Origin of the sequence: Haloterrigena gelatinilytica, from assembly GCF_013342145.1 — an archaeon.
Taxonomy (GTDB): domain Archaea; phylum Halobacteriota; class Halobacteria; order Halobacteriales; family Natrialbaceae; genus Haloterrigena; species Haloterrigena gelatinilytica.
In genome coordinates this window covers 445023-557742 of sequence record NZ_JABUQZ010000001.1, presented here as the reverse complement: position 1 = coordinate 557742, position 112720 = coordinate 445023, and the positions used below count along the sequence as shown (strand labels likewise).

General features: G+C 66.6%; 111 protein-coding genes and 1 tRNA gene (2 of these 112 only partly in view). 52 read left to right on the top strand and 60 right to left on the bottom strand.

Annotated elements, in window-relative coordinates; all coding sequences use genetic code 11:
- From HTZ84_RS02735 to HTZ84_RS02725, 4 genes are all read left to right on the top strand, one after another.
- On the top strand, nt 1-217 hold the final stretch of the coding sequence (locus HTZ84_RS02735) for an inorganic diphosphatase (RefSeq protein WP_008894506.1). Its footprint begins 314 nt before the window's first position; only the last 217 of its 531 coding nucleotides appear in the window; its start codon lies beyond the left edge, outside the window; its stop codon occupies nt 215-217.
- Nucleotides 218-373: 156 nt separating this feature from the next.
- Complete coding sequence (locus HTZ84_RS22995) at nt 374-505, top strand: hypothetical protein (RefSeq protein WP_256402102.1); 132 nt, start codon at nt 374-376, stop codon at nt 503-505.
- A 177-nt stretch (nt 506-682) separates the two neighbouring features.
- Entirely contained in the window at nt 683-2026 is a 1344-nt protein-coding gene (locus HTZ84_RS02730) for an alkaline phosphatase family protein (RefSeq protein WP_174679281.1), read from the top strand.
- Between the two features lie 81 nt (nt 2027-2107).
- Entirely contained in the window at nt 2108-2521 is a 414-nt protein-coding gene (locus tag HTZ84_RS02725; protein ID WP_174679280.1) for a DUF371 domain-containing protein, read from the top strand.
- A gap of 59 nt (nt 2522-2580) precedes the next feature.
- Here the strand turns inward: HTZ84_RS02725 and HTZ84_RS02720 are convergent, their stop codons facing one another.
- The gene (locus HTZ84_RS02720; protein ID WP_309138816.1) at nt 2581-3408 is read right to left on the bottom strand and encodes an endonuclease/exonuclease/phosphatase family protein; all 828 of its coding nucleotides are present in this window, start codon (nt 3406-3408) and stop codon (nt 2581-2583) included.
- Nucleotides 3409-3754: 346 nt separating this feature from the next.
- Here HTZ84_RS02720 and HTZ84_RS02715 point away from each other — a divergent pair, with 346 nt between their 5' ends.
- The 7 genes from HTZ84_RS02715 (at nt 3755) to HTZ84_RS02685 (ending at nt 10867) form a co-directional block, all read left to right on the top strand.
- Complete coding sequence (locus HTZ84_RS02715) at nt 3755-4576, top strand: endonuclease III domain-containing protein (protein WP_174679278.1); 822 nt, start codon at nt 3755-3757, stop codon at nt 4574-4576.
- Nucleotides 4577-4895: 319 nt separating this feature from the next.
- Nucleotides 4896-6401 (top strand): TrkH family potassium uptake protein, encoded by a 1506-nt coding sequence (locus HTZ84_RS02710; protein WP_174679277.1) that lies wholly within the window; start codon nt 4896-4898, stop codon nt 6399-6401.
- Nucleotides 6402-6704 (top strand): hypothetical protein, encoded by a 303-nt coding sequence (locus tag HTZ84_RS02705; RefSeq protein WP_174679276.1) that lies wholly within the window; start codon nt 6402-6404, stop codon nt 6702-6704.
- Nucleotides 6705-6861: 157 nt separating this feature from the next.
- Entirely contained in the window at nt 6862-8001 is a 1140-nt protein-coding gene (locus tag HTZ84_RS02700) for an ABC transporter substrate-binding protein (protein ID WP_174679275.1), read from the top strand.
- 10 nt (nt 8002-8011) lie between these two features.
- Nucleotides 8012-9151, top strand: coding sequence for an ABC transporter ATP-binding protein (locus HTZ84_RS02695; RefSeq protein ID WP_174679274.1), 1140 nt, complete (start codon nt 8012-8014; stop codon nt 9149-9151).
- A gap of 2 nt (nt 9152-9153) precedes the next feature.
- Nucleotides 9154-10071 carry an ABC transporter permease gene (locus tag HTZ84_RS02690; protein ID WP_174679273.1) on the top strand — a complete coding sequence of 306 codons (918 nt, stop codon included), beginning with the start codon at nt 9154-9156 and terminating at the stop codon, nt 10069-10071.
- Entirely contained in the window at nt 10064-10867 is an 804-nt protein-coding gene (locus HTZ84_RS02685; protein WP_174679272.1) for an ABC transporter permease, read from the top strand. The genes HTZ84_RS02690 and HTZ84_RS02685 overlap by 8 nt, the downstream gene beginning before the upstream one ends.
- A gap of 265 nt (nt 10868-11132) precedes the next feature.
- Here HTZ84_RS02685 and HTZ84_RS02680 read toward each other — a convergent pair whose 3' ends face one another.
- Entirely contained in the window at nt 11133-13067 is a 1935-nt protein-coding gene (locus HTZ84_RS02680; protein ID WP_174679271.1) for a beta-CASP ribonuclease aCPSF1, read from the bottom strand.
- Between the two features lie 330 nt (nt 13068-13397).
- Here HTZ84_RS02680 and HTZ84_RS02675 point away from each other — a divergent pair, with 330 nt between their 5' ends.
- The gene (locus HTZ84_RS02675) at nt 13398-13883 is read left to right on the top strand and encodes a hypothetical protein (protein WP_174679270.1); all 486 of its coding nucleotides are present in this window, start codon (nt 13398-13400) and stop codon (nt 13881-13883) included.
- Between the two features lie 27 nt (nt 13884-13910).
- On the opposite strand, the gene HTZ84_RS02670 is transcribed toward HTZ84_RS02675, so the two are convergent.
- Nucleotides 13911-14537 (bottom strand): hypothetical protein, encoded by a 627-nt coding sequence (locus tag HTZ84_RS02670; protein ID WP_174679269.1) that lies wholly within the window; start codon nt 14535-14537, stop codon nt 13911-13913.
- Between the two features lie 228 nt (nt 14538-14765).
- Here HTZ84_RS02670 and nucS point away from each other — a divergent pair, with 228 nt between their 5' ends.
- Nucleotides 14766-15554 carry an endonuclease NucS gene (gene nucS / locus HTZ84_RS02665; protein WP_174682519.1) on the top strand — a complete coding sequence of 263 codons (789 nt, stop codon included), beginning with the start codon at nt 14766-14768 and terminating at the stop codon, nt 15552-15554.
- A gap of 125 nt (nt 15555-15679) precedes the next feature.
- Nucleotides 15680-16174, top strand: coding sequence for a hypothetical protein (locus HTZ84_RS02660; protein ID WP_174679268.1), 495 nt, complete (start codon nt 15680-15682; stop codon nt 16172-16174).
- Nucleotides 16175-16270: 96 nt separating this feature from the next.
- On the opposite strand, the gene HTZ84_RS02655 is transcribed toward HTZ84_RS02660, so the two are convergent.
- The 3 genes from HTZ84_RS02655 to HTZ84_RS02645 form a co-directional block, all read right to left on the bottom strand.
- On the bottom strand, nt 16271-17587 hold the full coding sequence (locus HTZ84_RS02655; RefSeq protein ID WP_174679267.1) for an MFS transporter: 1317 nt from the start codon (nt 17585-17587) through the stop codon (nt 16271-16273).
- A 132-nt stretch (nt 17588-17719) separates the two neighbouring features.
- A complete protein-coding gene (locus HTZ84_RS02650) occupies nt 17720-17986 on the bottom strand; it encodes an elongation factor 1-beta (RefSeq protein ID WP_174679266.1) in 267 nt (88 codons plus the stop codon).
- Nucleotides 17987-17993: 7 nt separating this feature from the next.
- Nucleotides 17994-18173, bottom strand: coding sequence for an HVO_2753 family zinc finger protein (locus tag HTZ84_RS02645; RefSeq protein ID WP_174679265.1), 180 nt, complete (start codon nt 18171-18173; stop codon nt 17994-17996).
- 283 nt (nt 18174-18456) lie between these two features.
- Here HTZ84_RS02645 and nreA point away from each other — a divergent pair, with 283 nt between their 5' ends.
- The 3 genes from nreA (at nt 18457) to arcD (ending at nt 22128) form a co-directional block, all read left to right on the top strand.
- A complete protein-coding gene (nreA, locus tag HTZ84_RS02640; RefSeq protein WP_174679264.1) occupies nt 18457-19758 on the top strand; it encodes a DNA repair protein NreA in 1302 nt (433 codons plus the stop codon).
- 408 nt (nt 19759-20166) lie between these two features.
- Nucleotides 20167-20364, top strand: a complete 198-nt coding sequence (locus HTZ84_RS02635; RefSeq protein WP_174679263.1) for a hypothetical protein — start codon at nt 20167-20169, stop codon at nt 20362-20364.
- A 327-nt stretch (nt 20365-20691) separates the two neighbouring features.
- Entirely contained in the window at nt 20692-22128 is a 1437-nt protein-coding gene (gene arcD / locus HTZ84_RS02630) for an arginine/ornithine antiporter ArcD (protein WP_174679262.1), read from the top strand.
- Nucleotides 22129-22166: 38 nt separating this feature from the next.
- Here the strand turns inward: arcD and HTZ84_RS02625 are convergent, their stop codons facing one another.
- The 4 genes from HTZ84_RS02625 to HTZ84_RS02610 form a co-directional block, all read right to left on the bottom strand.
- Complete coding sequence (locus tag HTZ84_RS02625; RefSeq protein ID WP_174679261.1) at nt 22167-23279, bottom strand: AI-2E family transporter; 1113 nt, start codon at nt 23277-23279, stop codon at nt 22167-22169.
- A 162-nt stretch (nt 23280-23441) separates the two neighbouring features.
- On the bottom strand, nt 23442-23906 hold the full coding sequence (locus tag HTZ84_RS02620) for a DUF302 domain-containing protein (RefSeq protein ID WP_174679260.1): 465 nt from the start codon (nt 23904-23906) through the stop codon (nt 23442-23444).
- 67 nt (nt 23907-23973) lie between these two features.
- Nucleotides 23974-24672: a CPBP family glutamic-type intramembrane protease gene (locus HTZ84_RS02615; protein ID WP_174679259.1), complete on the bottom strand. Its 699-nt coding sequence runs from the start codon at nt 24670-24672 to the stop codon at nt 23974-23976.
- Nucleotides 24673-24678: 6 nt separating this feature from the next.
- Entirely contained in the window at nt 24679-24963 is a 285-nt protein-coding gene (locus HTZ84_RS02610) for a DUF5789 family protein (protein ID WP_174679258.1), read from the bottom strand.
- A 118-nt stretch (nt 24964-25081) separates the two neighbouring features.
- Between HTZ84_RS02610 and HTZ84_RS02605 the strand changes: the two genes are divergently transcribed.
- Complete coding sequence (locus tag HTZ84_RS02605) at nt 25082-26053, top strand: DUF7139 domain-containing protein (protein ID WP_174679257.1); 972 nt, start codon at nt 25082-25084, stop codon at nt 26051-26053.
- Between the two features lie 78 nt (nt 26054-26131).
- Nucleotides 26132-26980, top strand: coding sequence for a DUF7847 domain-containing protein (locus tag HTZ84_RS02600; protein ID WP_174679256.1), 849 nt, complete (start codon nt 26132-26134; stop codon nt 26978-26980).
- On the opposite strand, the gene HTZ84_RS02595 is transcribed toward HTZ84_RS02600, so the two are convergent.
- Together HTZ84_RS02595 and HTZ84_RS02590 are read right to left on the bottom strand one after the other, a co-directional pair.
- Entirely contained in the window at nt 26977-27462 is a 486-nt protein-coding gene (locus HTZ84_RS02595; protein ID WP_174679255.1) for a metal-dependent hydrolase, read from the bottom strand. The genes HTZ84_RS02600 and HTZ84_RS02595 overlap by 4 nt on opposite strands.
- Before the next feature lie 139 nt (nt 27463-27601).
- Nucleotides 27602-28120: a CinA family protein gene (locus HTZ84_RS02590; RefSeq protein ID WP_174679254.1), complete on the bottom strand. Its 519-nt coding sequence runs from the start codon at nt 28118-28120 to the stop codon at nt 27602-27604.
- 298 nt (nt 28121-28418) lie between these two features.
- Between HTZ84_RS02590 and HTZ84_RS02585 the strand changes: the two genes are divergently transcribed.
- From HTZ84_RS02585 to HTZ84_RS02565, 5 genes are all read left to right on the top strand, one after another.
- Nucleotides 28419-29666: a S8 family peptidase gene (locus tag HTZ84_RS02585; RefSeq protein ID WP_174679253.1), complete on the top strand. Its 1248-nt coding sequence runs from the start codon at nt 28419-28421 to the stop codon at nt 29664-29666.
- A gap of 112 nt (nt 29667-29778) precedes the next feature.
- The gene (locus tag HTZ84_RS02580; RefSeq protein ID WP_174679252.1) at nt 29779-30792 is read left to right on the top strand and encodes a pyridoxal phosphate-dependent aminotransferase; all 1014 of its coding nucleotides are present in this window, start codon (nt 29779-29781) and stop codon (nt 30790-30792) included.
- A gap of 97 nt (nt 30793-30889) precedes the next feature.
- A complete protein-coding gene (locus tag HTZ84_RS02575; protein WP_174679251.1) occupies nt 30890-32359 on the top strand; it encodes a glycosyltransferase family 2 protein in 1470 nt (489 codons plus the stop codon).
- A gap of 117 nt (nt 32360-32476) precedes the next feature.
- Nucleotides 32477-33727, top strand: a complete 1251-nt coding sequence (locus HTZ84_RS02570; RefSeq protein ID WP_174679250.1) for an ArsA family ATPase — start codon at nt 32477-32479, stop codon at nt 33725-33727.
- 161 nt (nt 33728-33888) lie between these two features.
- Nucleotides 33889-34131: a hypothetical protein gene (locus HTZ84_RS02565; protein WP_174679249.1), complete on the top strand. Its 243-nt coding sequence runs from the start codon at nt 33889-33891 to the stop codon at nt 34129-34131.
- A 107-nt stretch (nt 34132-34238) separates the two neighbouring features.
- Here HTZ84_RS02565 and HTZ84_RS02560 read toward each other — a convergent pair whose 3' ends face one another.
- The 3 genes from HTZ84_RS02560 to HTZ84_RS02550 form a co-directional block, all read right to left on the bottom strand.
- Nucleotides 34239-34721 carry a universal stress protein gene (locus HTZ84_RS02560; RefSeq protein ID WP_174679248.1) on the bottom strand — a complete coding sequence of 161 codons (483 nt, stop codon included), beginning with the start codon at nt 34719-34721 and terminating at the stop codon, nt 34239-34241.
- A 69-nt stretch (nt 34722-34790) separates the two neighbouring features.
- Nucleotides 34791-35987, bottom strand: a complete 1197-nt coding sequence (locus HTZ84_RS02555) for an MFS transporter (protein WP_174679247.1) — start codon at nt 35985-35987, stop codon at nt 34791-34793.
- 111 nt (nt 35988-36098) lie between these two features.
- Nucleotides 36099-36485 (bottom strand): tautomerase family protein, encoded by a 387-nt coding sequence (locus tag HTZ84_RS02550; RefSeq protein WP_174679246.1) that lies wholly within the window; start codon nt 36483-36485, stop codon nt 36099-36101.
- Nucleotides 36486-36782: 297 nt separating this feature from the next.
- On the opposite strand from HTZ84_RS02550, the gene HTZ84_RS02545 reads away from it, so the two are divergent.
- The 3 genes from HTZ84_RS02545 to HTZ84_RS02535 all read left to right on the top strand — a co-directional run bounded on the left by HTZ84_RS02545 (nt 36783) and on the right by HTZ84_RS02535 (nt 39464).
- On the top strand, nt 36783-38612 hold the full coding sequence (locus HTZ84_RS02545; protein WP_174679245.1) for an SLC13 family permease: 1830 nt from the start codon (nt 36783-36785) through the stop codon (nt 38610-38612).
- Nucleotides 38613-38709: 97 nt separating this feature from the next.
- Complete coding sequence (locus tag HTZ84_RS02540) at nt 38710-38985, top strand: helix-turn-helix domain-containing protein (protein WP_174679244.1); 276 nt, start codon at nt 38710-38712, stop codon at nt 38983-38985.
- Between the two features lie 338 nt (nt 38986-39323).
- Entirely contained in the window at nt 39324-39464 is a 141-nt protein-coding gene (locus tag HTZ84_RS02535; protein WP_174679243.1) for a hypothetical protein, read from the top strand.
- Between the two features lie 524 nt (nt 39465-39988).
- Here HTZ84_RS02535 and HTZ84_RS02530 read toward each other — a convergent pair.
- Nucleotides 39989-40942, bottom strand: coding sequence for an SDR family oxidoreductase (locus HTZ84_RS02530; RefSeq protein WP_174679242.1), 954 nt, complete (start codon nt 40940-40942; stop codon nt 39989-39991).
- Between the two features lie 155 nt (nt 40943-41097).
- On the opposite strand from HTZ84_RS02530, the gene HTZ84_RS02525 reads away from it, so the two are divergent.
- On the top strand, nt 41098-41994 hold the full coding sequence (locus tag HTZ84_RS02525) for a universal stress protein (protein ID WP_174679241.1): 897 nt from the start codon (nt 41098-41100) through the stop codon (nt 41992-41994).
- A gap of 37 nt (nt 41995-42031) precedes the next feature.
- On the opposite strand, the gene HTZ84_RS02520 is transcribed toward HTZ84_RS02525, so the two are convergent.
- A complete protein-coding gene (locus HTZ84_RS02520) occupies nt 42032-42829 on the bottom strand; it encodes an endonuclease V (protein WP_174679240.1) in 798 nt (265 codons plus the stop codon).
- Between the two features lie 76 nt (nt 42830-42905).
- The gene (locus HTZ84_RS02515) at nt 42906-43826 is read right to left on the bottom strand and encodes a rhomboid family intramembrane serine protease (protein WP_174679239.1); all 921 of its coding nucleotides are present in this window, start codon (nt 43824-43826) and stop codon (nt 42906-42908) included.
- Nucleotides 43827-44118: 292 nt separating this feature from the next.
- Here HTZ84_RS02515 and HTZ84_RS02510 point away from each other — a divergent pair, with 292 nt between their 5' ends.
- From HTZ84_RS02510 to HTZ84_RS02500, 3 genes are read left to right on the top strand one after another with little or no spacing between them, the layout of a single operon-like run.
- Nucleotides 44119-44559 (top strand): DUF5788 family protein, encoded by a 441-nt coding sequence (locus HTZ84_RS02510; protein ID WP_174679238.1) that lies wholly within the window; start codon nt 44119-44121, stop codon nt 44557-44559.
- Nucleotides 44560-46311 (top strand): DNA polymerase/3'-5' exonuclease PolX, encoded by a 1752-nt coding sequence (gene polX / locus HTZ84_RS02505; RefSeq protein WP_174679237.1) that lies wholly within the window; start codon nt 44560-44562, stop codon nt 46309-46311.
- 39 nt (nt 46312-46350) lie between these two features.
- Nucleotides 46351-46827 carry a Mut7-C RNAse domain-containing protein gene (locus HTZ84_RS02500; protein ID WP_174679236.1) on the top strand — a complete coding sequence of 159 codons (477 nt, stop codon included), beginning with the start codon at nt 46351-46353 and terminating at the stop codon, nt 46825-46827.
- Nucleotides 46828-46922: 95 nt separating this feature from the next.
- Here the strand turns inward: HTZ84_RS02500 and HTZ84_RS02495 are convergent, their stop codons facing one another.
- From HTZ84_RS02495 to HTZ84_RS02485, 3 genes are all read right to left on the bottom strand, one after another.
- Nucleotides 46923-47132 (bottom strand): dodecin family protein, encoded by a 210-nt coding sequence (locus HTZ84_RS02495; protein WP_174679235.1) that lies wholly within the window; start codon nt 47130-47132, stop codon nt 46923-46925.
- A 96-nt stretch (nt 47133-47228) separates the two neighbouring features.
- The gene (locus tag HTZ84_RS02490; RefSeq protein ID WP_174679234.1) at nt 47229-47999 is read right to left on the bottom strand and encodes a PHP domain-containing protein; all 771 of its coding nucleotides are present in this window, start codon (nt 47997-47999) and stop codon (nt 47229-47231) included.
- Between the two features lie 25 nt (nt 48000-48024).
- Nucleotides 48025-48453 (bottom strand): hypothetical protein, encoded by a 429-nt coding sequence (locus HTZ84_RS02485; protein WP_174679233.1) that lies wholly within the window; start codon nt 48451-48453, stop codon nt 48025-48027.
- 121 nt (nt 48454-48574) lie between these two features.
- Between HTZ84_RS02485 and HTZ84_RS02480 the strand changes: the two genes are divergently transcribed.
- Nucleotides 48575-48862 (top strand): DUF7565 family protein, encoded by a 288-nt coding sequence (locus HTZ84_RS02480; protein ID WP_174679232.1) that lies wholly within the window; start codon nt 48575-48577, stop codon nt 48860-48862.
- Between the two features lie 121 nt (nt 48863-48983).
- Here the strand turns inward: HTZ84_RS02480 and HTZ84_RS02475 are convergent, their stop codons facing one another.
- The 3 genes from HTZ84_RS02475 to HTZ84_RS02465 all read right to left on the bottom strand — a co-directional run bounded on the left by HTZ84_RS02475 (nt 48984) and on the right by HTZ84_RS02465 (nt 50774).
- Entirely contained in the window at nt 48984-49796 is an 813-nt protein-coding gene (locus HTZ84_RS02475; RefSeq protein ID WP_174679231.1) for a lipase family protein, read from the bottom strand.
- 364 nt (nt 49797-50160) lie between these two features.
- Complete coding sequence (locus tag HTZ84_RS02470) at nt 50161-50598, bottom strand: transcription elongation factor Spt5 (RefSeq protein ID WP_008894454.1); 438 nt, start codon at nt 50596-50598, stop codon at nt 50161-50163.
- Complete coding sequence (locus tag HTZ84_RS02465) at nt 50598-50774, bottom strand: protein translocase SEC61 complex subunit gamma (RefSeq protein ID WP_008894453.1); 177 nt, start codon at nt 50772-50774, stop codon at nt 50598-50600. Before HTZ84_RS02465 ends, HTZ84_RS02470 begins: the two co-directional genes overlap by 1 nt.
- 131 nt (nt 50775-50905) lie before the next feature.
- Between HTZ84_RS02465 and HTZ84_RS02460 the strand changes: the two genes are divergently transcribed.
- A complete protein-coding gene (locus HTZ84_RS02460) occupies nt 50906-51097 on the top strand; it encodes a hypothetical protein (RefSeq protein ID WP_174679230.1) in 192 nt (63 codons plus the stop codon).
- 231 nt (nt 51098-51328) lie between these two features.
- Here the strand turns inward: HTZ84_RS02460 and HTZ84_RS02455 are convergent, their stop codons facing one another.
- From HTZ84_RS02455 to HTZ84_RS02445, 3 genes are all read right to left on the bottom strand, one after another.
- Nucleotides 51329-52516, bottom strand: coding sequence for a S1C family serine protease (locus HTZ84_RS02455; protein WP_174679229.1), 1188 nt, complete (start codon nt 52514-52516; stop codon nt 51329-51331).
- A gap of 75 nt (nt 52517-52591) precedes the next feature.
- Nucleotides 52592-53245 (bottom strand): bifunctional 4-hydroxy-2-oxoglutarate aldolase/2-dehydro-3-deoxy-phosphogluconate aldolase, encoded by a 654-nt coding sequence (locus HTZ84_RS02450; protein ID WP_174679228.1) that lies wholly within the window; start codon nt 53243-53245, stop codon nt 52592-52594.
- 143 nt (nt 53246-53388) lie between these two features.
- Complete coding sequence (locus HTZ84_RS02445) at nt 53389-54447, bottom strand: TrmB family transcriptional regulator (protein WP_174679227.1); 1059 nt, start codon at nt 54445-54447, stop codon at nt 53389-53391.
- Nucleotides 54448-54641: 194 nt separating this feature from the next.
- Between HTZ84_RS02445 and HTZ84_RS02440 the strand changes: the two genes are divergently transcribed.
- Nucleotides 54642-56693 (top strand): glycoside hydrolase family 15 protein, encoded by a 2052-nt coding sequence (locus HTZ84_RS02440; protein WP_174679226.1) that lies wholly within the window; start codon nt 54642-54644, stop codon nt 56691-56693.
- A gap of 66 nt (nt 56694-56759) precedes the next feature.
- Here HTZ84_RS02440 and HTZ84_RS02435 read toward each other — a convergent pair whose 3' ends face one another.
- Nucleotides 56760-57893 (bottom strand): ABC transporter ATP-binding protein, encoded by a 1134-nt coding sequence (locus HTZ84_RS02435; protein WP_174679225.1) that lies wholly within the window; start codon nt 57891-57893, stop codon nt 56760-56762.
- Nucleotides 57894-58184: 291 nt separating this feature from the next.
- On the opposite strand from HTZ84_RS02435, the gene HTZ84_RS02430 reads away from it, so the two are divergent.
- Genes HTZ84_RS02430 through HTZ84_RS02420 form a run of 3 tightly spaced genes read left to right on the top strand, consistent with a single transcriptional unit; the run spans nt 58185 to nt 61323 of the window.
- Nucleotides 58185-59372: an extracellular solute-binding protein gene (locus tag HTZ84_RS02430; RefSeq protein WP_309138846.1), complete on the top strand. Its 1188-nt coding sequence runs from the start codon at nt 58185-58187 to the stop codon at nt 59370-59372.
- Between the two features lie 27 nt (nt 59373-59399).
- Complete coding sequence (locus tag HTZ84_RS02425; RefSeq protein WP_174679223.1) at nt 59400-60425, top strand: carbohydrate ABC transporter permease; 1026 nt, start codon at nt 59400-59402, stop codon at nt 60423-60425.
- 4 nt (nt 60426-60429) lie between these two features.
- Nucleotides 60430-61323 carry a sugar ABC transporter permease gene (locus HTZ84_RS02420; protein ID WP_174679222.1) on the top strand — a complete coding sequence of 298 codons (894 nt, stop codon included), beginning with the start codon at nt 60430-60432 and terminating at the stop codon, nt 61321-61323.
- A 65-nt stretch (nt 61324-61388) separates the two neighbouring features.
- On the opposite strand, the gene HTZ84_RS02415 is transcribed toward HTZ84_RS02420, so the two are convergent.
- The 4 genes from HTZ84_RS02415 to HTZ84_RS02400 form a co-directional block, all read right to left on the bottom strand.
- The gene (locus HTZ84_RS02415) at nt 61389-63479 is read right to left on the bottom strand and encodes an alpha-amylase family glycosyl hydrolase (protein WP_174679221.1); all 2091 of its coding nucleotides are present in this window, start codon (nt 63477-63479) and stop codon (nt 61389-61391) included.
- 259 nt (nt 63480-63738) lie between these two features.
- The gene (locus HTZ84_RS02410) at nt 63739-64977 is read right to left on the bottom strand and encodes a mandelate racemase/muconate lactonizing enzyme family protein (RefSeq protein ID WP_174679220.1); all 1239 of its coding nucleotides are present in this window, start codon (nt 64975-64977) and stop codon (nt 63739-63741) included.
- Nucleotides 64978-65126: 149 nt separating this feature from the next.
- A complete protein-coding gene (locus tag HTZ84_RS02405; protein WP_174679219.1) occupies nt 65127-65984 on the bottom strand; it encodes an alanyl-tRNA editing protein in 858 nt (285 codons plus the stop codon).
- 76 nt (nt 65985-66060) lie between these two features.
- Nucleotides 66061-66591 carry a helix-turn-helix domain-containing protein gene (locus HTZ84_RS02400; RefSeq protein ID WP_174679218.1) on the bottom strand — a complete coding sequence of 177 codons (531 nt, stop codon included), beginning with the start codon at nt 66589-66591 and terminating at the stop codon, nt 66061-66063.
- 146 nt (nt 66592-66737) lie between these two features.
- Between HTZ84_RS02400 and HTZ84_RS02395 the strand changes: the two genes are divergently transcribed.
- Both HTZ84_RS02395 and HTZ84_RS02390 read left to right on the top strand, forming a co-directional pair.
- Nucleotides 66738-66822 (top strand) — tRNA-Leu (locus tag HTZ84_RS02395).
- A 480-nt stretch (nt 66823-67302) separates the two neighbouring features.
- Nucleotides 67303-67866, top strand: a complete 564-nt coding sequence (locus tag HTZ84_RS02390; protein ID WP_174679217.1) for a DUF420 domain-containing protein — start codon at nt 67303-67305, stop codon at nt 67864-67866.
- 225 nt (nt 67867-68091) lie between these two features.
- Here HTZ84_RS02390 and purF read toward each other — a convergent pair whose 3' ends face one another.
- Nucleotides 68092-69564, bottom strand: a complete 1473-nt coding sequence (gene purF, locus HTZ84_RS02385; RefSeq protein ID WP_174682518.1) for an amidophosphoribosyltransferase — start codon at nt 69562-69564, stop codon at nt 68092-68094.
- 386 nt (nt 69565-69950) lie between these two features.
- Here purF and HTZ84_RS02380 point away from each other — a divergent pair, with 386 nt between their 5' ends.
- Nucleotides 69951-71342, top strand: a complete 1392-nt coding sequence (locus HTZ84_RS02380) for an SLC13 family permease (protein WP_174679216.1) — start codon at nt 69951-69953, stop codon at nt 71340-71342.
- Between the two features lie 108 nt (nt 71343-71450).
- A complete protein-coding gene (locus tag HTZ84_RS02375) occupies nt 71451-73238 on the top strand; it encodes a MutS-related protein (protein ID WP_174679215.1) in 1788 nt (595 codons plus the stop codon).
- Here HTZ84_RS02375 and HTZ84_RS02370 read toward each other — a convergent pair.
- On the bottom strand, nt 73235-73831 hold the full coding sequence (locus tag HTZ84_RS02370; protein ID WP_174679214.1) for a DUF6735 family protein: 597 nt from the start codon (nt 73829-73831) through the stop codon (nt 73235-73237). The genes HTZ84_RS02375 and HTZ84_RS02370 overlap by 4 nt on opposite strands.
- 485 nt (nt 73832-74316) lie before the next feature.
- Here HTZ84_RS02370 and HTZ84_RS02365 point away from each other — a divergent pair, with 485 nt between their 5' ends.
- Nucleotides 74317-74970 (top strand): HAD family hydrolase, encoded by a 654-nt coding sequence (locus HTZ84_RS02365; RefSeq protein ID WP_174679213.1) that lies wholly within the window; start codon nt 74317-74319, stop codon nt 74968-74970.
- Between the two features lie 56 nt (nt 74971-75026).
- On the opposite strand, the gene HTZ84_RS02360 is transcribed toward HTZ84_RS02365, so the two are convergent.
- From HTZ84_RS02360 to katG, 3 genes are all read right to left on the bottom strand, one after another.
- Nucleotides 75027-75206: a hypothetical protein gene (locus tag HTZ84_RS02360; RefSeq protein ID WP_174679212.1), complete on the bottom strand. Its 180-nt coding sequence runs from the start codon at nt 75204-75206 to the stop codon at nt 75027-75029.
- Nucleotides 75207-75322: 116 nt separating this feature from the next.
- Nucleotides 75323-75784, bottom strand: coding sequence for an SRPBCC domain-containing protein (locus tag HTZ84_RS02355; RefSeq protein ID WP_174679211.1), 462 nt, complete (start codon nt 75782-75784; stop codon nt 75323-75325).
- A gap of 196 nt (nt 75785-75980) precedes the next feature.
- A complete protein-coding gene (gene katG, locus HTZ84_RS02350) occupies nt 75981-78149 on the bottom strand; it encodes a catalase/peroxidase HPI (protein ID WP_174679210.1) in 2169 nt (722 codons plus the stop codon).
- Between the two features lie 238 nt (nt 78150-78387).
- On the opposite strand from katG, the gene HTZ84_RS02345 reads away from it, so the two are divergent.
- Both HTZ84_RS02345 and HTZ84_RS02340 read left to right on the top strand, forming a co-directional pair.
- Nucleotides 78388-79419 carry an amidohydrolase family protein gene (locus HTZ84_RS02345; protein WP_174679209.1) on the top strand — a complete coding sequence of 344 codons (1032 nt, stop codon included), beginning with the start codon at nt 78388-78390 and terminating at the stop codon, nt 79417-79419.
- A 117-nt stretch (nt 79420-79536) separates the two neighbouring features.
- Nucleotides 79537-80013, top strand: coding sequence for a universal stress protein (locus HTZ84_RS02340; RefSeq protein ID WP_174679208.1), 477 nt, complete (start codon nt 79537-79539; stop codon nt 80011-80013).
- 11 nt (nt 80014-80024) lie between these two features.
- On the opposite strand, the gene HTZ84_RS02335 is transcribed toward HTZ84_RS02340, so the two are convergent.
- Nucleotides 80025-80963, bottom strand: a complete 939-nt coding sequence (locus HTZ84_RS02335) for a biotin--[acetyl-CoA-carboxylase] ligase (protein WP_174679207.1) — start codon at nt 80961-80963, stop codon at nt 80025-80027.
- 592 nt (nt 80964-81555) lie between these two features.
- Between HTZ84_RS02335 and HTZ84_RS02330 the strand changes: the two genes are divergently transcribed.
- Nucleotides 81556-82263 carry a helix-turn-helix domain-containing protein gene (locus HTZ84_RS02330; RefSeq protein WP_174679206.1) on the top strand — a complete coding sequence of 236 codons (708 nt, stop codon included), beginning with the start codon at nt 81556-81558 and terminating at the stop codon, nt 82261-82263.
- Nucleotides 82264-82285: 22 nt separating this feature from the next.
- Here the strand turns inward: HTZ84_RS02330 and HTZ84_RS02325 are convergent, their stop codons facing one another.
- Entirely contained in the window at nt 82286-83281 is a 996-nt protein-coding gene (locus HTZ84_RS02325; RefSeq protein ID WP_174679205.1) for a tyrosine--tRNA ligase, read from the bottom strand.
- A gap of 190 nt (nt 83282-83471) precedes the next feature.
- Nucleotides 83472-83759, bottom strand: coding sequence for a HalOD1 output domain-containing protein (locus HTZ84_RS02320; RefSeq protein WP_174679204.1), 288 nt, complete (start codon nt 83757-83759; stop codon nt 83472-83474).
- 116 nt (nt 83760-83875) lie between these two features.
- Here HTZ84_RS02320 and HTZ84_RS02315 point away from each other — a divergent pair, with 116 nt between their 5' ends.
- Nucleotides 83876-84532, top strand: coding sequence for a hypothetical protein (locus HTZ84_RS02315; protein ID WP_174679203.1), 657 nt, complete (start codon nt 83876-83878; stop codon nt 84530-84532).
- Between the two features lie 36 nt (nt 84533-84568).
- Here HTZ84_RS02315 and HTZ84_RS02310 read toward each other — a convergent pair whose 3' ends face one another.
- The 3 genes from HTZ84_RS02310 to HTZ84_RS02300 form a co-directional block, all read right to left on the bottom strand.
- Complete coding sequence (locus HTZ84_RS02310) at nt 84569-85348, bottom strand: 4-phosphopantoate--beta-alanine ligase (RefSeq protein WP_174679202.1); 780 nt, start codon at nt 85346-85348, stop codon at nt 84569-84571.
- Nucleotides 85349-85538: 190 nt separating this feature from the next.
- Nucleotides 85539-88448: a DUF1508 domain-containing protein gene (locus tag HTZ84_RS02305; protein ID WP_174679201.1), complete on the bottom strand. Its 2910-nt coding sequence runs from the start codon at nt 88446-88448 to the stop codon at nt 85539-85541.
- 320 nt (nt 88449-88768) lie between these two features.
- Nucleotides 88769-89602, bottom strand: coding sequence for a pantoate kinase (locus tag HTZ84_RS02300; RefSeq protein ID WP_174679200.1), 834 nt, complete (start codon nt 89600-89602; stop codon nt 88769-88771).
- A 303-nt stretch (nt 89603-89905) separates the two neighbouring features.
- Here HTZ84_RS02300 and HTZ84_RS02295 point away from each other — a divergent pair, with 303 nt between their 5' ends.
- Entirely contained in the window at nt 89906-90787 is an 882-nt protein-coding gene (locus HTZ84_RS02295) for a lipase family protein (protein ID WP_174679199.1), read from the top strand.
- Between the two features lie 450 nt (nt 90788-91237).
- Here HTZ84_RS02295 and aspS read toward each other — a convergent pair whose 3' ends face one another.
- On the bottom strand, nt 91238-92542 hold the full coding sequence (aspS, locus tag HTZ84_RS02290) for an aspartate--tRNA(Asn) ligase (RefSeq protein WP_174679198.1): 1305 nt from the start codon (nt 92540-92542) through the stop codon (nt 91238-91240).
- 203 nt (nt 92543-92745) lie between these two features.
- On the opposite strand from aspS, the gene HTZ84_RS02285 reads away from it, so the two are divergent.
- The gene (locus HTZ84_RS02285) at nt 92746-93591 is read left to right on the top strand and encodes an SIR2 family NAD-dependent protein deacylase (RefSeq protein WP_174679197.1); all 846 of its coding nucleotides are present in this window, start codon (nt 92746-92748) and stop codon (nt 93589-93591) included.
- Between the two features lie 84 nt (nt 93592-93675).
- Here HTZ84_RS02285 and HTZ84_RS02280 read toward each other — a convergent pair whose 3' ends face one another.
- From HTZ84_RS02280 to HTZ84_RS02260, 5 genes are all read right to left on the bottom strand, one after another.
- The gene (locus tag HTZ84_RS02280) at nt 93676-93882 is read right to left on the bottom strand and encodes a hypothetical protein (protein ID WP_174679196.1); all 207 of its coding nucleotides are present in this window, start codon (nt 93880-93882) and stop codon (nt 93676-93678) included.
- Nucleotides 93879-94163: a HalOD1 output domain-containing protein gene (locus tag HTZ84_RS02275; RefSeq protein ID WP_254611697.1), complete on the bottom strand. Its 285-nt coding sequence runs from the start codon at nt 94161-94163 to the stop codon at nt 93879-93881. Before HTZ84_RS02275 ends, HTZ84_RS02280 begins: the two co-directional genes overlap by 4 nt.
- 115 nt (nt 94164-94278) lie before the next feature.
- A complete protein-coding gene (locus tag HTZ84_RS02270) occupies nt 94279-94764 on the bottom strand; it encodes an Lrp/AsnC family transcriptional regulator (protein ID WP_174679194.1) in 486 nt (161 codons plus the stop codon).
- Nucleotides 94765-94903: 139 nt separating this feature from the next.
- Entirely contained in the window at nt 94904-95608 is a 705-nt protein-coding gene (locus tag HTZ84_RS02265; RefSeq protein WP_174679193.1) for a phosphoglycerol geranylgeranyltransferase, read from the bottom strand.
- 86 nt (nt 95609-95694) lie between these two features.
- Nucleotides 95695-96213 carry a hypothetical protein gene (locus HTZ84_RS02260; RefSeq protein ID WP_174679192.1) on the bottom strand — a complete coding sequence of 173 codons (519 nt, stop codon included), beginning with the start codon at nt 96211-96213 and terminating at the stop codon, nt 95695-95697.
- Between the two features lie 312 nt (nt 96214-96525).
- On the opposite strand from HTZ84_RS02260, the gene HTZ84_RS22650 reads away from it, so the two are divergent.
- Complete coding sequence (locus HTZ84_RS22650) at nt 96526-97020, top strand: alpha/beta fold hydrolase (RefSeq protein ID WP_217468187.1); 495 nt, start codon at nt 96526-96528, stop codon at nt 97018-97020.
- A 75-nt stretch (nt 97021-97095) separates the two neighbouring features.
- Here the strand turns inward: HTZ84_RS22650 and HTZ84_RS02250 are convergent, their stop codons facing one another.
- The 4 genes from HTZ84_RS02250 to HTZ84_RS02235 form a co-directional block, all read right to left on the bottom strand.
- Complete coding sequence (locus HTZ84_RS02250) at nt 97096-98025, bottom strand: branched-chain amino acid transaminase (RefSeq protein WP_174679191.1); 930 nt, start codon at nt 98023-98025, stop codon at nt 97096-97098.
- Between the two features lie 160 nt (nt 98026-98185).
- Nucleotides 98186-100270 (bottom strand): copper resistance CopC/CopD family protein, encoded by a 2085-nt coding sequence (locus HTZ84_RS02245; RefSeq protein ID WP_174679190.1) that lies wholly within the window; start codon nt 100268-100270, stop codon nt 98186-98188.
- Between the two features lies 1 nt (nt 100271).
- Entirely contained in the window at nt 100272-101459 is a 1188-nt protein-coding gene (locus HTZ84_RS02240; protein WP_174679189.1) for a YncE family protein, read from the bottom strand.
- 164 nt (nt 101460-101623) lie between these two features.
- On the bottom strand, nt 101624-102151 hold the full coding sequence (locus HTZ84_RS02235) for a winged helix-turn-helix transcriptional regulator (protein ID WP_174679188.1): 528 nt from the start codon (nt 102149-102151) through the stop codon (nt 101624-101626).
- A 287-nt stretch (nt 102152-102438) separates the two neighbouring features.
- Here HTZ84_RS02235 and HTZ84_RS02230 point away from each other — a divergent pair, with 287 nt between their 5' ends.
- Complete coding sequence (locus HTZ84_RS02230; RefSeq protein WP_174679187.1) at nt 102439-102801, top strand: DUF7471 family protein; 363 nt, start codon at nt 102439-102441, stop codon at nt 102799-102801.
- A gap of 65 nt (nt 102802-102866) precedes the next feature.
- Here the strand turns inward: HTZ84_RS02230 and msrB are convergent, their stop codons facing one another.
- The 3 genes from msrB to HTZ84_RS02215 form a co-directional block, all read right to left on the bottom strand.
- Complete coding sequence (msrB, locus tag HTZ84_RS02225) at nt 102867-103295, bottom strand: peptide-methionine (R)-S-oxide reductase MsrB (protein WP_174679186.1); 429 nt, start codon at nt 103293-103295, stop codon at nt 102867-102869.
- 69 nt (nt 103296-103364) lie between these two features.
- A complete protein-coding gene (locus HTZ84_RS02220; protein ID WP_008894410.1) occupies nt 103365-103526 on the bottom strand; it encodes a hypothetical protein in 162 nt (53 codons plus the stop codon).
- 213 nt (nt 103527-103739) lie between these two features.
- Nucleotides 103740-104312 carry an HTH domain-containing protein gene (locus HTZ84_RS02215; protein ID WP_174679185.1) on the bottom strand — a complete coding sequence of 191 codons (573 nt, stop codon included), beginning with the start codon at nt 104310-104312 and terminating at the stop codon, nt 103740-103742.
- Nucleotides 104313-104535: 223 nt separating this feature from the next.
- On the opposite strand from HTZ84_RS02215, the gene HTZ84_RS02210 reads away from it, so the two are divergent.
- On the top strand, nt 104536-105765 hold the full coding sequence (locus HTZ84_RS02210; protein WP_174679184.1) for an ornithine cyclodeaminase, nickel-pincer nucleotide-dependent: 1230 nt from the start codon (nt 104536-104538) through the stop codon (nt 105763-105765).
- Between the two features lie 171 nt (nt 105766-105936).
- Nucleotides 105937-107265, top strand: coding sequence for a PQQ-binding-like beta-propeller repeat protein (locus tag HTZ84_RS02205; RefSeq protein ID WP_174679183.1), 1329 nt, complete (start codon nt 105937-105939; stop codon nt 107263-107265).
- Nucleotides 107266-107312: 47 nt separating this feature from the next.
- Here HTZ84_RS02205 and HTZ84_RS02200 read toward each other — a convergent pair whose 3' ends face one another.
- The 4 genes in view from HTZ84_RS02200 to HTZ84_RS02185 are tightly spaced (each overlapping or abutting the next) and all read right to left on the bottom strand, a layout consistent with a single transcriptional unit that may run on beyond the window.
- A complete protein-coding gene (locus HTZ84_RS02200; protein ID WP_174679182.1) occupies nt 107313-110831 on the bottom strand; it encodes a DUF7286 family protein in 3519 nt (1172 codons plus the stop codon).
- Entirely contained in the window at nt 110828-111781 is a 954-nt protein-coding gene (locus HTZ84_RS02195) for a DUF7284 family protein (protein WP_309138845.1), read from the bottom strand. Before HTZ84_RS02195 ends, HTZ84_RS02200 begins: the two co-directional genes overlap by 4 nt.
- Nucleotides 111778-112251: a DUF7285 family protein gene (locus HTZ84_RS02190; protein WP_174679180.1), complete on the bottom strand. Its 474-nt coding sequence runs from the start codon at nt 112249-112251 to the stop codon at nt 111778-111780. The genes HTZ84_RS02195 and HTZ84_RS02190 overlap by 4 nt, the downstream gene beginning before the upstream one ends.
- On the bottom strand, nt 112229-112720 hold the 3' portion of the coding sequence (locus HTZ84_RS02185; RefSeq protein WP_174679179.1) for a DUF7283 family protein. 510 nt of this gene lie beyond the right edge of the window; only the last 492 of its 1002 coding nucleotides appear in the window; its start codon lies off the right edge, out of view — the gene reads right to left on this strand; the stop codon is at nt 112229-112231. The genes HTZ84_RS02190 and HTZ84_RS02185 overlap by 23 nt, the downstream gene beginning before the upstream one ends.

Here is a 112720-nt window from a genome sequence, read left to right as displayed (position 1 = left end):
CAAGGTCATCGCGGTCCCCAGCGAGGATCCGCGCTACGACCACATCGAAGATCTCGACGACATCCCCCAGCAGCAACTCGACGAGATCGACGAGTTCTTCGCGACCTACAAGAACTTGGAGGAAGGCAAGGAAGTCGAGACGCAGGGCTGGGAGGACAAGCAGGCCGCCTACGACGCGATCGAACACGCACAGGAGCTCTACGAGGAGAACTTCTAGTCGCTCCCGCGGCTCGCCACGTCGTTTTTTCGCGCCGCCGACGACGGTTCCGCCAGCGGTCGTTACCGGATTCGCGCGAGTTATGTTCGTCCGCGCGGCTCATGCATTATGAGCATGGGTAATTTTATCCCCCTCGCAGCGGTACGTCTATTCGTCATGGCAGCCACCAACCCCTCCGCGCGAACGTCCGACGACGACGCCGACGTCCCCGAGTCCGGCGTCGGTATGGCCCACCTGACGGTCGTTCCCGAGAACTTCGATCCGGCCGAGGGCGACGAGGACGAGTAAGCCCGCTGCCCCCGTCGCAGGCCTCGAGTCAGTCGTTCGAGCGGTCATTGCATCGCTGTCGGGCTCTGAGCCGTCCCGCCATCGGTGCCGTACGGTCCCACGTGAACTAGTGTCAGTTGTTCTCAACACAGTGTCTCGAAACGAAGGTTCTTGTATGCGGTCGAACTACCCACGCCCATGGGTCTGTTCGATCGACTGCGGGGCGACGACGCCCCCCGTGTCGCGTTTATTGGGGTCGACGGCGTGCCGTATAGTCTCCTCTCGGAGAACGAAGAACTGTTCCCGAACTTCGCCGCGATCGCCGACGAAGGGACGGCCGGTGAGATCTCGAGCATCGTTCCGCCCGAGTCCAGCGCCTGCTGGCCGTCGCTGACGACCGGGGTCAACCCCGGCGAGACCGGCGTTTACGGCTTTCAGGACCGCGAGGTCGGCACCTACGACACCTACGTCCCGATGGGACGGGAGGTCCAGGCCGACCGCGTCTGGGACCGCGTCCAGGAGGACGGCCGCAAGGCGACGGTGCTGAACGTCCCCGTCACCTTCCCGCCCCAGCGCAACGTCCAGCGGATGGTCTCCGGATTCCTCTCGCCGGGGCTGGAGAAGGCGGCCTACCCCGACGACGTCCGCGACTACCTCGAGACGCTGGACTACCGGATCGACGTCAACCCGAAACTCGGCCACCAGGAGGACAAATCGGAGTTCATCGAGGACGCCCACGCGACGGTCGACGCGCGCTTCGAGGCCTTCAAACACTACATCGAGGAGGACGACTGGGACCTCTTCTTCGGCGTCTTCATGACGACCGACCGGGTCAACCACTTCCTCTTTAAGGACTACGAGCGCGACGGCGAGTACAAGGACGAGTTCATCGACTTCTATCGGAAGGTCGACGACTACATCGGTCGGCTCCGCGACGCGCTGCCCGATGACGTCACCATGATCGTCGCCTCCGACCACGGCTTCACCAGCCTCGACTACGAGGTCCACTTCAACGAGTGGCTCCGAGAGGAGGGCTGGCTCTCCTTCAAGACCGACGACCCCGAGGAACTCGGCGACATCGCCGACGACACCAAGGCCTACTCGTTCATTCCGGGTCGGTTCTACATCAACCTCGAGGGTCGGGAACCGCGCGGCTCCGTCCCCGAGGACGAGTACGACGAGGTCCGCGACCAGCTCAAGGCCGATCTGGAAGCGCTCGAGGGCCCCGACGGCAACAAGGTCGTCGAGCGCGTCGTCGAGAAGGAGGAAGCCTTCCGCGGCGACCACGACGACATCGCGCCGGACCTGGTCGCGATCCCGAACAAGGGCTTCGACCTCAAGTCCGGGTTCAAGGCCGATTCGGACATCTTCACGAGCGGCCCGCGAAACGGCATGCACAGCTTCGACAACACGTCGCTGTACATCGACACGCCCGAAGCCACGATCGGCGACGCCGACCTCTTCGACATCACGCCGACCATTCTCGACCTGCTCGAGGTCGACTACGGCCGCGGCGAGTTCGACGGCGCGAGCCTGCTCTAGGCCCGCGGCGTCGCGCTCGAGTCCGTCCGCGTCCCGAACCCAATTCGAGGCCGTTTTCCGCCCGGCAACGAACCGACGGGCATGGAAGAAGTCATCCGCGCCAGCGGTCACGAGAACGTCTCCGCGGAGCACGCGAGCACGTTCGAGGTAACGACCGACGACTACCTCACTCCCGCCGGGGACTGCATCCTCGCCGTTGAGGCCGACCGTGCGCCCGCTGACTTCGATCCCGAGTTCGTCGAGGCCTGCCGGGACCGCGAGGCCACGATCGCGTTCACGATCGACGCAGGCGGCTATACGGAGACCGTCGAGGGGCGCGGCGATCCCGACCTCGAGTTCACTAACGAGCGCAGCGCAGTCGGACGGACGAGCGACTACGTCGACGACCGGACGATCATGAACGGCGCGGCGTTCGCGGCCGAGGGGTTCGATCGGGACCTCGTCGAGGCGCTGGCCGACGGCGCCGAGGTAACGGTGACGATCAGCGTCGAGTGATTTCTTTAATAACTGAAACTGGACGTCCCATCGTCACCGCTTCAATCGTGTGACCGGGCCTAATCCCGACGGCCAGTCCGGCGCTTCCGGCCGGACCCCCATCGCGGCCCGTACTCGAGTTCGGTGAGCACGGGCAAGTGGTCGGACCGATAGGCGTCCTCGAGAATCGGCAGCGTCCGATACCAGTTTACGGTCGCGGTGTCCCCCGTGAAGACGTAGTCGATTCGATCGCCGACCCGGTTCGTGAAGCCGTGGTACGTCCCCCACGGGCCGGCGACGGTTGCCGTATCGGCCTCGCGACGGGGATCGACGAGTGGCGACGTCTCGTCGTCGTTCAGTCCGGTCATGATCCGATACGGGTTACGACTCGGCTTCGCGTTGAAGTCGCCCATCGCGACGACGTCCATTCCGTCGGCCGCCCGCTCACGCGCTCGCTCGAGGATGAGTCGCGCCGACTCGGCGCGCGCTGTCTCGCTCACGTGAGAGAAGTGGGTGTTGCAGAACCAGATCCGGCGGCCGCTCTCGCGGTGGCGCAGGCTCGCCCACGTCGTCACGCGCGGTAGGTCTGCGTCCCAGCCGACGCTCGGTTCCGCCGGCGTCTCCGAGAGCCAGAATGCGCCCCGGTCGAGCATCTCGAACCGATCCGCTCGCCACGCGACGGGGACCATTTCGCCCTCGCGGTCGCCGTCGTCCCGACCGACACCGTACCATTCGTACGCCTCGAGTCGGTTCCGGAGGTCGTCGTACTGGTTCGCGAGCGCCTCCTGAACGCCGAGGAGATCGGGCTCGGCCTCGGTGACGGTCTCAGTGACCCGACCCAAACGCTCGTCCCACGAGTGCTCGTCGGACGGGTTATCGTACCGAACGTTGAACGAACAGGCCCTGATCGTTGTAGACCGTCTCGAAAATCCAAATCGACGCCGTCCGTCAGCTGTCGCTTCGGTCGAGTCGTCAGCCGCCGAAGCAGCCCCCGAGCCGAGAACCGATCCGATCGCTGCACCGCCGATTCCGCGAACGACCGTTCGCCGTTGGTACTCGTCGAACATCACTCGAATCGGCGGGACATCAAAATAATATGTTTTATAATTCCGATATATTATAAAATATACCGATAGGGTATCCCCCGTGGAGATGGATATTCACGGGGTTTCGATACCGAAACGAATCGCGAACAGGGGTTCGACTCCGATCGAGATCGGTATCCACACGTATCACCGGGACCTATCGACGCGTATGAGCGACGACGACGAACCCGCCGTCAACATCAGCGGCGGCGTCGAGGGCGGCGGCGCCGCGGCCGAGTTCGACCCGGCGACGGCCGACACCCGAGCGGAGGAAGTCGTCGACCGACTCGGAGAACTGTACTGGCAGAAAACGTACGGCGGCCAGGACGCCTTCACGTGCCTCGTCCGCACGATCCTGAGCCAGAACACCAGCGACAAGGCGAGCCAGCCGGCCCACGACGCGCTGATCGACAGGTATGACGGTCCCGATGTCGACCTCGCCGAGTCGCTCGCAGACGCTGAACAGTCGCGCCTCGCGGAGACGATCAGCTCCGCGGGCCTCTACAACCAAAAATCGGAGGTGCTGATCAGGACCGCCGAGTGGGTCCTCGAGGAGTTCGGCTCCGCCGCGGCGTTCGACGCGTTCGTCAGGGACGAGGAGCCCGCCGCGGTCCGGGAGACGCTCCTCTCGGTTCGCGGCGTCGGCCCGAAGACCGCCGACTGCGTCCTGCTGTTCGCGGGCGGTCGCGGCGGCGTCTTCCCCGTCGACACCCACGTCCACCGGATCTACCGCCGCACGGGCATCGCGCCGGCCGACGCCGACCACGAGGGCGTTCGCGCGGTGCTCGAGCGCGAGGTGCCCGCCGCCAAGTGCGGATTCGGCCACACCGCGACGATCCAGTTCGGCCGCGAGTACTGCACGGCGCGCAAGCCGGCCTGCCTCGAGGATCCCGACGCCTGCCCGATGGCCGATCTGTGCGAGCAGGTGGGCGTCTACCCCGCGACGGGCGAGGTCGTCGATCCGGCCGACGCCCCCGAAGCGAGCGACTGAGTCGAAGCGTCCGCGGCCCGCGTCCGGATCGCTACTCGCCCCGAATTCGGGTTTTCATCGCGAGTATAAGGCCTACGACTCCCGGTTCCCTACGGTCAGGGAACGGAGTATCGGAGCCCGTCGCCGCTCGAGTGGGTCGGCTATCCCGAGGCCGTTCGGCTCGTCCACGAAAGCGGCCGGGAAGGGGACCGTCCCGCGGAGACGGACGACTGACCGGCCGGCGGCGCGTCGCCTCGACGCATCGCCTGCGTATCCCGGTCGAATTCTTTTTCTCGCTCTCAGCGTACTGCCGAGCGATTTCATCCTGCAGTCTCCCACGATGGACGAAACACTTCGTCGCGCGCTCTACGACTTCGGGACGCTCGTCAAGGTCTACGCCTTCCTGCCGGCGCTCTCGATCGTCGTCGCGGTCGGCTGGCGCGAGTTCTACGCGATTCCAGCGTTTCTGCTCACCGCGGTGGTGGCCGCCGGTCTCGGCCGCGGTCTCGAGGCCGTCTTCGACGCGCCCGACGAAGTCGACGGCATGTCGGCGGGAGTGATCACCGTCTCCGTCGGCTGGTTCGTCGCCGGCCTCCTGAGCGCGCTGCCGCTGTTGCTGGTCGCCTGGACGGTTCGCCTCCAGCCGCCGATGCTGGCCGCACCGGAGATGACGGTCTCGCTCGCGACCTTTCTCGCGCCGGTCGATGCGGTCTTCGAAGGAATGAGCGGCGTCACGGGGACGGGATTTAGCATGGCGTCCGACCCCGGCCAACTGCCGCGGAGTCTGCAGTGGTGGCGCTCGCTGATTCAGTGGGTCGGCGGCATCGGCGTCGTCGTCCTCGCGGCGGCGTTCGTCAGCAGCGAGGAGAGCGACTCGTTCTCGGCGGTCCACGGCAATATGGCCCCGACGGAGTCGATCCGGTCGACGACCGCCGGCACTGCCGCGGCGCTGTGGTGGCTGCTCGCCCTGCTGACCGTCGCGAGCGCCTGCTGGCTGTGGCTGGTCGGCATGACACCCTGGGCGGCGCTCAACCACGCGATGACCGGCGTCACGACCGGCGGCTTCACGATCACCGCCTCGAGCATCGAATCGTACGGCGATCCGGTACTCGAGGCGGCCCTGCTGCCCGTCATGACCGTTGGCGCCGTCTCCTTCAGCCTCCTCTTCTTCCTCTTTCGCGGCGACCTCGACAGGATCTGGGGGGACGCCCAGACGACGTGGCTGTTCGGCGCGCTGGCGGTCGGAACGGCCCTCACCGTCGGCGTTCTGCTCGCCACGGTCTCGTACCCGACCGCCGCCGCGTCGGTCCGTTACGGCACGTTCCAGCTCGTTTCGGGGCTGACCTGTACCGGGTTCCAGACGGATACCGGACTCGGCGGCTCGTGGGCCGCGCCGGGATTGTTAGCCGTTACGCTCTCGATGATCGTCGGCGGTGCGGCCGGCTCGACCGCGGGTGGCGTCAAGATCGTTCGCGTTCGCCGGCTCCTGCTCGATGCGCCGGAACACGGGATGGACGTCTACGACCCGTCCGAGTCGACGGCCGATACCGCCGGCGGCGCGTCGGCGGCGTTCGACACCGCCGCGATTATCGCCGTGCTCTGGTTCGGTCTGCTGTTCGTGACGAGCCTCGTCGCCCTGCTCGTCCTCCCGAACGGGTACGCGACCGCGAACGTCCTCTTCGAAGTCGCCAGCGTCCAGAGCAACGTCGGCCTGAGCGCCGGCATCGTCGACGCAACGATACCCGCCTCGCTCAAGGTCACGCTCGTGTTTGCGATGTGGATCGGCCGCCTCGAGATCGTCCCCGTGCTCGTTACGGGCCAGCTCCTGTACGAGGAGGTGAGCTGAGTGGTCGATCTCGAGCCGTTCCTCGAGGCGCCGTTCGAGGAGGCGTCGAACCTGTCGTTCGAGGTCCTGCTGGGGCTCGGCGTCACGTTGTGGGTAGCGGTCGCCGTCCTGGGTCGGTCGACGATGACAATGGCCGCCGTCGCCATCTACCTCCTGTTGATTCCCGGCTACGTCGGGTATCGGATTCGTGTCTGGAAGGGTGCCGACGAATCGAACGCCGACGCGGACGATAGCGGCGACGAAGCCGCCGACGGGACCGATACCGATGGGGACAACGGGAGTGGCGACGATGGCGACGGTTGACCGCGAGCACGACTTCGACTCCGCCCGACTACCGACGTGTGAGCGGCGACGAACGACTCGCTATCGAACCGGTCGCAGCCGAAACTGGTAGCTATTTGAAACGTTCCACCGAGTCCACAACGACTTTATGTCGGCATCAGCGATGACCGGGGTACCAATGGCTGCAGACCCTGATCGGGTTGCAGAGACGAGCGAAAGTACGAGTGAATCAGTGACTGACGCCGCGGGTTCTTCTGTCTCACGTCGCCGCCTGCTGTCTGCGACAGCGGTCGGGTCGGCGACCGCCCTCGCCGGCTGTACCGAACTGCTCTCGAGCGGGAGCGGCGATCCGCTTCGCGTCAGCGTCTGGAGCGGGAACTACGCCGACCGATTCGAAGAAGCGGTCGTCCCGAGATACGAGGACGAGTTCGACGCGGAGATTCAGATCGAACCCGGTTGGGGCGACATCCTCACCGACATTCAGACGGCGGCGGACGACGATCCGCCCTACGACGTCACCATCACGGAAGGGAACTTCTACTACTACGGCAGACAGGACGATCTCTTCCACGAGATCAGGACGGAGAACGTCCCCAACGCCGACGAACTCATCGATTACTACGCGGACTTTCGAACCACGGAGTACGGGATGCCGGTCGACGGCGCCCCCTGTACCATCATCCACCGCGAGGAGATGGAGTCGGAGATCGAATCGTGGAGCGACCTCTCCGGCTCGGCCGTCGCGGAGAGCAACGGCGTCGGCGTCGACACCGGCTTCTGGTGGTACCCGATGTACGCCGCCGCCGTCGGGATGGACGACGCGGAACTCGGCGAGGAGATGCACGACGCCGACCACCACGACGACGTCCTCGAGACCGTCCGGAACTGGCCGATCGAGAGCTGGGCGGAGTCCGGACAGGACGTCTGGCAGGCCTTCCAGGACGACATCATCGACGTCGCCCAGTGGTACTACGAGCAGACGGCGTACGACATCGACGACTACGAGGGGCTGACTCACACGATGCCGGAGCAGACGACCGGCTACCTGAACCACTGGTGTGTCGTCAAGGGCACCGACAAACGCGACCGGGCCGAGGAGTTCATCAACTTCCTCATGGACGCGGAGGTCCAGACGGCGTGGTCCGAGGAGATGCCGACCCTGTTCTGTAACGAGAACACCGAGTACGCCGGCGACCTCGCGGACGATCTGCCGAGCGACAGCGAGGAGGCGTCGAACATCGCCTTCCCCGACTGGGAGTTCCTCGCCGAACACAGCGGCGACCTCTCCGACGAGTTCTCCGCGATGCGGAATTCCTGACGACCACACCATGTCTGAAATTACGCTTGACGGACTCGAGAAACGGTACGGAACCGAACTCGCCGTCGAAGACGTCTCGGTGACGATTGACGACGGCGAACTGCTGTGTCTGCTCGGGCCCAGCGGCAGCGGCAAGTCCACGACGCTGCGGATGCTCGCCGGCCTCGAGACGCCGACCGACGGCGAGATCCGCATCGACGGCGAGGACGTGACCGACCGGCCCGCCTACGAACGCACCACTGCGACGGTGTTCCAGGACTGGGCGCTGTTCCCCCACAAGACGGTCCTCGAGAACGTCGCCTTCGGACTGAAGATGCAGGGCGTCGGCAAGGAGGAACGCCGCGAACGGGCCCGAGAGATGCTCGAGCGCGTTCGAATGGCCGACCACGCCGACGACGACCCGATGAACCTGAGCGGCGGGCAGAAACAGCGGGTCGCGCTCGCGCGCTCGCTGGCGGTCAACCCCGACGTGTTGCTGCTCGACGAGCCGCTGTCGAACCTCGACAAGCGGCTCAGCGAGGACATGCAGATCGAACTCCGGGAGATTCACGCGGAACTCGAGGAGACGTTCGTCCACGTCACCCACGACCAGGACGAGGCCTTCACGCTCGCCGATCGGATCGGCATCATGGCCGACGGAAATCTCGTCCAGGTCGGCGAGCCGAACGAGGTCTATCAGAACCCGAAGAACCGCTTTATCGAGGGCTTCCTCGGTGATACGAACTTCGTCGAGGGGACGGTCGACCGGACCTCCCCGGACGCCGTCCGCGTCGAAACGGAACTGGGCCGGGAGGTCGTCGTGCCGACGGCGAATCCCGACGCGCTCGCTGCGGGCGATGCGGTGTCCCTGTCGCTTCGACCGGAGGCCCTCTCGATCGAGTCGGCGGATTCGGGGCTCGAGTCCGACGAGACCGCTCGGCCCGTTCGAACCGACGGGAGCACGACGAACTCCGTCGTCGGGACCGTCGAGAGCGTGCTCTACCGCGGCTCGACGGTTCGCTACTCCGTCGGAATCGAGGGGACGTCGGTGTTCGCCGAACGCACCGTCTCGGACGCGGGCGAGTTCGAAGCCGGCGACGAGATCCGGATCAGCTGGGACGGCGCGGACGTCCTCGCGTTCCGCGACGACGGCTCGAGGGTCGATCTGTAACGATGTCGGGACACTCGTCGCTGCCGTCGCCGATCGCTCGCGTCTGGGAGCCGCTCCGGGAGCGATCGCGATCGAAGCGGGCCCTGCTGCTGATGGCGCCGCTGCTCGTCTTCGAGTTGCTGCTGTTCGTGGCGCCGTTTCTGATCCTCCTGCGGATCAGCTTCACGTCGGGCTCGACGGACCTCCGATACGCCGCGGGGACCTGGTCGCTGGAGGGGTACGCGGAAGTGTTCTCTTCCGGTGTTCTGCTGGACGCGATCCTCTACTCGTTCAAGCTGGGACTGATCGCCACGGCGATCACCGTCTCGATCGCGGTGTTCTACGCCTACGCGATCTGGCGAGCCGAGGGCGCGATCAAGTCGGCGCTGCTGTTCTCGGTGATCTTGCCGCTGCTGACGACCCTCGTCGTCAAGACGTACGCGTTCAGACCCCTGCTCTCGCCGACCGGGACGGTCAACGACCTGCTCCTGTCGCTGAACCTCATTTCGGAGCCGATCCAGTTCGTCCCCGGGACGATCGGCGTGATCGTCGGGCAGGTCTACATCGTTCTCCCCTACGCCGTGCTGGCGATCTACAGCGTTCTCTCGACGATGGACTGGGGAATCGTCGAGGCGGCCCGCGACCTCGGGGCGAGCCGTCCGCGCTCGGTCCTCGAGATCGTCGTGCCACAGGCGATGCCGGGGATCATCGTCGCGACGGTGATCTCCTTCGCCTGGAGCGTCGGCGCCTACGCCGCGCCGGGGCTGCTCGCCAGCCAGCGGGTCCCCTTCGCGATCGAAGTCGAGAAGCGGTTGCTGTCGAACCTCCAGTGGGAGATCGCGACCGCCTACGCGGTGATCATGCTACTCCTGATGGCCGCGAGCATCGGCGTGCTCACGGTCACGCTCAACCGCTTCGGAGGTGAGTTCGAGTATGCATAGAGAGACCGTCGAGAACGTCGCGTTCCGCGCTGGCTACCTGGCGATCCTGACGTTCATGCTGTTGCCCCTCGCGGTGGTCGTCGCGACCTCCTTCGAGGCGTCCGGACAGCTGCTCTTCCCGCCGGAGAACTACTCGCTGGTCCACTACCGGGCGTTCTTCGAGGAGACGCGCTGGCTGTCGGCGTTCGACAACAGCCTCCTCGTGGGCGCCGGAACGACCGTCGTCGCGACGACTCTCGGCGTCACGGCGGCCTTCGGCCACGAACTCGACGACGGCCGGACCGGACAGCTGCTCGCGCCGCTCGTCCTCGTCCCGCTGCTGATCCCGCCGATCATCCTCGGGATCTCGATGCGCGTCTACTTCGTCAGAGCCGGGCTGAACGCCTCGTTCCTGAGCATCATCCTCGCGCACACGCTGTGGGCGACGCCGCTCGTCTACTTCGTGATGCGGTCGGTGTTCAGCCGGTTCGACTGGCAGCTGCTCGACGCCGCGCGGGACCTCGGCGCCGGCCCGATCCAGTCGTTCGTCTACGCCGTCCTCCCGAACGTCAAACACGGGATCTTCGTCGGCGGCCTGCTCGCCTTCATCGTCAGCCTTCAGGAGTTCGTGATGGCGCTGTTCCTCTCGAGTCACAGCACGGAGACCATTCCGGTCGTCGCGTGGACGGCGCTGCGCCAATCGCTCGATCCGATGGTGAGCGTCGTCTCGACGTTCCTCATCCTGATCTCGATCATCGCGATCGTCGCGGCGACCGTCGCGACGAACCTCGAGTGGCTCTCGAAACAGCTCTCCTGATCGACTCCCGCGGCTCACGATTTCTTGCGATTCGGACGGACTCGAGGAGAGTTACTGAACCGAAACAGCCGCCGAAATCTCGCGAGAACAGCCGGTAGCAGTGCGGCGGCCGACTCGAGCGCTCGCCGTTTGTTCGAGGCGAGCGCTCGAGTCGCGGGGAAGGGCAGGCTGACCGCGCGGCGCGCGGATCCGCGCGCCGCGCCCTGTGTCCCTGGCGGAAATGAAACGGGCGAGCGGCCGCTGCCAAGCGGCCGCGAGGGCTTTTCTACAGGAAGCGGAAGGTCTCGAGGTTCTTCGGCGCGAACGTCCGCATGTCGTAGTTGTGGTACAGCGCCGAGGAGAGGTCCTGCGTCGACCGCTCGTCGCCGTGGACGCAGAGCACCTTTTCGGGGCGCGGGTTCATCGTCTTGACGAAGTTCTCGAGGCCGGCGCGGTCGGCGTGGCCGGAGAAGCCGTCGACGGTCTCGACGTCGACGTTCAGATCGAGGGTGCCGCGGCCGCCGCCGTTGCCCATGGCGCCGACTTCGCTGGTCGGAATCTCGTCCCAGCCGTTCTGGATGCGCCGCCCGAGAGTCCCCTGGGCCTGGTAGCCGACGAAGACCATCGTCGAGTCCGGGTCGGGGCCGATGTGGGAGAGCCAGGACATGATCGGACCGCCGGTGACCATCCCGGACGTCGAGAGGATGATACAGGGCTCGCCGTCGGCGACGTCCTGGCGCTCCTCCTCGCCGCCGTCGATGTGGTTGAACTCGTCGGCGAGGAAGGGGTTCTCGTCCTCGTGGAAGATGCGGTCCCGGAGGTCGTCCCGCAGGTACTCGGGATACGTGGTGTGGATGGCCGTCGCCTCCCAGATCATCCCGTCCAAGTGGACGGGCATCGAGGGGATCTCGCCCTCGCGCATCGCCTCCTCCAGGACGAGCATGATCTCCTGGGAGCGACCGACGGCGAACGCCGGGATGAGCACCTTGCCGCCCTCCTCGTAGGTCTCGTTGATGACCTCCTTGAGCTTCTCCTCGGAGTCCTCCTGGTCGGTCTGATAGTCGTTGCGACCGCCGTAGGTCGACTCCATCACCAGCGTCTCGACGCGCGGGAAGTCGTTCGTCGCGCCGTTGAACAGGCGGGTGTCCTCGTAGTGGATGTCGCCGGAGAACGCGACGTTGTAGAGGCCGTCGCCGATGTGGAAGTGCGAGACGGCCGAGCCGAGGATGTGGCCGGCGTTGTGGAAGGTGAGTTTGACGTCCGGCGCGATGTCCGTGACGTCGCCGTACTCGAGCGGGATGCAGTGTTTGATCGCCTCGCGGACCTGCTCGGACTCGTACGGCGGGGCGCGTCCCTCCTTGGCGGCGACGTCCAGGTAGTCCAGCGTCAACAGGCCCATCAGGTCCCGGGTGGGTTCCGTGCAGTAGATCGGCCCGTCGTAGCCGTACTTAAACAGGAGCGGGATCAGCGCGGAGTGGTCGAGGTGGGCGTGGGTGAGGACGACGGCGTCGATCGTCTGCGGACCGGCGCCGAGCGCCTCCGGCGCGTGGAGGTAGGGCACTTCGCCCTCGGCGCCGGGTTTGTCGCCGCAGTCGATGAGGATCCGGGTTTCGGGCGTCGAGAGGATGAACGAGGCCCGGCCGACCTCGCGACAGCAGCCCAGCGTCGTGATGCGGACGTACTCGTCGTCGGACATCTCCTCGCGGTGGATCTGTCGGCCGACCTTCTCTAAGATGTCCCGTCGCTCGTCGCGTTCCTGTTTGAGGAAGCTACGGACGTTCGAGACGGTCGAGGATTCGATCGGCGGCGTGCGGACGACCTCGGGCGTCCAGCCGACGTTTTTGGTGATCTCGCGGAGCGTCGAGCCGTGGCGGCCGATGACCATGCCCGGCTTTTCGGCCTCGATGACGACCTCGCCGGTGTCGGCGTGGAAGTCGAGGTCCGTGACGCCGGCCTCTTCGGGGATGACGCTCATGATCTCCTCGCGGGCCTCTTCGGGTCGCGAGAGAACGCTCGGGTCGGGGCGGACGGTGATGCGCTTGCGAAGTTTGCTCGCGAGTTGCCGGATGAGATCGCCCTGTTGGGCGAACTTCTTCGGATCGCGCGTGTAGACCACCACTTCGGGGCCTTCGTATTTCACCGAGGAGACCGAGATATCGCTCGGTAACTCGCTCGTGATCTCTGCTTTCAGATCGTCGAGTTGCTGCTCTACAGTACTCATAATCGCCGATTGTGGCTTGCGTGAACTCGCCGCCGGGGAGCGAACCGCTCAGGTCGATGTTGTCGGACTTCGGGATGTGGCGACGGTCTACCGACCGTCCGAACTGTATCGTACCGGCGATACCGTTGCGTCACACCGTCCACGTCGGACGGTGCAGTACGTCTCGCATCCCGGATCATCCGTCTGACACCTGCCGTGACGAACGCGCTCCCAGGTCGGTCGTCCTGGGTTGCGGGAAGATTCCAGGGAGAACCCGCTTATCCGACGCTATTCTTTGCGTAGTATAAAAGCCTTCGCAAAAACCAGGGCCGTTCGGTACGTATCGGAGGTATGCATCTGACAGCCGATCGCGTCGTACGGGAGCGAAATTGGGTCGCAAACCGGGCCGAGACCGTCGTTCCGCTCATCAACGACGTCCGTGACGACCTCGGAGACGTCTTCGACACCGACGTCGATCACGTCACCGAAGCGCAGTATCTCGAGGCCGTCGACGACGTCTTCGCCGACGGCGATCTGGGAGTCAACGTCGCCGCCATGGTGGCGATCCTCCGCGAACTCGACGTCGAGGGCGACTATCCCGGCTTCGTCGTCGACGAGATCCTCGGCCGGGAGCTGGCCGCGACCGTCGCCGGCCGCCAGCCGCTGCGGACCCTCGGCGAGGCGACGTTCCACTATGCCGACCTGCGGGTCCACGGCGAGGCCGACGAGAACGCGGGCGTCGACGACTGCGAGGCGGCGCTGGCGGCCGGGTTCCAGGAGCGACTGCCGGGCTGGAACTGGACCGAGCGCTCGAGTCCGTTCGGCGTCGAGCGGTGACCGGCCGCCGTTAGAAGGGGTCTCGAGTTACTCGGTTGTCTCGTCGTCGGCGTCCGACCCGTTTTCGGCGGTCTGATCTCCGCCGTCGGACGCGTCGGTTTCGTTTCCGGCGTCCGTTTCGTTGCCAGCGTCGGACTCGTTTTCGGCGCCGCCGTCCCGTTGCTCTTCCTGCTGTCGACGGAGCATCTCCCGTTGTTGGGCCTGTTGCTGCTGTTGCTGGACGAACGCGTCGTACTGGTCGCCGGGATAGATGCCGCTGATCTCGCCCTCCCGAAGCGCGCTCATGATCGCCTCGTCGGAGCCGGTGACCCGGAGGAGCCCGTACTCGGGTTTGGACTCTTCGACCGTGATCTCGCTGTCGGCGGCCGAGTCCTCGAACTCGGTCGCCGCCTCCTCGGTCAGGTTCCGCTGTTCCTCCAGCGCTCGCTGCTGGGCCTCCTGCTGGGTCATATTGCCGCTCTGAACGGCCGTCCGGATCTCCTCGTTGAGCCGCTCGAGGTCCTCCCGGTCCGGCGACACCGCGACCGTGACCGCATCGCTCGAGTCGTCGTCGGATTGTGTCAACGATTCGAGTTGTGAACAACCGGCGAGCGATGCGGCGACGCCGGTGCCGGCGATTCCGAGAAACGCGCGACGGGGATGGCCGTCTGTCATTCAATTCGAGACCATCGACGGGCGGAGATAAGCGTTTTTGACATCGAAACGAACTCTCGTCGGTGAGGCCGGGCTTCGGACGGCAGCGACCGGTCGCAACATCGATCGACCGCGATCGTCGCGGACCGACGCGAGCACCCCGTACGCGGTCCGGGCTCCTTTTATTCGCCCGACGGCTATGCCGTTCCAGTGACGTCAGAGCCATCGAGCGCGCGGTCGCCCCGAGCAGTGACCCTCGAGCAGCCGTCGCTGTCGGCCGCCTGCGAGGCCGTCGCCGACGGCATCGAGCGCGAGGCGCTCGTCACCGTCTTCGGCCGCTGTACCGTCGACTACGAGGGCCGCGCTTCGAGTACGCTCGAGACGGGCGACCGCCACGTCATGCTCAAACCGGACGGCGCGGCGCTGGTCCACACCGACGAGGGCCAGCAGCCGGTCAACTGGCAGCCCCCGGGCTGCGAGCACGACGTCTACTGCGAACGCGCGGACGCCGACGGGTCGGGCGAGGCCGAGATCGGGACCGAGGCCGGCGACGAGGCGGTCGATCGCGACGACGCCGACGCGCTCGTCCTCGAGAGCCTCCGGTCGAACCCCGACGAGCGACTCCTGGTTCGGTTCCAGCGGGTCCTGCAGGTCTCGGCCTTTTCGGGAACCGACGAGAACGACCTCGCCCTCTCCGGGACCGAGGAGGACCTCCGCCAGCGCATTCTCGAGGAGCCCGACCTGCTCGAGGCCGGGTTCACGCCGCTGGCGACCGAGCGCGCGACGCCGGCCGGCGCGGTCGACATCTACGGCGAGGATTCGGCGGGCCGGACGGTCGTCGTCGAACTCAAGCGCCGCCGCGTCGGGCCGGACGCGGTCGGCCAGCTCCGCCGGTACGTCGACGCCCTCGAGCGCGATCTCCACGCCGACGCCGACGTCCGCGGCGTTCTGGTCGCCCCGTCCGTGACCGACCGAGCCGATCGGTTGCTCGGGGACCACGGCCTCGAGTTCGTCTCGCTGGAACCGACCGGCGACTGACGGCCGCCCGCAGCTTCCGCCGTGACGTGGCGGTCCTCGTTGGGACGACTCGAGCGGACCGGGCGGACTCAGCTTCCGGGTCCCGAAACGGAATTCTCATCGGGCTCCAGCGATAAGGGCAACCAATGCGACTCGAACTTCGCGTCTGTCAGCACTGTCTCAACCGCGACGACGGCCACGGGGGGAAACAGAAGGCCGAACTGCTGCAGGACATGGTCGCCTGCGCCGAAGTGATCCGGGAGTACAAGGACGTCATCGACCTCGAGGACGTCCACATCCGGCGGGTCCGCGACGACGAGAAGGGGAAACCCGAGGCGCTGCCGGTCGTCGCGGCGACGATCCAGAACGACCAGGTCGTCCTCAACGACACGCAACTCGTCGCGGAGGGCCAGGACGGCACCATGCTGCTGTACGCGAACCCCGACGACATCCTGACGGTGCTCGCGGGCAACGTCGACGAGATCAGCAAGGCGGTTCCCGGCGACGTCACGGTCGACCTCTCCGAGACGGGCGCGCGGATCGTCTCCCAGGCCGGCCTCGGCGCCGACCCGGACGATCAGCCCGGTCCCGACGCCGGCCCCGGTCCCGGCCCAGGTCCGGGTCCGGGCCCCGGCCAGTAACGAGACGTCCCACTCGTCGTCCCGTCGGTTAGCCCGCGCACCGCCACCGAACCGGCCGGTCTCTCGGCCGACGGCTCGTTCTTTTCTCGCGTCGCTCTATCGTGCGCCCGAGCCCTCGCGCGCCGACGGCGACGAGGAGGCGTCGCGGTCGCGGACGAGGAGCCAGCACGAACAGCAGAAGGCGACGGCGACCGTTCCCGCGAGGATTCCGAAGGCGAGGCGGTACCCGTACCGGGTGTAGGCGACGGTGCCGCCGACGGTCTCGCCGGTCCGGTAGGCGTCCAACACCAGCCCCATGAGCGTCGGGAGAACCGTCGCGCCGACGAATCCCGCCGTGTTGACGGTTGCCGTCGCGACGCCGCTGGCCGCGGGCGGATACCGGTCCTTGACGGTCGACAGCGACAGCATCGCGGCGCCGAAGAGGACGCCGCAGGCCAGATACGAGACGGCGATGATCGCCAGCGGGGGGCGCCCGAAGACGGGGATCACGCTGAACGCGATCGTCAACAGGCCGACTCCCGCGGTCATCGGCAGCACGCGCCGCTCGAGTCGGTCGGAGATCCAGCCGATCGCCGGCGGACCGACCAGCAGGCCGATCGATCCGAGGAGGGTAAACGAGGACGCGGTCGTCACGTCGAGGCCGTAGACGATCGCGAGGTAGGGAACGCCCCACAGTCCGATCAGCGTCAGTATCGCACCGTTGCCGGCGAAGAAGACGACCGACAGCAGCCACTGGTCGGGGTCGCGAGCGAGCGTCCGCAGGTGGCCGGCGGTCTCGGCGAGCGTGACCGACGGCTGCTCCGGGACGCCCGCGATTGGCTCGAGGCCCGCCGCGGCCGGCGACTGGCGCGCGACGACGAAGACGGCCCCGGCGGCGACGAAGCCGACGGCGGCCAGACCGGCTAGCGTGGCTCGCCAGCCCAGGGCGTCGACGGCGACCGCCAACGGCGTCGTCGCGAGGATCGCGCCGAGCCCGGCGACGCTTCCGGTCAACCCGGTCATCGTCGCGAACTCGTCGGCGCGGTACCAGTTGGCGCAAAATCGGAGGATCGAAACGAAGATGACGCCGCTGCCCAGGCCGATCAGCGCCCGCGAGGCGAAGGCCGCGAGATAGCTCCCGCTGATCGCGAAGCCGACGGCGCCGAGGCTCAGGACGAGGCCGCCGACCGAGCCGACGTACCGGGGTCCGAACCGGTCGGCGATCACGCCGGTCGGAATCTGGACGACCGCGTAGATGAGGAAAAACGAGGCGTGGAGCGTCCCGAGCTGGGCCGCCGTCGTGCCGAACGCGTCGGTCAGCCGGTCCGACAGGACGGCCGTCGACAACCGGTGGAGATTGACGAGCAGGAAGACGGTCGCCAGCGCGGCCCACGCGAGCCACCGCCGTCTAGTGGGGTCCGACAGCGCACTCACGCCTGTCACGTTTCACGGACGGTGTGGTAAGAATTGTGTCCCCGCCGAACGTGGACCGTCGAACCGACGGCCCAGCGGCTCGAGGACATCCGCTCCGAGAAACCGAACTCGATCGAGTGCCGATTCAGCGAGTTAGATACGGCCGACGTTCTCGACGCCGACGCTCTCGACGCCCTCGACGTCCGAGAAGCCGTCCTCGACGGCTTCCGTGCCGCCCGCGCCGTCGGGGACGATCACGGTCGGGTAGAGCGCGACGAGACCGAACGCGACCTCCTCGCGCTCGACACCGTTGATCTTGGCGCCCTCGGGGAGGGTGCTCTCGAGGCGCTCCTGAAGGGCGTCCAGGTCGATTTCGGGGCTGTTCGGCATGACCTTGATTTTCGCAGCTACCTTTCCCATGGCTGTATTACGGACCGGTGAACCCGCAGTCGGGACACTCGTAGAGGTTGCTCTGCTTGCGGCACTTGGCGCAGCGGTAGATCTGGGTGTCACAGTCGGGACACTTGAACGCGGCGGCGTTGGTGCCGGCGATGTTGAGCCCACAGGAGACGCACGAGCGCCTCTGGCTTTCGTCGGTCGTACTCATACCCCTTCTTTCCCGCCCGGCGTTTTTAACGGTTGTCTTTCGAGGGCTCTCGCGGTCGGCGCCGACCCGAGAGCGGACGCCGCCGAGACGGATGGGTGCGGACGAAGTCGACGTCGCGGGACCGGGTGTTTTCGCAGTCAGAAAATCCGCTGCTAGATACTTTACCGTCCACTCGAAAGAAGATGATGAGGTTCGGTGGGTGCCAAGCCAGGCCGGACCTCTGCCTCTGACATTCTGCCCCGAACTGCAACATTCAAACGGGCTCCGCCCCTACGGCGAGTGAATGCGCCTCGACGACTACATCGAGGAGTTAGAGCCCGACGAGGAGGCCCAGCGCCGCCGACTCGCCAAGGAGAAGTCCTACGAGATCACGGACCATTTAGAGGAGTTCGAACAGAACTTCGAGCGGGCGCTGTCCGGCGACTCGCTCGTGGGCTCGACGGCTCCCTCGATCTTCGTCGGGCGGTCGAACTACCCCGACATCCCCGTGGGGGTGCTCTCGCCGGTCGGCGACGAGAACGCCGCCGAGGAGTACGTCACCGACGGGAACTGGTACCAGGAGGGGTACGACATTCCGGACGTCCTCCAGCGTCGAACGGGGCTGTTGAACTCGAACAAGCGCGCGAACGTCGACTCGCCGTCGATCGCGAGTCGGCTGACGCCGAACGTCCACGACGCGTGGGACGGTTTCGTCGGCGTCCAGCGCGAGGTCGCCATCGCGGATCGTCCGGTCGACCTCGAGATCGGACTGGACGACACCCCCGACCTCGGCCTCGACGCCGGAACGGACGTCGCGACGCCGCGCGGCCCCCGTGCCAACGCCCGCAACGCCGAGTTGCGGGAGAACCCCTACGTCCCGAAGCCGATCAAGAAGACCTTAGAAGACGACGACTGGCAGGCCCAGGGCGCGATGACCTACCTCTACCGCCGGGGCTTCGACGTCTACGACATCAACTCGATCCTCTCGGCGGGCGCGCTCGGCGAGACCGAGCAGCGACGGCTCGTCCCGACGCGGTGGTCGATCACCGCCGTCGACGACACCGTCGGCCAGTTCCTCCGGGGCCGCATCCGCAACGCGCCCAGCGTCGACGAGGTCCAGGTCTGGGCCAACGAGTACATGGGCAACCGCTACTGGGTGATCCTCGCGCCGGGCAACTGGGAGTTCGAACTCGTCGAGATGAAGGCGCCCGGCAGCATCTGGAACCCCGATCCCGAGGGCGACACCTGGATGGCGAGCGCCAGCGAAGGGTTCGACGGACGCTCGAGCTACGTCGAGGAGACCGCCGGCGCCTACTACGCCGCCCGACTGGCCGCCTTGGAGCACCTCGAGTCGATCGGCCGGCAGGCGAAGTGTCTCGTCCTCCGCGAGGTCAGCGACGACTACTGGGCGCCCGTCGGCGTCTGGCAGGTCCGCGAGAGCGTGCGCAACGCTTTCGATGGAGAGTACGGCGAGGCCGAGACCTTCCACGACGCCGTCGCCGAGGTCGCGACGCAGCTGCCGGTCTCCCACGCCCGCCTCCGGCGGAAATCCGAACTCGCGGCGGGACTACAGTCGAATCTCAGCGCTTTCTCCGCTCGAGACTAGTCGGCTCCGGTCATGTTCAATACCGCCTGAGGCGTTACCGTTCCCCGCGTGACCGTCCGGCATGCGGTGTCGCGCACCGGACTGGGGTGAGTGATGCGAGGCCGAACGGAGTGTGGCCTCGAGAGGCGAACAGGAACGAAGTGACTCGTGAGCCCAACGACCCGCAGTCCGAACTCGTGCGAGGGATGAGCGACCGAAGGGGGCGTCAGCGCGGGCCCTCGGTCCCGCGACCCAGCCGAACGGGTGTTTCGCACCCGTGAGGAGAAATCGGCTGGGGAGGGAGTGGTACTCCCGTTGCCACGATAGCAGAACGCTTCGTTTCAGTACGCTCCCCCTCGAGCACACTACTCAACGAGCCGTGTGACTCCGAACCCCCACGCCTAAATCGCTCGAGCGCATCCGGTCGGTATGGCTCTGGCGCTCGTCAGTACCGAATTCCTCACCGCGATCGGACTGCTGGTCGTCCTCGTCGGCGTCCCGCTGTTCGTCCTCGGGGTCATCGCCCTCGTCACGGGGTACATCCAGTACGACGCCGAGCGGTATCTCGAGGAACTCGAGGCCGCCGAGATCGCCGAGGACGGTGAGTTGGCAGACGACCGCCGCTAGTGCGGGCGATTCGCCGATCGGTATCGACTTACTCGAGTTGTGTCGCATCGCCTCGAGTCCCCCTCGAACGATCCGTTCGCTTTCCGCCGAGACCTCGAGTTCCCCGTTCACCGCCGAGCGGTGCCGGCCGCCGATCAGTCCCGTTCCCGCCGACTGATACTGGACGCGTTTGTGTATCAGTAGCCACCGATATTCACCGGTGTTCGACGCTGTATCCTCCGAAGACATCATTCACCGAACCTGTAGGATCGCCGTCGACATTCTCTGATGAATTATTATTAATAATAAGACGCACCTCTTTTATTCCTAAGACGCATACGACGGGTGATGGCACTCGATTTCACTCCGACGACGGTCGAGGACCTCGATCCGGAGCGACGGCCCTCCGTCGCGCTCGCGTTCGTCCCGGTGTTGGCCGTCGTCCTCTTCCTCGGCGTGGGATCCGCCGTACTCGGGCTGGACCCTCACGTCCCCCTGCTGTGGAGTATCGTCTTCACGGGCGCCTTCGGGTATTACCTGGGCTACTCGTGGGAGGACCTCTACGAGGGCGTCGCTAACAGCCTCCTGATGGGACTGCAGGCGCTGTTGATCATCTTCACGATCTACGCGCTGATCGCGACCTGGGTCGACGCCGGGACGATTCCGGCGATGATGTACTACGGCCTCGAGTTGCTCTCGCCGTCGGTGTTTCTGCCCGTCGCCGCGGTGCTGGCCGCGATCGTCGCGTTCTCGATCGGGTCCTCGTGGACGACGGTCGGGACGCTGGGCGTCGCCTTCGTCGGCATCGGCGAGGGGCTTGGCGTGCCCGCGGCGATGACCGTCGGCGCGGTCCTCTCGGGGGCCTACGCCGGCGACAAGCAGTCGCCGCTGTCGGACACGACGAACCTCGCGGCCGGCGTGACGAACACGCCGCTGTACGACCACATTCGCCGGATGCGAACCGGGACGGTCATCGCCTTCGGGATGGCCGTCGCGGTCTTCGCCGTCCTCGGCCTGCAGGCCAGCGGGAGCGTCCCGACCGGCCGCGTCGCCGAGATACAGACCGCGCTGGCCGGGGCCTACTCCGTCACGCCGCTGGCGTTCGTCCCGCTCGTGGTCACCTTCGGGCTCGCGTTGCGGGGCTACCCGGCCCTGCCGACGCTCGTCGGCGGGACCATCGCGGGCGTCCTCACGTCGGTCCTCCTCCAGGGGACGGGCTTCGTCCCCGCGTGGGAGATCTTCATGGGCGGCACCGCCCCCGAAACGGGGTCGGATCTGGTCAACGACTTGCTCGCGACCGGCGGGCTCACCGGTTCGGCCTGGACGATCACGGTGGTCGTTGCCGCGCTCGTGCTCGGCGGTCTGCTCGAGCGGACCGGCGTGCTCGCGGTGCTCGCCCACCGGCTCTCGCAGGGCGTTCGGAGTTCCGGCAGCCTGATCGCCGGCACCGGCGTCTCCGCGATCGCGATCAACGCGCTGACGGCCCAACAGTACATGAGCATCGTCCTTCCCGGGATGACGCTGCGGAACCTCTACGAGGAGTTCGGACTGGACAGCGACGAACTCTCGCGGGCCGTCGAGGCCGCCGGGACGCCGACCGGCGCGCTCCTTCCGTGGCACGCCGGCGGCGTCTTTATGGCCTCCGCGACCGGCGTCGCGACCCTCGAATACGCGCCGTTCTACCTGTTCGGGTTCCTGTCGCCGCTCGTGTTGTTCGCGATGGCCCTGACCGGATTCGGCGTGCCGACGACCCGCCGAACCGATCGTATCCAGACCGCCGACTGACGGCGTTTCGATCTTTTTCGAATATCGATCCCGAGCGGTCAGTCCGCGCCGTCGGACTCCGGAAGCGGTTTCTCGGCTCCGCTCGCGGCGGACCCGGGGTTCGCATTGGGCTCGGGGGCCGTCCACTGGTCGCCGTCCTCGGCGGAGACTCTGGTGAAGACGTTCACGCCGGCTTTGAACACCGCGAGCAGGACCGGCCCGAGGAACAGTCCCATGATGCCCAGCAGGTAGATCCCGCCGATGACGCCGACGATGACGGCGGCCGGGTGGAGACCGGATCCTCGATCGACGAAAATCGCCCGCAGGTAGTTGTCGATCAGCGCGAGGACCGTGAGGCCGTAGACGAGGAGAACGACGGCGGCGAGCGGGTCGCCGACCGTCGCGAGATACCCCGCGGCGGGCCCCCAGACCAGCCAGACGCCGATCGCCGGCAGGAACGAGAGCAAGATCATGATCACCGTCCAGAAGGCCGCGTTGGGGACGCCGACCACGGCGAGCCCGATTCCGCCGAGGAGCCCCTGAACGACCGCGACGAGGACGTGACTGTAGATCACGGCCCAGGTGACGACGCGGACCTCCGCGAACAGTTCGTCGCGGACGGACGGGTCGAGCGGGACGACGTCGCCGAGCCAGGCGACGAGATCGTCCCCGTCGACGAGCAGGTAGTAGAGCAGGAAGACGCAGACGGCCAGTCCGATCGCCATCTCGAGGCTGGCGTTGACCAGCCGGATCAGTTCGCCCAGCGCGAGTTCGACCGCGCTCGAGAGCGAGGACTCGATCTCGGTGTGAGCCGCCGTCTCGATCGCGTCGATCTGTCGGGCCTCGAGTCCGAGGTCGTTTTCCGCGATTCCGCGGGCGCTCTCGACGACGCTCGCTTCGTCGAACTCGTCGAGAAAAGAGACGGCGGTACCCAAGACGACGGCCGAGATGACCAACAGCGGGACGACGGCGGCCAGGACGGCGACCCCCGTCAACAGGATCGCCGACGGTCGCGGACCGAGCTTCGGCTCGAGGCGCTCGTGGGCGGGACGGAGGACGAACGCGAGGAGCCCGGCGGCCAGCACGTACTGCAACAGCGGGGCGATGACCAGGGCAGAGAGCACCCCGAGAACCACGAGTAGGAGGGCGAAAAACGCGGTGCGGAGGTCCATACGCAAACATCAATCGTCACGTACGTAAATGTTGTTGACACCTATTACGAACAATTATATAGTCGTATAGAGGGGACGATGGCGAGAGAACGATCGCCGAAGCAGTTGCCGACGGTACCGGACGACGCCGACGCGGAAGGGGTAGCGACGCGAGACGACGCGTCAGTCGGTGACGTCGGTCTCGACCGAGTCGAACCGCTCGAACGCCTCCGCAGTGAGGTCGCCGGTGGTGTCGACGATATCGGCCCACTCGTCGTTGTCCGGGGCCATCCCGAGCAGTCGGGCGATCTTCATGATCGAGGCGTGATAGACCCGCTGGCGACCAGGTTCCTCTTCCCAGATGATCATGTTACAGGGAAAGAGGCCGCCGATCCGCAGGGTCTCGTCGAGCGCCCGATCCGCGATCTCGGGGTTACAGGCCCCGAGGACGTAGTAGGGATCGCGGTCCGCGTCGACCTTCTCGTTGAGTAGTTCCGAGGGCGAGAACTCGACGGGGATGCCGAAGCCGACGTCCGTACAGACCTCGCGGACGTGTTCGATCGCCTCCTCGTGGTCCATCTCGAGGACGGCCTGCTTCTCGCCGAATTCGTCGGGATCGATCGTCTCGGGGTCGATCGGGAGACTCATACGTGAGCCATCGATCGGCCGCCACAAAAGGATCCCGTCGCGGGAGTCGCCGATGCACCCGCGGCGTTCAGATCGGCACCGGGAGCCACTCGAGGAGTTCGATCACCGGCGTCGGATCGAACAGCGGGTCGTGGAGAACGAGCCAGTCGAGTAAGACCAGTCCCGCGCCGTGGGCGATCACGGACGGCAGGATCGAGTTCGACTCGTAGTCGACGGCCCCGAAGAGGACGTCCGTCGGCCCCGACAGCAGGAACTCGAGCGGCGGTTTGCCGGCGTGGTGGAGCATGTAGACGACGGGGCTGATGAACACCGCCTTGCGGCCGATCTCCTTGACGCCGACACAGAGGAGGCCGCGGTAGTAGGTCTCGGCGGCCAGCGCGAGGCCGAACAGCTGGATCGCGTGCGGGACGAACTCGCCGAGCGCCGCGGACGTCTCCCACATCGGGTAGTAGTCGCGGATCGTCGGCAGCGTCGAGCCGACCAGATAGAAGGGGAGGACGAACAGCGAGAGCAGGACGGCGTTTCGGACCGCGACGCGATCGACGTGCCAGCCGAGGTGTCTCCCGTGGGTCAGCCCCAGCGCCAGCGGGCCGCCGACGAGCACGACGGTGTCGACGACGAACCGCCGGGAGAGTTCGGGCGGCACGAGGTGCATCCACAGGACCGTCAGCAACGCGCCGGTCAGCAGCGACTTCTGGACCCACGAGAGGCGATCGAACTGATCGCGAAGCCAGCGACCGCCGCTTCGAGTCCGTTCCGTCGCCACGGGTCGTTACTCGTCCGCGGTCGGGACCGGGCCGGTGCCGATGACCGCCCGGACGTGCTTTTCGAACTCCTGGTGGCGCTGGAAGTACGTCTCGTCGATCGCCTCGATGACGGTCGACAGCTCCTGAGGGCCCTCGGGCGTTCGAATGACGCTGTCGCCCTCGAGGCGGTCGATCTCGCTCTTTTCCTTCGGCCAGGTCAGCCGGGAGGTGACGCGGGCGAGCGGTGCGCCCTCGACGGGCGTTCGTTCGCCGAGTTCGACTGCCGGCTCCTCGTCGTCCTCGTCGCTCATAGGCGGCCGTTTGCGTGCCCGTCGATTCAAGCTTTCGTTTCCGGGGGTCAGCGACCTCTCTGTCTCGCGAGATGTGTCTGACGTAGCGTTTTGTGGTGGGAGACCGAACCCATCGGTCATGACAAGCCTGACGGAGGTCTACGACGGGACCGCGCGGGAGGTGGTCGGTCCCCGCCGGCTGTACGCGGGGACGGCGCTCGTCCTGATCGGCGCGCTCCTGGCCGTCGTGGCCGTGATTATGGCGACGACCGACCTCTTGGGCGGATACGCGGCCGTGCTGTCGCCGGGTATTGGGACCCACTACGCGTCCATCCGCCTCGCCGGCGTGCTCGCCGGCCTCGGCGTCCCGATCGCGCTGGTCGGCGTCTTCCTCGTGTTGCCCGCCAGTCGACGCGTCCACGCCGCGGCCGCGATCAGCGTGAGCCTGTGTCTGCTCGGAGTCGTCCTCTTCTGGGGCGCGTACCCCTACGACTGGCGATTCCACGGTGACGATTACACGCTGCAGGTGTCAGCGGTCTACCTGCTCGGGCTCTTTATCGCCCTCTGGAGCCTGTTCACTGCCGTCGTCAACTTCAAGACGCGCAACGACCCCGGCGGCGCCCTCGAGATGAACGTCACCCGCCAGAACAAGACGGTCGTCGAGGTCGCCGAGTCCGAGGACTCGAGCGGACTCGGCGGCATCGGTTTCCTCGGGGGTACCCCCGACGGCGAGGTCGAAACGCAGACGAACGCGGCCGACGACGGAGATACGCTCTCGTTCGACGAGACCGCAGCCGGGACCGGATCGACCCGGCAGTCGTCGAGCGCTGGATCCGGAGCGGGCGGGGCCGCTCGAGCGCGGGCGACCAGCGACGGCGGGACGGCCGCCTCGGACATCACCTCGCCGATGGACGGCGACGGCCGCGACGCGGAGATCGTCGAGTCGCCGACGCCTCAAAACCAGCCCGAGGCGCCGACGGACCGCTACTGCGGCAACTGCGAACACTTCGAGTACGTCCGCTCGTCGGAGGGGATGGTTCCCTACTGCGCCCGTCACGACGCCGCGATGGACAACATGGACGCCTGCGAGGAGTGGGAGCCGAACCGCTGACCGACCGCCTCCGTCGGGCCGCGACGATTCCTTCGTCGAAACACATGTTTTATTTTCAAACGCGAGTATCCCCAACCAATGGCTTTCAACGTAGGTAACACGGTGAGCGAAGCGGTCGATCGGTTGACGACGAGTGCAGCCGCGGTACTGATCGCCGCGCTGACGCTCGTCGGCGTCGCCCAGACGGCCGCACTCCAAGATATCCTTCGCGGGTTCCTCGAGTGGACGATAGAGATGCTGAACGATCCCGAAGTCAGCGGGGAACTGAGCGCGTCGGAGATCGAAACGGCCGAGGAGCAGATCAACGGGTACATCGCCGACCTCCCGCTCGCGCTGGGCTTGAGTCCCGGCGCCGCGGCGGTGCTCTGGCTGGTCGCGTTCGTGGTCTCACTGGCGGTCGTCGCAATCGCTATCGACGCCTTCGGGGACGAGCGAGATAGCCTCGGCGGCATCCCGACCGACGGTCTCGGACGGACGACCCTCCACCTGTTGCTCGGCTGGATCGCGTACAGTATCCTGGTCGCGATCGGGTTCCTCCTGGTCGTGGTCCCGGGGCTGCTGGTGGCGTTTCTCCTCATGTTCTTCGTGGCCGCGATCGTGATTGACGACGAGTCGTTCGTCGGCGCGTTCGGGTCGTCGTACAGCGTCGTCCGCGGTAATCTCCTCGGCACGTTCGCGATCGGCGTGCTCGGTATCGTCGCGTTCGGCGTCTGCTGGTTCGTCGGAAGGACTTTCGCCGGCATCCTCCCGGGCGCTCCGGGCGCGATCACCGCCGACCTGGTCACCGCCGTCGGTCAGGTGTTCGTTCTGGCCCTCCTTACCCGAACGTACGTCAACGCGACCGCCGACGACACCGCCGATCCGGTCAGTAGCGGTTCCGGGTGGGCGGCAGAAACCGAATCGGAGTCCCGACGCGGGACGCGCTAGAAGCCGAACAGCTGCTGGCTCATCTCGAGGCCCCATCGCGGGAACTGGAAGACGAGCACCGCGACCAGCGCCAGTTCGAGAACCGTCACGGCCACCGTCATCCCGTCCGCGTACTTGCTGCTGACCGCGACGCCGACGGGCAGGCCGAACTCCTCCTTCCAGAGCGGGTAGAACAGCGCGATGCCGCGCTTGCTGCCCGCGACGTCGAGGACGTAGTGGGTCAACACGCCGAGCCAGACGTACTCGAGGTTCCCGAAGACGTAGGGGAAGGCGACGAAGCCGAGCAGCACCGGCAGATTGTGCAGCGTCTTCCGGTGTTTCCCGAACGCGGTGTCGACGTCCGGAAACAGCGCCCCCAGCGTCACCGGCACGCCGATCATAACGATCGTCCGGAACGTCTCGAGATCCCCCGCCGGCTCGAGGATGTACCCCAGCCCCAGACTCAGAAGTATCGCGTTGAGAACGTGTCCCTTCTTGTTCATCCACCTGCCACTGGGGAAGCGACCGCCGAATAGTTTACTCTCGAGGACTGTCTTTTGCCCGTTCTATCGGGTTCGAACGCAGGCTCGGCAGTCGTAACTGGGTTGATTCTCGACAGCAGAAGGTCGCATCCCGCGGTTGTCAGGCGTCGCGGGTCTCGAGCGCCTCGAGGAGGTCCTCGAGCGCCCGATCGACGGTCTTCGCTCGCACGTCCGCGCGGTCGCCGTCGAAGACGTACCGCGAGACCGAGGCGAAGGAAGACTCGCTGCCCCACGGGCCGGCGTAGGCGATGCCGATGTAGACGGTGCCGACTGGATTCTCCTCGGTGCCCCCGGTCGGACCCGCGATACCGGTCGTCGCGATCCCCCACGTGACGTCGGTGACGTCGCGGACGCCGCGGGCCATCTCGCGGGCGACGGGTTCCGAGACGGCGCCGTGTTCGTCCAACGCCTCGCGGCTGACGCCCAGGTGGCGGCGCTTGGCGTCGTACGCGTAGGTCGTCAGCCCCGAATCGAAGTAGTCGCTGGCGCCCGGCACGGCGGTGATCGCGGCGCCGATCAGCCCGCCGGTACAGGACTCGGCGACGGCCAGCGTCTCCTCGCGGTCCCGGAGCGCGTCGGCGATCTCCATCGGCAACTCGCGGTCGATGTCGTCGTTCATCGGTACGCACGTAACGAGCCAACGAGTCGTCAAACCTCCGGACGAATGGTGACGCGATATCTGTTCTATGAAATAGAAAATAATTTGTATTAAGTATTAGAAGAATTGATTGAATTACATGATGGGGCAGTCATCAAGGCGGTCGGTACTTAAAAGTATCGCAGGAAGTACGATTGCGGTCGGCGCACTCGGGACGGCCAGCGCCGACGATCGGGAGGAACCCCAGCGGCAGTTGTACGTTGTTCTGGCTGGGGGAAACGGACTTCGGTCGCATATCGAACGGACCGAGTTCGAGGTGTTGCACGAACTCGGCGGCGGATCGGTGCTCATCGTCGAGGGACCGAGCGATAAGTCCGATGCGCTCCGGACGAGCGCCGTCGTAGACGACATCATTGCGAACGAAACACACGTTGTCGATATCGAACGGTCGGCATCCGAAGGGTCGGCCAGTACTGAACCCCAGCGCGAGAACCAGTGGGACAAACAACTGGTGCGCGCGAGGGCTGCTCACGAGCGGGCGACGGGTGCCGAGACGACGATCGCGATCATCGACACCGGCGTCAGTCACTCCCACCCTGCTCTCGCGTCACGGATCGACGCTGAACGCAGCCGACTCTTCAGATACGGGCGTGTTCACGCTGGGACTGCCGACACGCTCGTCGCCGAGGCGCCGGCAGACTACTACCCGTCGGTCCGGGAAACCACCCAGCACGTCTCCGACGATGTCCACGGCCACGGCACGCACGTCGCCGGGATCGCGGCCACCGGACGAAATGAGACCGGCATTGTTGGCATGGCACCGGACGCGGAACTCGTCTCCCTACGCTCGTTCTTCTTCGAGCGGATTGCGGACATCAACCCGGCGTTCCCGGACGAGACCATCGGTGTTCTGATGGGATCGATTGCGGATATCCTCCTCGCGATCGATTACGCAGCCGAGAACGGCGTCGACGTAATCAATCTCAGCCTCGGACAGACGCTTCCGCCGGACAGTCGAGCATACGCGGCGTATCGGCGCGTGATCCAGCACGCGGTCAAACAGGGTGTTGTCGTCGTCGTCGCCGCGGAGAACTACGGGTGGAATTTGGACGACGAATCCGAGTATGTGCTGCCGGCCGACGTCTCGGGAGCGTCTACCGTCGCTGCGACCGGCCCGACCGATAAGCGGAGCCACTACTCGAACTACGGCGACGGAGCGATCGATGTCGCCGCACCCGGCGGCCGATACGAAACCGTGGCGAAAAGCAAGCGTACGGATTCCGACGCGGTGGCATATCCGAACCCGACGAATGAGGTCCTGTCGACGGTCCCTGCGGACATCTACGGGGGACTGTACGACTACGATTTCGGCACCTCAATGGCGGCACCGCAGGTCGCAGGACTCGCCGCGCTCCTTCTGGAACTCGAGCCAGATCGTCACCCGCGACGGATCCAGCAGGCGATCGCACAGGGGGCGGTCGACCTCTCCGGCGAGTACACCGAGGGACTCGGTGCTGGTCGGATCGACGCACCCAACGCGCTCGATCGGATATCTAACGGACGGTAACCGGTCTTCGCCGCAGAACGAGCGGTACCGACGATCGAGACAAGGGGAAGATCGAACGGACCGGTTGCCCGGAACGGAAAGAATGACGGTCCGCGCCGCCCCTCTCTCGTGCATGGACTACGAGACGCCGCTGTTCTTCCACGTCATGGAGTACGCGAATCGGGCGGCGGGCGACGTCATCGACATGGTCAGCGGCAACCCCGACTGGGAGCCTCCCGAGGCGCTCCGGGAGGGGCTGCGCGACTACGCCGATCTCGAGCCCGACCGGTTCCAGTACGCCCCCAGCGAGGGCCTGCTCGAGCTCCGCGAGGAGATCGCGGCCCGGCGGGGCGTCGACGCCGACCAGATCGTCGTCACGAACGGCGCGGGCGAGGCCAACTACCTCGCGATGGCCCGCGCGCTCGAGCGCGACCGCGGCGACGAAATCGTGCTGACGGACCCGGTCTACCCCTACTATCCGGGGAAGACGACGATGCTCGACGGAACGCAGCGGTTCGTCGCGACGGACGACGAGGGGCGGCTCGATCCGGCCGACGTCCGCGAGGCGGCGAGCGAGGAGACGGCCGCCATCGTAGTTGCCACGCCGAACAATCCGACCGGTGCGGTCTATCCCGAGTCGACGATGGCGGCCCTCGTCGACGTCGCCGAGGAGTACGACGCGATCCTGATCAGCGACGAGGTGTACGACCACTACGACCTCTCGGGCGAGTTCGCGTCCGCGTTGGGCGTCGACTCGAGCCACCGGATCGTCACCAACGCCTTCTCGAAGTCGATGGCGATCACGGGCGTTCGGGTCGGCTACGCCGTCTTCCCGCCGGAGCTCGTCGAGAACGCCAAGACGACTCGGCCCGCCAGTACGTCTGCGGGGCCAGACGCCCCGAGTCTGCGGGCGCGAGCGCGTCGCGACCTTGCCCGACGAGTACACCACGCGTCGTTCTACGTCATGGCCCGTTTCGACGGCTATCCGGGGACGCTCGAGAACGTCGAACGCCTGATCGACGAGGCCGGCGTCGCGGGGATGCCCGGCGAGGCCTTCGGCGACTCGCGGTCCGACTGGCTCCGCTTCGCGCTCGTCACGCCCCGCGTCGAGGAAGCGGCCGAGCGACTCGCGGCGTACTTCGACTGAGGAGCGCGTCGACCGTCGACGATCGAGGGGGACGTCGACCGTCGACCGCTACCGGCCGCAATACAGATACGGGGCGACGCGAGTTGTGTAGTGAGTGATGGCCCTCGAGGTCCTCGTCGCCGCGTTCGTCCTGACCCAGCTCTGTTACGCCGTCGTCAACTGCGGCCTGCTGGCGCTGTTCCTGCGCCGACCCGCGAACGTCGTCGACGAGCGGACGCTCGGACGAGTTCTCGAGGCCAACGGCGGCCGAATCGGTCGCGAAGACGAACAGTCCAGCCGAGTCGCTATCCAGACTGACGGTGGGTCTCCCAAGGACGAACGTGGTTCTCCTGAGCGCAAGCACAGTCTCGGCCCCGATTGTCGGCTCCCGCCCGCACTCCGCCGGCGAATCCACGTCTTCGTGCCGCTGATTCACGGCCGCTGGCGGGGCCTCGAGTCGACGCTCGCGAGCATCGCCGCCCAGAGCTATCCGACGTCGCTGGTTTCGGTCACCGTCGTCTACGAGCCCCGCGAGACGGACGCGCTCGCACTCGAGGGCGCGATCGACGCCGAGCGGCCACCGGGGCTCGAGGTCGAGACCCTCTCACTCGACGCCGCGGCCCGCGCGGTCGAGCAAACGCGGGGCGCTGGCGCGCCTGCGGGCGGCGGTGGCGTCGAGAGCGGGAATCCGCCCGAGAACGGCGAACGCGCGTGGTGGGCCACCGGAACGGGGACGTCGCCGACGGCGGCGACCATGCTGACCGCCGCCTTCGAGTCCCGCTCGGTCGCGGCCGACGACCTCGTCGCCGTCTTCGAGGCCGGAAGCTGGCTGCCGGTCGATGCGTTCGAACTCGCGGTCGCCGGTCTCGAGGAGTACGACGTCGTCCAGACCAAACACACGGTTCGCGACGTCGACGCGGGGATCCTCCCGCTGCTCGACTCGATGGCGACGGCGGCGTGGTCGGATCTGGGCCACCGTTCGAGTACGGGGCCGTACCACCTGCTGGGCTCGGGCTATCTGGCGACCGGGCGCGTCCTCGAGGACGTCACGGCGTGGCGACGCCGGACGGGCGACGACGTCCCGCTCGGCCTGGCCGCCTCCCACCGGGGCAACGCGCTCGGCGTCGTCGATCGGTACGTCCGACTTGACTGCCCCGCTGGGCTCGAGGCGTGGCTCGACCGGAAGCGAGCGTGGACGCGCGACCTGTACCGACGGTTCTTCGCGCGCGGCTGGAGCGGCGTCGACGACCTCCGGTGTTGGTCCGGAACGCTGCTGTTGCAGTCGCTGGCGCTGCTCTCCGTCGTCGGGGTTCCCGCCGCGGCGCTCGTCGCGGTGCTGTCCGCGGGCGGCGCGTCGGTGGCGCTCCCGCTGACGGTGCAGTTGCTCGTCGGCTTCAACGTCATCGTCTGGGCGTACTACTGCCTGCGGGCCTACCGTGCCGCCTGGGACGCGGTTCCGTTCCGCTCGTGGCCCCACGGGATCGCGTACTCGATCCTCGCAAATCCGTTCTCGCAGGCGCTGTACGCGACGCTGTGGGCGGCCCCGATCTGTCTGGGGCTCGTCGACCTCGCTCGCGGCGATGCGTGACTCTCGAGTCGTCGGCTCGAGAGTCCACGGCTTCGCTGGCGACCGATTCCGATCGCGACCCGGACGGGGTCGCTCGAGACCGACGAATACTCGTGACAGGGTAGCGAATCGATCGCTATGAGCGGAATCGACGCCGAGCGGGTCGACGAGGAGGCCGAGACGGCGGACGAGACCGACGACGCCCACACCATCGAGGTGACGCCGACGGACTCCCTCGAGGACGAGGAACGGGAAACCATCGACGTGGAGCCGTCCGACGATCCCGTCGACGGCCCGGACTACGTGCTCTACGGCGGGAAAGGCGGCGTCGGAAAGACGACGATGGCCGCCGCGACCGCGCTGGACAGCGCCCGCGGCGGCACGTCGACGCTGGTCGTCTCGACGGATCCGGCCCACTCGCTGTCGGACACCTTCGAGACCGACGTGCCGGCCGAACCGGGCCGGATCCGCGACGATATCCCCCTCTACGCGGCTGAGATCGACCCCGAGTCCGCGATGGAGGCGGGCGAGGTCGCCTTCCACGGGGGCGCCGGCGGTCCCGACGACGCGGCGAACGCGGACGACGGAACCGCGGGGCCGTTCGGCGGGGGCGACGGCGGCGGCGCGGGTCCCTTCGGCGGGGGCGACGGCGGCGCGGGCGAAATGGGCGGTATGGGCGGGCTCGGCGACCTGCTCGGCGGCGGTGACGGGTCGCCGATGGAGGCGCTGTTCGGCGGCGCGATGCCCGGCGCCGACGAGGCCGCCGCGATGCAACTGCTGCTCGAGTACATGGACGACCCCCGGTTCGAGCGCGTCGTCATCGACACCGCGCCGACGGGCCACACCCTCCGGCTCCTGAAGCTCCCGGAACTGATGGACACCATGATGGGTCGGATGATGAAGATGCGCCAGCGCATCAGCGGCATGCTCGAGGGGATGAAGGGGATGTTCCCCGGCCAAGAAGCGCCCGAGGAGGACGACCTCGGGGACTTAGACGAACTCCGCGAGCGCATCGAGCGCCTGCGAGCGGCCCTGCAGGATCCCGCGCGGACGGACTTCCGGATCGTCATGGTCCCCGAGGAGATGAGCGTCTTCGAGTCCAAGCGCCTGCGCGGGCAACTCGAGGAGTTCCGGATTCCGGTGGGCACGGTCGTCGTCAACCGCGTCATGGAGCCGCTGTCGAACGTCACCGACGACGTTCGGGGCGAGTTCCTCCAGCCGAATCTGGACGATTGCGAGTTCTGCCAGCGCCGGTGGGACGTCCAGCAGGGCGCCCTCGCCGAAGCCCAGGAACTCTTCCGCGGCACCGAGGTGCGGCGCGTCCCGCTGTTCGCCGACGAAGTAAGAGGTGAGGGGATGCTTGAGGTCGTCGCGGCCTGTCTGCGGTGATCGGTGCGTTGATGTAGTGGTTTCAACCGTCTGTCGAATCGCTCACAGTCGGCGTGAAGTCGTTCGTGATATCAAAAATTGCTACCGGAAACGGTACCGGGCATTCTTCCAAAGGAGTTACTAAGGAAAAATATTTAGGCTTCAGTCAGCGAAAAATAGATATGAGTGAGGGAGAGTTTGAATTCCTCTACAGCGTCGATATCGTAGTGGTTTTAGCTCTTACAGCTTCTGCGATCAGTTTATATATGTATTTTTACGAAGGGAGAGATCGCATTGGGCTAGTTATGTCTGTCACAGCGCTTCTTCTAGTTGGTCTCTATATGTACACTATCAGCAATTATTTGGTAGTAACTATAGTAGTCCTCACAGCAATTTCTATGGTTGGCTCTTCGTTGGGGGATTGATTACTAGCAGAGAGCGAATTCCGTAAGGCGCAGTCGAGGACCCCACAACTCGTTCCAAATAGCGAACTCGGACACTATCTACTGACAGTGAAGCCGATCCACTGGCGTTACGCCGACTCGCCGTCGCCCTCCTCTGCGGCGGAGACGACCGTCACCGGCCGGTCGCTCTCGAGGATCACCGCCTGCACGACGCTGCCGAACAGCACCTTCCCAACGGGGGAACGCTCGCCGACGCCGAGGACGATCGCGTCGCTGTCGAGTTCCGCGGCGGCCTCGAGGATCATCTCGGGCGCGTCGCCCGTCGTCTCGTGGATCGCGTACTCGACGTCGGCCGCCTCGAGGACGTCGGCGGCGGTCTCGACGGAGTCGGGCAGCCGTTGAACGTTCCTGAGGTTGTCGGCCATCTCCTCGGCGTACTCGTCGGAGAAGCCGCCGGCCGCCCACTCCGCGTCGGGTGCCGTCACCTCCTCGTGGACGTGGAGGACGTCGACGCGGATCTCCGCGGCGGCCGCCGGCAGGTCACTCACGGCCTCGGCCTGGGCGCGCGCTCGCGATTCGTCGTCGTCGACCGGGAGCAGGACGCGATACATGTGCTACCGTACGTCATCCAGGTTCTAAAGTCGTCCTCCGGTTCGTGCCCGAGCGCCGCCTCCGAACCGTCACTCCCGCATCGCCGGCTCGTCGACCGGCGGCTCGAGGCGAACGGCGTAGGCCAGCAGCCCGGCGGCGAGGGCGGTACCGGCGGCGAGCAGCCACCACGAGGCGCGGTAGCCGACGGCGTCGGCGAGGTAGCCGAACGCGGGCGGGGCGACGACGGAGCCGGCGACCAGGGAGAGCTGGCCGGCGGCGGTCGCGCCGCCCATCTCGTCGGCGGTGACCAGCGTCGCCATGTAGGAGTAGTAGACGCCCGTGTTCCCGAGGACGAAGAACCCCAGTGCTGAGAAGGCGACGGCGGCCGCGACGGGCGTCGCGGTCGCGGCGACGACGACGAACAGGAGGGAACCCGCGAGCGCCTGGACGATCAGGATCGCGCCGATCCGAACGTGAGGTTCGCCGGGGAGAGTGTCGCTCAGCCAGCCGCCGGCGAGGCGGCCGACGCTGCCGAACAGTTGGACGAGCGCGAGGACGCCGCCGCCGCCGACGACCGAGGCGCCGATCGATTCCTCGAGGTACAACACCGTGTAGCCCGTCGTGGTGAACAGCGCCGCGCCGAGGAAGAAGCCGGCCGCGACGAGCACGCGGTAGGGGCGGTTGCGGGACAGCGCCCGGAAGTCCGGATACTCCGCTCGCCCGCCCTCGCCCGCGCCGCGGTAGCAGACGGCGAAGACGCCGGCGACGACGAGGGCGAACCCGGCGGCGATCAGGAAGCCGGCCTGCCAGAAGAGCGCGCCCGCCAGTCCGGTCACGAGGAGGGCGCTGACGCCGCTGCCGGCGGTGACGCCGACCTGTTTGATCCCCAGCGCGAGGTTCTGGCGGCCCGCCGCGATGGCGTCGTAGATCGCCTTGTTCGTCCCCGGAATCGCGGTCGCGTACGTCGAGCCGAGGAAAAACGCCGCCGCGAGCAACAGCGCGTACGTCGGTGCGCCGGCGACCAGCATGGCGCCAATTCCAAGACCGACGAGGCCGACGACCAGCGTTCGTCCCTCGCCGAAGCGGTCGATGACCGCCCCGACCGGCAGGAGCCAGATCGCGTAGCCCAGGGTGAGCGCCGTCACGACGAGGCCGACGGCGAACCGGGAGAGGCCGAACTCGTCGCGGAAGAACGGCGTCGCCGCGAAGACCGTGTAGTAACAGACGCTCGCCGACACCTGCCACAGCGTCACGAGCGAGACCGTCCGCCAGTACGACCGGTCCATCGGACGTCACGGCCTTTCCCGAGGACGCGCTTGACTGTCCCGGTAGCGGAGACGGGTTCCGGGTCACACCAACCGCGCGCTCGTCGTCGACGTTACTCGCGTGACGTGTCGTTACTCGCCTTCCTCGTCGCCGTCCCACTCGCCGCCGACGCGGTCGACGCCCATCATTTGCTCTCCGGGATGTTCGGTGAAGACGACCTTCGCGTTCGATTCGGGGACGTCGAACGTCTCGCAGACGTACGCCATCGCCTCGAGCGCGAACGCGCGCTTGCGCTCGAACGGTCGACCGCGCCGGATCTCGGCGTCGAGGAAGACGATCGGTCCGTCGACCGCGCGCCCGAGGTGGAGGTCGGCCGGATCGCGCTCGCGGATCGTCACCGCGACGTGGCCCGCCGTCGTCTCCATCTCCGTCGTGTAGAGGTCCGTCACCCGGTCGGCCAGCGCCGTCTTTTCCTCGGCCGACGGCGACAGCGTCGTATCGAACTGTAAGAGTGGCACACCTCGAGTACAGCGCCCGGGGAGTTGGAGATTTCGCCGCTCCCTGCCGGAAGCGACGAGCGAGAGGCGAGCGGCAGTGCGGCAACGGCGCGCGACTGCGTGGAGTCCGTGATCGACCGAACGCGCGGCGACCCGACGCGGAGTAACCGAGCGCGGTTCCGACGTAGTGCCGATCACAGGAATACAACTCCAACCGTGTTGACTACCGCTCGAATACACTATCTTGTTTCCGTGATATTCTTCAACAGATGGTTGAATCGGTACCGTTTACACCCTCTACCTGGAACCGCTAGAAAAATGGTGCGGAACTCTCGGAAAACGGTTCAAAAGTTCATCCGCGTGCTCTGGGTGTCGCTGTGGAAACTCAACGCCCAGACGAAAGCGTACCTCACGCTCGACGCACCGCTGATCCTCGAGGACATGGACGGCGTCTCCGAGGAGGAGAAACGCCTCGCGCGGCGGGTCTTTCCGGACGGGGGCCGCGATCCGGGCGACGGTACTACGGCCGAGGACCGGACCGCCGAAGGCGGTCCCGGAAGCGGCGACGATCCCGGCGGTAGCGGCGGCGACCGGGGCGACGACGGGAGCTCGCCGTTCGACGTCGGCGGGACGTACGATCTGCGCCAGCGGATCGGGTTCGTCCTCGGGCCGCTCCTGTTCGCCCTGATCTTCCTCTCGCCGACGCCCGACGGCCTGTCGGCCGCTGGGAAGGCCGTCGCCGCGGTCACCGCGTGGGTCGCCGTCTGGTGGATGTCCGAGGCGATCCCGATCCCGGCGACCTCGCTGTTGCCGATCGTCCTCTTTCCGCTGACCGGCGCGCTCCCGGTCGCGGACACGACGCCGTCCTACGGTCACCCGCTGATCTTCCTCTTCATGGGCGGGTTCTTCCTCGCGATGGCGATGCAGCGGTGGGGGCTCCACCGCCGGATCGCCCTGCGGACGATCAAGGCCGTCGGCACCGAGCCCTCGCGGCTCATTCTCGGGTTCATGCTCGCGACCGCGTTCCTCTCGATGTGGGTCTCGAACAGCGCGACCGTCATGATGATGGTCCCCATCGCGCTGGCGGTTATCTACCAGACCGCCGATCTGGTCGACGAAACCGGGCTCGACGTCGACACGAGCGAGGGCAACTTCTCCTTCGGCATCGCCCTGATGCTCTGTATCGCCTACGGCGCGTCCGTCGGCGGCGTCTCGACGCTGATCGGCACGCCGCCGAACGTGCTCTTCGCGGGCCAAGCCGACGCGCTCTTCGATCAGTCGGTTTCCTTCGCCGAGTGGATGCTCTACGGCGTCCCCATCTCGATCGTCGGCCTCGTCGCCGTCTACGCCTACGTCACCCGCGCGGTGTCGCCGCAGTTCGATGAACTCCCCGCCGGCGCGGACACGATCGATCGGGAACTCGAGAAACTCGGACCGATGAACAGGCAGGAGAAACTGGTCGCGATCGTCTTCGCCGGGATGGCCGTAAGCTGGATCGGAGCCAGCCTGATCGAGCCGCTCTTCGACGTCGCGCCCCCGGAGGACGCCGACACCATCGTGGCGATCGGCGGCGCGATGGTCCTGTTTACGCTGCCGACGACGACGGTCGAGGGCGATCGCACCTTCCTGCTCGACTGGACGAACGCCGTCGACATCCCGTGGGGGGTCATTCTCCTGTTCGGCGGCGGACTCGCGATCGCCTCCGGCTTCGGCGACACCGGCCTCGCGGCCTGGATCGGCGAACAGCTCCAGGCCCTCGAGGGCGTCTCGATGATCGTCGTCCTGTTCGCCGTCGTCTCCATGACGATCTTCCTGACGGAGGTCACCTCGAACACGGCGACGACGGCGATGCTGATGCCCATTCTGGCCGGCGTCGCGGTCGGCATCGGCGTCCATCCCTACGGGCTGATGATCGCCGGGGCGACCGCCGCGTCGTTCGCGTTCATGCTGCCCGTCGCGACCCCGCCGAACGCGATCGTCTTCGGCAGCGGCTACATCTCGCTGCCCCAGATGGCCCGCATCGGCGCCGGACTCAACGTCATCGGCATCGCGTTGATCACGCTCGTCGCCTTCGCGTGGCTGCCGATCGCCTGGGGGATCGACATCACGACGTTGCCGACCGAGTTCGTCGAGGCCTGGGAGGCCTGAGACGCAATCGGATTTCCATTGGTAACCGGATTCCGAGCGGTTGGGAACCGGGTGTGAGGTTCATACTGTCGGCGGCAGTTCGTTCGTGTGAGACGGTATGCCAGGCCGCGAGTTCACACAGCAGGAGCGGGCCCGAGGGATCCTCGAGGCGCTCGCAGAGACGAGTCAAGCGACGACCACCGAACTAGCGACGGCCCTCGAGACGCATCCGCTCACCGTCGAGCGCCACTGCCGGGCGCTCCAGCGGGCCGGATACGTCCGTCGCTGTACCGGCGGTGCGTACGCGCTCGTCGAGGCCGACCTCGACTCGAGCGCGCCGACGCCCGACGACGCGACCGTCGGCCGGCAGCGGTCGACGAACCCCGCCGACTGATCGGACACCCTCGAGCGGCGAGCGACGTCCCATAGCTCATCGCACAACCCCGTGGCATCCAGTCGCTCACCGACCGTACTCGATTCCCGCGTCTCGCCGCTCGAACGGGCGTCCGTCGCGCGGTCGAGTTCCGCTCGCCGTGGCTGGCTGCCGGCTCACCCGGTACGTCGATTCTCCCCGACTCGCACGCACATATTCGGTCGACCGGTCTGTTTCGTCGATACCGTTCGAATCTCAACACATTTATCGACAAATTGAACGGCGCAGTTTCGAGAATTGTTGGTGAGAATATCATTTAACACTGATGACGTGATGGCCCCGCACGAGGCGATACTCGAATGGGGGACACGGACACGACCGACGCGATCAGGGAGATCGACCTGGTCTTCGAGTGGCGGCGGCTCTGCCACGCCTGCGGGGAACGGAAGCGGTTTACTAGACTGATCTGCGACGACTGTCGCGAGCGCTACAACGTGTGACTACCGCGGGCGCGGTGGTCCACAGCACCCTACCTACGCTCCGACGACTCGATTTTCTCTAGACCCTGCCGCCCTCCATACGTCGGAGTTGTTCACAGTTTGGGCACCGAGGAGAGCCATCAATCCGAGTGAATTTCCGCTCCCCACAGTCAGAACAGCTACCATCAGGATACCGAACCATACTGGATTGTGATCAGAAAGACTGTATAAGTCTTCTGTTGACACCCCTCCCGCGCTGAAGCAGGAGGATACCCACGTGGAGCGGGTTAGACTCGTATCTACCCGTCGAATCGCTACTGACTGTGTCTCGGATAGTTATTCAGGTACTGTTACACTTATCAAATCAGTTCGTCACTCCGAGTGGGGTCGTGTCGCCATCCGGCAGATGCACCCCCGTCCGCAAAAGCGCAGTCGCAGTTGTTCAGTTGTAGCGGGAGAAGAACGTTCTCGCCGTTTCTCGACGGGGTGAGGGGCTCCGTCGATCGCACGGACGCCGTCACAACTGAACTCGAGTACCGAGCGTTTCAAACCAGTTTTCGGAGGAGTTTGTAGCCCGCGTCGCGCAGCGGGTCCGGCAGGAATCGCGCGTAGACGCCGTACTGAGCCAGCGGTCCGACCGGATACCGCGCGGGCGGTTCGGACGTCGTGGCGGACTCGAGGATCGCCGCGGCGACGTCTTCGGGGCTGGAGGCGAAGGGGCCGCCGTTCCCGCCGCCGATCAGTTGCATCTCGCCGTAGATCTCGTACAGCGACTCGTAGGCGGGCGTCCGCTCCGATTCGGGCAGTTCATCGTCGACGCGGTCGCTGAAGTTCGTGTCGACCGGACCGGGCTCGATCACGGTGACGTCGATGCCGAACTCCTCGACCTCCGCCCGCAGGGAGTCGCTCATCGCCTCGAGGGCGTGTTTCGACCCCGAGTAGGCGCCCGAACCGGGGAACGAGACCCGGCCGACGACGCTCGAGACGTTGATGATTCGGCCGGCGCCCTGGGCGCGCATGTGAGGGAGGGCGGCGCGGGCGAGCCGGTGGGGGCCGTAGACGTTGACGTCGAACTGGCGGTGGAGATCCGACGTCGCGACGTCTTCTATCGGCCCCATCTGGGCGTAGCCCGCGTTGTTGACCAGACAGTCGATCGCGCCGGCGACGTCGACGACCCGCTCGACCGCCCGCGCGACCTGGTCGGGATCGGTGACGTCCAACGCGAAGGTCGTACAGCCCGCGTCCTCGAGGTCCGCGATGTCCTCGGGATCGCGCGCGGTCGCGAACACCTGCCAGTCCTCGCGCAGGAACGCGGCCGCGGTGGCGCGCCCGATGCCGGACGAACAGCCGGTGATCAGGACGGACTTCTTGCGGGTGTAGCGGTCGTCCTCGTCGCCGACGGGTTCGCCGCCGTCCCGTGCCGTCTCGCGATCCTCCTCGACGACGGTGCCTTCCGGCCCGTCCTCGTCGGTTCCCTCGACGTCCTCAGCGGTGGCCATACGCGACAGGTTCGAGAGCCGATACCTAAGTAGCGACGGTTTGTCGCGCTGATCGTACTGTTCGATCGAGACGAAAACCCCGAATTCGTTCCGAGCGCTGACTGTCACGGAATCGCACCGAGAACTATTCACTCCCGTGGCGTGAAGTAACACACATGACCGGCGCGACGACGGAACGCCCGATACTGGTCGCGGTCGCGAATCCCGAGCACGCCGCCCAGTTAGTCCGGACGGCCGGCGACCTCGCTCGAGCGAGCGGGAGCGCGGTCCGGATCGTCTCGATCGTCGTCAAGTCCCGCGACTCGCCCTTCGCCGTCTACTCGGACGAGGCGATCATCGAACGGTACTCGGGGCGCAGTCGGGATATCGTCGACCGCGCGGTCGACGTCGCGCCCGACGACGTCGCCGTCTCCGGCGAACTGGTCGTCAGCCAATCCGTCGCGGACGGGATCCTCACGGCGGTCGAACGGACCGATCCGCGGGCGCTCGTCGTCGGCTGGGAGGACCGGACGCGTCGCACGAACGCCGTCCTCGGGACGACGGTCGATCGCCTCCTCGAGCGGGCCCCCTGTGACCTCTACGTCGAGCGCATCGGCAGCGAAGCCGACGGCGTCGACTCGATCCTGGTCCCGGTCGCGGGCGGTCCGCACGTCGGTCCGGCGGTCGGCGTGGCGAAAGCGATCGCTTCGCGCAACGACGCGACCGTGGTCCTCCGGTCGGTCGTCGATTCCGACACCGACCCGGCCGCGGCGCGCGAGTTCCTCGCGGACGCGGCGGCGTCCCTCGAGGCGGCGCCGGGTCCGAGCGTTCGGACGGAGTCGCTGGTCGACGAGGGCGACGACGTCGCCGAGCGACTGGTCGAGATCACGGCCGACTACGACGTGCTCGTATTCGGCGCGACGCGCCAGGGGGCGATTCACCGCCGCCTCGTCGGGTCGATCCCGCGGACGGTGGCGCGTCGGACCGACCGAACGATGATCCTCGCCCGCGACGGCGAAACCGTCGGCGGGCCGATCCGCCGCCGGATTCGGCGGCTCCTGCCGACGGCGTAGCGACGCGAATCGGCGGTCCGGACCCGTGTTCTTTCCGTCAGGTGCCCCCGTCGAGGTTCCGCTTCGCCTCGTCCGCGTAGTTGTCCGCGAGTCGGACGGGTTCGGGGAGTTTGTACGACGAGGCGAGCGCGAGCGCGGCGTCGGCCGCCGTTTCGGGACCGACGCGGTGGCCGGGGCTGACGTACAGCGGGTTGATGTACCGGTTCGGCGAGTCGTACTGGCGCGTCTGGACCGCGTAGCCCAGCAGCGTGCCGTCGGGCGCGTCGACCCTCGAGTTCGCCTCGATCGGCACGCGAACTCCTTCGGGGAGGTTCTCGGTGTCTCCCGCCGGGGTGCCACAGAGCAGGCTCTTCGCGACGCCGATGCTGGGTACGTCGCGGACGACGCCCATGTGGGTCGCGATGCCCGCCTGCCGGAAGTGGATGCGGCCGCTGCCGTCGAAGAGGATCAGATCGGGGTCGACCGAGAGTTCCTCGAGCGCCGCGAGGATCGGCCGTCCCTCGCGGAAGGAGAGAAGCCCCGGAATGTAGGGAATATCGAGGGGCGTCACGGCGTGGACGCGCTCGATCACCTCGCCGCCGCGCATGGCGACGACGGCGCTCAGGGCGCGGTCCTGATCGCCCGCCTCGTTCGTGAGAAACGACTGATCGACGCCGACGACGGTGGGCGGGTCCGCGCCGCTCGAGGCCGCCGCGAGCGGATCGCCGAGGGTCGCGGGATCGAAGTCGAAGTCGTCCTCGAACGCCGCGGCGTCGGCGATTTCGCGCTGCATGGCTTCCATGTCGTCGCGCTCGAGCGAGGCGTCGGGAACGAGGTCGGGCCGGGCCGTGGGCATCGATACGCGGACGTTGGCAGCGAGCGAAAATCAGTGTCCGGGTTGCACGATACGAAACGGCGAGGGAAGCGAGCGGTTAGAACCGACGGCGACCGCCGGGACCGCCCGGACCGCCACCGCCTCCGAACTCGAGTCGGTTCGGCGCGCTGACGTTCCGGTTTTGCTTGATGTACTGGCCGTAGGCGAGGCCGATCGCGAGGCCGACGAGGTGGGCGCCGTGTGCGATCCCGCCGCCGCCGCCGATCACGCCGGAGAGGAAGGTGATGCTGATGAGGGCGTAGCCGGCCGTGAGCAGCCAGATCGGGACCGGGAGAATGAAGTACAGGTAGACCTTGAGATCGGGGTTCAGGATCGTCAGGACGCCCATGATAGCGAGTGCGGCGCCGCTGGCTCCGAGGACGGCGGTCGGGTACCCCTGTGCGATCGAAATCAAGACCTGACTGAGCCCGGCGAGGACGCCGCTGACGACGAACAGGATCGCGAAATCCCTCGACCCGACGTACCGCTCGACGAGCGGGCCGAAGAAGAAGATCACGATGCTGTTTCCGACGATGTGCATCAAGTTATTCGTGCTGTGGGAGAAGATAGACGTGACCCACGTCCAGACGTATTCGACGTTCCAGGACGTCAGCAGGAACAGCGACTCGTAGAGGGTGCGGCTCCCGAACAGCCCCACGATCAACTGAGCGAGGAACGTGAGCCAGATCAGCGCGAGGAACGTGTAGGTCATGTTCCCGCGGAAGTAGGCTAACGGTCCGCCGGCACCCGTGTTTATCGGGATCTTGTCAGCGAGGCTCGAGGCCTTCGAGGTCCCGCCACCGCCGTTGACCGAGTCGTCGAAGCCGCTGTCGAAGACTCCCTGGGGGTCGTTCCAGTCCTGGAGCCCGGTACAGTCGTGGTTCTCCGGCAGCCGGTGGTCGGCACAGAAGGTCCCCCCGCAGTGCCGACAGTTGTAGGGCATGCTTTCGTCTTTGCCACACACGTCGCACTTGGCCATTGACCGGGGGTATGTGTGGCACCGCTAAGGGATTTGGGGTTCGTTCCTCGCACCGAACGCCGGCAGCAGACGCGGTGATTCGCCGCCGTACGCTCGAGTTTCGATTCGCTGATCAGTAATTCTCGTCTGGTAGTCCGGTCGTACGAACCGTTACGGTCGGTGATGCGACGCCGCATCGGCGCGCTAGCTCTCCTCCGGCGGTCGACCACCGGCTACCGGCCACCGATCGACGCTGCCGATCGCTCCGACGTCGGACTGTACATTTTTGCTCCCGGGACCCTCATATCGAGGCGTGCAAGAGTACGAGCGCAAGCAGTTGCTCGAGCGCGTCGAGCGCGAGGGGGCGACCGTCGGCGCGGACATCCCGGAGACGATCACGGTCCAGGGCGAGGAGATCGACCTCCGAACCTTCGTCTTCGAGATCAAGCGCCGCGAGACGATCCCCTCGGGCGAGCGCGACCGCGTCGAGCAGGCCAAACGGAACCTGCGACGGGAACGCCTCGAGCGCCTCGAGGCCATCGAGGAGGGCGACATCACCCGCGAGAAGGGCGAGGAACTCGCGGGGAGCATCATCGGCATCGATCGCGCGTTGAACGCCCTCGAGAGCCTCGGCCCGACGGACCTCGAGCGCGAACAGCAGGCCCAGCGTGCCCAGGACCGCAAGCGCTGGATGTCGTTCCTGAAGAAGGCGCTCGGAGAGGACGACGGCGGCGCCTCGCGGAGGGGTCGGTAGATGGCGACCAACGCCGAAATCGCCGGCCGATTCGAGGAGTTCGCCGACCTGCTCGAGGCCAATGACGTCGAGTACAAGCCCCGCGCCTACCGGCGCGCGGCCGAGAACATCGGCGCTCATCCCGTCCCGATCGCCGACCGCGTCGAGGCCGGCGACGAGGAGATACTGGAGGAGATCGACGGCGTCGGCGACGCCATCGCCTCGAAGGTCGTCGAGTACGTCGAAACCGGCGAGATCGAGGAACTCGAGGAACTGCGCGCGGAGCTCCCGATCGACATCGCCGACATCACGCGCATCGAGGGCGTCGGCCCCAAGACCGCGGGGAAACTCTACCGCGAACTGGGGATCGAGACGCTGGACGACCTCGAAGAGGCCGCCGAGGCAGGCGAGATTCAGGAGGTCAAGGGCTTCGGCCCGAAAACCGAACAGAACATCCGCGAGAACATCGACTTCGCGCGGGAGGTCGGTCAGCGGCAGTTGCTGGGCGAGGCCCGGCCGCTCGCCGACGACGTGCTCGCGTTCCTCCGCGGCCTCGAGGCGGTCGAGCGCTGCGAGGTCGCCGGCTCGATCCGGCGCTGGCGCGAGACGATCGGCGACGTGGACGCCCTCGTCGCGACCGAGGACGGCGAGGCCGTGATCGAGGCGTTCGTCGGCTGGGACTCGGTCGACAGCGAGATCGAGTCCGGCCCGGAGAAGGCCAGCGTCCGCGTCGGCGAGATCCGGGTCGACCTGCGGGTGGTCGTCCCCGAGGAGTTCGGCTCCGCGCTGCAGTACTTCACTGGGAGCAAGGACCACAACGTCGCGCTTCGCAACTACGCGATCGACCGCGGGATGAAGCTGAACGAGTACGGCGCCTTCGACGTGAGCGATGTCGAGGACCACGAGGCAGGGCAGCGCGTCGGCGAGCGCGTCGCCGGCGAGACCGAGGAGGGGATGTACGAGGCCCTCGGCCTTCCCTGGATCCCGCCGGAACTCCGCGAGGATCGCGGCGAGATCGCCGCCGCCGAGAACGGCGACCTGCCGGACTTACTCGAGCGCGACGATATCCGCGGCGACCTCCACACCCACACCGAGTGGTCCGACGGGAACACCCCGATCGAGGCGATGGTCGACGCCGCCGCGGAGCTGGGCTACGACTACTACGGCGTCGCCGACCACGCCGAGGGCCCCGGCATCGTCGGCGGGATGGGGCTCTCGGACACCGAAATCCTCGAACAGGTCGAGGCGATCCGCGAGGTCGCCGCCGCCGCGGACGTCGAGGTCCTCGCCGGCATCGAAGCTAACGTCGACGCCGACGGCGAGATCGGTCTCACCGAGGAGGTGATCGAGGCGCTGGACGTGATCGTCGCCTCGACCCACAGCGCGCTCAGCCAAGATGCGGAGACGGCCACCGAGCGGCTCGTCCGCGCCGCCGAGAACCCGGCGATCGACGTGCTCGGCCATCCCAGCGGTCGCCTGCTCAACGAGCGCTCGGGACTGGAGTTCGACGCCGCCGCGCTCGGCGCGGCCGCGGCCGAACACGGCACCGCCCTCGAGGTCAACGCGAACCCGCGCCGACTCGACCTCTGGGGCAGCGCCGTCCAGGCCGCCCTCGAGGAGGGCGCCCCGATCGCCGTCAACACCGACGCCCACCAGCCGTCGACGCTCGAGTACATGCGCTGGGGCGTCCACACCGCCCGGCGCGGCTGGGCCGAGCCCGAGGACGTCATCAACACCTGGGAGCTCGACGAACTGCGCGAGTTCCTCCACTGACCGTTCGGCGCTCGACCGCTCTCCGGAATCACGACCACGATGCAACTGCTCCTCGACGTCATGTGCGGCGGTCTCGATGCCTACCTCCGGATGTGCGACCACGACACCGTCTACGCCGGCGACCGCGGCCTCGAGGCCGACGACGCGCTGCTCGCGCTCGCTCGAGACGAAGACCGAACCCTGGTCACGCGGGACGTCGCCCTCGCGGCCCGCGCCGACGATGCGATCCTGCTCGAGTCCCGCGACGTCGAGGACCAGTTATCGGCGCTCGCCGCCGCGGGGGTCGAGCTGACGCTCGCCGCCGAACCGCGGTTCTGCGGCCGCTGTAACGGTCGCCTCGAGCGCGTCGAATCGACGGCGACGACGCCCGAGTACGCGCCCGACCCCGCCGAGACCGCCGTCTGGCGCTGTCAGGACTGCGGCCAGCACTTCTGGCGGGGCAGTCACTGGGACCGCGTCGCGCGAACGCTCTCGAAAATCGGGGGGAACGGCGACGATCCGAACGAAGACGGATAGTTCGACCGCGCCGGGTCTCGAGGTCGAGGCCGCCTCGGGTTTCGATCCGGTTCCACTCGGTTCCGCTCTCCTGGCGGGGTCCAGCTGCGTCGCTCCTATCGTCCCTCGAGGACGAAGGCCACGTCGAGGGTCGTCCGGTACCGCTCGATCGTCCCGCCCTCGACGTCCGCGGTCTGCGATTCGATCTCGATCCCGCTGATGTTCTCGAGGGTCTCGTCGGCGTCGTCGAGGGCGTTCTGTGCGGCGTCTTCCCACGACTCGGTCGAGTTTCCGGTCAGCTGGATGACCTTGACTGTCTCTCCCATGGTCGTCGGAGAAAACCCCGTCCAGCGGCGTAGTGGTTCGGCGTGAGCATGCTACCACGTCACAATGTCCGCGGTCGGCGGTCCGCGCTCGGCCGCTCAGTAGACGGAGACGTCGTCGAACCGCCCGTCGTAGGCGATGTGGTGTGGGTGGGTCGGCTCCGTCCCCGAGAGGAAGAGCCGGTCGACCTTCTCCCAGGTGTTTTCGTAACAGAGATGCGCGAGTTCGGCGGCCGTCGTTTTCCACCGCCGACCGCCGTTCCGGTAGACGACACGTCGCGAGACGTCGTTCTCGAGCGCGTCGACGAGATCGGCCTCGGAATCGATCGCCGCGTCGAACGCGGTGTGGGCGACGCCGACCGATCCCGGAAGGTGTGCGTACGACGACGTAAACGGCGCGATATCGAGCGTTTCGGCGAGTTCTCGGGCGCGTCGATTGTTCGACGGGAAGTGCTTCGGATTGAAGATCTCGACGGCGTCGACGAGATCCCGGTACTGACGCAGGTCCGCCTCGGTCAGGCCCACGGTTGCGAACTCGGGGTGGGGCGCCAGCACGGCGGCGTCCTGTCGCTCGAACTCGTCCATCGCCGTCTCGAGCGGGATGAAGTCCGGCACCGGCTCCTCGAGGCCGACGGCGAGAACGTGTTTGCGCTCGTGCCACGACCCGGTGAACACCTCGCGACCGGGGATGACGCGGAGCCGGTCGGTGGAGTACGTGGCCGCCTCGCGACGGATCTCGGGAACCCGCGTGAAGTGGGGCGCGTACACGATCGCGTCGAGCCCGGCGTCGATGGCTCGCTCGACGACCCGGTCGTCGAGCACCTTCACGTGGCAGTCGATTCGCGTCTCCGCTGGCGCTCGCTCGCTCACGTCACCCTCTTTCGAGACGGGAGAGTTATGAATTCTGATTTTCCGGCCACGCGACGGTCTCCTTGATCGCGTCGACGATCGGTTCGACCGGCTCGTCGGGCTCGACCGAGATGAACAGGCCGTCGTCGCCGACGTAGACGCGGAGGATCTTCAGGAAGTCCATCGCCGTCGCGATGTACTCGACGCGGTCGGCGTCCGGAAACAGCGTGTTGCGGAAGAGTTCGATCTGCATGAAGTCCATGTGGACGTTCGTGTGGATCCGTTCGAAGTGCTCGAGCATCGCGTCCTTGCTCTCGTACATCGCGATCGTCTCGTCGGCGATGTACAGCGGACGAAACGACTCCGTATCGTACTCGCAGAACGCGTAGAGGGGCCCGGAAACCGTGTTCCGGACGACCTGTCGGACGCGATCGGCGTCGAACGAACACAGTTGCGAGCGGTTCGTCGCGGGCATAGCCGATCCTCGGCGGCCAGCGGTGAATCCCTGTCGGACGGCACACGACTCGAGTCGCGACTCGAGGCGGTGGCTGCGAAAGGATCATTAGGCCGGCCGCTCGATACATCAGTGATAGTGAATGGCCTGGGAATGCGGAATCGACGGCTGCGGTGCGGTGTTCGAGGACGTCGAGGCGACCGTCGTCCATCAGGCGACGGAACACGAACGGCGGGAGTGTAAGGTCTGTGGCACCGTCGTCCCCGACGGCTATCTCGCGATTCGACACGCCTTCACCGAACACAGCCGGGCCGAGTACGTCCGCGCCTACGGCGCGAGTTCCGAGGCGGTCCGCGAGCGCGAAGAGTTGCTCGAGGAGATCGAGTCGGTCGCGGACATGCAGGCGATCGCCACGGAGCTGAAACGGTAGCCGGCCGTATCGCCGGGGATTTTCGCTTCTTTTCCGCCGAGCACCGTCTCGTCGCTTCCGAAGCTCGTCTCCTCCGGGCGGTCGGGAGGTATCGAAATAGCGGTATCCGGACGGTTCGCCGTCAGTAGTTGTCGACGATCGCCGCCACGCAGCCGGTCGCCTCCCTGTAGGCGGAGTGGTCCGAGACCGAATCGCTCACGTCGACGTCGGCGTAGTTGTCCGGCGTGGTGCCGTCGCCGAACCAGCCGCCGCAGTCCGCCGGACCGCTCCCCAGCCTGGCGACGGCGTCGTTCGTCGAGTAGTAGTTGTGGACCGCTTCGGCCGAGGTCCGGATGGCGTCGAAGAAGTCGCCGTCCTCGCAGGGCGCGTCGGACGCCTCGTACGAACCGATGCTGTCGGCCGTCGCGACCGTGAACTCGCCGTCGATGGCCGCGAGCGTTTCCAGCTGGACGATCCCGCCCATGGAGTGGCCGAGGATCCGGATCGTCGTCGACGGATTCGCGTCGACGTAGTCGGCCAGCCAGGCGGCGAACGGGTAGCCGGTATCCCTCGCGCTCTGGATCGCCGTCGTCGGCAGGCCGCCGTCGTCCCAGGTGACCGCCGCGACGGGCTCGTCGTAGCCGACGGCCCTCGCCGTGTCTCGGAACGTCGCGGCCCGCTCGACGCTGGCCGACGAGCTCGTGTAGCCGTGGATCTTGAACACGATCTCGGCTTCGTCTTGCGGCGCATCGGTGACGGCCGGAACGCCGTCCCGAAAGTCGAGCTCCGCGATTCCGTCGGTGTCGGCCGCGGCCGATCCCGACGCGGCGCTCGCTCCGGCACCTGCGACGATAGTCGTCGCCGCGGTCCCGAGGAGCCGTCGCCGCGAGATCGAACCGCCGCTCGTCGGTGCGCTGTTCCTCGCCGTCGAATTCGAGTGTTCCTTCGATGGCATCGTCGATCGTTCGCACTGCGATGCGAACGGAAGATCGTTTCACGAACGCACGTATAATATTTATTTTCGTATAGATGCTATGTGGTAAATAGCCGGGCCGTCAGAGACGGAGACTGCTCGAGCGACGACGCGGACCGCATCCGGTGTCCGCGACGCCAACGGTCGGACGCACCGGTAGCCGAGGACGTGAAACCGCGGAGAAACGCGTTCGTCGCTGTCTGCTCACGGGCGCTGCGGGACGGCGAAGCCGTCCCGACAGTCGCGGCGCGTAGCGCCGCGCACTACCCGTTCGCATGGTCCGACGAGCTATCGCTCGTCGCTATATTCAGCGCGACTTCGTCGCGCTGACTGCCTGACGAGCGCCTTAGCGCTCGTCACTGTCGAGCACGCGAATCTGGTCGCCCCGAACCGTGACCGGAATCGGAACCGTGGCCTCGTACAGTTCGACCGTAACCTGATCCTTGCCTTCGTCGATGCGCTGGACCTGCGCCTTCTCGCCCTTGAACGGACCGGCGATGAGCTCGACGATGTCGCCCTCGGCGATCCCCTCGACGTCCGGCTTCGGCGAGAGGAAGTGCTCGACCTCCGAGATGTCGGAGGTGCCGGGGACGATACTGCGCGCGTGCGGGATGTCCTCAAGGACGCGGTTCAGGACCGCGTTCCCCTCGGCTTCGACCATCACGTAGGAGGTCAGCGAGTCGGGCGCGAGCGCGGCGTGGATCTCCGGCTCCTCGCGGTTGATGATCATGTCCGCGACGGTGCGCTCCTGACTGGCCGTGGTCTTGACGGCGTAGATACCCATCAGAAACCACCGCCGGTCAGGAACAGCATGATCCCACCGATGATGAAGCCCATCAGCCCGATTAGTAGGACACCTGCGCCAGCGATCTTCGAAACCTGGAGGAATTCCTCAGTCGTGGGTGTCGTCGCCATCTTCAACACCCGAACGTACGAGGTCAGGTCGTACGGAACGTCCATATCTATTCGTTCACAGCGCGGCGCCTTTTATCTGTCTTTCGTGTCTCCCGACGGTTCGGTTCGTTGATAGCTCTCGACGTTGCACTCGACGGCCCGGCGACCAAACCGCTCGAGCGCGAACTCCGACTGTCATGGCCGAAGACGATTCCGACCGCGCGAACGAGCACGAGGCGGAACGAGAGGCCGAAATCGAGGACGAGATGGAACGCGTCGATCAGGACCCGGACCAGGTCGACGAGGGCGACGACGACCTGGGCAAGCAGAACGCCCCCCGCGAGGACGCGGAGGACCTGGAGGACCTAGAAGAGGCCGAAGAGTCCTGATCGCGCCGTCGGTCCGACCCGGTTCGGCGATCGGACCGGCTTCGGTCGGCTCGAGTTCTGTGGGTCGCTTCGAGACGCCTCGAGTCGAGGACGCGTCCAGCCCTCGCTCGAGGTAGCAATCGGTCGAACCCAGTAGCACCGCGTCTTCGTCGTCGACGAACTTCGTCTGATTCGGACCGAGGGAGTGGCTTCCGCCGTCCGCGGCGATCGGGATCGGCGGGAGGCGGTCGATTACGGCCCCGTCGCCGGCGGTCGCTCGCTCGGGCCGCTCGGGATCCCGGTTCCCGGTCGTTCGATGTTCGGCCGCTCCGTGAGCGTCAACTCCACGGTTCGCTCCTCGCCGTCCCGGACGATCTCGAGTTCGATCGTGTCCCCGGGCGAGGTCTCGAGGGCGAGATACGCCGAGAGCTGATCTTGATTCGGGATCTCCTCGCCGTCGATGGCGACGATCACGTCGCCGCTTCCCGGACCGCGGCGACCGGCCGGCGTGAGGACGCCGTCCGCGGGCGAGTTCGGCACGACCTCGGCGACCAGCACGCCGTTGGCTTCCTCGAGGCCGAGTTCGTCGGCGATCTCCGGCCCGACCGGTTGCACGCCGACGCCCATGTAGGGGTGTTCGTACGTTCCGTCCTCGATGAGCGCGGGGACGACCCGGTTCGCGAGGCGCGCGGAGATCGCGAAGCCGATGGTCTGGGCGGCCCCAGCGAAGACGACGCCGAGGACGTCGCCCTCGAGGCTCACCAGCGGCCCGCCGCTGTTGCCGGGGTTGACCGGCGCGTCGGTCTGGATCGCGGCCGGAATCGAGAAGCCGGTGGGGCTGGGAAGCGAGCGGTCGATCCCGCTGACGATCCCCTGGGAGACCGACGCGTCGAACCCGAGCGGGTTGCCGATCGCGAGCACCTCCTGGCCGATCACGGGTTCGGCCTCCGAGAGCGAGAGCTCGCCGGCGATGTCGGGCAGGTCGTCGACGCGCAGGACGGCGAGATCGCTGTAGGCGTCGGTGCCGACGATCGAGGCGGGGCGCCACTCCTGGTTACTGAACTGGACTTCGATCCCGCCCTCGCTGGCGTTCTGGACGACGTGGTTGTTGGTTACGATGTGTTCGTCGTCGATGACGAATCCCGTGCCGATCCCGCCGCCGCCACCGCCGCGGAGGCCGCTGCCGGAGATGGTGACCAGAACGACGGAATCGATCGTCTCGCGATACGTGTCCGTGTACGGGCTGTCGACGTCGGCGCCGCCGTTCTCCTGAGTCGTCGCGTTCGAACCGTCGGTTTCGTTCTGTGCGGTGCCGCCGCCGGTGGTGCCGAGACCGACCGCCGCTGCGGCACCGGCCGCGCCGACCGCGCCGAGTAGTCGTCTGCGAGTGCACTGATCGAGGTCTGGCGTCACGCCCGTTGCCACCCCGACGAGCGGCATAAAACGGCCACCAGCAGCAGCCGTCCGAGGGCGAACTCGAGGGACGAACGATCTCGAGACGGGAGCGACGACGACCTACTCGTCGCGCGCCGCCTCGACCGCCTCGACGAACGAGGCGGCGGTCTCGCGAACCCGATCCATGTCGCCGTCGGCGATCGCTTCGTCGTCGACGATGGCGCCGCCGGCGCCGACGGCCACCGCGCCGGCGTCGAAGAAGTCGGCGACGTTGTCCCGCGAGACGCCGCCCGTCGGAATGATGTCGACGTCGCCCAGCGGCCCCGCGAGCGCGCCGATGTGGCCCGGCCCGACCGTCGACGCGGGGAACATCTTGAGGAGGTCCGCGCCGGCCTCCATCGCCGTCACGGCCTCCGTCGGCGTCATGACGCCGGGGGCGACGAGGACGCCGCGCCGGTTGCAGGTCCGCACCACGTCCGGTTCGGTGTGGGGCGAGACGACGAACGACGCGCCCGCGTCGATCGCGGACTGGGCGGTCGGCGCGTCGAGGACGGTCCCCGCGCCGACGACCGCGTCGGTGTCCGCGAGCTCCCGGTCGACGGCCGCGATCTTCTCCGCCGCGCGCGTCCCGTCCGCCGTGACCTCGAGCGCCTCGACGCCGGCCTCGTGCATCGCCCGCGCGACAGGGACGATCTGCTCTTCGTCGACGCCGCGGAGGACCGCGACGACGCCGCTCTCGACGAGCCGGTCCCTGACGGTTCGCCGGTCGGTCATCCGCGCAGCCCTCCGGTCGCGTCCGTCGTTCGATACGCGCTCGCGATCCGTCCGCTAGTGAGACGTTCCATCACAGTGAGCACTGCGTGCCGCGGGTGCAAGAAATTTACTCACCATCGAAATAAGGGGTGTTCGAGCGGCGATTACTCCTCGAGCGCGCGAATGGTGACCGACTCCGCCTCGTAGTTCTCGAGGAACGCGCCGGTGCCGCCGACGGTGTACCGCTCGCCGTCGACCTCGAGTTCGAACGCGTTCTCGATGGGGAGCGTCGAACTGACGGGCCGGACGAGGCTCTGTCGGACGTCGACGACCTCGCCGGTGAGCGACGAGGGGAGGTCCCGGTCGCCGACCGGCGAGCCGGTGACCGACGCCTCGATGCGCGTGTCCGTCGCGCGGTGGAGCGCGATCTGGAAGACGGCGCTCCGGAACCCCTCGTACGTACAGGGGAGTTCGTTCGGCGTCGTGACGTACCGTTCCTCCGCGGTCGGCCAGTAGTTCGCCAGGAACGAGCCGGCGAGGACGGGCGCGAGTTGCTCCTGGGAGATGGCGATCGCCCGCGTGTCGCTCGCCGACGTCGTCAGGATCTGACTCGGCGCGAGCAGCCCGTGGCGGCCGTCGACCGTCAGCATCGTCGGCACGAGCGCGTCCCAGGTCCGGACCGTACTGGCCGTCCCGGCCAGCGACGCGATGTCCTGATCGCCCTCGGTCGCGCCCAACAGGAGGAGGACGAGCACCCCCCGGTCGACCGTCGCCTCGAGCGTCGAGCGGATCCGCGGGAGCACCTCGGCGGGCAGCGAGAGCGTCACCTCCGTCTCCGCGCCGGCCAGCAGGTTCTCGATCCGCTTGATCACCGTCTGTCGGGACTTGATCACCTCGAACTGTTCGCCGGAGCGCTCCGTCGCCGTGAACCGCGACTCCAGTTCCGGTTCGATCTCCTCGACGCTGCGCGTCAGTCGCTCGACGACCGTCTCGGGCTGGACCGGCCGGATCACCGTCGGCACCGCGTGGTCGTCGACCTCGACGAACCCGCGCTCCTCGAGTTCCTCGCTGATGCTGTAGACGTAGCGCTTGGAGACGTCGGCGGCGTCGGCGATGGCGCTCGCTTTCGACTCCCCGCGTTCGAGGATCGCGAGGTAGGTGTCGGTCTCCTTCTCCGAGAGGCCGAATCGCTCGAGCAGTTCGGCGAGCTCGTCGTCGTCCATGTGTATTCAGTACGTCACAGATTGCGGGGTCAGTGTAAAATATGCTCGGTCCGGTCATCCCGACCGTTTCGGTCGGTCGACCGGTGTCGCGGGATCCGACCGTTCGGGCGCAACGCGCTGGCGCACCGACCTGTGAAAAGTGAGAATACATTTTTCAACAAAGTTTATTGCCCCGGCTGCGAACTGAGAGAACGATGGAACTACACGGCGCGCTCAACGATTTCAAGCGATCGCAGGGGGAACCGCGGCGGTTCCCCGGCGAGCGCAGGTCGACGAGGGGGCTCTTCTCCGGGCTCGACGAACGGCTCGTTCACGTCGCCCCCGACGGCTCGATCAGGGACTACTCCTACCCGCTCTCGGGGCTGGCCGGCGTCGAACGCTCTCGGTTCGGCCTCGAGACGGACGGCGAGGTTCGGTGGTTCGACGCCGACGTCGCCGACCAGCGCTACGTCGACGACACCGCGGTCGTCGAGACGACCCACGTCGTCGGCGACGCGACCTGCGTGCAGTACGACGTCACGATCGGTCGGCTCCACCTGACGCACTTCGAACTCGAGCGGGGTGACGAGGGCTCCGGAAACGGTAGCCTCCACGCCTGCGTCGGCTTCGCTCCGGAGGGGCGGGCGGGACGGGTCGGACAGCTCTGGCACGGCGACGCCGTCGAGGTCCACCACGACGCCGAACGCGACTTCCTCGCGGCCTCGACCGGGCTGTCGGCGACCGGACAGGTCCCGGAACGGTTCGCCGAACTGCTCGCGGCCGAACCCGCCGACTTCCCGCGGTCGCCGACGGACGACCGCTACGAGGAGGCCCGGCTCAGTCCGATCGCGATGTGCGAGATCGAACTCGCCGGATCGACGCCGAGCGCGACCGTCGCGACGCTGCTCTCGGACGACGGCGACCGCGCCGCCACGCTCGAGCACGTTCGGACCGCCGTCGCCGAACACGCCGACCGCGAGACGGTCCTCGAGGCCGGACGCGACCAGGCCCGCGACCGGCTGCCTGACCCCGACCCCGACCGCGTCGGCGACGGCGGGCTCTCGGATCTCCGAGCGCTCGCGCTGTTGCGCGCGCCGACGGGCGCCCGGATCGCGGGACCGGAGTTCGATCCGTTCTACCGGTACTCGGGCGGCTACGGCTACACCTGGTTCCGGGACGACGCCGAGATCGCCCGCTTCCTGCTCGCGGCCGATCGACGGCTGGGACTCGGACTCGAGGAGTGGCACGAGCGAAGCGCCCGGTTCTACGCCGAGACGCAACTGTCCGACGGCACCTGGCCCCACCGGGTGTGGCCGCACAACGGCGCGCTCGCTCCCGGCTGGGCCCACGGCCGCCTCGAGGGCGGCGAGTCCGAGGAGTACCAGGCGGATCAGACCGCGAGCGCGACGGCGTTTCTCGCGACGTACCTCCGGCGCGTCGATCCCGACGACGGACGGGTACGGGAGACGCTCTCGGCCGCGGTCGACGGGCTGGACGACTCGCTCGCGGCCGACGGCCTCCCCGAGCGGGTCCAGAACGCCTGGGAGAACATGACCGGACGCTTTGCCCACACCGCGGCGACGTTCCTCGAGGCCTACGCGGCGGTCGCCAGGGCGCCCGTCGACGACGCGCTCGCGGCGCGAGCGCGGGAGCGAGCGCGAACCGTGTACGACGCGATCGACGACCTCTGGGTGTCCGAGCGCGGGATCTACGCGATGCGGACCGACGGCGACGAGGTCGACGACCGACTCGACGGCAGCACGCTCGCGCTCGCGTCGGCCCACCGGGAGTACGCCGCCCTCGAGGACGTCGACGGCGAGCGGCTCGAGCGGCTCGCGTCCCACGTCGAGACCACGATCGACGGGCTCTACCGGGACCCCGAGGGCCCCGTCGAGGGGCTCGCCCGCTTCGAGGGCGATCCCTGGCGAGTCCGCGACCAGGACGCCGCGAAGATCTGGACGGTGACGACGGCGTGGGGCGCACGCGCCGCCGCCGACCTCCGCGAGTTACTGGCGGCGAGCGGCCGCGCGGACGCCGAAGCGTTCGACGAGCGCGCTCGCGATCTGCTCGCGCTGGTCGAGCCCGGCGGACCGCTCCGGCGGCCCGGCGGCTACCTCCCCGAGCAGGTGTTCGACGACGGCACGCCGGACAGCGCCACGCCGCTGGGCTGGCCCCACGCCATCCGCCTCGCGACGGCCAGCGCCCTCGAGGAGCCCGCGTCGCCCCCGCTCGCGGATGCCGAGGATCGCGCGCCGCTACAGGACTGAGTCGCCGCCTCGCGAGCGACGGTTTTCACGACGTCGACCGGACTGCGGTAAGTACGATCTCGAAAATCAGGACGTGACGGTCGGCGCGTCGCGTTCGCGGGTGAGGACGTTGCGACCCGTTTCGGCGTCGAACAGGTGGACGTCCGACTCGTCGAACGCGATCGTCACCCGATCGCCCGGCTCGAGGCGCACGTCCGAGTCGACGCGGGCGATGAACTCGTCGCTCAGCCCGAGGTGCAGGAAGTTATCGGAGCCGACGGGTTCGACGACGTCGACGGTGGTCGCGATCGCGTTGGCCGCACCGTCGGCGACGGTGACGTTCTCCGGCCGGACGCCGAGCGTGTACCGGCTCGACTCGAGGTCGTCCGCGTGACGGTCGACGTACGCCCCCGAGAGGTCGTACGCGAACTCGCCGTCGCGACCGGTCAGGTGCAGTCGATCGCCGTCGGGTTCGACGTCGACGTCGACGAAGTTCATCGACGGCGAGCCGATGAAGCCACCGACGAACCCGTTGACCGGTCGCTCGTAGACGTCGGTCGGCCGTCCCTGTTGCTGGAGTTCGCCGCCGTCGAGGATGACGATCCGATCGCCCATCGTCATCGCCTCGTGCTGGTCGTGCGTGACGTAGACGGCCGTGATCCCGAGTTCGTTCTGGAGCCGCTGGATCTCAGCGCGCATGGTCGTCCGGAGCTTGGCGTCGAGATTGCTGAGCGGTTCGTCGAACAGGAACAGATCGGGTTCCCTGACGATCGCGCGGCCGAGGGCGACGCGCTGTTTCTGGCCGCCGGAGAGTTCGTCGGGCTTGTCCTCGAGCAGCTCCTCGATGTCCATCATCTCGGCGGTCTCGGCGACCCGCGCTTCGCGCTCGGCCTCGCTCAGATCGGTGCTCATCCGGAGTCCGAATTCCATGTTCTCGAAGACGGTCTTGTGGGGATACAGCGCGTAGTTCTGGAACACCATCGCGACGTCTCGGTTCTTCGCGTGGACGTCCGTGACGTCCTCGCCCCCGATCTCGATCCGGCCGCCGGTCGGTTCCTCGAGCCCCGCGAGCATTCGAAGCGTCGTCGTCTTGCCACAGCCCGACGGCCCGACGACGGTCACGAACTCGCCGTCCTCGATTTCGAGGGAGAGGTCGTTGACGGCGACGACTGATCCGGTGTCGTATTCCTTCCGCAGTTCGTCGACTGTGACCCGTGCCATGACACCACAATTACCCGGGGGCGATAAAACCCTTTCCAAAATTCGCTATCTTGGAAGTAATATCTCATCCAATGTTCTGGAGGGTAACGCACGTGGTCCCGCGACCGCGTGGTCGGCCCGATACGCCGGTCGCGATCCTCGGGCGCTCTCTCTAATCGAGCCCGATCGTTCGGATTCACTCCGGCTTCTGGCCCAAAGAGCGATGGTATGATGGGCGAAAGGCGACGGAATCGAACATCCCAAATCATTAAATACGTGAAGATATAATTCATCATCGATTGCAGCATGCCAATGAAACGCAGACCCGTGCTCAAGGGTATCGGCGGAGCGATGGCGGGGGCGACTCTCGCAGGATGTACGAGCATGTTCAGCGGCGACGGGAGCGCTGAACTCTGGCACGAATTCACCGATTCGGAGGAAGAGACCTTCGACGGCCATCTCGAGACGTTCAACGAGGACGCCGATCGGGAACTCGACGCCTCCGGCGTCTCCAACATGGACGAGCAGTTGGAGACCGCGCTCCCGGCCAACGACGGGCCGATGAGTTTCACGTGGGCGCACGACTGGATCGGCGTCCAGCACGAGAACGAGAACCTCTACGACGGGAGCGATTCGTTCGACGTCGACCTCGAGGGGACGTATACGGAAGCGGCCGCCGACGCGGTCCAGTGGGAGGGGAACGTGTACGGGCTCCCCTACGCCGCGGAAACGGTGTCGCTGATGTACAACAGGGACATGGTCGACGAACCGCCGGAGACGGTCTCAGAGATGGTCGATATCATGGAGCGCGAAGGGGAGTACGGCATCGGCTATCCGGGCGATCCGTACCACTACAGCGCCTACCTGCAGGGGTTCGGCGGCGTCCTCTACGACGAGGACGCCGACGAACTGGGCGTCGACGACGACGCGGTCGTCGAGGGGCTCGAGCTCATCCGCGACGCCATCTACGAATACAGTCCGAACGACCTCGAGGAAGACACGAACCTCTCGGTATTCCAGGACGGGCAAGCGCCGTTCGCCGTTACCGGTCCGTGGAACCTCGGCGATCTCCGGGACGCCGGGATCGACGTCGGCGTCGCGCCGTTGCCCGCGCCCGACGGCGGCGAACCGACGCCGTTTACGGGCATTCAGATGTGGTATCTCACGTCTCGCCTCGAGGAGGCCGACGACGCGGTCCGCGACGCGGTCCTCGACTGGGCGGAGTGGTACACCACGACCGAAGACGTCGCGACGACCAACGCGCAGGAGCACGCGACCATCCCCGTCCTCCAGTCGGTCGTCGGAAACGACGACCTCGGGGACGACGTCGGCGCGTTCAGTCAGACCGTGGACATGGGAATGCCGATGCCCGCGAGCGAAAAGATGGACGCCGTCTGGGATCCGGTCGAGTCCGCGCTCGACGTCGTCCTCGGGTCGGGCGGCGATCCGCGGGAAGAGCTAGAGAACGCCGCCGAACAGATTCGAGACTCCTGGAAATAACGTCCTCCAGTATTCAATACTAGCAAAATGTCTGTAGATACACCCGAGGGCGTGGGAAATCGAATCCGTCGTCTCCTCCCGTCGAGTGCGACGGATATCGGGGTGGTACTGGTCTTACCGGGGCTGGTGCTGTTCTCGCTGTTCATGCTGTTCCCGATCGCGTTTCTCGTCTACCTGTCGATCACCGACGTGAGTCGGGCGGGCGACGTGATCGGGATCTTCCAGGGGGAGGCATCGATCGTCTGGTTTGCGAACTACCTCGAACTGTTCGCCGACGGGGAGTTCTGGAACTCCATCGGAGTCACCTGGCTCTACGTCGGCGTGAGTCTGGGCCTGAAACTCGTACTCACGCTGGTGATCGCCATCCTACTCACGCACGACCGGGTAGCCGGAAAGCGGTACATGCGGGCGCTCGTCATCGTTCCCATGGGCTTTCCGCCGATCTTCGTGATCACGATCTGGCGGGCGATCTTCAGTCCGGCCGCGTTCGGACCGTTCAACCGGCTCGTGTCGGCGTACAACGACGTCGTTATCGGCCTCGCGGAACTCGTCGATACGATCGCCTTCTTCGTCGCGCTCAGGGCACCGGAACTACTGCTCGTCGACGTCCCGGTAAACTGGACGGGCGGCAGGTGGGCCGCCTTCTTCGGGTACGTCGTGACCGAAACGTGGCTCGCGTATCCGTTCATGGTGATCATCGTCGTCAGCGCGCTCCAGGACGTGCCGATGGAACTCCACGACGCGGCGAAAGTCGACGGGGCGGGCTACCTGAATCGGCTCCGGCACGTGACGATCCCCGCGATCAAGGGCCCGCTGGTGTTCGCGTCGATTCTCACCGCCGCGACGTCCTTCCAGAACTTCCTGATTCCGTGGGTGTTCAACAAGGGCGGGCCCGGGCGGAGCAACGAACTGCTCCTGGTCTACGGCTACCGGGAGGCGCGCGTGTTCAACGAATACGCGATGTCGTCGGCGATCATGGTCGTCGCGATCGGATTCATCGGGCTGTTCATGTGGCTCGCCGTCAAGAAAACCAATCTCGCGGACGGGGTGTGATCAAATGAGTACGATACTAGATGCGATCGCAGATCTCCGAGCGGGTCGTCGAAGTCCGGTAGACGTCGCGAAGTCCGTCCTCACGACTGGGGTAGCTGTCGGACTCCTCCTGCTCCTGCTGTTCCCGGTGTACTGGATCGTCACCGTCGCGTTGTCCAGAGGGACGACGCTGTCGTCTCCCGGGAGTCTGTTCGGCGACCCGGCCGCGTACACGCTGGATTCGTTCCGATGGGTCCTCGAGAACGAGTCCTTCCGACGGGGGCTCCTGAACAGCCTGATCGTCGTCACCGTGACGGTCACCGTCACGTTGGCGTTCTCGATCCCGGGGGCCTACGCGCTCTCGCGGCGGGAGTTCTTCGGTCGGCGAAAGCTCCTCTACGGCTACATCCTGTTCACGCAGGTGGGGGCAGGCCTCTCGATCGCCGTCCTCATCGCGCTTTACGCGCTGTTCTCGGGCATCGGCCTGACCAACAACCTGCTCGTGCTCGGCCTCTTCTACGCGGCCGGGGCGATCCCGTTCAACACGTGGCTGCTGAAGACCTTCATGGACAACATCCCCGTCTCCTACGAGGAGGCGGCCATCGTCGACGGCGCCAGCCAGTGGCAGGTCATGCGGGAGGTCATTCTGCCGCTCGCGAAACCCGGAATCGCCGCCGTACTGGTGTTCGCGTGGACCGCGGGCTGGAACGAGTTCATCGTGGCACAGACGCTGATTCACGATCCCGACCTCTACCCGCTGTCGGTGGAGCTCTACGGGCTCATCGACGACCGGCGCGGAACGTCGTGGCCGCAGTTCGCCGCGTTCGCCCTACTGTTCGCCCTTCCGGTCGCGATCATCTACTTCCTCGCCCAGAAACAGGTCGAAAGCGGCCTCTCCTTCGGCGGGATGGAAGGCTAATCGGCCGATCCCCGTCCGCTCGTTTTCCCTCTCGCTGCTCGCTCGAGCCCCTCGAGCCGACGCGCTTACGATCCGTCTCCCTCGAGGACGACGACCGAATCGACGGCGAGGGTCCCGTCGGACGCGAGCGCGTCGACGCCGATCAGGGGATCGGTCTCGGCGGCGGACTCGTCGAGCTCGACCGTCGCCGTCCCCGCGCCGAAGTGAAGCGCCACGACGACGCGGCGGCCGCTCGCCGGGTCCGCGCGAGCGAACGCGACCGCGGCGTCGGTGTCCGCCTCGTACGCGACGCGCTCGAGGTCGGCCGCGGACTGCAGCGCCGGATGCGATTTCCGGAGGTCGATCAGTCGCCGGTAGTACTCGAGCAGGTCCGCGTCGAACGCGCCCCAGTTCATCGGGTCGCGCCGTCCCGTCAGACCGGTCTCCTGGCCGTAGTAGAGCATCGGCGACCCCGGGAGCGTGAACGTCGCGGCGCCCGCGGCCCGCTGGGCGTCGCGGCCGTACTCGGCCAGATACCGGTCCGTATCGTGGTTCTCGACGTACAGGAGCCACTCCGAGTCGGGATGGGCGCCGCGGCGTCGCCGGTCGTCGACCGCCTCGAGGATCGCGTCCGCGCTCGTCGTGTCGATCCCGGCGGCCGAATCCGTGAACTCGTCCGCGACCGCGTCTTCCTCCTCGTCGTCGGCTTCAGTGACAGTCCCGTCTTCGGCGTCGCCCGCGACCGACGCCCCTATCGCCTCGAGCGTATCGTGGAGCACGTCGTCGTGGTGCGTGTGAAATCGGCCGCCGCCCATCTCGACGTCGGAGGGCAGCGTCTCGTCTAACAGGAAGAACTCGCTGTCCGTCCCGGTCAGCCGATCACTGACCTCCGTCCAGAAGCTCAACGGGACGCCCCACGCGACGTCGGCCCTGAAGCCGTCGACCTTCTCCGCCCAGAAGTCGACGACCTCGAGGAGATATTCGCGGACGTCGAGATTCGCGTAGTTCAGGTTCGGAATGTCGTCCCAGCCGAAGTACCTGTCCGGTTCGCGCTCGTCGAAGTCCTCCCACCGGTACCAGTCGCGATAGCGTTCGTGATCGGGGTGGTCCTCGTCGACCGCGGCCTCGTAGAAGGGGTGCGCGTCGGCCGTGTGGTTGATCACGAGATCGAAGACGACGCGGATATCGCGGTCGTGACAGGCCTCGACCAGCGCCTCGAAGTCGGCCGTCGTTCCGAGGTCCGGATCGACGCCGAAGTAGTCCGTCGTGTTGTAGCCGTGCGGGCCACCGCGCTCCGCTGGCGTCCCGAATCCGCTCTTCGCCTCGAGAAACGGCGTCAACCAGAGGACGTCGATCCCGAGGGCCTCGAGGTGGTCGAGGCGCTCCGCGATCGTCTCGAACGTAGGGTCGTCCTGATCCGGGAACCGTCGCGTGAAAATCTCGTAGACGACCGCGTCGACGGCCCACTCGGGCGGCTCGAACGGGTGATCCACGCGGACCGACGGCTCGTCCGCCGCGCCGTCGGCGGGGACCAGTTCGATCGCGTCCGGAACCGAGTGGCGCTCGTCGACCGCGACGGCGTAGACGCGGACCGGGTCGTCGATCGCGTCGACCGGAATCGTGCCGTCCGACTCGAGCACGTCCGCGTCCCGGTCGTCGACGTAGTACTCGACGCTGGGGTCGCCGTCGCCGACGACGCTCGCGTCCGCCGAGAGGCGGACCCGGTCGTCCTCGACGGTCGCGTCGAGTTCGACCCGCGGGCGCGGTTCGCCCTCGTCCGCCTCGGGAAACGCGCGGACCGTCACCTCGTGGGGCCCGTCGGGGGCCTCGAGCGCGAGCGCGTACTCGCCCGGCACGTCCGGTTCGAACTCGGCGATCGGACCGTCGGTCGGGACCGCGCTCGAGCCCTCGGGCGACTCGAGCACGCGCCAGCGGTAGTCGGCGTCGCCGTCCGGATTCCGCGGCGCGAGGTCGTCCCGCGTCTCCATCTCGTTCCCGTTCGGGTCGACGATCCCCTCGCCGACGGTGACGAACCGCGGCGGCCCGGGGTGGTGCGAGCCGTCGTCGCGCTCGAGCGCGGGATCGGGATCGGGTTCGCCGCCGTCTGCGAGCAACCGTCGTCGGTCCGATTCTCGAGTCGCCTCGTGAATCCGTCTCCGTGAGGGGCGCCGGTCCATGAGCCGCTTTCTACGCCCGGAGCTAAATCTATGGTGTAATAGTACGTCATAGGCATAGTTGACTCAGAAATCGCTCACTCCGGTAGTCGAACCGGAACGGGAGTGAAACGCACGAGACCGAATCGAACAGAAGACGGAGATTCGCTGATTCGACGCGGCTTACGCTTCGTCGAACACCGTCGAGCAAAGCTCGACGAGCGTGACTTCGGCTAGGCCTCGTCAAACACCACCGAGCGGAGCTCGGCGAGCCCGACGAAGCTCACGCTTCGTCGAACAGTTCCTCGCCCTCGACCATGTGCTCCTCGACGACGTCCATATCGAGCGTCACGCCGAGTCCCGGTTCCTCGGGAATCTCGATGTAGCCGTCCTCGATGACGTCTTCCTCGACTAAGTCCTCCCACCAGCCGAGTTCGTAGGAGTGGTACTCGACGGCCAGCGAGTTCGGGATCGCCGCGCCGACGTGGGCGCTGGCCGTCGTCGCGACCGGTGAGGAGACGTTGTGCATCGCGACCGGCACGTAGTACATGTCCGCGAGGTCGGCGATCTTTCGCGTCTCGCGCATGCCGCCGACTTTGGGCATGTCCGGCGCGACGATGTCGACGGCCTGCTCCTCGAGCAGGCGGCGCTGGCCGTGTTTTCGATAGACGTTCTCGCCGACGGTGATCGGCGTCTCGGTCGACTGGGTGACCTCCCGCTGAACGTCGTGGTTCTCCGGCGGGACGGGGTCTTCGAGCCACCAGACGTCGTACTCCTCTAAGCGCTTCGCGAGTCGCTTCGCGCTGCCGCCGGAGAACGTCCAGTGGCAGTCGAAGGCGACGTCGGCGCGGTCGCCGACGCGCTCGGTGACCCGCTCGACGATCTCGGCCTTGTGTTCGATCTCGGGCTCGCGGAGGTGGCGGTTCGCGCGGTCCTTCTCGTGACCCGACGGGACGTCGAGGTCGAACTTCAGGGCGTCGTAGCCCAGGTCCTCGACGACGCGTTCGGCCTCGTCGGCGCAGGCCTCGGGGTCGGCCTCCTCTTCGGTGTGACAGTCGCAGTAGACGCGGACCTCGTCGCGGTACTTCCCGCCCAGCAGCTGGTAGGCCGGCACCTCGAGGATCTTGCCCGCCAGATCGTGCAGGGCGACCTCGATGCCCGCGATGGCGGTGACGGTGACGCCGGCGATCGACCCCTCGCCGGACATCTTCTGGACGAGGTGCTCGGTCAGTCGGTCGATGTCCAGCGGGTTCTCGCCCTGCAGGAAGGGCGTCATCCGCTGGATCAGTTCCGGGACGCCGGCGCCCCAGTAGGCTTCGCCGGTGCCGACGATGCCGGCATCGGTGTAGATCCGGACCAGCGTCCACGGGAAGTTCCCGTCGATCATCGTCGTCTGGATGTCGGTTATCTCGATGTCCCGGCCGCCCCCGCGTTCGCGGGTGACCTGCATCGTCTCCGCCGAGAGGTCGCGCATCGTATACTCGGCGTTCGGATCGTGCAGCTGTGAGTAATCGACTCCCATGGTTGTAAATTCACTTCGAAGATAGTAATAGTTTCTACCTTCCGTGAGCAAGTCGCCGAGCTACGGCTGACTAGTAATCCAGAACACGGCGCTATGAAACCAGTGCTTGCGACGATCGCCGATCTCGGTAGAGCGAGCGTCGTCGGTTCTCAGGCGCGTTCGAGTTCGTCGCCGACGTCCTCGAGATCGACGTCCAATGCTGCCGACGCGGCGAAGGCGGCCCGCTTCTCGGCGGTCCGCCGGTCGATCGCCTGCGGACCGACGGCGAACTCGAGCCGGCGGATTCCCTCGGCGGGGCTCGAGCAGCCGAGCACCGTGACGGGGCCGACCTCGCGGGTGTTCCGGACGTGGGTTCCGCCGCAGGCCGCGACGTTCCAGGGCTCCCCCGCGTCCGCGGTCGCCATCCCGTGACCGGTGTCGTTCTCGTCGCCGATCGTCACGACGCGGACCCGCCCTTTTTCGACGGCCGTCCCGGATCGCTCCTCGTCGAAAACGACGTCGTCGCGCTCGCGCGCCGCCGCGACGGGGACGCTCTCCCAGGAGACCGGTCTCGACTCCCAGACGGTCCGGTTGATCAACTCGTCGAGTTGGATCAGCGCCTCGTCGTCGAGCGGCGCGGTCTCGAGGTCCACCGCGACCGTCTCCTCGCCGATCTCGAGGCCGGCGTACCCCGGGGAGTCGAGGCAGCGCCTGGCGGCGCCGTAGCAGAGGTGGGCGGCCGTGTGCGCGCGCATGCAGTACATGCGAAACGACCAGTCGATCGAACAGAGCACGCGACGGCCCACCCTGAACGACGGTTCCTCGGCCAGCACGTGAGCCTGTTCGCCGTCGACCAGTCGCACGTCGGTGACCGTCGCGTCGCCGACGGTCCCGCGGTCGGCCGGCTGACCGTCGCTCGTCCCGTAGAAGTAGCTCGTCTCCAGCCAGACCGTGCGCCCGTCGATGGACGTCACCTCGGTTTCGAACCGCGTGGTGTAGGGCTCCCTGGCTGCCCGTTGTCCGGTCATTGGGTCCACTCTCTCGTCAGCTATGAAAAGTCTGCTTGCCGAAACAGTCTGCCGAATCGATACGCCGAGCGCGATCTCACTCGGACAGCGTCACGTCCAGTCGCTCCTCGAGGGCTTCGATCAGGCCGCCGCCGACGCCGTCCTGAGCCGCCCGGCCCTGTTCGACCGCGAGGAGGTCCTTCTCGCGCGCGCCGAGTTCCTCGGCGAGTTCCTCGCGCTGCAGGCCGGCGTCCTGGCGCGCCGCCTCGAGTTTCTCGCCGTAGCCGGAGACGAGATACGGCAGCGGATCGTCGTCGTAGTTCGTCCCCTCCTGCTCCCAGTGCTCTGAGTCGCCGTCCCAGACCGGGTTCGCCTTGGCGACGTTCTGGGCGGCCTTCTGCTTGCGGCTCGGTTCGTCGTTCGAGTCGCTCCGTCCCCGTCCCTGGCCTCGAGAGCCGCGACTGGACCCCGAGCGCTGCTGGGTGTCGTCGTGGGGCGCACAGTCCGGACAGACCTCGAGTTCGGCGCCGGCGACCGTGGCGAGTCGAAGCGAGTCGCTCTCGGCACCGCAGAGTTCGCAGCTTGTCCCGCCGCCGCCGGCGGACGAACCGGTCGAATACTTAGCCATGGTACCTTTTGGCAACTCGAGCATTTCAAATCACCGCCTCGAATTCCCTCAGTCCCGTGTGACCTCGGCGCAGGCCGGGAGAAAAAGAAAGGGCTTTTGTAATACCGATGGATACGGTTGAGTGCAGTAAGACAAAGACACCGCGAGCGTGGGTAGCCAAGCCAGGCCAACGGCGCAGCGTTGAGGGCGCTGTCCCGTAGGGGTCCGCCGGTTCGAATCCGGTCCCACGCATCGCACGGCGGCTCTGCCGTCACATCTCGATGCAGGTGATTTCCCTTCGCGGACATCACCCACGCACAACTTCTGAGGAAGGTTACACTGACCAGCGGTGGGTCTCGACGGCGCAGCGTTGAGGGCGCTGTCCCGGAGGGGTCCGCCGATGAGCGATCGGCAGAGCCGATCGCGAATGTCGTCGTGGAGCGGAGCGGAACGACGGAAGTTCGAATCCGGTCCCACGCATCGCATGGGTGGACGAAGTCCACCAAACGCGAGGCGGCGTAGCCGCCGAGCGAAACGATGCAGGTGATTTCCCGTCGCGGACATCACCCACGCACAACTTCTGACGGACGCGACACCCGACAGCGAGAGCGCTGTTCGGTACTGGGTCCGTCGATACTCGAGTCTCCGAGCGACGGCTCCGTCGGTACCGGTGACGCGAGCGCGATCGGCCACGACAGTAACCACTTTCCCCGCAGAGTCGAATCTCGAGGTATGGAGTACGTCCCTCGAGAGCGCGTCAATATCCTGACGGCCGTTCTGAGCGTCGTCTCGCTCGCGATCGTCTTCGCGGCCGCCGGCGGCCGAATCCCGTCCTCGACGGTACCGATCGCACCCGACTGGGTCCTCGAATCGATCCCCCATCTCAACGTGCTCATCAGCGCCGCGGCGATCGGGACGATCTCGATCGGCTGGCGGGCGATCCGTCGCGGGAACGTCGACCGCCACCGGTTGGCGATGGTCGCCTCGTTCGTCCTGTTCGCGGCCTTCCTGACGTTCTACCTCTACCGGCTGGTCGCGACGGGCGGCCCGCAGTCGTTTCCCGGCCCCGAGACGATCAAACAGTTCGTCTACTACCCGATCCTCGCGATTCACATATTCCTCGCGATCGTCTGCGTGCCGCTGGTCTACTACGCGCTGTTGCTCGCCGGCGCGTATCCGATCGACGAACTCTACCGGACGAACCACGCCCGCGTCGGGCGGGTCGCGGCGAGCCTGTGGCTGATCTCCTTCTCGCTGGGGATCGTCGTCTACGTGCTGTTGCACGTGGTCTACTGAGGTCGCTCGAACACGAACTCGGTTTTCGTGTTAGGGTTAGGTTCAGCGGGACCGATAGCAACCGCGAGCGAACGAAGTGAGCGAGCGGGCCGACGACTGACCCGGAGCGAGTGTAACGAGCGAAGGGGAAGGAGGAGTGCTTTTGATCAACCTTTTACCGAGGGACGGTGCGCTGTGCGGCAGCTATGCCGCCGCCAGCGCGCCAGACCGCAGAGTAAAAGGTTGTTAGTCGTCCGCCGGCAGCTGCTGCCCGCCGATATCGGGACGGGAGACGTCGCGGTCGGTCTCCTCGCCCTCGATGTCGTAGGGGTACTCGCCGGTGACACAGCCCAGACAGAGGTCGAGGCGCTCCTTCCCGAGGACGTCGGCGACGGCGTCGGTCGAGAGGTAGGCGAGACTGTCTGCCTGAATTTCGTTGCGAATTTCGGCGGTGGACTTGTCGGAAGCGATCAGTTCCTCGCGGGTGGCCATGTCGATCCCCATGTAACAGGGGGCGACGATCGCCGGGGCGCCGATGCGGACGTGGACCTCCTCGGCGCCGCAGTCCTTGAGCAGTTGGACCAGTTGCGTGGAGGTCGTCCCGCGGACGATCGAGTCGTCGATGACCGTGACGGTCTTGCCCTCGATCGTCGATTTGATCGGGTTGAGCTTCAGCCGCACCGCGCGTTCGCGCTCGTCCTGGGTCGGCATGATGAACGTCCGGCCGACGTAGCGGTTCTTCATCAGTCCCTCGGCGAACTCGACGCCGTCGTCTTCGGCGTCTCGAGGCTCGCCGTCGGCGGTCGTCTCGCTCGCGGCGTCGGCGTAGCCCGAGGCGAAGGCCCGTCCGGAGTCGGGAACCGGCATCACGACGTCGGTCTCGACGCCGCTTTCCTCCCAGAGCTTGCGGCCGAGGTTTCGGCGGGCCTCGTAGACCAGCGTTTCGTCGATGACGCTGTCGGGGCGGGCGAAGTAGACGTGTTCGAAGAAGCAGTGGGCCGTGTTCTCCTCCTCGACCAGCTGGTAGGAGTCGAAGCCCTGGCCGTCGTCCTGTAGAACGACGAGTTCGCCCGGTCGCACGTCGCGGACGAGTTCGCCGTCTAACGTGTCGATCGCCGCCGATTCCGAGGCGAGGATGTAGCCGTCCTCGAGTTCGCCGATACAGAGCGGCCGGTTCCCCTGCGGGTCGCGCACCCCGAGGATAGTGTCGTCGTGGCTGATCGTCAGCGAGTACGAGCCGTGAATGCGTTGCATCGTGTGCTTGACCGCGCGAACGAGATCCTCCTCGAGTAAGTTGCGCGCGAGGTCGTGGGCGATGACCTCGGTGTCGCCGTCGCTGGTGAAGGCGTGGCCCGCGGCGGCGAGTTCGTCGCGGATCTCGTCGGCGTTGACGAGGTTCCCGTTGTGGGAAAGCCCCAGCGAACCGCTCTTGAAGGAGACGGAGAACGGCTGGGCACACGAGGAATCGACCGAGCCGGCCGTCGGATACCGGACGTGGCCGATCCCCGCTGCCCCGTTGAGCGTGTCGAGGTCGTCCTCGCCGAAGGCGTCGCCCACGAGGCCCATCTCGACGTGGCTGTGCTGCTGGAAGCCGTCGTGGGTGACGATTCCGGCAGACTCCTGGCCGCGGTGCTGGAGCGCGTAGAGCGCGTAGTACAACGGCCGCGCCGCGTCTCGACCGTCGAGTGAGACGCCGACGACGCCGCACTTTTCGGTCATCCCTGTTCGCCGGGGAGTCTCGCCCCGCCCATCAGTCATGGTCGTCCGTAGGGGGCCCAGTCGATAAAAATCCCCGTGTTTGTGCCTCATCAGCTCCCGTCGCGGCAAAAATGTAGGCACGATCGTGCACACTTCTCGCGGAACGACGCGACGGCGACGTCTCATCGCGAGCCCGACCCGCGGCGGTGGCCGAAAGCCGATCGTCAGCGACGGCGTTTTCGACCGAGCGATACGATCTGCCGATCCGCGATCGCGGTAGCCACCACGAACGTGAGGGGGGTTCGCGGTCGCCGGACGATCGGTAGCCTCGTCGGGGTCCTCGAGTCGTGTGAGGGGCGACCGATAAATCACGGCAATTTTGCTATTGCATCGGAGAACACTGTTCAATGAACCGACCGAACGCGATCGACGTGGCTCGATCGCCGGCGGTGGCGTTCCCGCTCGCTGCCGCCGTCGCCGTCGCGACGTGGGTTCTCGCCTCGGGATCGGCGGCGACGATGCTCTCGATCACGCTCTTCTGTATCGTCCTCTGGGTCCTGACGCCGGTCCCGCCGTCGTACACGGGGCTGATCGCGCTCGGGCTGATCGCCGTCGCCGTCTCGACGGAACTCGCGCTCGCCGGATTCCAGAAGCCGGCGACGTGGCTCATCGGCTTCGGGTTACTGATGGGCGAGGCGACGCGCCAGAGCGGGCTCGCGAACGGCGTCGGTCGGTGGATCGCGACCAGGAGCATCGGCGATGCGGCCGACGGCGACTCGCTCCGAGCGTACCGTCGCCTGTTGCTCGCGCTCTCGATCGGCGCCCACGCGCTTGCCTTCCTCGTGCCGTCGGCGCTGGTCCGCATCCTCGCGCTCGCGCCCGTCCTCCGGGAACTCGGCTCCCTGTTCGACTCCCGCCGGGCGCAGGTCGGCCTCTATCTCGGCCCGCTGTTCGCCACGTTCTACGGCTCGGCGGGGATTCTGACCGCGGACCTGCCGAACATCATCATCTCCGGGTTCGGGGAGTCGATCGCCGGCCACACCATCTCCTGGTCCGAGTGGTCGCTCCACATGTACCCCGTCATGGGACTTCTCCGCGTGCTGCTGGTCGTCGGCATCGTCTACGCACTCTTCCGGCCCGCGGCCGACTCGAGTTTCGAACTGCCCGGAGACGAGCGGACGGCCGACGGCGGAGCCCAGCGACGGATGCTCGCGTTCCTGCTCGTCGGGACGCTGATCTGGGCGACGGACTTCGTCCACGGCTTCCACCCGGTGGTCGGTGCGGTCGCCGTCGTCATCCTGGCGTACCTGCCCTCCCTCGGCGTCGCCGACTTCGAGACCGTCGGGAGCGACGTCGACTTCACGATCCTCTTTTTCATCGCCGCGGTGTTCGCGATCGGCGACGGACTGACCCGAACCGGGTTCACCGACAGTGCGGCGACCCGGCTACTCGCGTTCGTCCCCTCCGACGGACCGCTCGCGGTCGTTCTCGCCGCCGTCTTCTGCATCACGTTCGCGCTGACCTTCCTGATGGAGGGGGTGGCCGTCGCGAGCGTGCTGACGCCGATCCTGATCCCGTACATCGACGCGGCGGGGCTCCCGTTCACGCCCGTCTTGCTCGCGGAAACGATGGCGCTGAGTTCGTACTTCTTCCCCTACCAGTCGGCGGTCCTCATCGTCATTCTGAACGAGGGCGACGTCCGGACGCGGGAGTTGATCGTCGCCACGGTCGCCTGCTCGGTCGCGACGATCCTGCTCTTGCTTCCCGTTCAGTTCGGTCTCTTCAGCCTCTTCTACTAGGGTTGTCGACGAGGGTCGGCGAATCGCGCGCGTCGCGGCTCGCCGATTCGGACCGTCGAGACGACTCGAGGCACAGTGTTCAAGACGGTTGCCTCGAATCCGACGAGTATGCGACTCGAGGAGTACTGGGGCGTCGGGCCGAAGACGCGGGCGACGCTGGTCGAGGAACTGGGACGGGACCGCGCGATCGAGGCGATCGAGAGCGGCGACGTGCGGGCGCTCGCGGACGCCGGCCTCGCTCGCGGCCGGGCGACGCGGATCCTGCGCCGAGCGACGGGCGGTGGCGGGATGGACGTGCTGGCGACGAGCGACGCCCGATCGGCGTATAAGGAACTGCTGGATCTGGCGGTCGAACACGCCGTCACGCAGCGCGCGGCCGACCGGATTCGCGTGCTGACGCCGCTGACCGAGCGCGGGGCCATGGAGGATCGATTGGACGACGTCCTCGCGGCTCGGGACGCCTGGGCGGCGCTCGAGACGGACGACCGCGAAGCCGTGCTCGCGGCCTACGAGCGCTACGACGAGCGCGCGGGGAGCGAGCGCGCCGCCGTCGAGGCCGCGCTCGCCCTGCTCGAGGCCGGCGTGGACTCGGGCCCGTTCGCCGCCGTCGCGGATCTCGAGCGGGACCGACTCGCGGAGGCCGCCGAGGCGCTCGCGGCGCTGGACGGCGACCGCGGGCGAGTGCGCGAGGGCGCCGACGAGGAACTCGACCGCCTGCGGGAGGCGCTCGGCGCGGTCGAGGACATGGACGCCAACGCCCTCGAGTTGATCGAGGAGTTGCGGTCGGACGGGGTTCGCGACGTCGGCCGGTTCCGCGAGGCCTTCGAGGACCACCTGCTGACCGAGACGGCGGTGACCGTCGACCGGGTTCGCGACGCGATGCCGACGGACGCGACCGACGCGACGGACTTCGTCGGCGCCACGCTGCGAACCCTCCGGAGCGACCTCACCGACGCGATCGACGAGCGCGAGGAGACCGTCGCGAGCGAACTCGAGGCGACCCTCGAGGAGACGGACGACGCCGTCGAGCGGGCCGTCTCCGCCGTCGACGACATCGCCCTGCACCTCTCGTTGGCCCGGTTCGCCCTCGAGTACGACTGTACCCGGCCGACGTTCGTCGAGAGCCCGGACGCGGCCGTCTCCGTCGTCGACGCCCGAAACCTCACCCTCGCCGCCGTGGACGACGAGTCCGTCCAGCCGGTCACCTACGCGCTCGGCGACCACGGCGTGACCGCGGTGCCGGCGGGCGTAAACGCGGTTCCCGGCGAGGAGCGCGTCTCCGTGCTCACCGGGGCCAACAGCGGCGGGAAGACGACGCTGCTCGAGACGCTGTGTCAGGTCGTCCTGCTGGCGATGATGGGGCTGCCCGTCCCCGCCGAGCGGGCGGAGGTGACGCCGGTCGACTCGCTGGTCTTCCACCGTCGTCACGCGAGTTTCAACGCGGGCGTCCTCGAGTCGACGCTGCGCTCGATCGTGCCGCCGCTGTCGGCCGGCGGACGCACTCTAATGTTGGTCGACGAGTTCGAGGCGATCACCGAACCCGGCAGCGCGGCCGACCTCCTGCACGGGTTGGTGACGCTCTCCGTCGACCGCGACGCGCTGGGCGTCTTCGTCACCCACCTCGCGGACGACTTAGAGCCGCTGCCGCCGGAGGCGCGGGTCGACGGCATCTTCGCGGAGGGGCTGAACCCCGACCTCGAGTTGCTGGTCGACTACCAGCCCCGGTTCGATACGGTCGGGCGGTCGACGCCGGAGTTCATCGTCTCGCGACTCGTCGCGAACGCCGACGAGCGCGGCGAACGCGCGGGCTTCGAGACGCTCGCCGAGGCGGTCGGCAACGACGTCGTCCAGCGGACGCTGGCCGACGCCCGCTGGACGGAGACGGGGACCGACTAGCGGTCCTCGTCCGGATTCCGGCCCTCGTTTCGTTCCCATCCGTCCCGCCCGTCCTCGTCGAACCACTCGTTGGGCGACGACGCGTAGTCGACGGTGTCGGTATCCGACGCGCCGTACGTGTAGACCGCGCCGTCCTCGTCCTCGCAGATCCGGGCCTCGAGGTAGGTACGGGCCGCGCGCCACGAGAGGACGCCCATCTCGACGACGTCGGCGAGCGTCGTCTTCGTCGCGCGAAACCACGTCCGCACCCGGCGGTCCGCGGCGTCGTTTTCGACGGCGACGATCGCGCCGCGACCCCCGTCGCGTCCGTCGGGCCACTCGAGCCAGCAGACGCGGTAGGCCGTGACGCGGTAGTCCCCGCCGGGTTCGACGACGTACAGCGCCTCGTAGCAGCAGGGATCGAGGTACTCGATCAGGAGTCGGTCGCGGTCGATCGCCGCCGCGAGCAGGTCGCCGTCGACGTCGCCGTCGCCCAGCGGGGTCTCCGCGCTGATCCGGTCGGCGAGGGTGACGTCCTCGCCGCCCCAGTGGCTGTACCGGAGGTCGTACCGCCGGTCCGGTCGCCGGTAGGCGACGAGCGCTCTATGCCCCATCGGCCTCCGGGAGCCCGCGCGGCGAGTTGCTGTCTGTGCGCCTCGAGCGACGGGGCGGGTGAAGCAGGGATTCCATCGCCGATGCTGGTCGCCCGTCCGTACTTGAACCTGCGGCTCGACTCGAGACGACTCGACGGAAGAAGCGAACGAGCGGACGGGTTCGATCCCCGGGTCGTCACTCCGGCCGAAACTCGAAGCTCCCCCGTTTGCGGACGTCCAACTCCGCGCACTTCGGACACCGTTCGTGCGCCGTCTCGAAGACGGCCCCGCACGATGGACACTGGTACTCGACACCGTCGTCGGTGGGTATCGTCCGCTCGAGTCGCTCGAGAAATCCCAGAGGCGACGGGCGTAGGAACCTGGTGGGAGTTAGCGCCGTGCATGCACACGCTACGTCGCACGGCGACGCCGTTCGCGACCGCGACGGATCGGGAGCCCTCGAGCACAACACCGAAATCCCCCCGGATCGTAGCGAACGGTCCCGAATGGACGCAGCCTACGACGCAGTCCTCTTCGACAACGACGGCGTGCTGACGACGCCGACCGATCGCGAGGTGCTCATCGACGCGATGCACGACGCCTTCGCGGCCGTCGGCGTCGTCGACCCGCCGTCCGAGCACGTCCGGACCGTAATGGGGCCGAGCGTCGACTCGCTGCGCGAGGTCGCCGACACCCACGACGTCGATCCCCACGAACTCTGGACGGCCCGCGAACACGCCGCCGTCGCGGCCCAACTCGAGGAGATCGAGGCCGGCCGGAAACGTCTCTACGACGATATCGACGCGATCCGCGACCTCGAGGTCGCGACGGCGATCGTCAGCAACAACCAACACGAGACGATCGGTAACATCGTCTCCCACTTCGAACTCGACTGGTTCGACGTCTGGTACGGCCGCGAGCCGACGGTGAAGGGGATCGATCGCAAGAAGCCGACGCCGTACTACCTCGAACTCGCGCTCGAGGAACTCGACGCCGACGACGCGCTGTTCGTCGGCGACAGCTGGGTCGACGTCGAGGCGGCCGACGCCGCCGGCATCGACGCCGCCTTCCTCCGGCGCGATCACGTCGAGGGCGTGGGGCTCCCGCGAGAGCCGACCGTCGAAATCGAGAGCCTCGAGGCTATTCCCGAGTTACTGTAACCGATCGCGGATGTTTTCAGCCGCTCATCGGACGAGTTCCGACGACAGCGTGGAGATCAACCGGCAACGGAGTCCGTCGTCGCCCGATAGGCCGAACCGGCGACCGTGAGGAGTCCGAGTCCCAGTACCGCGTACTGGAGAGACCACGCTGTTGTCTCCAACAGGAGCGAGCCGACGACCACGAGCCCCATCCCGACGACGAATAGCGGAGCCCATTCGTTCCCTCGCGTGTCCATACGTCTAACCTTCGCACAACTGTTAAAAGACTAACTATCGGACAGCGATCTGCTCGCGATGCCGGGCGCGAGAGCCGACCGAACTTCTGAACACCGGCCCCGTATTACTGATCCCATCACGTGGCGGCGATTCGACTCTCCGCCCGGTCCTTGATAGCCGCGTTCATCGCCGCGAACCCCCTTTCGAGGGACTCCCGGTCGAACAGCAGCGGAACGAGCGCGCCGCGGAACGTCTCGCGGTGGAGCAGCCGCGTCCGTTCGCCGTCGGCCACGGGCTCGAGGCGGACCTCGTGGTAGCCGTCGAACGCGAAGGGAACGACCAACCGGCCGACCCACGCGAGGCGGTGATTCTCCTCGACGACGACGACCTCGGGCTCGAACGTCACCGCGCGAGCGTCCGGCGGAGCGATCCGCACACGCAACCGTTCGCCCTTCGCTGGCGTCCCCTCGATGGCGCGAACGAACGGGTTCCACTCCGGATAGCTGTCGAACTCGAGGAGGACGTCCCAGACGACGTCGGGCGGTGCGTCGATCTCCTCGAACAGTTCGATCTCCTCGAAGACGTCGAATTCGGTCATGCGAAGATGTGGCGCGCCGACGCGCTATGCCCCTGTCGCCGTCGCTGGCCGGGTCGATCTCGTCGTCCCGTTCCGTCGCGCGGAGTTCGACGACCCGTGCCTCGCGTTCGACTCAGGACGGACCATTTCCCGAAATCGGCGACGCTGGAGCCGTTAGCACCGGTCGCCTGAGACGACGAGTCCGTTTCAGCCGGACTCACTCGAGGTCGAAGCGATCGAGCGTCATCACCTTCTTCCAGGCGTCTACGAAGTCACGGACGAACTCTTCCTCGCCGTCGTCGGCGCCGTAGGCGTCCGCGAGCGCTCGAAGCCGAGCGTTCGAGCCGAAGACGAGGTCGAAGCGGGTGGCTTCCCACTCGACGTCGCCGGTGTCGCGGTCGCGGATTTCGAAGTATTCCCTGTCCTCCGAGACCGGCTCCCAGTCGTAGTCCATGGCGAGCAGGTTCGCGAAGAAATCGTTCGTCAGGACGCCGGGTTCGTCGGTAAAGGCGCTGCGACCGGACTCCCCGTAGGTCGCACCCAGCGAACGCATGCCACCGGCCAGCACCGTCATCTCGGGTACCGACAGGGTCAGGAGGTGCGCGTGGTCTACCAGCCGCGCCTCCGGCGAGTCGTACAGGTCGTCGTACTCGCCGCCGAGATAGTTCCGGAAGCCCTCGGCCTTCGGCTCGAGCGCTTCGAAGGATTCGACGTCGGTCTGCTCCTGTGAGGCGTCCGTGCGGCCCGGGTCGAACGGGATGTCCACGTCGTAGCCGGCCTCGGCCGCTGCCTGCTCGACGGCCGCGTTGCCCCCTAGCACGATGAGGTCGGCCAGCGAGACCGTCACGTCGTCGGAGCGGGTGCGGTTGAACTCGCCCCGAATCTCCTCGTAGGTCAACAGGACCGTCTCCAGTTCCTCGGGCTCGTTGACCTCCCAGCTCTTCTGGGGTTCGAGGCGGATCCGTGCGCCGTTCGCGCCGCCGCGCTTGTCGCTGTCGCGGTAGGTCGACGCCGACGCCCACGCCGTCTTGACCAGTTGCGGGACGGAGAGCTCCGAATCGAGGATTGCCGCCTCGAGTTCGTCGATCTCCTCCTCGCCGACCAGTTCGTAGTCGGCGTCGGGGACGGGATCCTGCCAGATCATCGTCTCGTCGGGGACCTCCGGCCCGAGGTACCGCTCGGGCGGTCCCATGTCGCGGTGGAGGAGCTTGAACCACGCCTTCGCGAACGATTCCCGGAACTCGTTGGGGTTCTCCCGGAAGCGTTCCAAGACCTCCCGGTAGTCGGGGTCGTGCTTCAGGGCGACGTCCGTCGTCAGCATCATCGGTAGCTGGGTGTCCGACTCGTCCTGGGCGTCCGGCGCGGGCTCGACCTCGTCTTCGTCTTTCGCCCGCCACTGCCACGCGTCGCCGGGCCCCTTGTGGGGCTCCCACTCGTACTCGAGCAGGTTGTCGACGTAGCCCGTGTCCCACTGGATCGGCGTGGCGTTCCACGGCCCCTCGATACCGCTCGTGATGACGTCGAGCCCGCCGATCTTGTCCTCGCTGCCTTCGTGTTGCCAGCCGAGGCCCTGCAGATCGACGGGGGCCGCCTCGGGCTCGGGGCCGAGGTTCTCGTCGGGATCGTCGGCGCCGTGGACCTTCCCGAAGGTGTGACCTCCGGCGATGAGCGCCACGGTCTCCTCGTCGGTCATCGCCATGCGAGAGAACTCCTCGCGGATGTTCTTCGCGGAGCCCTCGAGGTCCGGTTCGCCGTACGGACCCTCGGGGTTGACGTAGATGAGCCCCATCACGGTGTTCGCGAGCGGGTCCTTGAGGTCGCCGACCTCCTCCTCGCGGAAGCGCTCGGGCGAGGTCGTCTCCCACTCCGTCTCGGGACCCCACTCGACGGCCTCGTTGGACTTGTACCCGTCCTCGCGGCCGCCGGCGAAGCCGTACGTCTCGAAGCCCATCGACTCGAGGGCGACGTTCCCGGCGAGGACCATCAGATCGGCCCACGAGAGCTTCCGTCCGTACTTCAGCTTGACCGGCTGGAGCAGCCGGCGGGCCTTGTCGAGGTTGACGTTGTCCGGCCAACTGCTCTCCGGCGGGAGGCGCTGGAGGCCGCCGGACGCGCCGGCCCGACCGTCGAGCGTCCGATACGTCCCCGCGCTGTGCCACGCCATCCGGATAAACAGCGGCCCGTAGTGACCGTAGTCGGCCGGCCACCAGTCCTGCGAGGTCGTCATCACCTCCTCGATGTCCGCTTTCACCGCCTCGTAATCGAGTTGCCGGAACGCCTCCGCGTAGTCGAAGTCCTCGCCGTACGGACTGGCGTCCACGGCGTTATCGTCGAGGATGTCGACTCTCAGCAGATCCGGCCACCAGTCTTGGTTGGACCAAGTCACGACTAACAGAACCGAATCTACCCCCTTAATACTATTTCCTACATTACATTTTGAATTTCTTCGTTACGTTTCAATTTAGCCCGAACCAACGATCGGCATGGAGACGAGAACTTCTTCTGAGACGTACTAACGGCGGAAACGGGACGTTCCCGGGACCGAACAGTCGGGTTCAGTGCCCGTTCGCGGTCGAGTCGGCCGACCCCGAATCGTTGAAGGCGCGCGGTACGAACACGTGCCTATGGAACGAACGGGGACGATCCTCCGGGGTCGCGAGTTCGAACCGGTCGAGGGTCGCGTCGTGATCGGCGACGACGGTCGGATCGAGGCGATCGAGGAGACGTCGGTCGAGAGCGACGACATCATCCTGCCGGCGTTCGTCAACGCCCACACGCACATCGGCGACTCGATCGCGAAGGAAGCGGGCGGCGGGCTCTCCCTCGAGGAACTCGTCGCGCCGCCGGACGGGCTGAAACACCGCTTGTTGCGACGGGCCTCCCAGGAGGAACTCGCCGCTGCAATGCGTCGCTCGCTGCAGTTCATGCAGGAGTCGGGCACCGCGTCCTGCCTCGAGTTCCGCGAGGGCGGCGTCGAGGGCGTCGAGACGCTCGAACGGGCCGCCGACGGCCTCGAGATCGAGCCGATCGCCTTCGGTCGCGGCTCGATCGACGCGATGCACGCGGGCGACGGGTTCGGCGCGAGCGGCGCTAACGACGCCAACTTCGACGCCGAACGCGAGGCGACCCGCGAGGCGGGCAAACCCTTCGGGATCCACGCCGGCGAGGTCGACGAAACCGACATCGATCCCGCACTGGACCTCGAACCGGAGTTTCTGGTCCACATGGTCCACCCCGAGCCGGACCACCTGGACCGCGTCGCCGAGCAGGAGGTCCCGATCGTCGTCTGTCCGCGGTCGAACCTCGTGACCGACGTCGGGCTGTCGCCGTATACGGAGCTGAGCGAGCGGACGACGCTCGCGCTCGGCACGGACAACGTGATGCTCAACTCGCCGTCGATGTTCCGGGAGATGGAGTTCCTCGCCAAGCTGTCGGAGCTGTCGGCTACCGAAATCCTCCGGATGGCCACGATCAACGGCGCCGAGATCGCCGACCTCGAGTACGGGCTCGTCGAACCGGGCAGGGAGGCCCGGCTGCTGGTCCTCGACGGCGACTCGCACAACCTCGCGGGGGCGCGAGACCCGGTCCGGGCCGTGGTTCGACGGGCCGGCGTCGACGACGTCCGCGAGGTCGTCTTCGGTTCCGCGAGCGTCTGATTCGTTCGCTCGTCGTTTCTCGCGCCGTCGTCGCCAGGGGCTATCAACCCGAGTGACCGTCCGGCTGGATCACGGCAACGCTATTATACTGGTTCGTTGTATGTTAGCATAGGCCGCATGTACGATTGCATCCTCGTTCCGACCGACGGCTCGCCGGAGGTGGAACACGCTCTCGAGTACGCGTTCGATTTGGCCCGGAGTCACGACGCCACGGTGCGAGCGATCTACGTCGTCGACGTCGCGGGCTACGGAAACCTCCCGATGGAAGCCGCGCTGGAGGGGGTCGGCGGCGCCCTTCGCGAGGACGGGGAGCAAGCCGTCAGTCGGGCCGAGGAACTCGCGCCGGCGGACGTCGACGTCGAGACGGCGGTGCTCGAGGGGTCGCCGAGTCGCGTCATCGTCGACCAGGCCCAGCCGGAGGAGTGCGACCTCGTCGTCATGGGAACGCACGGCCGGGCCGGCATCGACCGACTCCTGCTCGGCAGCGTCACCGAACGCGTCGTTCGCCGCGCGCCGGTACCGGTGTTGGCGGTCCAGGTCGGTTCGACCGACGACGGGACCCCCCGGGATCGGAACCGCGTCGCCGTCGAGTAAGTCGCCCGTTCTCAGACCGGCCGTAAGTGTTCGCAGTCGCCCGCCGAGACCGTCTCCTGCCCGTCGTCCGTCTCGATCACGAGCGCTCCCGAGTCGGTGATGTCGACCGCCTCGCCGACGACCTCGCCCGCGGGCCGATCGACCCTGACGCGCTGGCCCAGCGTCAGCGCCAGGTCGCGCCACGCGGGCACGACGGTCTCGAGGTCGCTCCGGTAGCCGTCGAACTCCTCGAGCAGCCGCTGGACGAACCGTCGGCGGTCGACGTCGCCCGCCTCGTCGCGGACGCTCGTCGCCCCCTCCGGCAGCGCGTCGGCGTCTACGTTGGCGTTGACGCCGATGCCAGGAACGATCCAGTCGACGCGGTCCGTCTCGCCTTCCATCTCGGTGAGGATGCCCGCGAGTTTCCGGTAGTCGCCGTCGTCCCCGACCGGGACGACCACGTCGTTCGGCCACTTGATTCGGGCGTCGACGCCGGCCTCGCGGGCCGCTCGAGCGGTGGCGACCGCGGCCGCGAGCGTGTACAGCGGCGCCCGCGCGGGCGTAATCGTCGGCCGCGAGACGATGCTCACCCAGACGCCGCCCGAGGGCGACGACCACTCGCGCTCGAGTCGGCCGCGGCTGCCGGTCTGCTCGTCGGCCAGCACGGCCACGTCGGCGGCGCCCTCCGCGGCGAGTTCGCGCGCGCGGTCGTTGGTGCTCCCGATCGTCTCGTGGTACTCGACCGAAAACGGCGCCTCGAGGCCGAACTCGACGGCCGGCCCGTTGTACGCCTCGACGGCGACCAGTTCGTAACCGGTCGGTCCGCTCTCGATCTCGAAGCCGGCGTCGCGGAGGCCGTCGATCTGTTTCCAGACGGCCGCCCGCGAGACGTCCAGCGACTCGGCCAGCTCCGGCCCCGAGACCGGCCCGTCGGACAGCGCCTCGAGGATCGCGCGTCGCGTTTCGTTCATGGACGCGAGAGGGGCGCGCTCGTACTTCAATCGGCGGGATCGTCGCCGAACGACGGAACGGAACCGTTCGGTCTGCTGGCCGATCCGTAGGCTTTTATCGGCGGTTCACGAAGTCCCGAATGAGCGTGTAATACGCTAGCACAACCCATGAAACTCGGACGCCGCTGCACCACCTGTGGACGCCGAATCGAGGAGCGCGAACTCGTGCACTGCGAGACGTGCGGTCAGGAGGTCCACGAGCCGTGCGAGGAGTACCGAACGAGCTTCGAGTGCGATCGATGCGGTGACGAGTTGGCGATCGGCGCGGTGGAGTTCTGACCGCAATTTTTCGGCCCACAACGGCTACAGCGACTGCTCGGCGATGATGTTCTTCCGGATCTCGCTCGACCCCCTCCTCGAGGGCCGCCTGCACGACGCCGATCGTCCTGTTCCGGGGTAGGGTGGGAGAACAGACCGCGATTCTCGAGGCCGACGGTCGTCAACTCATCGGCTACCGAGGTGATGGATCCGAATTCCTTGCCGACCGACGAAAGAGACCCCTGCAAGGGACTGCGAAAGGGAACAGTACCACGACCGTGAACGTTGAAAGGTGATGAGCCGAGGCCAGGACGAGAACCGCGTCGTCGAAGTCGAGTTTCGCGTCGACGACCCGTCGTATCCGTTCGTCGACGTGTCGCGGACGGCGGACTGCCGGCTCGATCTCGAGGTGCTCTTTCCCCATTCGGACGGCGGGTTCGTCGAATACTTCACCGCTGAGGGCGCTCCGGCGAATCGGATACTGGACCCGATCGACGATACCGTGGCGGTCGACGCGGATCTCGTCGCCCGCCACCACGACGGCGGGCGAGTGCGGCTTCACGTTCGCGACGACTGCGTCGCGATCACCGTCGCCGAGTGCGGCGCGATTCCGCGGACCGTCGAGGCCGACGGCGGCGACGGACGGGTCGTCGCAGAGGTCGCCTCGAGGTCGGACGCCGACGAACTCGTCGATCGGTTCGAAGAGGAGCACCCGACCGTGACCGTCGACGACCGTCGCAGGCGGTGCCGATCGACGCCGCTCTTTACGCGTCACGACTTCACCCAGTCGATCGTCGAGACGCTCACCGACAGACAGCGGGAGGTGTTCCTGACGGCCTACATGAACGGCTTCTACGACTGGCCGCGGAAGCGCGAGGCCAGCGAACTCGCCGCCAAACTAGAAATCTCGCCGGCCACCTTCTCGCAGCACCTCCGGACCGCCGAAGGGAAGATCTTCAGTTCGCTCCTCGATACCGACGACGAGGACGTGTTCATCGAGTGAGTCGAAACGGGGAGTGTCCCGCCTACTCCCGAAGTTCGCGGAGCTTCTCGCGGCCCGGCGCGATCAGTTCGTCGAGGTAGCTCGCCAGCGTCCCCTTCGCGTCGGCGGGGTGGAGTTCCCCGGACTCGAGGTCCGCGGCCAGCGACTCGTAGGTCTCGTAGGTCAGGTCGCCGCCGTACTTCTCGGGGCGCTCGACGACGATCTCCTCGAAGCGCGGGAAGACGTGGTACTCGAACAGTTCGAGGACGGGATTCTCGCGCTCGTTGCCGTCCTCGTCGGGCTCCGGATCGCGGGTCGGCGGACAGTACGCCGAGTTGACCTTCTCTTCGAGGTCCTCGGTCGAGTCTTCCATCGAGATGGTGATGCCCTCGCTCGAGGACATCTTCCCCTCGCCGCTGGTGAGGTCGGCGACGATGGGGGTGTGGAGGGCGGGTCGAACCTCGTAGTCGACCTCGGGCAGCTTCTCGCGGGCGAGCATGTGGACCTTGCGCTGGTCGAGCCCGCCGACGGCCAGATCGAGATCGAGGTACTCGATGTCGAGCGTCTGCATCAGCGGGTAGACGAGGTGGCTCACCTTGGCCGTCTCGTCGCCCTGTATCTCCGCCATCGCGCGCTGGGCCCGGTTCATCGTCGTCGAGAGCTCGAGCTCGTGGAGGTCGAGCGTGTACTCCTCGTCGAGCTGGAACTCGGAGCCGTAGACGAACTCGGTGTTGTCCTCGTCGAGCCCGTAGGCGACGAACTGGGCCTTCATCTGCTCGGCGGTCTCGCGGATCTCCTCGAAGGTGCCCTTCCCGTTGAGGTAGGCGTGGACGTCGGCCAGCAGGACGACGACCTCCATGCCGGCCTCCTGGAGGTCGATGAGCTTGTTCGCCGTCAGCAGGTGGCCGAGGTGGAGCACGCCGGAGGGCTCGTAGCCGACGTAGGCGCGCTTGCCGTCGGGATCGTCCGCGAGTTCGCGCACCTCCTCGTCGGTCACGACCTCCTCGGCGTTCCGGGTGATCAGGTCGTAGGTATCCATTGCTGTCTGAGTGGAATCAGCGGACGGATTTATGCTTTCTTGAACAGTGGTAGTATACCGGACGATCTCAGGGCGGCGTCGGGACCGTCTCGATCCGATTCGACCGTTCCCGCGAGCGTCGACTCTCACACACCCTCGAACTCGTCGCTCCGAGGACGAGACGGCCCCAATCGCCGGCAGAAGACGACGGTTACTCCGACGAGTCCCGAATCACGACGGTGCCGTCCTGTCGAACGGTGATTCGGTATCCCTGGTAGGAAAACTCGAGTTTCGCGTCGGCGTCGGCTTCGGGCGGCGACTCGAAGAGGTCGGCGACCAGATCGTCGGTCCGATCGTAGATCGGTGCGAGCTCCATCGCGTCGGTTCCATCGACGTCGGCGACGATCTCGACGAGCCCGATCGCCGGGGCGTCTCGCGAGGTGTCGAGGGTTCGGCGCGTGACGACGTCGTCGTCGGACGGATCGATCGACCCGGGCATCGGTCCTACCGTTGGCGAGAATATCCCTAATCGTTTTACCGGCTGTGGCAGGCCCGACCGCGAACGCTGCCGTCCCGAATACACTTCCCGCTGGCTCGCGTACTCCGCCCGATCACATGACGTACAGAGAGGACGCCGTCAACGCCCTGCGACGGAGTCTCCTGCCCCAACTCCACTACCTGTTTGCGGGGACGTTCGGCGGCTACGCCATCAGCCACACCACGGCCGACGAGTACGTGCTGACGGCCCACTGCTCGGAGGCCCGCCTCGAGTCGATCCTCGACGAACTCGGCTTCTCGCGCAACCCGATCGCGTCGCTGAAGGTCCGGCTGGACGGCAACACGTCGGAGGGCTCGTGGGTCTGGCGCCCCTCGCCGCTGGCCGACGACCAGTTGCACGTCGTCCTCCACGCGCTCGAGGACGCCGAGAAGGTCGACGTCTACGCCCACTGGGAGCTCTCCTGGATCCGGCACCCCTACAGACACTACGTCGCACGGGGGTACGACGCCGAGATGGGCGTCGCGATGGCCCGGAAGTGGCTCGTGGACTACGAACGGCGGTGTCTCAACGGCTCCGACGGGATCGAGTACGAGATCGACGACTCGCTGTCCCGGGCGGCCAGCGAGTACCTCTCGCTGTCGTACTACCGCGTCGAGGAACGCATCGCCGAACTGAAGTCGCGACTTCCCGGCGTCGACGCCGAGCGGAGCTACGTGATCGACCGCGAAGACGCTCGTGACGCCGTCTCACCGCTGATTACGGACCGATTCTGAGTCTCGGATACGAACGGCCCCGTCTCGAGTCGACCGCTACAGCTCGCCCGATCGAATCCGGTCCTCGGCCTCCTCGAGGGCCCCCTCGCGGTCGAATTCCTCGACGATCGCCTCGAGTTCCGATTCATCGGCGTCGGCCAGCTCCCGGGCGTGTGCGGTCACGTTCGGCACGGCGCGGATGATGTTGTCGACGATCGGCACGTCGGCGACCTGGGGGGACCGCGAGAGCGGGTTGAGGTCGATCACGATCTCGGTCTTGCCCATCTCGTCCAAGGCCTCGGCGCGGTCGCCGTCCTCGAGGGGGACGAGTACGACGTCGGCCGCGTAGATACCGTCCTCGTCGACCTTCGCGCGCTGGTGGTCCAGGTTCGGGATGCGCGCGTCGGCTTCGAGGCCCTTCACGTCCTCGGCGCCGTGCTCGCGGAGGTGGTCGGCGATCGCCCGAATGCGCTCCTCGGTCCGGTTGAAGAGGTTGACCTCGAGGTCGGCCCCGGTCGCGTCGGCGAGTTCGGCCATCTCGCCGGGGACGAGCGCGGCGACGTTGCCGTTGATCGAGAGTACGGGCCGATCGGCAAGCAGCAGGTGGGCCGCGGCGGCGCGTTCGGCCGCGTCGGCGCTGGGGATCGTCTCCTCGCCGAGCAGGTAGTCGAAGGCGCTGCCCCGACCCTCGGCGTGCATCCCCTGCAGGTGGGTGATGCCCTTCTCGACGCCCTTCTCGATACGGTGGCGGGTGAGCAGGTCCTGGTATCGCGGATGGTCCTCCGGGATCTCCTCCTCGTGGTCGACCTCCGCGGAGACGGTGTCGTAGTCTGTCACGGTCGGTCACTGGATTCGGTTGATAAAAAACGGTCCGATCCGCCGACTCCTCGCGGCCCGATCGAACCGCGGGAGATCTCGAGCGGAGCACTGCCGTCCGCGGCTCCGATCGCGATCGACGTCGAGCGAAATCGGCGAAAGCGAGCGTCGGTCAGCGAGCGGGTCGGTTCGGGTCGGCGCGGTCAGCGGGTCACTCCGTGAAGGTGATCCAGCCGTCGGGCGCGTGGGCCTTCACGTCGTTCATCGCCTCGCGAGCCTCGGTGCGGTTCTCGTAGGTCCGGGTGCTCTCGGCCATCGTCGTCCCGTACTCGTCGATCAGCTGCCAGACCCAGCCGTCGCCGCCCTCGGCGGTGTGGAGTTCGAAGGAGACGCCGTCGATCTCGAGGATGCTCGCCTCGGCGATCAGTTCGCGGACGTCCTCGAGGGCCGCGCGGGCGGCCTCGGTCGACGCGTGCGCCTCGGTGCCGCTCGCGATGGTGTGGCCGTCCTCGTCGATGAGCCGCCACTGCCAGCGGTCGTCCTCGTCGGCGACCAGTTCGAACGAGGCGACGTCGAAGTCGACGCGGCCGGCCATCGGCGCCAGCTGGCGCACGGCTTCGATATCGTCGAGCACGGCGGCCTTGGACGTCCCCGCGCCGACCGCGCTCGCGATCACCTCGCGCTCGCGGTCGACGAGTTCCCACGACCAGCCGTCGTCGCGGTCCAGCCGGATCGCGGCGTCCTCGATGGCGAAGATGGGCGCGTCGGCGACGTGGGTCTGCAGCGCTTCGACGCCGCCGACGGCGCCGTCGCGGTCGTCGTAGGTGACCGTCGAGTCGGCGACCTCCTCGCGGTCGCGGTCGAGCAGCCGCCAGTGCCAGCCGCCGCTGTCGTAGAGCTGGACGGCGACCTCGCCGATCGCGTGCGTGCGAGCCGACGCGGCCGACTCGCGGACGTCGTCCAGATCCGCGACGAGTTCGTCGCGGGTGGCGTGGGTCTCCCCGGCCTCCGCGACGGTCTCGCCCGTCGGGAGGACGAAGCGCCACTGCCAGTCCTCGTCCGCGTAGGGCTGGAAGATCGCGTCGTCCATCGTCCGGACGTCCGAATCGAGGTGCTCGAGCAGGCGGTTCATCGCCTGGCGGGCGGCGCCGCGGGTGGGGTGGGTCGCGGGATCTTCGGCGACGAGCTTGCCGGCCTCGTCGATGAGCCGCCAGCCCCACTCGTCGTCCTCGTCGACGAACAGTTCGAAGGCGGCGGTCTCGATCTCGAGCAGTTCCGCCTCGGGGGCCTGTTCCTTGAGCGTCATCATCGCTTCGGCGGCCTCGCCGCGGGAGGTGTGCTCCTCGCCGCTGTCGGCCAGCACGTTTCCGTCCTCGTCGATGAGCCGCCAGCGCCACTCGCTGTCGTCGGCCTCGTAGACCTGGAACGCGGCGTGTTCGAACTCGATGAGATCGGCCTCGCTGGCCTGCTGGCGAACGCGCTCGATGGCCTCGGTCGCCGACTCGGCGTCGGGGTGGGGCTCGGTGCTCGCGGCGACGACGTCGCGGTCCTCCGTGACGAGCCGCCAGTTCCAGTCGGGACCGGTCGGCGTCTGGTCCGCCCCCTCGTCGAACTCGAGTTCGGTGCCGCCGTCGGCCATCGCCTCGTCGACCGCCGCCGGGAGATCGTCCCCGTCGTCCTCGGCGGCCGATGGTTCGTTCTCCGCGGGGTAGATCTCGTACTCCGCGTCGTCGATCTCGACGACGTCGGCGTCGCGGACGTGGTCGCCGAACCGATCGGCGCCCGCTTCGACGGCCCCGCGGGCCGTCGTCTCGGTCGGACTCCGGGCGACGACGTGTTCGGACTCGTCGACGAGCCGCCAGCGCCACTGCGAGCCCGACTCGTAGCACTCGTAGGTCGGCTCCCCGGCGACCGTGACGGCGGCCGACTCGAGCGCGGGGAGCAGCGCTTCGGCGGCCGCCTCGGCGTCCCGGCGGGAGTCGTAGTCGTCCGAGGCGGTGGCGACGACCTCGTCGGCGTCGTCGACGAACCGCCACGTCCAGTTACCGGCGCGCTCGACGAGCTCGACGCCGACGTGCTCGACGTCGAGCAGCCGCGCCCGATCGAACCGCTCGGCGAACGTCCGGGCCGCCTCCTCGGCGGCCTCCTGCGTTCGGTGGCCGGTGTCGGTCGAGGCCAGCGGCGTCCGCTCGTCGTCGACCAGTTGCCAGTACCACCGGTCGCGCCGTTCTTCGTAGGTGAACGCCGCGCCCTCGATCTCGATGACGTCGGCCTCCGGACCGCGGTCCTTGAGGAAGCTGACCGAGTTCTCGGCGCCGTCGCGCTGTTCGAACTCGCCGGTGCTGGCGCCGACGACGCTGCCGTCGTCGCGGGCCAGCGTCCACTGCCAGGTGCCGTCGCGGTCCTCGTAGAGGCGGAACGCGGAGGTCGTCAGCTCCATCAGCCCCGCGGAGCTGATTTGGGACTGAACGCGCTCGATGCTCTCGGTCGCCTCCGGTCGCGTGACCGCGCTGTCGTTGCTCGCCGCCAGCGCCTCGAGGTGGAGCACGCGCCACTGCCAGTCGCCGTCCTCGTCGCGGAAGACGGCGAACTGGGCGCCCTCCATCGCGTCGCCGGTCATGATCTCCGGATCGTCGGTCGCGCCCTCCTCCTCGACGAACATCCCCTTCTGTCCCGTCAGAATGGGAACGAGAGCGGTGACGCCCGCGATCAGTCCGATTCCGAGCGTGTAAACGGAGATGACCTGAACGCTGTAGTCGGTTCCCAGATCCCGCCAGTTGTTGGGGTAGGCCCAGCCGAAAAAGACGACGCCACCGAGTGCGACCAGCAGTCCGAGCGCGCTCGCGTAGATCCCGATCCTGCGCACCGGGAGCATCAAGACGATGCCGAACAGACAGAGCGCCAGCCCCGTCGCCGCGGTGACGCCGGAGATCCTGATCAGGGTGTACGAGCCCGCGCTGCCGGCGTAGCCGACGACGTAGGTGAAAATGCCGGCCGCCCCGAGCAGGTAGCCCACGATGAACACCCAGTAGCCGTAGACGTCCTTGCTCGAGTCGGGTTCACCGACGTAGTGTTCGTACAGCCGAAACAAGTTTTGGTGAATTTCACTCGGTGAAGACATTCGGAAACTTGAACAGATAACTGAAACCCATCATAATAAAGCTCCGGCCACTAAACTGATGACTGACACATAACTCAAAAAATATGTTTGACTCGTTCGAAAACCGTCTCAGAACCACACTCAAAGCTCTAATTCGTATGCTCAGCATTCAAATATACTGAAAGTTAGCTTATTTTTCTCTGCCCTAGAAAGAGAATGAAAGAATGTTCGCGGGGAGCAACGAGAGGAGTTCAATTCGAGTTGTTGCCGTCGCAAACCGGTGGCTCGCCGAATAGAAGTCCGTTATCTGACAGGAACGGCTGATATGTAACGGGCGGCGGTTACTTCAGCATCGCGCCCGCCGGATGGGTCGCACAGACGGTCGGCTCGTAGCCCGCGTCGGAGAGCCCCGTGCCGAACGCGAAGACGGTTTCGCCGAGCATCGCCATCGAGGCCTGGCCGTCGACCTCCGTGACGTCGCCGATCGTCCGCGCGACCTGCTCGGTCAACAGCTCCGCCTCGCGGGCGAACAGCCGCGAGGCGTACATAAAGGAGAGCAGCGTCGGCTCCTCGACGACCCGCGACAGCGCCTGCTTGCCGGCCGCCGAGAGCCGGTCGGTCTCGCCCGAGAGGACGTCGGCCGTCGAGAGTTCCCCGAACGTCACGTACTCGACGCGCGCCCGTGCGGGGATCGCGTCCAGCTCGTTCACCTGCGGCCCGCCCGGCTCGAGTCGAATCGGGACGCCGCCGCGGGCCTGGGCGACCACGTCGCCCAGCCCCGTCCCGGCCTGCACTTCCGCCCCGTGGGCGATCGTCACGAGTTCGTTCCAGGAGAGGTCGCGTTCGAACACGCGGTTGGCCGCCAGCGCCGTCCCCAGCGCCATCGCCCCCGAGACGCCGAAGCCCGCACCCAGCGGCAGGTCCGACTCGGCCTCGACGCGGGCCGTAACCGCGAGCGTCTCGAGGACGGTCTCGACGGCGTCGATCTCGAGTGTCCTCCCGTCGAGGACGATCGTCGACGCCGCCTCGTCGGTCGGTTCGACCGTTACCTCGACGCCGTCCGTAAGCGTCACTCCCGCGCCGCGAGAGCCCGCCTCGGTCGGATCGTCGTCTGGGTGAGCGCTGAAAAAGCCCGTGATGTGCCCCGGTACGAACGCCGTCGCCTCCTCGCGCATTGCCCCCCGATTACGACTCGGGCGACATAACGTTGTAGATTCGGTCATTTCCGCGGCCCCGCTCGGATCCGGTACCTCGGCCACTCGACGGCGGACCCCGTCGCACCGCTCGCGCGTTCGCCGTCGAACTGCCCCTCGACCGGCGGTCGCCCGTTCTCGAGAGCGACCCGTCCCGCTATCGCGTCGCGTCTCGGACTCGAACGCGTCGAGTAGCGGCCACTCTAATACACTAGCCTCGCCATTTTATGTTTTATCCTAGAAGTTAGAATTAAATATGTAATCTAAAAATGTACTGGATGGATTATGTCGAATACCACCACTCCGGAACGATCGGAATCGACCGATGATCAGACCGCCACGAGTCGACGAACGCTGCTGCAGGCGGCCGGAACGACGGTCGTCGGCGGCGCCGGGCTGGCCGCCGTGTCCGGTTCGGCGTCGGCACAGGTCCTCAGCCCCGACGTCATCGAAGTCGACGACGGTCTGCTCGGTTGGAGCGCCGACGGCAGCCTCCCGGTCACGGACGAACTGCTCGTGTTCATCCACGGCTGGTTCGGCGACACCACCGTCTCGAGTCAGGCCTCGAGCGTCGAGAGTTCCCTCGTGTCGGGCGGCTATTCGCCCGACGAGACGGTCGCTATCGAGTGGCCCGCGACCAACTTCAACTTCCTCGGCGCGGAAGCCGACACAGAGGACGTCGGCGAGGTCACGGCCGGCCTCATCGAGGAGTTCTACGATAGCGGCGGCGGCAACGTCCGACTGGTCGGCCACTCGCTGGGCGGTCGCTGCGTCCTCTGGGCCGCGACCAAACTCGGCAGCGGCTACCAGATCGAGACCGTCGCGCCGCTGGGCGCGGCCGCCGACGGATCGGAAGTCTGTGGCAGTCCGTGGAACGCCGGTCTGGACAACGCCTGCGAGGTCCGCAACTACCACTCGAACAACGACTCGACGGTCGGCAGCGCCTACGGCGGTTTCGGTGACACGGCCCTCGGGACCGAGGGAGCCGGCTGCGATCCCGCTCCGAACTACACGGACGTCGACGTCACCCTCAGCGTCGGCAGCCACCTCTCGTATCTGGGCGACTCGATGGTCGGTAACGACCTCGCCGACGCTATCAACAGCGGTTCCTGTGACGACAACACCGACGGCGACGACGACGGAGACGACGGCTGGGGCTGGTTCTAACGTTCCGGCACCCGCCGTGAACTGTAATTACGAGTATCCGTATCGTTCTTTCGCGGCGTACCGCCGTTCCCGTCTCGGTAGCACGCTCGTTTCCGATCCGATAGCGATGCGACTACCGGGTTACGGTAGCCGCATACGGCGAGAAATGCCGGCGATGCCGCGTGAACACCGTTGGACCCGCGCTGCACGTCCAACGAGCCCCGCTCGACAGTTGCGCCGTCGCCTTACGGCGACAGGGGCTGGCGGTCCGACGAGACTCGCTACGCTCACGGGTCATCGCTCCCCGTTCGCTACTCGAGGCCTTCCTTCGGTCAGCCTCGCACCGCTCGTCTCGCCGGCTCCAACCGTCTTCGTCCTCTGGGTTCAGACGTTGGCGATCTCGCGGGAACAGCGAGAGACGCACTCCGTTCGCCTCTCTGGCTCTCCCTCGCCGGTCAGTGGCGAGCCCGATTACGGGCTCAGCCGCTGACGGTCTCGCGGGAACAGCACGGCTTCTCGGATGTTGTCCAGTCCGAGAAGCGTCATGATCAGGCGCTCGCCGCCGAGGCCGAAGCCGGCGTGGGGCGGCATGCCGTACTTGAACATCTTCGTGTAGTACTCGAACTGGTCGGGGTCGAGACCCTGCTGTTCGAAGCCTTCGATGAGTTTCTCGTGGCGGTGCTCGCGCTGGCCGCCCGAGACCAGTTCCATGCGCGGGTGCATCAGGTCGAAGCCGGTCGACAGTTCGGGGTCGTCGTCGTGGTCCTTGATGTAGAACGGCTTGATCTCGCTGGGCCAGTCGGTGATGAAGTAGTGGCCGCCGACGTCCCGTCCGAGGGCCTCCTCGGCCGGCGTCGAGAGGTCGTCGCCCCAGACGAGCTGCTCGTCGAGTTCGCCCGTCGCGTTGATGCGCTCGATGGCCTCCTCGTAGCTGATGCGCGGGAAGTCGCCCTCGGGGACCTCGAACTCCTCGGCGATGCCGATCGCCTCGAGTTCGTCGCCGAAGTTCTCCCGGACCGCCTCGTAGGCGGCCTTGACGACGCCTTCGGCGACGTCCATGGCGTCCTGGTGGTCGCAGAACGCGCCCTCGAAGTCGATCGAGGTCGCCTCGTTGAGGTGTCGCGGCGTGTTGTGCTCCTCGGCGCGGAAGATCGGCCCGATCTCGAAGACGCGCTCGACGTTCGAGCCCGCGATGAGCTGCTTGAACAGCTGCGGGGACTGGTTCATGAAGGCCTCCTCGCCGAAGTAGGTGATCGGGAAGAGCTCGGTGCCGCCCTCGGTCCCGGTGGCGACGATCTTCGGCGTGTTGATCTCCGTACAGTCGAACTCGCGGAATTGATCGCGAACCGCGTTCAGGACGCCCGAGCGGATCTCGAAGACGGACTGGACGTCCTCCTTGCGCAGGTCGAGCGTCCGGTTGTCGAGTCGCGTCGAGAGGTCGGCGTCGACCTTCCCCGACGGGTCAAGCGGCAGTTCGGGGTCAGCGGGCGCGACGACCTCGACCGATTCGGGCGTGACCTCGACGCCCGTCGGCGCGCGGGGCTCCTCCTCGACGGCGCCGGAGACTTTGACGACGCTCTCGCGGGAGGCGTCGAGTCCCGTCTCGACCAGGTCGTCGTCCATCTCGTCTTTCTCGAACTTGATCTGGATCTTGCCCGACGTGTCGCGGAGAATCAGGAAGGCGATCCCGCCGAGGTCGCGGATCTCGTGGACCCAGCCGGCGACGGTGACGTCGTCGCCCGGCTCGGCGTCAGCAGTGTAGGTTCGGTCCTGCATACACCTCGATTCCGGTCGCCGCAACTTAAGCGCAATCGTTCGCGGCCGTTCGGTTCGCGGGACGCTCACGCTGTCCGTTCGCTCGAGGGCGGGCCGTCGACGCCGCTCGAAGCGCGACCGAGCGGTTCCGGCCGCCCTCGAGTCGTGCGGTTGCAGTCGCTCGCACCACGACGAATTTTGACGATCCGTCCCGACCGTCCGGTATGGACGACCTCGAGTCACTCGCCGCGGACGTCCGGAGCGCAGACACCGTCGTCGCCTTCACCGGCGCGGGCATCTCCGCGCCCTCGGGCGTGCCGACGTTCCGGGGCGACGACGGCGTCTGGGAGAAGTTCGACGAAGGGCAGTTCACCTACGGTCGGTTCCAAAGCGATCCCGAGGGGTTCTGGGACGACCGCGTCGACCTCCAGCGGGAGCTGTTCGCCGAAGAGTACCGGCCGAACGCGGCTCACGAAGCGCTGTCCGCGATGGGACGGGACGGCCACCTCGAGGCGATCCTCACGCAGAACACCGACGGGTTACACGCGAAGGCGGCTGACGCGATCGCCGCGGGCTCGAGTGAAAACGGCGACGAGACCGGTGGCGATCGAACGGACGACGCCGACGAATCGAACGCCGAGACCGCAGCGGACGGCGCGACGCTCCTCGAGTTACACGGGAACGCCCGGCGCGTCCGCTGTACGGACTGCGGGCGGCGACGGGACGCCGACCCGATCTTCGACCGGGCCGCGGACGGCGAGTTGCCCCCGACCTGCGACTGCGGCGGCGTCTTCAAACCCGACGTCGTCCTCTTCGGCGAACGGCTTCCGGGCGCGGTCATCCAGCGCGCCCGGTCGCTGGCCCGCGAGAGCGACGTCTTCCTCGCCGTCGGCTCCTCGCTGGTCGTCGAGCCGGCCGCGTCGCTGCCCCGGCAGGCGGCGTCGACGGGAGCCACCGTCGGCATCGTCAACCTCGAGTCGACGCCGGTCGACGACGCGGCCGACGTGGTCCGTCGCGAGGACGTGACCGAGGTACTGCCGCGGCTCCGGGAACTCCTCGAGACGCCGTAACGGCGGTTCGAGCCGCTAGAAACGAGCGGGGAAGCGGAGAGTGACAGCAACGGCACGGGAGCGAGCGGTTCCCGAGTCGGCGTTCTAGACCGACTGACCGAACGACCCGACGAGGTCCCGGACGAGAAACGCCTCGCAGATAACCGGCGTCGTCGGCCGTCCGACGGAGTCGCTCGAGTCGATCGAGTGGCCCGTTTCGACGAAGTGCTCGAGCGCCGCTTGCGAGCGCTCGTCGTCGTCGGCGTCGGCTTCGGGGTCCGCGAACCAGTCGCAGTTGAGGCAGTACTTCATCGCGAACACGTCCGTTGTGGGTCGCGTTCCGGGTCGATCGTCACCTCGCCGTCGCTATCGACGGCGATCCGTTTCCCGTCGTAGGCGAAGGTCACGCGGCCGGCACGGGCGTCGTCAGTGCTCGTCGGTTCGAAGAGCGCATCCAACGCCGCGGGATCCACGCTGTGGAACAGCGGCGGCGACAGGTCCATCGGGTCGACGCCGTCGTGGGCGGCGACTTCGCGGACGACCCTGATCGACAGCGATTCGCCGCTGGAGGGGGAGGGTGACTGGGTTGCCATCATCAGTGTAAGGCCGTTGCAGTGGATAAGAATGACGGACACGTTCCTTTCGAGACACCAGCAGTAAAGATTCGTTCTGGCCGATCTCCACGCAATAAATGCGCGCTCGGAGCGCTCACTCCGATTCGGTCTTCGAGTCGATTTCCTCCGTTCCGAACTGGTCGAACGGCTGGTAGTAGTTCGACCGCAGAATCTCCGACCCGTGGATCTCGAGTCCCAGCGCGTCCAGCTCTTCGGTGACGGTTTCGATCTTCGACGCGTCCGTCGCGACGACCTCGACGTGGAGGTTTCTGGTCCCGGTCAGCAGTTCGCGAACGTTGACGACGCCCGGGATATCGATCGTCCGCTCGCAGATCGCCTTTCGGTCGGCGATCGGGGTCGTACAGATAAACAGGAGGTGGTGCGGGATCTCGGCGGCCTCGTAGTCGATCTCCGGGCGATAATCCTGCAAGACCCCCGTCTCTTTGAGTTCCCGGAGCCGATTGCTCACGGTGCTCGACGAGACCCCGATTCGGTCGCCGATCTCGTCGTGGGTGAGACGGGTCTGGCTCTCCTCTTGTAGCAGGTACAGAACGGCGCGGTCGGTCGGATCGAGGTTCACATTCGAGCGTACGGGCGCCCGACGAATGAGTTGCCGGGCAACGGTACTTCCAACTGAACAGTCGTACGTCCCGTCTTATCTCGCTCGCCGGTAGCTCGAGTACGAGTGCGAGTCACGGGACTCCGCGGCGACGCGTTCGTCAGGCGTCCCGCGCCGCCTCGACCGTCTCGCGGACGGCCTCGACGCCCTCCTCGTGGGCGAGGTCGCCGACGACGATCACGTCGGCGTGTTGGGCCATCGTCGCGGCCGAGTCGTAATCGTGGATGCCGCCGCCGTAGAACAGCGTCGTCTCGTCGGTCGCCTCGCCGGCCGCCTCGACGATCTCCTCGTCGCCGAACGTCCCGGAGTACTCGAGGTAGACGATCTCCTGGCCGAACATTCGTTCGGCGACCTCGGCGTAGGCCGCGACGTCGTCCGGCCCGAGGTCGCAGTCGGCTTCGGTGTACTCCGCGACGTCGGCTTCCGGGTTCATCACGATGTAGGCTTCCGTCCAGGTCCGGTCCCAGTCCATGTCGCCGTCGGTTCGCACCCACTCCTTGTGGGCGCCCGTGATCCAGAACGGCGAGCCGGCGTTGAACACCGTCGGGATGAGATACCCCTCGAGCGCCCGGTTGTCGATGACGACGTCGGGGCTCGAGGGTTCCTGATAGAGCGGCACGTCGTGTTCGGCGCAGGCGTCGACGACGGCTTCCATGTTCTCCTCTGTGATTCCCATGGTGCCGCCGACCTCGATGGCGTCGGTGCCGGTCGCACAGAGGTCTCCGTAGGTGACGCCCTCGGGGAGCTCCTTGTCCGGGTCGATCTTGAGAATATGGTTCCAGTCGTCCCAGGGGCAGGCAGTCATACCGCGTCGTTTCCGGAGAACCGGCAAAAACGCTACGAAACGGCCGCTGGTGGAGAACGCCCTCGGACGCCACTCTCGAGGGTCGTTCACGACGACCGTTCGGCGACGCGTTCGGCGACCGTCAGGAGGTCCCGAATAGCCGTCAGCGCCTCGTCGACCGCGGCCTCGTCGAGCGCGTCGTCGCCCTCGCTCGAGTCGGAACCGATCGCCGGTACTGGCAGCCGGAGGACGAGCGCGTCGCCGTCGGTCAGCAACTCCGTCGCTGGCGGAATCGCGGTCACGTAGCGGGCGGTGAAGGTCCGGAGATGCGCCGCGGCGCCGGGAATCCTGAGCTCGACGGTTCCCGCTGCCAGCGCGTGAACGAGTCGGTGGTCGTCGGCCAGCGGCGGGGCGTCGATCGCGACTGCCGTGTCGTCGTCAGCGACCGTATCGGCGTCCTCGTTCTCGGCTTCGAGGTCGAACGCCGGCTCGCGCTCCCTCACCAGCGCGCGGTACTCCGCGACGATCGACGGCGGGCCGCCGGCGCTCGCGCTCCGACGCCCGCGATCGATTGCCGCCTGAACCAGGGCAGCCCGGTACTCGTCCCGGTCGCCATCGCGCGCCACGAACCGATCCCGGAGCGACTCGAGCGAGACCTCGCGTCCATCGGTGGCTCGGTATCGGTCGTCCCGGTCTCGAGGGCGCTCTTCGGCGCGATCGATACCAGCCGACAGTCGTCCCAGTCGCCCTCGAGCGCGCGGTCCCGTCGCGTCCGAATCGACTCGAACGCGGCCGCGTCGGTATCGACGGCAGATCCGGTTCCGACCGTCAGGACGAGAATCACCCGCCCGTCCGCGGTCTCGAGCCCGACCTCGAGCGCGGACCACCGCCGCGTGGTATCGAACTCGGCGCTCTATCCCGTCCTGATGGGACATTCCATGGGCGCCGGTACGGTCGCGTGGACGGCGGCGAGACGGCCAACCCTTGCGAAGGGAGTGGTCCTCGTCGAACCGGACTGTTTCCACAGGCTCCCGGAGGCCGACCCGGACGAACTGTTCGAGCAATCGCGAACCGCCCTGAACCGAGCGTCCGATCGGACCGTCGAAGAGATCGTTGAGGAGGAGTATTCCGAGCTTGACGCGACGCACGCCCGCCGCCTCGCGACCGGCCATCTCGAATCCGATCCGGCGATCGCGGAACTCGCGCGTCAGGGCTACCCGTCGCCCCTCGTCGATGCGCTCCCGGACGTTTCCTGTCGCTCACTGGTGTTGCGATCCGATGTCGACGTCGACCAGCGGGTCGCCGACCTGAACGCGGCCGACTCGCTGCTGCCGGGACGATTGGTCCACGTCCCGAACGCCGGCCACTACGTGTTTCGCGACTCGTACGACGCCGCATACAAGGAACTCCAGACGTTCCTCCGGCGACTCTGACGTCCCCGCACTCTCACTCGAGGCGCGGCCCTGCAACGGCGAGCGACCGATATCACCTCTCGCGTGATTACCGGCTCAGACGTACTCGAACCACTCGTCGTACTCGTCGGTCTCCCGTTCGACGACCTCGAAGAACCGCTGCTGAATTTCTTCGGTGATCGGGCCGCGCGAGCCGTCGCCGATGACGACGTTGTCGACCTTCCGAATGGGCGTGACCTCGGCCGCGGAGCCGGTGAAGAACAGTTCGTCGGCCGTGTTGAGTTCGCCCCGCGAGATCGAGGCGCCGTCGTGGACCGTGTAGCCCAGATCCTCGGCGATCTCGATCACGGTGTCGCGGGTGATGCCGTCGAGGATGGACTCGGAGAGGCCGGGCGTGTGGAGCTCGCCGTCGCGCACGAGGAAGATGTTCTCGCCGGGACCTTCGGCGACGTTGCCCTCCTTGTTGAGGACGATCGCCTCGGCGTAGCCGTTCCGGCGGGCCTCCTCGCCGGCGAGCATGCTGTTGACGTACAGGCCCGTCGTCTTCGCGTTCGTCGGGATCTGGCTCGAGGCGTGTTTCCGCCACGAGGAGATCATGACCTCGATGCCCTCCTCGAGGGCTTCCTCGCCGAGGTACGCGCCCCACGGCCAGACCGCGATCGCGGTCTCGGTGGGACAGTCCTTGGGACTGACGCCCAGCGAGTTGTACCCGTAGAAGGAGATCGGGCGAATGTAACAGGACTCGAGGTCCTGGCGCTGGATGAGCTCCTTCGTCGCCTCGGTGAGCTCCTCCTTCGTGTAGTCGATGTCCATGTCGTAGGGCTTGGCCGACTGGAAGAGCCGTTCGAGGTGTTCCTCCCAGCGGAAGATCGCGGGGCCCTCCGCGGTGTCGTAACACCGTGCGCCCTCGAAGACGCCGCTGCCGTAGTGCAGTCCGTGCGTGAGGACGTGGACCTGCGCCTCGTCCCAGTCGACGAACTCGCCGTCCATCCAGATCGTATCGACGTCCATCTCGTCGAATCCCATGATCGAGAGTGTTACAAGCCACCGTACTAAGTGTTCGCGGTTTCGCGTTCGAAAATCGGGCCGGGCGGCGTCCCTCGCCGTCGAATCTCCCCCGAATGGCGGCGAGGTGACGAACGACTGCGGACGTCGAACTCGAACGCCAAGCTCGCGTCTCGTCCCCTCAGTCGGAGCGCCCGCGGAATCGGACTGCCTCGAGCGCGACGGCCCCGGTGCCGACGAGCCCGATCGCGACGGCGCCGACGCGGAGCGCGGCGGTAAACGGCGAGTCGTCCGCGTCGTCGTCCCCGTCCGCGTCCTCGCCGTGATCGTCGTGGTCGTGGCCCTCGGCATCGTGATCGTGGTCGTCCGTCGCTCCGTCGGCGGCGCTCGCCACCGCGCGCACGTCGACCCACTCGTCGACGTACTCGCCGCCCGGTTCGCCGGTGACGCGCACCCGCCAGTCGCCCTCGGCGGGCAGCGTCCTGACCGTCCCGTAGGTCCCGTCGTCGGTCGCCTCGAGTTCGACCTCGAACCGATCGCCGTCGGGTCCGTCGGCGAGCAGGCGGACGGTCCGCTCGGACTCGAGCGGTCGGTCGTCGCCATCCAGGAAGGCCGCCTCGAAGACGACCGGCGTGCCTGCCTCGACGCGGAGCCCCTCGTCGCTCGTTCCGTCGTCGCGCCCGTCGATCTCGGCGGGGATCGCCGTCAGCTCGAGATCGACGTCGCCCTCGCGTTCGATCGTCGCGCTCTCGAGCCCCTCGTCTTCGCCGACGACGGCGGCCGTCGGAACGGAGGTGAGCAGTCCCGAGAGGAGCACGACGACGACGAGGACGGCGACCTCGAATCGGACGGCGCGAGCGAACGCGGTGAGGGTCCCGTCGCCCGAGTCGTCGGGAGGCGATCGGCCGCCGTCTTCGCGGGTTCCGTTCTCGGTGCCGCCGATCAGTCGCCCGACGAGTCCGCCGCGACCGTCCGCAGCGGCGGACTCGAGGCGACGAAGGAGGACGAACCGGGAGAGTCCGCCCAGTCCCAGCGCCAGCAACACCAAGAGCGTCTTCGCCGACAGCGCGACGCCGTAGACGGCCGCGGCGAGCGACTCGAGGTCGGGGACGTGCCACGAGGCGAGGACGAGCCCGGTCGCCGCCGCGAGCGTCACGCCGGTGAGCGCCAGCAGCGAGTACCGCCGGATCGTTCCGGCGGCGACGGCTCGTCGATCGGCCGGCGCCGTCTCGTCGAGAACCGCGGGCACGACGACAGCGAGGACGACGAGCCCGCCGAGCCAGAGCCCCGCACCGGTGACGTGGCCGAGATCGACGAGCGCTCCCCGCAGCCGATCGATCGCCGTCGCCGAGTGGCTCGTCCAGCCGACGGTCATCGCGACGGCGATTGCACCCGCGGGCGTCCCCCAGAGCCAAACGGGTCGTCGGAGCGCGCCCGCGACCGCCAGACCGAGCAGTCCAGCGATAACCGCGGCCACCGACAGTTGCGTCAGCCACGTCGCCCCGAGCGAGGTATCGAGGAACGCGCGGACGGTGTCGACCGAGAGCGAGCCCAACGCCGTGGCGCGAGCGAGTCCGAGCGCGACTACCGACGCGACCAGCACCGCGCCCGCGCCGGCGAGGACGCGCGCGAGTCGACGATCGACCGTCCGCGTCGTCCCGTCACGGTCGGCGAGCGGATAGACCGCTATCGCGGCCGTTACCGGCGCGCCGAGGAGCACGAGTACCGCGACCAGCACCAGCCCCTTCGCGGCGGTTTCCGCGGGCGGGAGCGATTCGTCCGCACCGGCCTCCTCGTCCTCGTAGGCCTCGAGGACGGCGTCGCGGTCGAGCGGGTCGTCGCCGACGCCGAAGATGAACGAACCGGACGTCTCGTGGCCGTCGTCGGCGAGGATCTCCCACTCGACGGTGTACATTCCGTCGACGTCGGCATCGTCTCCGGTCGGCGCGTCCTCGAGCGGGACGCGGACGACCCGGGAATCGTCGGGATCGACCGTCGCCTCGCCGCTGACGTCTTCCCCGTTCGGACCGGTCACGGTGACGTCGGCGACCTGCACGCCGTCGCCGCCGAACGTCAGCGTCACCTCGTCTGGGAGCGCCTCGACCTGCTCCCCGTTGGCCGGGTCGGACTCGCTCAGGTACGCGTGGGCCGCGACCGGCGTCACGGCGACCGAGAGGACGACGACCGCGACGAGGACGAGCAGCCACGCTCGGCGCGCGACCTCGTTCGGACCGACGTCCCGCTCGAGCGAGTCCGTCCTGACCATGCTATTCGGGGATGTAGGCGACGGTGTCGACGCCGTCCGCGACTTCGACGTCTGCGATCAGTTCTCGCTCGGCCATGTCGATCACCGCGACGGTGCCGTCGGCATCGGCCGGCGTGAAGAAGTAGCCGTCCCCCGAGACGGCCGAGCGGTGGAGGTGCTGGGCGCCCTCCGGGTGCTCGATGTCGCCGGCCTCGATCCGGTCGACTTCCTCGAGGGCGTCCATATCGACGACGACCGAGTCCGCGTCCATCGTGTTCGCCGTGAAGCCGTAGAGCGCGTCGTCGCCCTCGTAGTACTCGAGGTCGTCCGGACCGCCATCGACGGAAACGGAGCCGATCTCGGGCGTCTCCGCGTCGGTCACGTCGAAGACGTGTATCTCGCCGTGGTCGATGATCGACATCCGCTCCTCGTCGGGCGTCAGGTACATGCCGCCGGCGACGTCGAGTTCGTCGACGACCTCGTCGGTCTCGGTGTCGACGACGGCGGTGACGTCTCCGTACTCGACGTACGCGAGTCCGTTCGACGGGCTGTAGGCCTTGTAGTGAGTCCCGCCGTCCTCGCCGAGTTCGATCGTGTCGATCCGCTCGTAGCTCTCGAGGTCGATGACGTGGAGCGCGGGATCGTTGACGTTGGTCGCGTAGCCCTTCTGGCCGAAGTCCTCGTGGGAGAGGAGTTTCCCGTGGCCCTCGCCCTCGAGGCCGGCCGCGACGGTCTCGACGACCTCGTGGTCCTCGGTATCGATGACGTAGAACGTCCCCTCCGCGTCGGAGTGGGCCCACATCTCCTCGTCGTTCGGATGATACATGTGGGTCCCGTCGGGCCCCATCCCGACCTCGGCGGCGATCTCACGCGTTTCGAGATCGATGGCCAGCACCTGACTGAGCGTCTCTTCGATGACGAACAGTTGGCTCCCGTCGTTCGTCACGACCGCGTCGCCGTACGCGTAGCCGTCGACGCCGTCGGTGAGTTCGTCGACGACCGCACCTTCGTCCGGATCGACGAGGGCGATCGCGTCCGGGCCGAACGCGTAGGCGAGTCCGTCGCTACCCTCGCCGCTTTCGTCGTCCTCGGCTCCGTTCTCTTCGTCGCCGTTCTCATCATCGTCGTCGCCGAGACAACCCGCGGCCCCGATCGCGAGACCGCCGCTCATCACTTGCACGAATCGTCGTCGCTCGATCGGTCGAACCATACCGGCTCATGAGCCCTCCGGATGTTTTCCGTTCTGGTTCAGTAATCGAAATTATGGTCCAGTACTCGAAAATTGCTGTCAGATCGGTTCCCTGTCTCTGCGGATGGTCAGGGCCGTCTCGAGACGAAACTGAAAACGAATCCGAGCGACCGAGCCGACCGCACCTACTCGGAGTCGACGGAGTTCTCGAGCAGGCCGTCGACGAGCCGCGTAAATCGATCGACCAGTCGGTCCGGCACCGTCGGCGAGATTTCCGAGAGCAGCGGCGCGGTTCGATCGGGACGGGACAGCGAGAGCGTGACGCGATTGCGTTCTCCATACTCCTTCTCGACGATGTCGCACTCGACCAGGTTATCGAGGTGGTACTCGAGGGTGCTCCGGGCGATGTCGAGTTCGTCCGCGACCGCGGCCGGTCGGCACGAACCGTGCTCGATCAAGAAGAGGACGATCTCGCGGGTCGTCTCGCGGCGGAACAGCGCCAGCGCGGCGCGTTCCCACTCGTCGTACTGCGGGGGGTAGTAGTGGGTCTGTCCGTAGAGTTCCTCGCGGACGAGTTCGCCGGCGTCGATCAGCCGACGGACGTGATACTGGATCTGTCCCGGCGCGTACGTCGACTCCCGGACGAGTTCGTTGAAGTGGATTCCGGCGTTGGACCGAACGTGTGCCCTGATCTGTCGTCGTGTCTCGCTCATTGTGGACGTGGTCGTCGTGATCGATGCCCCGCTACGGGGCTGCCTACCATCGACTAGCGACCACGACCGGATAACGGCTTCCGCTCGTTCCCGGCAGGTGAGAACGGGCCATACGACCCGTCTTGATGAGACGACCGACTGAACACGAAACCGGCGCACACGCAAACGAGGGCTCGAGACGACCGTCTTCGACTGCCTCGGCGAAAAACGGACGGTCGCTGCGGGACGACAAACCGTGAACAACCGAAGCGCATAGGTAGCGTTCCCGCCCAGATAATATATCGCGGATGGAACACACGAGTCCCCTCGACATCCCGTGGCTGGATCCGCAACTGGCGCCGGTGTTGTTGGCCGTGATCGTCCTCGCCGCCGTCGGGACGACGATCCTCTTTTGCTGCGGGCTCGTCGCGTACTCGAGACGGCGCTCGCCCCGATACCTACTGATTACGGCAGTGCTCGGACTGCTCGTGGTGCGGTCCGTCGTCGGCCTCGGAACCGTGTTCGGCGTGGTCCCGATGACGGTCCACCACCTCGTCGAACACGGGTTCGACTTCGCGATCGCCGTGCTCGTCCTCTATGCGGTCTACCGAAGCGGACCGATGACGGACGCCGAGACGAACCGCGACCGGCCCTCGAGGTCCGACGACTAGTCTCGAACGACGGCCGAAAATAGGGTTCTTACCGAACGAATCTACGCGTTCGACGTGACGCCGCGTTACTCGTCCTCGAACTCGAGCGCCACCGAGTTGATGCAGTAGCGTTTGCCGGTGGGGTCGGGACCGTCCTCGAAGACGTGGCCGAGGTGGCCGCCGCAGTTGGCACACAGGACCTCGGTGCGGCGCATCCCGTGGCTGGTGTCCAGTCGGGTCTCGACGCGATCGGCGTCGACGTCGTAGAAACTGGGCCAGCCGCAGCCGGACTCGAACTTCGTGTCGCCGTCGAACAGTTCGGCGCCGCAGCCGGCGCAGGCGTACGTCCCGTCCGCTTTGTGATCGACGTACTCGCCGCTAAAGGGGGGTTCGGTGCCGGCCTCGCGCAGGATTCGGTACTCCTCCTCGCTCAGTCGGTCTCGCCACTCGACGTCGCTGTCCGGAAGGTCGCCGTCGGCGTCGTCGCGGGACTGATCGCTCGTATTGCGCTCCATGGAGTAGCCTAGGGTGGAGACGCCCAAGAGTCTGTGCGTTCCGACGGGGGTCTCGAATCGCGGTCGGCGCTACCGACTCGTGATGACGTCGGTGCTCTCGCAGTCGGGACACTGTGTCATCCGTCCCAGTTTCGGGACGTCGATGCGACGCCACGCGTCGTCGCCGCCGGGCGCTTCGAACCCGCAGTTGCGACACCGGGACAGGCCGAGGGTGGTCGAGTTACTCGCCATGGATCACACTATGCGACACGGTCGCATAGATGTTATTCACGACGATCTTGACAGTCCGTCATCGAAACGGGAGCGAAACGGCGGTGCCGATCGGTTTCCCACCTGATTCGATCTGTCGAGCACGACAGGGTTCAACGCGGTAGCGTTCGGTAGCCGGTCGAGTAGGTAGTCGATGTTCGGCGCCCGGCCGACGCGGTTCGGCAGGGAACAGAATTAGTCGGAGCGAGACGGTTCCACGTCGATGCGACTCTGCCCGTAGTCGGTCGCCGGATCCGACGAGCGCTCGGTCAATCCGTCGCCCGATTCCTCATCGACGGTCACCGGCGCCTCCGGGTCCTCGAGGAGCGACTCGAGCCGGTCGAAGACGTCGATCGTTCGATCGCCGTCGCGACAGGGCGCGACGTGGAGGAGTTCGTCACCGTCGAACTCCGCGACCGCGATCGTCGGCAGCCGCCACACGTCGTGGGATTCGCCCGTGATCGACGACTCGATACGCGTGTTTCGGAAGAACGGCTCGAGCCGGCACCCCGTGCGAGCGGCCCAGTTCTCGAAGGCTTCGAGTCGGCGTTCGATCCGGCAGAGTTGCGGAATACGCATCGCTCGCTCGGGTCGGTTGACCTCGACTTCCTTCCCCCAGACGCTCACGTCCACCGACTCGATCGGCGCCTGCGACTCGAGATCGGAGAGCCGCTCGAGGGCGCGTTCCTGCGTCGGGCCGGCGCTCGTGGGGGCGAACGATCGGATCCACAGTTCGACTGACGTCGGTGTTGTTGTGGGGTGCGACACGTATCTGAGCCGTCCACCGATGTGTACAAAAGTGTTTGCTGAATCATCATTTGGGATGAAATAATGGTCGACGGTGGCTGTGACGATTTTCCGCGAGCGTGCCCGCCGGAGAGCGAACACTGTTGCTCGGTCGCGGTGTTTCACACCGGCGAGTGCCGTCGCCCATTGTCGACCGGCACCGAAACGCACACATTCACGGTCCCCGGTCGCCAACGCTGCACCGATGACCGTTTCGCGAACCGTCGAACTCGAGGGACACATCATCGATTCGGGGACGATGGGCCACTGTTTCGGTGTCGTAATGGATATGGGCGGCGAGTTCGAGGTCGAGGAATTCGAAGTCGGCCGCCACAAGCACGCGGAGACCTACTGCCGGATGCGCGTGCTCGCCGAAACCGAAAGCGACCTGCGGGCGATCCTCCACGAACTCAACCAGCAGGGCGCGACCGTCGCCGATCCGCGCGACGCGACGCTCGAGGCGGCGCCGGAGGACGGCGTCGTCCCCGTCGACTTCTACTCGACGACCAACCACCCGACGTTCGTTCGCGTCGACGGCGAGTGGGTCGAGGTCGAGGACGTCGAGATGGACTGTGCCCTCGTGGTAGAGAACGCGGGCGACGAGCGTCCGCGGGTTTACACGAAGGTCCTGAACGCGATCGAGGAAGGCGACCTCGTCGTCACCGGCGAAACCGGGATCCGCGTCGAACCGCCGGAACGCCCCCGCAACGGCAGCGGTTCGTTCGGCTTCATGCAGGGCGGCGTCTCCAGCGAGCGCCCCTCGGCGTCGCTGATCGAGGAGATCGCCGACGAGATGCGCGAGGTCCGGGAAAACGACGGGAACGTCCTCGTCGTCTGCGGCCCGGCGATCGTCCACTCCGGCGGCCGGGACGCGCTCGCGGAGCTCGTCCGCGCGGGCTACATCGACGCGCTTTCGGCCGGCAACGGCTTCGCCGTCCACGACTTAGAGCGCGACCTCTACGGCACCTCGCTGGGCGTCGACACCGAGAGCTTAGAGCACCCGCGAAAGGGACACAAACACCACATTTACACGATCAGCGAGATCGCCCGCCTCGGCGGGATCGAGGAGGCCGTCGACGAGGGTGTCGTCGACGACGGCGTGATGTACGAGTGCGTGCGCAACGATGTCCCCTACGTCCTCGCGGGCTCGATCCGGGACGACGGCCCGCTTCCGGACACGATCACCGATTCGATCGAGGCCCAGAACGCGATCCGCGAGCAGGCCCAGGAGGCCGACATCGTCCTCATGCTCGCGACGCTGCTCCACTCGGTCGCCGTCGGTAACTGCCTCCCCTCGACGACCAAGACCGTCTGCGTCGACATCAACCCTGCAACCGTCACCCAACTTCTCGACCGGGGCAGCGCGCAGGCTATCGGCATGGTCACCGATATCGGGACGTTCATCCCGATGCTCGCCGAGGAACTGCTCGAGTAACTCGCCGCTGATCGAACTACGTTCTCGTTTTCCGTTGGGCCGGATGCGAACGATATCCCGATCAGAGAGCCTGCAGCCGAGACTGGTCTCAAACCGAGTTCGCTTCGGCTAGTACTATCGGCTATTTCCGATACATTTAGTTAGTTGAATTATACATATTTGAAATAGACGATGAATCGACGGTCGACATCAACGCGCCGACGGTGGCTCGCAGCCTGCGGCAGTGCATCGGTCGGTATTGCCGGCCTCTCCGGCTGTACGGGTAGCGACGATTCGAACGACGAAAACGGCAGTTCGGACCCTGCTGGTACCGGCGAGGAACCTGACGAAAGCGGAACTGAAGGCGTTCACAACGGCTCGAGCGGCGAGTCGTGGCCAATGGCACGGTTCTCCGCGAACAACGGGATGGTTACCGATGAGTGGAGCGGGCCTGACGGGCCGCTCGAGGAGCGGTGGACGGTCGAGATCGAAGACGGTGAGGTCTCGGGACCTGTCGTCGGTCACGGGTTCGTCTACGTCGCGGACGAGACGTCGACACTCCACGCAATCGACCTGACGACAGGTGACGTCGAGTGGACGTACGAACCAGAACTGCCGCCGGAGACCCCTCCAAATCCGCAGTGGGAACCGACGACGCCAGCGGTAACTGACGACACCGTGTACTTTCTCACTGAAACCCTCTATGCGCTGAAACCCGAGACCGGTGACGTCTTGTGGTCGGTTGAACTCGGTTCGCTGTACTCTGGAGACATTCGTGTCTACGATGGGATCGTATACGTCCATAACGACGGAAAACTATACGCTGTCGACATCGAAGAACAGAGTATAATTTGGGAGGAACGAGTAAATGCAGTCCAAGATATCGCTGTCGGTAGTGATGGTTCACTCTATGTATCACACAAAACGAACAGTGGACATGACTACGAAGTAGTGGGATTCGATGTCGAGAAAGAGGAACAGATCTGGGCGTATTCTCCGTCCGGCAATTTTGACACCGGAAGAGAATTACTGGTTCATGATGGGACAGTCTATACACACGAACTCGATACGGTTCTAGCGATTGACGGAGAGACGGGAGAAGAGGCGACGATGGCCGTCTATAATAAGGATGATAGTGAGTCCGTTGTCGCCGGTCGTGCTCCAACTATCGCAAATGAAATTATCTACTCTGCGGGCGTATTTGATCAGCCTGCAGTGCTAACGAGAGAACTAACCACAAGACAAGAACCCCCAACATGGGATTCAAATATGCCTATTTCTGGACCGACTGGTCGTCGGATATTCGTTTCTAAGAACTCTCTCTATGTCTGGCGTGGCTATGGCTATGTGGATTTGAACGTACTAAATCCCGAAACTGGTGAACAACGGTGGTCCTTTGATGTCCGCGATCACCAAGATATGGTACGAGGAATGGTACAAGGATACGCGATTCTTGTAGATTCGATCATCTATAGCATCGATGGTAACTACAGCGTCATTGGCGCTCTCGAAACAGCCTAATACTATTGCAGATGTAATAACGCGAAATCGGTCTGAAGGAGAGCTACTTAGCCTTCGAGAGGGCCAGTATCCCCGTACTTGTCGCTCTCTCCCTCGTAACCGAGAATTAGATCCTTATTACCGAGATTCTCGATAAGGTCACTGAAGCTTGGTGGACCGTCAAATGGAGGATCCCCGGTATTCGGCGGTGAACCAGACTTCATGGGCATCAGACCAGGCATGGCAATCAGAATCTCGAGCGACGTATCGAACGTAATCGGTTCGACTTCGCCGATCTTCTGTGGCGCATCGCCGCCGAGATCGACTTCGACGTCCATCCGATCGCGGACGTACGTCGTTCCCGCACCGTCGACCGGACCTCCCGCCGTCGCACTCACTTCGAAGCGGGAGTACTCGCCCTGAAGGTCGACGTTGTAGCTGTTGACCTGCAGGACGTACAGCATCGGCGGCCACGGAACTAGCGGGAGCCCCGGTGTCGGCAGTCGCTGGCCGTATTTGGCTCCGAGCGCCGCGTGCTCGCCGTCGACATCGGTGTCCATGATCGTGGTGTTCGGCGGTCGAACCGTCGGCACCTCGTCGTCGTCGACCGTCTCGAGGTCCATGTACGTCGGCGAACCGGAGACGTCGAACTCCATGTCTCCCATGAGCTCTGAGCCCTCGAGTTCCCCGCTCTCCGTCTCGACGTCGCCAGCGAAAACCGCCTGTACGATATCGAGGGAGTCGTCGAGTGCGCCGTCGCTCGTGGACATCGCGTCGTCGAACTCGCTGACCGTTTCCTCGTGGAAATCCGCCATCTCATCAAGTCGACCGGTGAGCGTCTCGAAGTAGGCGTTTCGCACTTCCATTCGAACGAGATCCGGAACGTTGTCGTACGACTCCGTGTCCACGAGTTCGTCTTCGACGGCCCGAACCTCATCGGTTAGCTCTCTGAACGGCGACGGACTGCGCAGAAACTCCACTCGCGGTTGCTCGATCGCGTTCGTCTCTTTCTTGACGTACGCGTTAACCAAGTAGAGGTCGTCCTCGAGCCACTCTTCGAGTTCGGCTCTGTCGAGATTCGAACCGGCCTCGAGATCGTCGAAGTCGTAACTCGCAACGTCCGCTCCGAGGACCCCGAAACGGATATCCAGTGCGACGGATATCGCCCCGTTGGTACTCTCGTTGGTCGACGGAATACTCGATATGCGGATCGAATCGTTGAGATCAGCTTCGATCTGGGACTCGAGATCGCCGTCCGAATCGAGCGCGTTCACATCGAGCAGCGTCTCGAGGGAGTCAGTTACGACGCGCTCGAAGTTGGCCGGATCCGAGAGGCTGGTGAGATCACCGTGGCCCGCGTATCCGGTGCCGGCTTCGAAATCGTCACCGATCTCGCTCCGGTCGATAGCGATATCATCGACGAGATCCGCATCGATGTCGACCTCGATCGAAACCGGGAGCGTTTCGGGCGATCGATCGAGGGTTTTCGTGTCGGTTCCGTTCTCCGTCGTGTTCTCGAAGACCGATCGCTCCTGAATTTCGACGTCGGCATCGATCGTGAGACTGTGGAGATCACGATTGGTGTACTCACCCTCGGTAGTCCGCCAGTCCTGCGACAACGATACGTCGATGTCGGTAACGCCGCGGGAATCGTACGCTGAATGACTGTACTCGTAGTCGGAAAACGAGCTGCTCCTGTTCGCGGAAAGCGATCCGTACGAGACGTCGACCGATCGATCGACGTTCACGTCGTAGATATCGTCGATGAAGTCACCGTTCTCGATCCGCGACTCGAACCCCTCGGTGTAACTGATCGGTTCGTCGATATCCTCGGGGTTCATCTCGCTAGGGAGGTCGTCCAACACCGTCGAGAGATCTCGGATGCCGATCAGCTCGTAGTAGGCGATGTCGGCCATGTCGTTCGGTTCGACCGTTTCGTTCTGCGTCAGCGGATTCATCTCCCCGAACATGCCGTCGACGAGCTCGAGCGTCGAGGGCGCGTCCGGGAGATCGCCGCCTTTGTCGCCGAAGAGATAGTCGCGGAAGTCCTCGCAAGCGGCGTCCTTGAGGCTCGGATCGTCCTCGAAGTAACTGTGCAGTCCCGCACCGTCCTCGGGATCGTCGAGCGAGGCGTCGCCTGCAGACGTCAAAATCGCGTTGTAGGACCGATCGATTTCGACCGTCTCCGATCCGTCTTCGTACCCGTCCGCGAATATTTCGACCGTAAGTTCGCTTCGGTCGTCGATCGCGAGGTCCTCGAGAGCGATCGTTCCGTCGGCACCCGTCGTCGCGTACGCGAGTTCGTCGTCCGCCCAGACGTTGACGTCGGCGCCGTCGACCGGCTCTCCGGACGGACCGTAGACAGTGATCGTTCGGTCGGTAGACGGCCGGAGTTCGATACGGTCTCGAGAATCCCGTTCGGAAAACCGGATGCGCTGCTCGACTCGCTCGTAGTCGTCTCCGATCACGACGACCGAGTGCGTCCCGTTCTCCGCTAGCTCGAACGAGACCTCGTTACCGGGACCCGTCGTACCCCGCTTTTCTCCGTCGACGAAGACAGTTGCATTGTAAACGCCGTTCCCGAACCCGTCCGTGACGGAGACCGTCGCCTGGTATCCGTCGTTACTTTCTTCGCTGTCGTCGTTGCCGGCCATCGTCTCCAGCATGTCCGCCGCGAAACACGCCCACGCCGGACGCATCACCCTGTCGGCGTACGGGTCGACGGCGTCCTCGCCGAACACCTCCTCCTGAACGCCGAAGATGGCGTCGTTCGCCATCACTTCAGTGTGATTGTTCTCGAGAATTTCGTCGAAGGTCCAACCCTGTTCCAGATCTTCGTCACCCGTCCCTTTGTCCATCCGATTGATGAACGACTTGAAATACGCCATCGGATAGAGTCGCATGGCCGTTTTCTGGGCCATGTTTTCGAACTCGGTGACCTCGCCATCGAGGAAGCCTTCGTCGAGCATCGTTTCGAACTCCCGTGTCTTCTCCTGTAACTCGAGGATCGGCGTGCCGACGGTGACGGAGAGGTCGTCGACCGTCCGCTCGCTGACGACGCGATCGCCGTCCTCGAGCGTGATCGTCACCCGATCGAGCGTCACCTCGAGCAGTCCGTCGCCCCCCGCCCGTTCCGCGACGTCGATTCGGTCGTCGGCGGTCCTGATCGCACGGTCGGGATCCTCGGGGACGTCTCCGCCGATGGAAACCGTCGTCTCGACGTCGCCGGCCGTCTGGCCGGCGGCCGACAGCGACTCCTGCGCCTCGAGGTAGATCAACAACTCGAGGTACGTCTCGAACGTCTCGGTCTGGTTGCCCCCGAGCGCGTCGAGGTCGGAGGTCGTTACCGGTTGGGCCGCGGCCCGGTGAGTCGCGTCGACGACGGCGCCGCGGAGTTCGCTCTGGACGGCCGCTTCCGTCCGCTCCATCGCGAGCGTCTCGTCGATCTCCGTCTCGGGTCCGCCGCGCGTCTGGAGGACGCCGACGACCGTCACGCTGGTCACCAGCAGCAACACCCCGATTATCGCGAAGGGGACTCGAGCGCGATCGTCGATCGATACCGTCGTTCGTGTGCGTTTTCCCGTCATTCTTTCCACGTATACGTCGTGATGTCGACGTCGCTGGGGGCGATGGTTTTCTCGAAGAACGCGTCCAATTCGGCCTCGTCACCGCCGATCGCGTCGAGTTCGTCACCGATCGGCCCCGACTCGAGGTCGTCGGCGATCAGTTCGGTGAGACCCGCGATCAGCACCTCGTTGGCGTCGTCGGCCCGGGCGTCCGATCGCCGCAGCGGACCGGCGTCTCGCTCGAGGTCGTGATCCGGATCGAGGCGATCGGCCAGTTCGAGGTAGTGAGTCGTCGTGACGGCCCGGTCGAGTCCTCGCCGCTCGAGAGTCAGTTGCGTTCGCTCGGGCGGGAAGTAGCCGCGGACGATCGACCGGGCGATCGGTTCGGCGAGCGCGTCGATATCTTCCTCGTCGGCGTACGCTGTCGCCAACTCTGAACTGTTAAGCGCGGGAGTGCCGCTCGAGGCGGTCGTCGTCGCGGCGGTCGTATCCGCGGTCGGCGGGGGTCGCTGGCCGGCGGTCACCTCCCCCCTGATCGAGGCGTCCTCGTAGGGGCGCCAGCTGGCGACGACGTGGACGTTGCGGTTCGAACCGGTGAACCGGCCGTCGACGCTGGCGGCGACGCTATCGGCGAACGAGTCCGCGTACCGGATCAATCGGCCGTCGCCGATCGTCGCGTTCGCGACCGCCGCCTCCGCGAGCACGCCGGTCGCGGAGCCGTACGTCGTCCGTTCGTAGTCGTCGACGGTCTCCGGTTCCTCGTAGCGGTCGCTCTCCGCGATCGACTCGAGATCGTAGCTGACGGCGACCGTCGACCCGCTGAGCGTTTCGGCGGTTCGATCCGCCCGCGTTTCCTCGAGCGACCCATCGGTAGTGGGAAGAGAGAGGCCGAGCAGCAGGACGCTCGCGCTGACGAGCAGCAGTGCGAACGCGACGTCGAGGACGGTGCTGACGGCGCGGTCCGATCTCACGGGGCCCACACCTCCACTCGAAGGGTGCCGCCGCGAACGTCGCCGGGGGCGACTTCGACGGGAACGGGCCGTTCCGCCACGCCGGTCTCGATCCCGGACCCGTCGGCGGGGGGCCCCTCCGGGTCGGCGACCGGCGTCCCGTCCGTCCCGAACTGTTCCGTCGCGACGACCTCCCGATCGCCGCCGTCGGTCACCGCAGTGATCTCGACGTGGACGTTCCGTCCCTGGGGGAGCGAATCCGGTTCGACGTCGTCCAGCCCGGTCGGTCGATGGACCGCAACGGTGCCGCCGTGAGAGACGTCGGCCCAGATCCGATCGATCGCGGACGCCTCGGGCGAGCGGTCGGTTCGGTCCCCGAGGACGTCGGTGAGGAAGCCGCTGTAGAGGCCGAGCGCGATCACCATGACGACGACCGCAACGAGCGCCGCCACCGGCTCCGTCTGGCCCCTAGACGACCGCGAGCGTGGCATGGTAGTTCCCCGTCTCGTCGTTTCGTTCGATCCAGTCCAGTTCGGCCGCGCGCTCGTCGGTGGCGGTGACGGTCGGACAGACGGAATCGACGGTCGTCGCGCTCTCGAGAGTCGTTTCACACGTTTCCGAACCGAACTCCGCGGTAACGGTGAGCGGGTAGACGCCGATCCAGAACTCCTCGTCGGGGCGTTCGGTATCGGTACCCGGTGACCGGGTCCCTTCGATCCGCTCCCCGTCGACGAGGTGTGAATCGAGATCCGTTCGGACGGTATCGGAGTCCGCGTGAGTCGTCGTCCACTCCGCCTCGTAGCCGACGGTCGCGTACTCGTGTGGCGCTACGACGCCGGGCTCGATCGGAGCAGTACCGGTCACGGTGTACGCGACCGTCTGCGTCTCGTCACCTTCGTACGTAGCGGCCAGTTCCTTCGGGAGGGAACGACGGCCGTCGAGTATCGAGCGCTCGTGGTC

Bases quoted from the DNA above. Each gene is read 5' to 3' on its own strand.
- HTZ84_RS22995 (WP_256402102.1), top strand. From the start codon at position 374: ATGGCAGCCACCAACCCCTCCGCGCGAACGTCCGACGACGACGCCGAC.
- HTZ84_RS02730 (WP_174679281.1), top strand. From the start codon at position 683: ATGGGTCTGTTCGATCGACTGCGGGGCGACGACGCCCCCCGTGTCGCG.
- HTZ84_RS02725 (WP_174679280.1), top strand. From the start codon at position 2,108: ATGGAAGAAGTCATCCGCGCCAGCGGTCACGAGAACGTCTCCGCGGAG.
- HTZ84_RS02715 (WP_174679278.1), top strand. From the start codon at position 3,755: ATGAGCGACGACGACGAACCCGCCGTCAACATCAGCGGCGGCGTCGAG.
- HTZ84_RS02710 (WP_174679277.1), top strand. From the start codon at position 4,896: ATGGACGAAACACTTCGTCGCGCGCTCTACGACTTCGGGACGCTCGTC.
- HTZ84_RS02700 (WP_174679275.1), top strand. From the start codon at position 6,862: ATGGCTGCAGACCCTGATCGGGTTGCAGAGACGAGCGAAAGTACGAGT.
- HTZ84_RS02695 (WP_174679274.1), top strand. From the start codon at position 8,012: ATGTCTGAAATTACGCTTGACGGACTCGAGAAACGGTACGGAACCGAA.
- HTZ84_RS02690 (WP_174679273.1), top strand. From the start codon at position 9,154: ATGTCGGGACACTCGTCGCTGCCGTCGCCGATCGCTCGCGTCTGGGAG.
- HTZ84_RS02685 (WP_174679272.1), top strand. From the start codon at position 10,064: ATGCATAGAGAGACCGTCGAGAACGTCGCGTTCCGCGCTGGCTACCTG.
- HTZ84_RS02680 (WP_174679271.1), bottom strand. From the start codon at position 13,067: ATGAGTACTGTAGAGCAGCAACTCGACGATCTGAAAGCAGAGATCACG.
- HTZ84_RS02675 (WP_174679270.1), top strand. From the start codon at position 13,398: ATGCATCTGACAGCCGATCGCGTCGTACGGGAGCGAAATTGGGTCGCA.
- HTZ84_RS02670 (WP_174679269.1), bottom strand. From the start codon at position 14,537: ATGACAGACGGCCATCCCCGTCGCGCGTTTCTCGGAATCGCCGGCACC.
- HTZ84_RS02660 (WP_174679268.1), top strand. From the start codon at position 15,680: ATGCGACTCGAACTTCGCGTCTGTCAGCACTGTCTCAACCGCGACGAC.
- HTZ84_RS02650 (WP_174679266.1), bottom strand. From the start codon at position 17,986: ATGGGAAAGGTAGCTGCGAAAATCAAGGTCATGCCGAACAGCCCCGAA.
- HTZ84_RS02645 (WP_174679265.1), bottom strand. From the start codon at position 18,173: ATGAGTACGACCGACGAAAGCCAGAGGCGCTCGTGCGTCTCCTGTGGG.
- nreA (WP_174679264.1), top strand. From the start codon at position 18,457: ATGCGCCTCGACGACTACATCGAGGAGTTAGAGCCCGACGAGGAGGCC.
- HTZ84_RS02635 (WP_174679263.1), top strand. From the start codon at position 20,167: ATGGCTCTGGCGCTCGTCAGTACCGAATTCCTCACCGCGATCGGACTG.
- arcD (WP_174679262.1), top strand. From the start codon at position 20,692: ATGGCACTCGATTTCACTCCGACGACGGTCGAGGACCTCGATCCGGAG.
- HTZ84_RS02625 (WP_174679261.1), bottom strand. From the start codon at position 23,279: ATGGACCTCCGCACCGCGTTTTTCGCCCTCCTACTCGTGGTTCTCGGG.
- HTZ84_RS02620 (WP_174679260.1), bottom strand. From the start codon at position 23,906: ATGAGTCTCCCGATCGACCCCGAGACGATCGATCCCGACGAATTCGGC.
- HTZ84_RS02610 (WP_174679258.1), bottom strand. From the start codon at position 24,963: ATGAGCGACGAGGACGACGAGGAGCCGGCAGTCGAACTCGGCGAACGA.
- HTZ84_RS02605 (WP_174679257.1), top strand. From the start codon at position 25,082: ATGACAAGCCTGACGGAGGTCTACGACGGGACCGCGCGGGAGGTGGTC.
- HTZ84_RS02600 (WP_174679256.1), top strand. From the start codon at position 26,132: ATGGCTTTCAACGTAGGTAACACGGTGAGCGAAGCGGTCGATCGGTTG.
- HTZ84_RS02595 (WP_174679255.1), bottom strand. From the start codon at position 27,462: ATGAACAAGAAGGGACACGTTCTCAACGCGATACTTCTGAGTCTGGGG.
- HTZ84_RS02590 (WP_174679254.1), bottom strand. From the start codon at position 28,120: ATGAACGACGACATCGACCGCGAGTTGCCGATGGAGATCGCCGACGCG.
- HTZ84_RS02580 (WP_174679252.1), top strand. From the start codon at position 29,779: ATGGACTACGAGACGCCGCTGTTCTTCCACGTCATGGAGTACGCGAAT.
- HTZ84_RS02575 (WP_174679251.1), top strand. From the start codon at position 30,890: ATGGCCCTCGAGGTCCTCGTCGCCGCGTTCGTCCTGACCCAGCTCTGT.
- HTZ84_RS02570 (WP_174679250.1), top strand. From the start codon at position 32,477: ATGAGCGGAATCGACGCCGAGCGGGTCGACGAGGAGGCCGAGACGGCG.
- HTZ84_RS02565 (WP_174679249.1), top strand. From the start codon at position 33,889: ATGAGTGAGGGAGAGTTTGAATTCCTCTACAGCGTCGATATCGTAGTG.
- HTZ84_RS02560 (WP_174679248.1), bottom strand. From the start codon at position 34,721: ATGTATCGCGTCCTGCTCCCGGTCGACGACGACGAATCGCGAGCGCGC.
- HTZ84_RS02555 (WP_174679247.1), bottom strand. From the start codon at position 35,987: ATGGACCGGTCGTACTGGCGGACGGTCTCGCTCGTGACGCTGTGGCAG.
- HTZ84_RS02545 (WP_174679245.1), top strand. From the start codon at position 36,783: ATGGTGCGGAACTCTCGGAAAACGGTTCAAAAGTTCATCCGCGTGCTC.
- HTZ84_RS02540 (WP_174679244.1), top strand. From the start codon at position 38,710: ATGCCAGGCCGCGAGTTCACACAGCAGGAGCGGGCCCGAGGGATCCTC.
- HTZ84_RS02535 (WP_174679243.1), top strand. From the start codon at position 39,324: ATGGGGGACACGGACACGACCGACGCGATCAGGGAGATCGACCTGGTC.
- HTZ84_RS02530 (WP_174679242.1), bottom strand. From the start codon at position 40,942: ATGGCCACCGCTGAGGACGTCGAGGGAACCGACGAGGACGGGCCGGAA.
- HTZ84_RS02525 (WP_174679241.1), top strand. From the start codon at position 41,098: ATGACCGGCGCGACGACGGAACGCCCGATACTGGTCGCGGTCGCGAAT.
- HTZ84_RS02520 (WP_174679240.1), bottom strand. From the start codon at position 42,829: ATGCCCACGGCCCGGCCCGACCTCGTTCCCGACGCCTCGCTCGAGCGC.
- HTZ84_RS02515 (WP_174679239.1), bottom strand. From the start codon at position 43,826: ATGGCCAAGTGCGACGTGTGTGGCAAAGACGAAAGCATGCCCTACAAC.
- polX (WP_174679237.1), top strand. From the start codon at position 44,560: ATGGCGACCAACGCCGAAATCGCCGGCCGATTCGAGGAGTTCGCCGAC.
- HTZ84_RS02500 (WP_174679236.1), top strand. From the start codon at position 46,351: ATGCAACTGCTCCTCGACGTCATGTGCGGCGGTCTCGATGCCTACCTC.
- HTZ84_RS02495 (WP_174679235.1), bottom strand. From the start codon at position 47,132: ATGGGAGAGACAGTCAAGGTCATCCAGCTGACCGGAAACTCGACCGAG.
- HTZ84_RS02485 (WP_174679233.1), bottom strand. From the start codon at position 48,453: ATGCCCGCGACGAACCGCTCGCAACTGTGTTCGTTCGACGCCGATCGC.
- HTZ84_RS02480 (WP_174679232.1), top strand. From the start codon at position 48,575: ATGGCCTGGGAATGCGGAATCGACGGCTGCGGTGCGGTGTTCGAGGAC.
- HTZ84_RS02475 (WP_174679231.1), bottom strand. From the start codon at position 49,796: ATGCCATCGAAGGAACACTCGAATTCGACGGCGAGGAACAGCGCACCG.
- HTZ84_RS02470 (WP_008894454.1), bottom strand. From the start codon at position 50,598: ATGGGTATCTACGCCGTCAAGACCACGGCCAGTCAGGAGCGCACCGTC.
- HTZ84_RS02465 (WP_008894453.1), bottom strand. From the start codon at position 50,774: ATGGACGTTCCGTACGACCTGACCTCGTACGTTCGGGTGTTGAAGATG.
- HTZ84_RS02460 (WP_174679230.1), top strand. From the start codon at position 50,906: ATGGCCGAAGACGATTCCGACCGCGCGAACGAGCACGAGGCGGAACGA.
- HTZ84_RS02455 (WP_174679229.1), bottom strand. From the start codon at position 52,516: ATGCCGCTCGTCGGGGTGGCAACGGGCGTGACGCCAGACCTCGATCAG.
- HTZ84_RS02450 (WP_174679228.1), bottom strand. From the start codon at position 53,245: ATGACCGACCGGCGAACCGTCAGGGACCGGCTCGTCGAGAGCGGCGTC.
- HTZ84_RS02445 (WP_174679227.1), bottom strand. From the start codon at position 54,447: ATGGACGACGACGAGCTCGCCGAACTGCTCGAGCGATTCGGCCTCTCG.
- HTZ84_RS02440 (WP_174679226.1), top strand. From the start codon at position 54,642: ATGGAACTACACGGCGCGCTCAACGATTTCAAGCGATCGCAGGGGGAA.
- HTZ84_RS02435 (WP_174679225.1), bottom strand. From the start codon at position 57,893: ATGGCACGGGTCACAGTCGACGAACTGCGGAAGGAATACGACACCGGA.
- HTZ84_RS02430 (WP_309138846.1), top strand. From the start codon at position 58,185: ATGAAACGCAGACCCGTGCTCAAGGGTATCGGCGGAGCGATGGCGGGG.
- HTZ84_RS02425 (WP_174679223.1), top strand. From the start codon at position 59,400: ATGTCTGTAGATACACCCGAGGGCGTGGGAAATCGAATCCGTCGTCTC.
- HTZ84_RS02420 (WP_174679222.1), top strand. From the start codon at position 60,430: ATGAGTACGATACTAGATGCGATCGCAGATCTCCGAGCGGGTCGTCGA.
- HTZ84_RS02415 (WP_174679221.1), bottom strand. From the start codon at position 63,479: ATGGACCGGCGCCCCTCACGGAGACGGATTCACGAGGCGACTCGAGAA.
- HTZ84_RS02410 (WP_174679220.1), bottom strand. From the start codon at position 64,977: ATGGGAGTCGATTACTCACAGCTGCACGATCCGAACGCCGAGTATACG.
- HTZ84_RS02405 (WP_174679219.1), bottom strand. From the start codon at position 65,984: ATGACCGGACAACGGGCAGCCAGGGAGCCCTACACCACGCGGTTCGAA.
- HTZ84_RS02400 (WP_174679218.1), bottom strand. From the start codon at position 66,591: ATGGCTAAGTATTCGACCGGTTCGTCCGCCGGCGGCGGCGGGACAAGC.
- HTZ84_RS02390 (WP_174679217.1), top strand. From the start codon at position 67,303: ATGGAGTACGTCCCTCGAGAGCGCGTCAATATCCTGACGGCCGTTCTG.
- purF (WP_174682518.1), bottom strand. From the start codon at position 69,564: ATGACCGAAAAGTGCGGCGTCGTCGGCGTCTCACTCGACGGTCGAGAC.
- HTZ84_RS02380 (WP_174679216.1), top strand. From the start codon at position 69,951: ATGAACCGACCGAACGCGATCGACGTGGCTCGATCGCCGGCGGTGGCG.
- HTZ84_RS02375 (WP_174679215.1), top strand. From the start codon at position 71,451: ATGCGACTCGAGGAGTACTGGGGCGTCGGGCCGAAGACGCGGGCGACG.
- HTZ84_RS02370 (WP_174679214.1), bottom strand. From the start codon at position 73,831: ATGGGGCATAGAGCGCTCGTCGCCTACCGGCGACCGGACCGGCGGTAC.
- HTZ84_RS02365 (WP_174679213.1), top strand. From the start codon at position 74,317: ATGGACGCAGCCTACGACGCAGTCCTCTTCGACAACGACGGCGTGCTG.
- HTZ84_RS02360 (WP_174679212.1), bottom strand. From the start codon at position 75,206: ATGGACACGCGAGGGAACGAATGGGCTCCGCTATTCGTCGTCGGGATG.
- HTZ84_RS02355 (WP_174679211.1), bottom strand. From the start codon at position 75,784: ATGACCGAATTCGACGTCTTCGAGGAGATCGAACTGTTCGAGGAGATC.
- HTZ84_RS02345 (WP_174679209.1), top strand. From the start codon at position 78,388: ATGGAACGAACGGGGACGATCCTCCGGGGTCGCGAGTTCGAACCGGTC.
- HTZ84_RS02340 (WP_174679208.1), top strand. From the start codon at position 79,537: ATGTACGATTGCATCCTCGTTCCGACCGACGGCTCGCCGGAGGTGGAA.
- HTZ84_RS02335 (WP_174679207.1), bottom strand. From the start codon at position 80,963: ATGAACGAAACGCGACGCGCGATCCTCGAGGCGCTGTCCGACGGGCCG.
- HTZ84_RS02330 (WP_174679206.1), top strand. From the start codon at position 81,556: ATGAGCCGAGGCCAGGACGAGAACCGCGTCGTCGAAGTCGAGTTTCGC.
- HTZ84_RS02325 (WP_174679205.1), bottom strand. From the start codon at position 83,281: ATGGATACCTACGACCTGATCACCCGGAACGCCGAGGAGGTCGTGACC.
- HTZ84_RS02320 (WP_174679204.1), bottom strand. From the start codon at position 83,759: ATGCCCGGGTCGATCGATCCGTCCGACGACGACGTCGTCACGCGCCGA.
- HTZ84_RS02315 (WP_174679203.1), top strand. From the start codon at position 83,876: ATGACGTACAGAGAGGACGCCGTCAACGCCCTGCGACGGAGTCTCCTG.
- HTZ84_RS02305 (WP_174679201.1), bottom strand. From the start codon at position 88,448: ATGTCTTCACCGAGTGAAATTCACCAAAACTTGTTTCGGCTGTACGAA.
- HTZ84_RS02300 (WP_174679200.1), bottom strand. From the start codon at position 89,602: ATGCGCGAGGAGGCGACGGCGTTCGTACCGGGGCACATCACGGGCTTT.
- HTZ84_RS02295 (WP_174679199.1), top strand. From the start codon at position 89,906: ATGTCGAATACCACCACTCCGGAACGATCGGAATCGACCGATGATCAG.
- aspS (WP_174679198.1), bottom strand. From the start codon at position 92,542: ATGCAGGACCGAACCTACACTGCTGACGCCGAGCCGGGCGACGACGTC.
- HTZ84_RS02285 (WP_174679197.1), top strand. From the start codon at position 92,746: ATGGACGACCTCGAGTCACTCGCCGCGGACGTCCGGAGCGCAGACACC.
- HTZ84_RS02280 (WP_174679196.1), bottom strand. From the start codon at position 93,882: ATGAAGTACTGCCTCAACTGCGACTGGTTCGCGGACCCCGAAGCCGAC.
- HTZ84_RS02275 (WP_254611697.1), bottom strand. From the start codon at position 94,163: ATGGCAACCCAGTCACCCTCCCCCTCCAGCGGCGAATCGCTGTCGATC.
- HTZ84_RS02265 (WP_174679193.1), bottom strand. From the start codon at position 95,608: ATGACTGCCTGCCCCTGGGACGACTGGAACCATATTCTCAAGATCGAC.
- HTZ84_RS22650 (WP_217468187.1), top strand. From the start codon at position 96,526: ATGGGCGCCGGTACGGTCGCGTGGACGGCGGCGAGACGGCCAACCCTT.
- HTZ84_RS02250 (WP_174679191.1), bottom strand. From the start codon at position 98,025: ATGGGATTCGACGAGATGGACGTCGATACGATCTGGATGGACGGCGAG.
- HTZ84_RS02245 (WP_174679190.1), bottom strand. From the start codon at position 100,270: ATGGTCAGGACGGACTCGCTCGAGCGGGACGTCGGTCCGAACGAGGTC.
- HTZ84_RS02240 (WP_174679189.1), bottom strand. From the start codon at position 101,459: ATGGTTCGACCGATCGAGCGACGACGATTCGTGCAAGTGATGAGCGGC.
- HTZ84_RS02235 (WP_174679188.1), bottom strand. From the start codon at position 102,151: ATGAGCGAGACACGACGACAGATCAGGGCACACGTTCGGTCCAACGCC.
- HTZ84_RS02230 (WP_174679187.1), top strand. From the start codon at position 102,439: ATGGAACACACGAGTCCCCTCGACATCCCGTGGCTGGATCCGCAACTG.
- msrB (WP_174679186.1), bottom strand. From the start codon at position 103,295: ATGGAGCGCAATACGAGCGATCAGTCCCGCGACGACGCCGACGGCGAC.
- HTZ84_RS02220 (WP_008894410.1), bottom strand. From the start codon at position 103,526: ATGGCGAGTAACTCGACCACCCTCGGCCTGTCCCGGTGTCGCAACTGC.
- HTZ84_RS02210 (WP_174679184.1), top strand. From the start codon at position 104,536: ATGACCGTTTCGCGAACCGTCGAACTCGAGGGACACATCATCGATTCG.
- HTZ84_RS02205 (WP_174679183.1), top strand. From the start codon at position 105,937: ATGAATCGACGGTCGACATCAACGCGCCGACGGTGGCTCGCAGCCTGC.
- HTZ84_RS02200 (WP_174679182.1), bottom strand. From the start codon at position 110,831: ATGACGGGAAAACGCACACGAACGACGGTATCGATCGACGATCGCGCT.
- HTZ84_RS02190 (WP_174679180.1), bottom strand. From the start codon at position 112,251: ATGCCACGCTCGCGGTCGTCTAGGGGCCAGACGGAGCCGGTGGCGGCG.